104 protein-coding genes, 3 tRNA genes and 1 other RNA gene (2 of these 108 running past the window's edge) are annotated in these 115,343 nt (G+C 42.2%); 35 read left to right on the top strand and 73 right to left on the bottom strand.

Annotated features, from left to right (window positions below; translation table 11 throughout):
• Both mcrC and CYCME_RS04820 read left to right on the top strand, forming a co-directional pair.
• Window positions 1-418, top strand: partial view of a 5-methylcytosine-specific restriction endonuclease system specificity protein McrC gene (gene mcrC / locus CYCME_RS04825; protein WP_020932288.1) — the 3' portion only. 710 nt of this gene lie to the left of the window's left edge; 418 of the gene's 1,128 nt are visible here — the last part of the coding sequence; its start codon lies off the left edge, out of view; the stop codon is at window positions 416-418.
• Window positions 418-1,272 carry a restriction endonuclease gene (locus tag CYCME_RS04820; RefSeq protein ID WP_020932287.1) on the top strand — a complete coding sequence of 285 codons (855 nt, stop codon included), beginning with the start codon at window positions 418-420 and terminating at the stop codon, window positions 1,270-1,272. Before mcrC ends, CYCME_RS04820 begins: the two co-directional genes overlap by 1 nt.
• Here CYCME_RS04820 and CYCME_RS13300 read toward each other — a convergent pair.
• From CYCME_RS13300 to speA, 5 genes are all read right to left on the bottom strand, one after another.
• On the bottom strand, window positions 1,261-1,365 hold the full coding sequence (locus tag CYCME_RS13300; protein ID WP_420480300.1) for a glycoside hydrolase family protein: 105 nt from the start codon (window positions 1,363-1,365) through the stop codon (window positions 1,261-1,263). The genes CYCME_RS04820 and CYCME_RS13300 overlap by 12 nt on opposite strands.
• 411 nt (window positions 1,366-1,776) lie before the next feature.
• A complete protein-coding gene (speB, locus tag CYCME_RS04815) occupies window positions 1,777-2,670 on the bottom strand; it encodes an agmatinase (RefSeq protein WP_041932902.1) in 894 nt (297 codons plus the stop codon).
• Between the two features lie 28 nt (window positions 2,671-2,698).
• Window positions 2,699-3,889, bottom strand: a complete 1,191-nt coding sequence (nspC, locus tag CYCME_RS04810) for a carboxynorspermidine decarboxylase (RefSeq protein ID WP_020932284.1) — start codon at window positions 3,887-3,889, stop codon at window positions 2,699-2,701.
• Window positions 3,889-5,127, bottom strand: a complete 1,239-nt coding sequence (locus CYCME_RS04805; protein WP_020932283.1) for a saccharopine dehydrogenase family protein — start codon at window positions 5,125-5,127, stop codon at window positions 3,889-3,891. Before CYCME_RS04805 ends, nspC begins: the two co-directional genes overlap by 1 nt.
• The gene (speA, locus tag CYCME_RS04800; protein ID WP_020932282.1) at window positions 5,127-7,085 is read right to left on the bottom strand and encodes a biosynthetic arginine decarboxylase; all 1,959 of its coding nucleotides are present in this window, start codon (window positions 7,083-7,085) and stop codon (window positions 5,127-5,129) included. The genes CYCME_RS04805 and speA overlap by 1 nt, the downstream gene beginning before the upstream one ends.
• 1,069 nt (window positions 7,086-8,154) lie before the next feature.
• On the opposite strand from speA, the gene CYCME_RS04795 reads away from it, so the two are divergent.
• The 5 genes from CYCME_RS04795 to CYCME_RS04775 are packed head-to-tail and all read left to right on the top strand — an operon-like array spanning window position 8,155 to window position 16,064.
• The gene (locus CYCME_RS04795) at window positions 8,155-9,534 is read left to right on the top strand and encodes a TolC family protein (RefSeq protein ID WP_041932901.1); all 1,380 of its coding nucleotides are present in this window, start codon (window positions 8,155-8,157) and stop codon (window positions 9,532-9,534) included.
• Window positions 9,524-10,843 carry an efflux RND transporter periplasmic adaptor subunit gene (locus CYCME_RS04790; RefSeq protein ID WP_020932280.1) on the top strand — a complete coding sequence of 440 codons (1,320 nt, stop codon included), beginning with the start codon at window positions 9,524-9,526 and terminating at the stop codon, window positions 10,841-10,843. Before CYCME_RS04795 ends, CYCME_RS04790 begins: the two co-directional genes overlap by 11 nt.
• Window positions 10,836-13,997 (top strand): efflux RND transporter permease subunit, encoded by a 3,162-nt coding sequence (locus tag CYCME_RS04785; protein WP_020932279.1) that lies wholly within the window; start codon window positions 10,836-10,838, stop codon window positions 13,995-13,997. The genes CYCME_RS04790 and CYCME_RS04785 overlap by 8 nt, the downstream gene beginning before the upstream one ends.
• Before the next feature lie 26 nt (window positions 13,998-14,023).
• Entirely contained in the window at window positions 14,024-14,761 is a 738-nt protein-coding gene (locus CYCME_RS04780; RefSeq protein ID WP_041932900.1) for a response regulator transcription factor, read from the top strand.
• A 1-nt stretch (window position 14,762) separates the two neighbouring features.
• A complete protein-coding gene (locus CYCME_RS04775) occupies window positions 14,763-16,064 on the top strand; it encodes a sensor histidine kinase (RefSeq protein WP_020932277.1) in 1,302 nt (433 codons plus the stop codon).
• Between the two features lie 69 nt (window positions 16,065-16,133).
• On the opposite strand, the gene CYCME_RS04770 is transcribed toward CYCME_RS04775, so the two are convergent.
• Window positions 16,134-17,513: a phosphomannomutase/phosphoglucomutase gene (locus tag CYCME_RS04770; protein WP_020932276.1), complete on the bottom strand. Its 1,380-nt coding sequence runs from the start codon at window positions 17,511-17,513 to the stop codon at window positions 16,134-16,136.
• Window positions 17,514-17,834: 321 nt separating this feature from the next.
• On the opposite strand from CYCME_RS04770, the gene CYCME_RS04765 reads away from it, so the two are divergent.
• Both CYCME_RS04765 and dmpG read left to right on the top strand, forming a co-directional pair.
• Window positions 17,835-18,752, top strand: coding sequence for an acetaldehyde dehydrogenase (acetylating) (locus CYCME_RS04765; protein WP_269465065.1), 918 nt, complete (start codon window positions 17,835-17,837; stop codon window positions 18,750-18,752).
• Window positions 18,752-19,822, top strand: a complete 1,071-nt coding sequence (dmpG, locus tag CYCME_RS04760; protein WP_020932274.1) for a 4-hydroxy-2-oxovalerate aldolase — start codon at window positions 18,752-18,754, stop codon at window positions 19,820-19,822. The genes CYCME_RS04765 and dmpG overlap by 1 nt, the downstream gene beginning before the upstream one ends.
• Window positions 19,823-19,912: 90 nt before the next feature.
• Here the strand turns inward: dmpG and CYCME_RS04755 are convergent, their stop codons facing one another.
• Entirely contained in the window at window positions 19,913-20,500 is a 588-nt protein-coding gene (locus CYCME_RS04755) for a hypothetical protein (RefSeq protein WP_020932273.1), read from the bottom strand.
• 240 nt (window positions 20,501-20,740) lie between these two features.
• Between CYCME_RS04755 and CYCME_RS04750 the strand changes: the two genes are divergently transcribed.
• From CYCME_RS04750 to galE, 7 genes are all read left to right on the top strand, one after another.
• Window positions 20,741-22,525, top strand: a complete 1,785-nt coding sequence (locus tag CYCME_RS04750; RefSeq protein ID WP_015006300.1) for a DEAD/DEAH box helicase — start codon at window positions 20,741-20,743, stop codon at window positions 22,523-22,525.
• A gap of 8 nt (window positions 22,526-22,533) precedes the next feature.
• Window positions 22,534-22,740: a SlyX family protein gene (locus tag CYCME_RS04745; protein ID WP_015006301.1), complete on the top strand. Its 207-nt coding sequence runs from the start codon at window positions 22,534-22,536 to the stop codon at window positions 22,738-22,740.
• Window positions 22,741-22,776: 36 nt separating this feature from the next.
• Window positions 22,777-23,697, top strand: a complete 921-nt coding sequence (gene ylqF, locus CYCME_RS04740; RefSeq protein ID WP_020932272.1) for a ribosome biogenesis GTPase YlqF — start codon at window positions 22,777-22,779, stop codon at window positions 23,695-23,697.
• Window positions 23,698-23,980: 283 nt separating this feature from the next.
• Window positions 23,981-25,423: a sodium:proton antiporter NhaD gene (nhaD, locus tag CYCME_RS04735; protein WP_016390039.1), complete on the top strand. Its 1,443-nt coding sequence runs from the start codon at window positions 23,981-23,983 to the stop codon at window positions 25,421-25,423.
• Window positions 25,424-25,427: 4 nt separating this feature from the next.
• On the top strand, window positions 25,428-25,970 hold the full coding sequence (mobB, locus tag CYCME_RS04730) for a molybdopterin-guanine dinucleotide biosynthesis protein B (protein ID WP_015006304.1): 543 nt from the start codon (window positions 25,428-25,430) through the stop codon (window positions 25,968-25,970).
• The gene (glp, locus tag CYCME_RS04725; RefSeq protein ID WP_020932271.1) at window positions 25,967-27,193 is read left to right on the top strand and encodes a gephyrin-like molybdotransferase Glp; all 1,227 of its coding nucleotides are present in this window, start codon (window positions 25,967-25,969) and stop codon (window positions 27,191-27,193) included. The genes mobB and glp overlap by 4 nt, the downstream gene beginning before the upstream one ends.
• Entirely contained in the window at window positions 27,190-28,182 is a 993-nt protein-coding gene (gene galE / locus CYCME_RS04720) for a UDP-glucose 4-epimerase GalE (RefSeq protein ID WP_016390036.1), read from the top strand. The genes glp and galE overlap by 4 nt, the downstream gene beginning before the upstream one ends.
• A 39-nt stretch (window positions 28,183-28,221) precedes the next feature.
• Here the strand turns inward: galE and CYCME_RS04715 are convergent, their stop codons facing one another.
• Window positions 28,222-29,397: an aminotransferase class I/II-fold pyridoxal phosphate-dependent enzyme gene (locus tag CYCME_RS04715; protein WP_020162431.1), complete on the bottom strand. Its 1,176-nt coding sequence runs from the start codon at window positions 29,395-29,397 to the stop codon at window positions 28,222-28,224.
• Between the two features lie 157 nt (window positions 29,398-29,554).
• On the opposite strand from CYCME_RS04715, the gene dksA reads away from it, so the two are divergent.
• From dksA to phaC, 4 genes are all read left to right on the top strand, one after another.
• On the top strand, window positions 29,555-29,995 hold the full coding sequence (dksA, locus tag CYCME_RS04710; protein WP_015006308.1) for an RNA polymerase-binding protein DksA: 441 nt from the start codon (window positions 29,555-29,557) through the stop codon (window positions 29,993-29,995).
• Window positions 29,996-30,018: 23 nt separating this feature from the next.
• Window positions 30,019-30,921 (top strand): tRNA glutamyl-Q(34) synthetase GluQRS, encoded by a 903-nt coding sequence (gene gluQRS / locus CYCME_RS04705; protein ID WP_015006309.1) that lies wholly within the window; start codon window positions 30,019-30,021, stop codon window positions 30,919-30,921.
• 71 nt (window positions 30,922-30,992) lie between these two features.
• Window positions 30,993-31,730 (top strand): poly(R)-hydroxyalkanoic acid synthase subunit PhaE, encoded by a 738-nt coding sequence (locus CYCME_RS04700; RefSeq protein WP_020932270.1) that lies wholly within the window; start codon window positions 30,993-30,995, stop codon window positions 31,728-31,730.
• Window positions 31,731-31,749: 19 nt separating this feature from the next.
• The gene (phaC, locus tag CYCME_RS04695; protein WP_020932269.1) at window positions 31,750-32,796 is read left to right on the top strand and encodes a class III poly(R)-hydroxyalkanoic acid synthase subunit PhaC; all 1,047 of its coding nucleotides are present in this window, start codon (window positions 31,750-31,752) and stop codon (window positions 32,794-32,796) included.
• On the opposite strand, the gene CYCME_RS04690 is transcribed toward phaC, so the two are convergent.
• The 3 genes from CYCME_RS04690 to phbB all read right to left on the bottom strand — a co-directional run bounded on the left by CYCME_RS04690 (window position 32,793) and on the right by phbB (window position 34,655).
• A complete protein-coding gene (locus CYCME_RS04690; RefSeq protein WP_015006312.1) occupies window positions 32,793-33,065 on the bottom strand; it encodes a DUF6489 family protein in 273 nt (90 codons plus the stop codon). The two genes, phaC and CYCME_RS04690, sit on opposite strands and share 4 nt — an antisense overlap.
• A 63-nt stretch (window positions 33,066-33,128) precedes the next feature.
• On the bottom strand, window positions 33,129-33,779 hold the full coding sequence (locus CYCME_RS04685) for a phasin family protein (RefSeq protein ID WP_020932268.1): 651 nt from the start codon (window positions 33,777-33,779) through the stop codon (window positions 33,129-33,131).
• Window positions 33,780-33,908: 129 nt separating this feature from the next.
• Window positions 33,909-34,655 (bottom strand): acetoacetyl-CoA reductase, encoded by a 747-nt coding sequence (phbB, locus tag CYCME_RS04680; RefSeq protein ID WP_015006314.1) that lies wholly within the window; start codon window positions 34,653-34,655, stop codon window positions 33,909-33,911.
• A 242-nt stretch (window positions 34,656-34,897) separates the two neighbouring features.
• On the opposite strand from phbB, the gene yaaA reads away from it, so the two are divergent.
• The gene (gene yaaA / locus CYCME_RS04675) at window positions 34,898-35,674 is read left to right on the top strand and encodes a peroxide stress protein YaaA (RefSeq protein ID WP_020932267.1); all 777 of its coding nucleotides are present in this window, start codon (window positions 34,898-34,900) and stop codon (window positions 35,672-35,674) included.
• 243 nt (window positions 35,675-35,917) lie between these two features.
• On the opposite strand, the gene rapA is transcribed toward yaaA, so the two are convergent.
• Both rapA and ppsR read right to left on the bottom strand, forming a co-directional pair.
• Entirely contained in the window at window positions 35,918-38,764 is a 2,847-nt protein-coding gene (rapA, locus tag CYCME_RS04670; RefSeq protein ID WP_020932266.1) for an RNA polymerase-associated protein RapA, read from the bottom strand.
• A gap of 127 nt (window positions 38,765-38,891) precedes the next feature.
• Window positions 38,892-39,713 (bottom strand): pyruvate, water dikinase regulatory protein, encoded by an 822-nt coding sequence (ppsR, locus tag CYCME_RS04665; protein WP_016390033.1) that lies wholly within the window; start codon window positions 39,711-39,713, stop codon window positions 38,892-38,894.
• A 119-nt stretch (window positions 39,714-39,832) separates the two neighbouring features.
• Here ppsR and ppsA point away from each other — a divergent pair, with 119 nt between their 5' ends.
• The 4 genes from ppsA to CYCME_RS04645 are packed head-to-tail and all read left to right on the top strand — an operon-like array spanning window position 39,833 to window position 44,882.
• Window positions 39,833-42,202 carry a phosphoenolpyruvate synthase gene (gene ppsA / locus CYCME_RS04660; RefSeq protein ID WP_020932264.1) on the top strand — a complete coding sequence of 790 codons (2,370 nt, stop codon included), beginning with the start codon at window positions 39,833-39,835 and terminating at the stop codon, window positions 42,200-42,202.
• Window positions 42,203-42,210: 8 nt separating this feature from the next.
• Window positions 42,211-43,392 (top strand): pyridoxal-phosphate-dependent aminotransferase family protein, encoded by a 1,182-nt coding sequence (locus tag CYCME_RS04655; protein ID WP_020932263.1) that lies wholly within the window; start codon window positions 42,211-42,213, stop codon window positions 43,390-43,392.
• Between the two features lie 11 nt (window positions 43,393-43,403).
• The gene (gene asd / locus CYCME_RS04650) at window positions 43,404-44,252 is read left to right on the top strand and encodes an archaetidylserine decarboxylase (protein WP_020932262.1); all 849 of its coding nucleotides are present in this window, start codon (window positions 43,404-43,406) and stop codon (window positions 44,250-44,252) included.
• 9 nt (window positions 44,253-44,261) lie between these two features.
• Entirely contained in the window at window positions 44,262-44,882 is a 621-nt protein-coding gene (locus CYCME_RS04645; protein ID WP_020162436.1) for a DUF2238 domain-containing protein, read from the top strand.
• On the opposite strand, the gene epmA is transcribed toward CYCME_RS04645, so the two are convergent.
• Together epmA and efp are read right to left on the bottom strand one after the other, a co-directional pair.
• The gene (gene epmA / locus CYCME_RS04640; RefSeq protein WP_016390028.1) at window positions 44,856-45,830 is read right to left on the bottom strand and encodes an EF-P lysine aminoacylase EpmA; all 975 of its coding nucleotides are present in this window, start codon (window positions 45,828-45,830) and stop codon (window positions 44,856-44,858) included. The two genes, CYCME_RS04645 and epmA, sit on opposite strands and share 27 nt — an antisense overlap.
• 7 nt (window positions 45,831-45,837) lie before the next feature.
• Entirely contained in the window at window positions 45,838-46,407 is a 570-nt protein-coding gene (gene efp / locus CYCME_RS04635) for an elongation factor P (protein WP_015006323.1), read from the bottom strand.
• A 60-nt stretch (window positions 46,408-46,467) separates the two neighbouring features.
• Between efp and epmB the strand changes: the two genes are divergently transcribed.
• The 3 genes from epmB (at window position 46,468) to CYCME_RS04620 (ending at window position 51,463) form a co-directional block, all read left to right on the top strand.
• Window positions 46,468-47,499: an EF-P beta-lysylation protein EpmB gene (epmB, locus tag CYCME_RS04630; protein WP_041932899.1), complete on the top strand. Its 1,032-nt coding sequence runs from the start codon at window positions 46,468-46,470 to the stop codon at window positions 47,497-47,499.
• An 81-nt stretch (window positions 47,500-47,580) separates the two neighbouring features.
• On the top strand, window positions 47,581-49,356 hold the full coding sequence (locus tag CYCME_RS04625) for a hypothetical protein (protein ID WP_020932260.1): 1,776 nt from the start codon (window positions 47,581-47,583) through the stop codon (window positions 49,354-49,356).
• Between the two features lie 31 nt (window positions 49,357-49,387).
• Complete coding sequence (locus CYCME_RS04620) at window positions 49,388-51,463, top strand: EAL domain-containing protein (protein ID WP_020932259.1); 2,076 nt, start codon at window positions 49,388-49,390, stop codon at window positions 51,461-51,463.
• Here CYCME_RS04620 and CYCME_RS04615 read toward each other — a convergent pair.
• The 4 genes from CYCME_RS04615 to prmB form a co-directional block, all read right to left on the bottom strand.
• A complete protein-coding gene (locus CYCME_RS04615) occupies window positions 51,460-52,359 on the bottom strand; it encodes a 5'-nucleotidase (RefSeq protein ID WP_015006327.1) in 900 nt (299 codons plus the stop codon). The two genes, CYCME_RS04620 and CYCME_RS04615, sit on opposite strands and share 4 nt — an antisense overlap.
• Window positions 52,360-52,562: 203 nt before the next feature.
• On the bottom strand, window positions 52,563-53,753 hold the full coding sequence (locus CYCME_RS04610) for an MFS transporter (protein ID WP_020162440.1): 1,191 nt from the start codon (window positions 53,751-53,753) through the stop codon (window positions 52,563-52,565).
• A 34-nt stretch (window positions 53,754-53,787) separates the two neighbouring features.
• Window positions 53,788-54,894, bottom strand: a complete 1,107-nt coding sequence (aroC, locus tag CYCME_RS04605; protein ID WP_020932258.1) for a chorismate synthase — start codon at window positions 54,892-54,894, stop codon at window positions 53,788-53,790.
• 24 nt (window positions 54,895-54,918) lie between these two features.
• Window positions 54,919-55,839: a 50S ribosomal protein L3 N(5)-glutamine methyltransferase gene (gene prmB, locus CYCME_RS04600; protein WP_020932257.1), complete on the bottom strand. Its 921-nt coding sequence runs from the start codon at window positions 55,837-55,839 to the stop codon at window positions 54,919-54,921.
• A gap of 101 nt (window positions 55,840-55,940) precedes the next feature.
• Between prmB and CYCME_RS04595 the strand changes: the two genes are divergently transcribed.
• Genes CYCME_RS04595 through CYCME_RS04585 form a run of 3 tightly spaced genes read left to right on the top strand, consistent with a single transcriptional unit; the run spans window position 55,941 to window position 58,807 of the window.
• A complete protein-coding gene (locus tag CYCME_RS04595; protein WP_020932256.1) occupies window positions 55,941-57,179 on the top strand; it encodes an HDOD domain-containing protein in 1,239 nt (412 codons plus the stop codon).
• 18 nt (window positions 57,180-57,197) lie between these two features.
• Window positions 57,198-58,514: a flagellar hook-length control protein FliK gene (locus CYCME_RS04590; RefSeq protein WP_020932255.1), complete on the top strand. Its 1,317-nt coding sequence runs from the start codon at window positions 57,198-57,200 to the stop codon at window positions 58,512-58,514.
• Window positions 58,514-58,807: an EscU/YscU/HrcU family type III secretion system export apparatus switch protein gene (locus CYCME_RS04585; RefSeq protein WP_020162445.1), complete on the top strand. Its 294-nt coding sequence runs from the start codon at window positions 58,514-58,516 to the stop codon at window positions 58,805-58,807. The genes CYCME_RS04590 and CYCME_RS04585 overlap by 1 nt, the downstream gene beginning before the upstream one ends.
• Here the strand turns inward: CYCME_RS04585 and CYCME_RS04580 are convergent.
• From CYCME_RS04580 to CYCME_RS04435, 31 genes are all read right to left on the bottom strand, one after another.
• Complete coding sequence (locus CYCME_RS04580; RefSeq protein WP_015006334.1) at window positions 58,804-59,196, bottom strand: DUF2802 domain-containing protein; 393 nt, start codon at window positions 59,194-59,196, stop codon at window positions 58,804-58,806. The genes CYCME_RS04585 and CYCME_RS04580 overlap by 4 nt on opposite strands.
• A complete protein-coding gene (locus CYCME_RS13070; protein WP_020932254.1) occupies window positions 59,196-59,357 on the bottom strand; it encodes a hypothetical protein in 162 nt (53 codons plus the stop codon). The genes CYCME_RS04580 and CYCME_RS13070 overlap by 1 nt, the downstream gene beginning before the upstream one ends.
• A 17-nt stretch (window positions 59,358-59,374) precedes the next feature.
• A complete protein-coding gene (gene motD / locus CYCME_RS04575; protein WP_020162447.1) occupies window positions 59,375-60,388 on the bottom strand; it encodes a flagellar motor protein MotD in 1,014 nt (337 codons plus the stop codon).
• Between the two features lie 3 nt (window positions 60,389-60,391).
• On the bottom strand, window positions 60,392-61,129 hold the full coding sequence (locus CYCME_RS04570) for a flagellar motor protein (RefSeq protein ID WP_016390021.1): 738 nt from the start codon (window positions 61,127-61,129) through the stop codon (window positions 60,392-60,394).
• A gap of 92 nt (window positions 61,130-61,221) precedes the next feature.
• A complete protein-coding gene (locus CYCME_RS04565) occupies window positions 61,222-61,917 on the bottom strand; it encodes an RNA polymerase sigma factor FliA (RefSeq protein WP_198003986.1) in 696 nt (231 codons plus the stop codon).
• 32 nt (window positions 61,918-61,949) lie between these two features.
• Window positions 61,950-62,807: a MinD/ParA family protein gene (locus CYCME_RS04560; protein ID WP_015006339.1), complete on the bottom strand. Its 858-nt coding sequence runs from the start codon at window positions 62,805-62,807 to the stop codon at window positions 61,950-61,952.
• Window positions 62,800-64,104, bottom strand: a complete 1,305-nt coding sequence (gene flhF / locus CYCME_RS04555) for a flagellar biosynthesis protein FlhF (RefSeq protein ID WP_020932253.1) — start codon at window positions 64,102-64,104, stop codon at window positions 62,800-62,802. The genes CYCME_RS04560 and flhF overlap by 8 nt, the downstream gene beginning before the upstream one ends.
• 23 nt (window positions 64,105-64,127) lie before the next feature.
• Window positions 64,128-66,218, bottom strand: coding sequence for a flagellar biosynthesis protein FlhA (gene flhA / locus CYCME_RS04550; protein WP_020162449.1), 2,091 nt, complete (start codon window positions 66,216-66,218; stop codon window positions 64,128-64,130).
• 24 nt (window positions 66,219-66,242) lie between these two features.
• Window positions 66,243-67,388, bottom strand: a complete 1,146-nt coding sequence (gene flhB, locus CYCME_RS04545; RefSeq protein WP_015006342.1) for a flagellar biosynthesis protein FlhB — start codon at window positions 67,386-67,388, stop codon at window positions 66,243-66,245.
• Between the two features lies 1 nt (window position 67,389).
• Window positions 67,390-68,145 (bottom strand): flagellar biosynthetic protein FliR, encoded by a 756-nt coding sequence (gene fliR / locus CYCME_RS04540; protein ID WP_223253231.1) that lies wholly within the window; start codon window positions 68,143-68,145, stop codon window positions 67,390-67,392.
• A gap of 39 nt (window positions 68,146-68,184) precedes the next feature.
• Window positions 68,185-68,454, bottom strand: coding sequence for a flagellar biosynthesis protein FliQ (gene fliQ, locus CYCME_RS04535; protein ID WP_020932251.1), 270 nt, complete (start codon window positions 68,452-68,454; stop codon window positions 68,185-68,187).
• Window positions 68,455-68,466: 12 nt separating this feature from the next.
• Window positions 68,467-69,198, bottom strand: a complete 732-nt coding sequence (fliP, locus tag CYCME_RS04530; protein WP_020932250.1) for a flagellar type III secretion system pore protein FliP — start codon at window positions 69,196-69,198, stop codon at window positions 68,467-68,469.
• Entirely contained in the window at window positions 69,195-69,629 is a 435-nt protein-coding gene (gene fliO, locus CYCME_RS04525) for a flagellar biosynthetic protein FliO (protein ID WP_020162452.1), read from the bottom strand. Before fliO ends, fliP begins: the two co-directional genes overlap by 4 nt.
• Window positions 69,629-70,060 carry a flagellar motor switch protein FliN gene (gene fliN / locus CYCME_RS04520; RefSeq protein ID WP_020162453.1) on the bottom strand — a complete coding sequence of 144 codons (432 nt, stop codon included), beginning with the start codon at window positions 70,058-70,060 and terminating at the stop codon, window positions 69,629-69,631. Before fliN ends, fliO begins: the two co-directional genes overlap by 1 nt.
• A 5-nt stretch (window positions 70,061-70,065) precedes the next feature.
• Window positions 70,066-71,073 carry a flagellar motor switch protein FliM gene (fliM, locus tag CYCME_RS04515; protein WP_015006348.1) on the bottom strand — a complete coding sequence of 336 codons (1,008 nt, stop codon included), beginning with the start codon at window positions 71,071-71,073 and terminating at the stop codon, window positions 70,066-70,068.
• Window positions 71,074-71,613: a flagellar basal body-associated FliL family protein gene (locus tag CYCME_RS04510; protein ID WP_016390014.1), complete on the bottom strand. Its 540-nt coding sequence runs from the start codon at window positions 71,611-71,613 to the stop codon at window positions 71,074-71,076.
• Window positions 71,614-71,854: 241 nt separating this feature from the next.
• Window positions 71,855-73,117: a flagellar hook-length control protein FliK gene (locus CYCME_RS04505; RefSeq protein ID WP_041932898.1), complete on the bottom strand. Its 1,263-nt coding sequence runs from the start codon at window positions 73,115-73,117 to the stop codon at window positions 71,855-71,857.
• Between the two features lie 123 nt (window positions 73,118-73,240).
• On the bottom strand, window positions 73,241-76,513 hold the full coding sequence (gene icmF / locus CYCME_RS04500) for a fused isobutyryl-CoA mutase/GTPase IcmF (RefSeq protein WP_020932247.1): 3,273 nt from the start codon (window positions 76,511-76,513) through the stop codon (window positions 73,241-73,243).
• Window positions 76,514-76,523: 10 nt separating this feature from the next.
• A complete protein-coding gene (locus CYCME_RS04495; RefSeq protein WP_020932246.1) occupies window positions 76,524-78,143 on the bottom strand; it encodes an acyl-CoA synthetase in 1,620 nt (539 codons plus the stop codon).
• Window positions 78,144-78,329: 186 nt separating this feature from the next.
• Window positions 78,330-79,622 carry an adenylosuccinate synthase gene (locus CYCME_RS04490; RefSeq protein ID WP_015006352.1) on the bottom strand — a complete coding sequence of 431 codons (1,293 nt, stop codon included), beginning with the start codon at window positions 79,620-79,622 and terminating at the stop codon, window positions 78,330-78,332.
• Between the two features lie 45 nt (window positions 79,623-79,667).
• Complete coding sequence (locus tag CYCME_RS04485; RefSeq protein ID WP_041932897.1) at window positions 79,668-80,840, bottom strand: ATP phosphoribosyltransferase regulatory subunit; 1,173 nt, start codon at window positions 80,838-80,840, stop codon at window positions 79,668-79,670.
• 13 nt (window positions 80,841-80,853) lie between these two features.
• On the bottom strand, window positions 80,854-81,042 hold the full coding sequence (locus CYCME_RS04480; protein WP_015006354.1) for a DUF2065 domain-containing protein: 189 nt from the start codon (window positions 81,040-81,042) through the stop codon (window positions 80,854-80,856).
• Window positions 81,043-81,078: 36 nt separating this feature from the next.
• Window positions 81,079-81,936: a protease modulator HflC gene (gene hflC / locus CYCME_RS04475; protein ID WP_015006355.1), complete on the bottom strand. Its 858-nt coding sequence runs from the start codon at window positions 81,934-81,936 to the stop codon at window positions 81,079-81,081.
• On the bottom strand, window positions 81,936-83,141 hold the full coding sequence (gene hflK / locus CYCME_RS04470) for an FtsH protease activity modulator HflK (protein WP_015006356.1): 1,206 nt from the start codon (window positions 83,139-83,141) through the stop codon (window positions 81,936-81,938). The genes hflC and hflK overlap by 1 nt, the downstream gene beginning before the upstream one ends.
• A 103-nt stretch (window positions 83,142-83,244) precedes the next feature.
• Window positions 83,245-84,504, bottom strand: a complete 1,260-nt coding sequence (gene hflX / locus CYCME_RS04465) for a ribosome rescue GTPase HflX (RefSeq protein ID WP_020932244.1) — start codon at window positions 84,502-84,504, stop codon at window positions 83,245-83,247.
• Window positions 84,505-84,548: 44 nt separating this feature from the next.
• Window positions 84,549-84,782, bottom strand: coding sequence for an RNA chaperone Hfq (gene hfq / locus CYCME_RS04460; RefSeq protein ID WP_015006358.1), 234 nt, complete (start codon window positions 84,780-84,782; stop codon window positions 84,549-84,551).
• A gap of 161 nt (window positions 84,783-84,943) precedes the next feature.
• Window positions 84,944-85,882, bottom strand: coding sequence for a tRNA (adenosine(37)-N6)-dimethylallyltransferase MiaA (miaA, locus tag CYCME_RS04455; RefSeq protein ID WP_020932243.1), 939 nt, complete (start codon window positions 85,880-85,882; stop codon window positions 84,944-84,946).
• Between the two features lie 4 nt (window positions 85,883-85,886).
• Window positions 85,887-87,671, bottom strand: a complete 1,785-nt coding sequence (mutL, locus tag CYCME_RS04450) for a DNA mismatch repair endonuclease MutL (protein ID WP_020932242.1) — start codon at window positions 87,669-87,671, stop codon at window positions 85,887-85,889.
• Between the two features lie 65 nt (window positions 87,672-87,736).
• The gene (locus tag CYCME_RS04445; protein ID WP_223253224.1) at window positions 87,737-89,080 is read right to left on the bottom strand and encodes an N-acetylmuramoyl-L-alanine amidase; all 1,344 of its coding nucleotides are present in this window, start codon (window positions 89,078-89,080) and stop codon (window positions 87,737-87,739) included.
• Window positions 89,081-89,092: 12 nt separating this feature from the next.
• Complete coding sequence (tsaE, locus tag CYCME_RS04440) at window positions 89,093-89,509, bottom strand: tRNA (adenosine(37)-N6)-threonylcarbamoyltransferase complex ATPase subunit type 1 TsaE (RefSeq protein ID WP_020932240.1); 417 nt, start codon at window positions 89,507-89,509, stop codon at window positions 89,093-89,095.
• Window positions 89,499-90,341: an NAD(P)H-hydrate dehydratase gene (locus CYCME_RS04435; protein WP_020932239.1), complete on the bottom strand. Its 843-nt coding sequence runs from the start codon at window positions 90,339-90,341 to the stop codon at window positions 89,499-89,501. Before CYCME_RS04435 ends, tsaE begins: the two co-directional genes overlap by 11 nt.
• A 60-nt stretch (window positions 90,342-90,401) precedes the next feature.
• On the opposite strand from CYCME_RS04435, the gene queG reads away from it, so the two are divergent.
• Window positions 90,402-91,484 carry a tRNA epoxyqueuosine(34) reductase QueG gene (gene queG, locus CYCME_RS04430; RefSeq protein WP_020932238.1) on the top strand — a complete coding sequence of 361 codons (1,083 nt, stop codon included), beginning with the start codon at window positions 90,402-90,404 and terminating at the stop codon, window positions 91,482-91,484.
• Between the two features lie 10 nt (window positions 91,485-91,494).
• Here queG and orn read toward each other — a convergent pair whose 3' ends face one another.
• Complete coding sequence (orn, locus tag CYCME_RS04425; protein ID WP_016390003.1) at window positions 91,495-92,043, bottom strand: oligoribonuclease; 549 nt, start codon at window positions 92,041-92,043, stop codon at window positions 91,495-91,497.
• 56 nt (window positions 92,044-92,099) lie between these two features.
• On the opposite strand from orn, the gene CYCME_RS04420 reads away from it, so the two are divergent.
• Both CYCME_RS04420 and rsgA read left to right on the top strand, forming a co-directional pair.
• Window positions 92,100-93,353: a M48 family metallopeptidase gene (locus tag CYCME_RS04420; protein ID WP_020932237.1), complete on the top strand. Its 1,254-nt coding sequence runs from the start codon at window positions 92,100-92,102 to the stop codon at window positions 93,351-93,353.
• 130 nt (window positions 93,354-93,483) lie between these two features.
• Window positions 93,484-94,413 carry a ribosome small subunit-dependent GTPase A gene (gene rsgA, locus CYCME_RS04415; protein WP_015006367.1) on the top strand — a complete coding sequence of 310 codons (930 nt, stop codon included), beginning with the start codon at window positions 93,484-93,486 and terminating at the stop codon, window positions 94,411-94,413.
• Here the strand turns inward: rsgA and CYCME_RS04410 are convergent.
• The 7 genes from CYCME_RS04410 to CYCME_RS04385 all read right to left on the bottom strand — a co-directional run bounded on the left by CYCME_RS04410 (window position 94,410) and on the right by CYCME_RS04385 (window position 99,729).
• Window positions 94,410-94,754: a histidine triad nucleotide-binding protein gene (locus tag CYCME_RS04410; RefSeq protein ID WP_015006368.1), complete on the bottom strand. Its 345-nt coding sequence runs from the start codon at window positions 94,752-94,754 to the stop codon at window positions 94,410-94,412. The genes rsgA and CYCME_RS04410 overlap by 4 nt on opposite strands.
• An 11-nt stretch (window positions 94,755-94,765) precedes the next feature.
• A complete protein-coding gene (recR, locus tag CYCME_RS04405; protein WP_015006369.1) occupies window positions 94,766-95,362 on the bottom strand; it encodes a recombination mediator RecR in 597 nt (198 codons plus the stop codon).
• Complete coding sequence (locus tag CYCME_RS04400; protein WP_015006370.1) at window positions 95,363-95,689, bottom strand: YbaB/EbfC family nucleoid-associated protein; 327 nt, start codon at window positions 95,687-95,689, stop codon at window positions 95,363-95,365.
• 24 nt (window positions 95,690-95,713) lie between these two features.
• Window positions 95,714-97,453, bottom strand: a complete 1,740-nt coding sequence (dnaX, locus tag CYCME_RS04395; RefSeq protein ID WP_020932236.1) for a DNA polymerase III subunit gamma/tau — start codon at window positions 97,451-97,453, stop codon at window positions 95,714-95,716.
• 93 nt (window positions 97,454-97,546) lie between these two features.
• Window positions 97,547-97,643, bottom strand: an RNA gene (gene ffs / locus CYCME_RS12900) — signal recognition particle sRNA small type.
• 256 nt (window positions 97,644-97,899) lie between these two features.
• Window positions 97,900-98,439 (bottom strand): response regulator transcription factor, encoded by a 540-nt coding sequence (locus CYCME_RS04390; RefSeq protein WP_020932235.1) that lies wholly within the window; start codon window positions 98,437-98,439, stop codon window positions 97,900-97,902.
• A 9-nt stretch (window positions 98,440-98,448) separates the two neighbouring features.
• Window positions 98,449-99,729, bottom strand: coding sequence for a GerAB/ArcD/ProY family transporter (locus tag CYCME_RS04385; protein WP_020932234.1), 1,281 nt, complete (start codon window positions 99,727-99,729; stop codon window positions 98,449-98,451).
• Window positions 99,730-99,896: 167 nt separating this feature from the next.
• Between CYCME_RS04385 and CYCME_RS04380 the strand changes: the two genes are divergently transcribed.
• Window positions 99,897-100,361: a GGDEF domain-containing protein gene (locus tag CYCME_RS04380; RefSeq protein WP_015006374.1), complete on the top strand. Its 465-nt coding sequence runs from the start codon at window positions 99,897-99,899 to the stop codon at window positions 100,359-100,361.
• 89 nt (window positions 100,362-100,450) lie between these two features.
• Here CYCME_RS04380 and CYCME_RS04375 read toward each other — a convergent pair whose 3' ends face one another.
• From CYCME_RS04375 to CYCME_RS04305, 15 genes are all read right to left on the bottom strand, one after another.
• The gene (locus CYCME_RS04375) at window positions 100,451-102,682 is read right to left on the bottom strand and encodes an NADP-dependent isocitrate dehydrogenase (protein ID WP_041932896.1); all 2,232 of its coding nucleotides are present in this window, start codon (window positions 102,680-102,682) and stop codon (window positions 100,451-100,453) included.
• Between the two features lie 225 nt (window positions 102,683-102,907).
• Window positions 102,908-102,981, bottom strand: a tRNA-Cys gene (locus CYCME_RS04370).
• A 48-nt stretch (window positions 102,982-103,029) separates the two neighbouring features.
• Window positions 103,030-103,104, bottom strand: a tRNA-Gly gene (locus CYCME_RS04365).
• Window positions 103,105-103,158: 54 nt separating this feature from the next.
• The gene (gene pgsA, locus CYCME_RS04360; RefSeq protein ID WP_015006376.1) at window positions 103,159-103,713 is read right to left on the bottom strand and encodes a CDP-diacylglycerol--glycerol-3-phosphate 3-phosphatidyltransferase; all 555 of its coding nucleotides are present in this window, start codon (window positions 103,711-103,713) and stop codon (window positions 103,159-103,161) included.
• Between the two features lie 40 nt (window positions 103,714-103,753).
• Window positions 103,754-105,595 (bottom strand): excinuclease ABC subunit UvrC, encoded by a 1,842-nt coding sequence (gene uvrC / locus CYCME_RS04355; protein WP_020932232.1) that lies wholly within the window; start codon window positions 105,593-105,595, stop codon window positions 103,754-103,756.
• Between the two features lie 138 nt (window positions 105,596-105,733).
• Window positions 105,734-106,195 carry a polyhydroxyalkanoate synthesis repressor PhaR gene (gene phaR, locus CYCME_RS04350; RefSeq protein WP_015006378.1) on the bottom strand — a complete coding sequence of 154 codons (462 nt, stop codon included), beginning with the start codon at window positions 106,193-106,195 and terminating at the stop codon, window positions 105,734-105,736.
• Between the two features lie 27 nt (window positions 106,196-106,222).
• Window positions 106,223-108,289, bottom strand: coding sequence for a polyribonucleotide nucleotidyltransferase (gene pnp / locus CYCME_RS04345; protein ID WP_020932231.1), 2,067 nt, complete (start codon window positions 108,287-108,289; stop codon window positions 106,223-106,225).
• A gap of 27 nt (window positions 108,290-108,316) precedes the next feature.
• Window positions 108,317-108,586 carry a 30S ribosomal protein S15 gene (gene rpsO, locus CYCME_RS04340; protein WP_015006380.1) on the bottom strand — a complete coding sequence of 90 codons (270 nt, stop codon included), beginning with the start codon at window positions 108,584-108,586 and terminating at the stop codon, window positions 108,317-108,319.
• Window positions 108,587-108,689: 103 nt separating this feature from the next.
• Window positions 108,690-109,598 (bottom strand): tRNA pseudouridine(55) synthase TruB, encoded by a 909-nt coding sequence (gene truB / locus CYCME_RS04335; RefSeq protein WP_015006381.1) that lies wholly within the window; start codon window positions 109,596-109,598, stop codon window positions 108,690-108,692.
• 3 nt (window positions 109,599-109,601) lie between these two features.
• Window positions 109,602-109,967, bottom strand: coding sequence for a 30S ribosome-binding factor RbfA (gene rbfA, locus CYCME_RS04330; RefSeq protein WP_015006382.1), 366 nt, complete (start codon window positions 109,965-109,967; stop codon window positions 109,602-109,604).
• A 10-nt stretch (window positions 109,968-109,977) separates the two neighbouring features.
• Entirely contained in the window at window positions 109,978-112,617 is a 2,640-nt protein-coding gene (gene infB / locus CYCME_RS04325) for a translation initiation factor IF-2 (RefSeq protein WP_020932230.1), read from the bottom strand.
• A gap of 26 nt (window positions 112,618-112,643) precedes the next feature.
• On the bottom strand, window positions 112,644-114,146 hold the full coding sequence (gene nusA / locus CYCME_RS04320; RefSeq protein ID WP_015006384.1) for a transcription termination factor NusA: 1,503 nt from the start codon (window positions 114,144-114,146) through the stop codon (window positions 112,644-112,646).
• 20 nt (window positions 114,147-114,166) lie between these two features.
• Window positions 114,167-114,625, bottom strand: coding sequence for a ribosome maturation factor RimP (rimP, locus tag CYCME_RS04315; RefSeq protein ID WP_015006385.1), 459 nt, complete (start codon window positions 114,623-114,625; stop codon window positions 114,167-114,169).
• A gap of 132 nt (window positions 114,626-114,757) precedes the next feature.
• Window positions 114,758-114,834 (bottom strand) — tRNA-Met (locus CYCME_RS04310).
• Between the two features lie 85 nt (window positions 114,835-114,919).
• Window positions 114,920-115,343, bottom strand: the 3' portion of a protein-coding gene (locus CYCME_RS04305; RefSeq protein ID WP_015006386.1) for a phosphatidylglycerophosphatase A. It continues 62 nt past the right edge of the window; only the last 424 of its 486 coding nucleotides appear in the window; its start codon lies beyond the right edge, outside the window — the gene reads right to left on this strand; its stop codon occupies window positions 114,920-114,922.

Below are 115,343 nucleotides of genomic sequence, written 5' to 3'. Positions count from 1 at the left end.
GGCTGGAAAACAGTTTGATTGGCAGATATCAGATAAAAGTTCAGGGATCGATGAAATTCTTCCCAGCATGAAAACAGACATCATTATTGATAATCGTTCATCAGACAAGCGTTTGGTAATCGACACAAAATTCAATTCAGTGACCACCAAAGGTTGGCATAGAGAAGAGACTCTTCGCAGTGGTTATATCTACCAAATGTATACTTACCTTAGAAGTCAGGAAGACACTTCGGCCCCCAAATCACTTGAAAGCATTGGCATGTTACTTCACCCGACAGTAGATAAAGAAGTCGCTGAGATGGTAACAATTCAAGGTCACCCAATATGGTTTTGTACTGTTAATTTAGGTGAGTCAGCTATTTCAATCAGAGAACGCCTACTTGTTCTTTTACAAAAGAGTTTCCAGGAGAAAAAATAATGGTCACATTCGATCAACTTATGCTGCCGCTATTAAAGGCATTAGTAAACCTTGGGGGCTCAGGCAGCATCGACGAGATATACGAAGAAGTTGTCGAGCTTGAAAAGTTTGATGAAGAAACACTAGCAGTTCTGCACAACCCCGAAAAAAGCAGCCAAACAGAGATCGGCTACCGATTAGCTTGGGCCAGAACCTACCTTAAAAAAGCAGGCTATCTGGAAAACTCTTCTCGTGGCGTGTGGGCGTTAACTGATAAGGCCAAGCACGCCCCGGAAATTGATAGCCGAGAGATCGTTAACTTTGTCCGTTCAATGGATAAGAAGACTAATGACAAAATTGTAGACCCCAGCGACCCTTCTTCGTCAGTTGACGACTCTCCTGAAGAAGCACTTGCCTGGCGAGAGAAGTTGCATCATGTTTTGATTGAGGAAATGAGTCCCGATGCTTTCGAGCGATTAACGCAGAGACTATTACGTGAATCTGGCTTTGTTCATGTGGAAGTGACTGGCAGGACGGGTGATGGTGGCATTGATGGAAAAGGCATCGCCCGCATAAATGGGCTAATGAGTTTCCATATTGCCTTCCAATGCAAGAAATACAAAGGCTCTGTAGGCGCCCCAGAAATACGAGATTTTAGAGGCGCTACAGTTGGTCGAGCAGACCGGGGCATGTTCATTACGACAGGCAGCTTTACTAAAGCTGCCATTGAAGAAGCAAACAGAGATGGCGCGGCTCCTATTGATTTGGTCGATGGAGACCAGCTAGCTGACAAACTGAAAGAGCTTTCACTTGGAGTCAAAACAGAGCTTGTTGAAAAAGTGACCGTCGAGCCTGACTGGTTTTTAAGCTTGTAACCGATAACTTATTGATTCAGCACTCCTCCGTTTGCGGAGGCCGTTTAGCTTTCGCCCACCAGCCCACACCCAGCGCATCAGCTGCTCTGGCACTCAGGCCCTAGCTATAATTCTTTTATCGTTAGCTATGGTGCCTAATGGACTTCATCGGTTGAGATAACGGGAACTGAACCCGCGTCCCGTCCCACCACCAAATTTTTAAGCCCTAATGAGCCCTCACCAGCCATTAGGGCTTTTTATTTACAGGACGTAATGTATGTCGCGGTGAAATGGATGCCAAAGAACGACGATTACCCCCCAACTTTACGACCAGAAATTAGGGCTGATGCGGACAATTGCCTATTAACTCGCCCTCAAACAGCTTCAAACCTACTCCCTCCAAGCAGCTGGCCTCATACTCCAGCACAGGATCAAACCACGTCAAATACATACGTCATAGTAAAGCGTTTTCAAAGAGCAACACTTTCTATTACTTGACTTCTCAAAAGGTAACTTTCTCTCTCTTCACGACATCATATTTGACGTTCGCTGTACTATACCCATCATTTTATAACTGAGTAACGCTGCGGCAAAGTCATAGGCGTGAAGATTCTGGAGCGGCGAAAACTCCATAATATCGAAACCGATAATTTGTCGATGCCTGGCGACAGATTCAAACAGATTCAAGGTTTGGTACCAGCCGAGTCCACCGGGTACTGGTGTGCCAGTGGAGGGAAAAACGGAGGGATCAAGGCCGTCAATATCGACCGTAAAAAAAACTTTTTCAGGAAACGCATCGGGTAGCTGAATACTCTGGATTGCCTGGGGCACTAGCTCATCGGCATCCTGGTAATAGATGTGCGGATTGCTTTCCCGAATAGCCTTCTCTTCTCCACAGTAGGCTCTGATGCCCAGTTGATATAGGGGGATGCCTTCGTCAACGATGCGCTTCATCACCGATGCGTGGCTTAATGGATCTCCTTCATAGGCGTCACGCAAATCCGCGTGGGCATCTATCTGCACCACACCAAAGTCTGTTACCCCAGCGTCAAGGTAAGCTTTGATCACACCATAGGTAACCGTGTGCTCACCACCTAACACTACCGGCATGCTGCCAGCGTCAAGGATCTGCTTAACTGCCATAGCAATGGACTCAATCACATCCTCGGCCTGACCTGAACAATCGACCGCCATGCAAGTGTGAATACCCAGGGAGGATGGATTGGAGTGCCCATCCCAGGTTTCCAGCTGTTCGGATGCAACCAGTATGGCTTCGGGCCCTCTTGCGGTACCCGAACCGTAGGAGACGGTCTTTTCATAAGGCACTGGCAACACGGCGAAAGCCGCTTCTGCCAACGGGCACTGCTCAATTTCAGATGCCAGAAAAATAGTAGGTTGTCCTTGTTTGTCGATCATCATGTTGCCCTTTCTTTGCTTTAAAGCACGCTTATGACAGCCTGTTTTTAAAGTCGTCGTAACCAAACTCACGCACAACTCGCAAGTCATCGGTGACGGAGTTCCATATCGCAATAGCCGGTAATTGGGTGCCGTTAAAGGTTGTGGTTTTAACCATGGTGTAATGGGCCATATCTTCAAAGACGATGCGGTCGCCCACCGCTAACGGTTTTGCAAAGCTGTAATTACCCATTACGTCACCCGCCAGACAAGTCAACCCGCCCAGGCGGTAAGTATGAGATTCATCTGTCGCTTCAACCTCACCGAGAATATCGGCCCGGTATGGCATTTCCAGTGTGTCGGGCATATGGCAGGTGGCAGAGGTATCCAAAATCACCTGTGGTAATTGATTAAAACCGATATCTAACACTTCGGTAACCAATACCCCGCTGCCGATGGCTATCGCCTCCCCCGGTTCTAAATAAACCTCAAGCTGATAGCGCTGTTTGAACTGCTGAACACAATCGACAAGGGCATCGATCTGATAATCTGGGCGTGTAATATGGTGACCACCGCCAAAATTCACCCAGGCCATATTAGCCAGAATATCTGAGAATTTTTCTTCGACCACGGTTAAGGTTCGTTTCAACGGTAAGAAATCCTGCTCGCACAGCGTATGGAAATGCAATCCGGATATCAGTGCGAAGGCTTGTTGAAAATCGTCTTGCGCCAAATAGCGATCCAACTGCTTACGAGTAACTCCCAGCCGAGAACCCTCGGCACAGGGATCATACAGCGGAACATCCCCTTCTGAGTGTTCGGGGTTAACCCGTAGGCCAAACTGTAATTCAGGGCGCGAGTGTTTCGCCTGCTCACATAGGCTTGCAAAGTGCAGTAGCTGGGAACAGCTGTTAAAAACAATATGGTCAGCAAAACCTAACAGTTCAGATAAATCTTTCTCGGAAAACGCGGCAGAAAAAACATGTACTTCGCCGCCATAGTGCTCCTTACCCAGTTTGGCTTCATGTAAACCACTGGCGCAGGTACCCGACAAATACTGTCGCGTCAGCGGTGCCAATGACCACAATGAGAACGCCTTGAGAGCCTGCAAGACTTTGGCGCCGCTGCGTTGTTCTACGTTCTGCAATATCTTCAGATTGCGCTCAACCGCCACTTCATCAATCACAAAACAGGGTGATGGCAGGCGCTGTAGATCCAACCGGGTAAAATCGGTGAACTGCATTATGAATCCGTCTGCCCTTCAAGATCGAAGCCATCGAGCTCAATCACTTTCCAGGGTAAACCACAGGCGTTCATCGCCTCCATAAAGGGGTCGGGATCAAACTGTTCGATGTTAAACACACCCGGTTCCAGCCACTGCTGTTCGAACATCAACTTTGCGCCAATCATCGCTGGCACACCCGTGGTATAGGAGATGGCCTGCGATTGCACTTCGCGGTAACAACTTTCATGGTCACAGATTTGGTAGCAGTACATGATTTTCGGCTTGCCCGCTTTTACACCTTGCACAACCGTACCAATACAGGTCTTTCCCTTGGTTCTTGGCCCCAGAGTCGATGGGTCAGGCAGCAGTTTGGCAAGGAATTGAATCGGTACAATTTTCTGACCCTCATACTCCACTTCTTCAATGCCAGTCATGCCGACATTTTCCAATACTTCCAGATGCTTCAGATAATTGTCCGAAAAGCTCATCCAGAATTGCGCTCTTTTGAGGCTCGGGTAATGCAGCGACAGCGACTCCAACTCCTCGTGATACATGCGATAGATGTTGTAGGTCCCTACGCCGTCGGGGCAGGTAAAGGAGGCTTTTTTGCTCATCGGCGGCGTGGTGACAAACTCGCCATTTTCCCAGTGCCGACATTCAGCACTCACTTCGCGGATATTGATTTCGGGATTAAAATTGGTGGCAAAGGGATAGCCGTGATCACCACCGTTTACATCAATAATGTCAAGTGTATGAATTTCATCAAAATAATGCTTAGCCAGGTACGCGGTGAATACGTTGGTGGCACCCGGGTCAAAACCGCTGCCCAACAAGGCGGTTAGACCGGCATTTTTGAATTTGTCCTGGTAAGCCCATTGCCATTTGTACTCAAATTTGGCGGTATCCAAAGGCTCGTAATTGGCGGTGTCCATGTAGTGAACGCCCGCTGCCAGGCAGGCGTCCATAATGGTCAGATCCTGGTAGGGCAAGGCGACGTTAATCACCAAAAATGGCTTTTCGTTATTTAATAAAGTCGTCAGTTCAGGTACGTTGTCTGCATCGACCTGCGCAGTACGAATAGTAACGCCCGTATTCTTTTTGACGCTCTCAGCGATGGCCTTGCATTTTTCTTCCGTACGGCTCGCCAGAATAATCTCAGCAAACGTCTCTGCCTGCTGTGCGCATTTGTGGGTAACCACATTGCCGACACCGCCGGCACCAATAATCATCACTTTGTTATTTGCAATGTTGCTCATCAGTGTTCCTCTTTCTCAAAATAGGTATAGCCATCAAGACTAGCTTTAAAGGCCTTCATCATTTGCTTGCGTTTTGCCGCGGTAATTTTTCCCTGCTTAACGGCTTTTTCTGCCAACTGGCGAAATTCTTCGGTCATGATTTTGGTATCGTATTCCACATAGGAAAGGACATCGGCGATACTGTCACCCTGAAATTCACGCACGAAATCATAGCTGCCATCGGCATGGATATGCACGCTGACAACGTTGGTATCACCAAATAAGTTGTGCAAGTCCCCCAGGGTTTCCTGGTAGGCTCCCACTAAAAAGACACCGAGATAGTATTCCTCACCCTCGTGCACAGTATGCAGGCGCGTGGTGCGCTGAATGCCCTTGGCATTGGAGAAGTGGTCAATCTTTCCATCGCAGTCGCAGGTGATATCGGCAATCAGGGCATCCCGATCAGGCTCTTCCTGCAGCCGGTGAATCGGCATCACCGGGAATACCTGGTCTATCGCCCAGATATCCGGCAGGGACTGAAACAGGCTAAAATTGCCGTAATACGTATCCGCCAGCATTTCGGGCAAGTTATTCAACTCGGGATAATGTTTATCTGTTTGCTTGAGTTCGACAGCGACTTTTTCCAGCACTGCCAGGGTGATGTTATCGGCTATTGCCCGATCACTTAAGCTGGCTTGCCCACGCCGAAATAATTCACGCACCTCGTCGCGATAAAACAGGGCATCGTTGTAACACTCCTGAAAATTGTCGGCAGCCACCACCTGATTCACCTGCCATAGGTTGTGCACCAGCTCATGACTGCTGCCCGGCAGGCTATCGGGTAACGGTGCCGGGCAATGATCGCGCACATCCAATACGTTAAATAGCAGCATTGAAGAATAAGCAACGGTAGAACGACCCGACTCTGAGATAATCACCGGGTGAGGAATAGCCAAAGGGTCTAAGCATTCGCAGATGGTTTCAACGATATTGGCACAGTATTCATCAAGTTGATAATTCATACTGTGATGGCTATTCGTACGCGCACCTTCATAATCAACAGCGAGCCCGCCTCCCAGATCAAGAAAGCCCATGGGGGCACCCTCTTCCATCAGCCCACTATAGAAACGGCAGGCCTCCAGCACACCACTGCGGATATTACGGATATTGGGAATTTGCGAACCCAAGTGGCAGTGCAAAAGCTGCAGGCAATGCAGCATATTGCTCTCCTTGAGTTGCTCTACCACCTTGATTAGCGAAGCCGTGGATAAACCAAAAATGGAACGGTCACCGCTGTCTTCGTTCCAGTGGCCATCAACAATCACTAAGGGACGAATACGGACGCCTAACAAGGGTTCTATGCCGAGCCGTTGACTACACTCAAGAATAATTGGCAGCTCTGAGGGTGTTTCCAAAACAAAGAAACACTTCAGGCCCATTTCCTTGGCGTAAAGGCCCAATTCAATAAATTCTGAATCCTTATAGCCATTACAGATAATCAGGCTCTGATCATCTTTCAGCTTGCTCAGCGCGATAATCAGCTCGGCCTTACTGCCTGCCTCAAACCCGTGATGGTATCCGGCCCCAAAATCAGCAATCTCTTCTATGACATGGCATTGCTGGTTTACCTTGATGGGGAAGACACCACGGTAGTGATTTTGGTATGAATACTCGTTGATCGCGTGCTTAAAAGCTTCATTTAAGGCTTTAATGCGGTCATCCAACAGGTTTTCGATACGCAGAATACTCGGCATTTCGATGCCGCGTTCTTTCATACCCTGAATAATATCGAGCAGAGCAACCTGGCTGGCTTGTTTACCCAATGGCAACTGTGCGACCAGCTCTCCGGCTGCCGAGATATCAAAATAGCCTTCTCCCCAGTCGCGTACGCCATAAAGCTCAAGGCTTTTGGCAATTGACCAGGAAGCGTCATATGGAGTGGCCACCAATGGTGACCCAGATGGAGATTTATCTACCATCAGGCATTCCTCACTGTATAGAGTCTATTTGCGGCGGCCAACCCTTATGGGAAAGGGGGCAGCGCCATCATCAAGACGTCGCTGTAAGCTTGCGCGTCTTCTCATCAGTGGGAAAACGCGTGGGCTAGGAGTACATAAATCCTCTAGGGGCTTTCGAAAAAGGGGGCAATTTTAAGCCTAATTTGGCAGAAATCAAGAAAAATTATCGGCTTTTCGATATTTTTATAGGTACCTTACAGCACTTAGGAAAAGTGGCGAGAACACCTCTGAATAATGCAACTTTGCTCAGGCTTCGTAATCTACGAGCCTCTTTAAAGTCGTCTCCCCCCAGCGATACACAAGCCGACTCTCATGTGTATTGCCGTCATAAAAAAAGCCTGCGTTGAACTATTTGGCAACCACCATGAACGCTCAAAACTACGGATCAAATCAAGCTAATTAGGGTTGGTTAGGGGCATAAATATCGATAGCTAATCGCAGGTATTTAATGGACTTGTTCGGTTGCCGAGTTAGGGAACTGAACCCGCGTCCCGTCCCACCACCATTTACCAGTCTAACACAGACCAAGAAAGTCCAAGAAAGTCCAAGAAACCCTGCTATGTAGCAGGGTTTCTTGCATCTAGCACCCCAACCCACCCACCTCGATCTATTCGCATCACATCTCAAATTGGGCAACATTAGGGGCAACAAGTCTTATCAAAATTGAGTTGCCCCCATATGCCATTAACCAACATAAAAATTAAAAATGCTAAGCCGCGTATAAAATCTGACGGAAGCACAACAACAAAAATTTGCCGTTTTTCAGGTAAAAAAGGCTTACACCTTGAGGTTGGTCTGAATAGCTGTCGAAAACTTTACTAAACTGCCGCTTGTGCAAAATCCGGCTGCATTCCAACACCTCAATGCTCTAGTATAAACGCCTCTCCACATCTCTTTTTCGCCCTTCCCTCACCCCTACAACCTGCTAAATAAGCCTGAGTTTTCTATTTAAGTTCACTCTTAACCCTGCCTTAACCCTACTTTTGTCATACTAAACTCAACAAAACTTTAAAACATGGGAGTGTTTTATATGAATAAAGTGATTCAATCGCTCAGCCTATTCGCAGTGTCTTTGGTATTAAATGCATGTGCGAACTTAGGTAATAAACAGCTTAGCGAATCGGCTCTGAATACAACGGGGCAAATGGTGACATGGCAAGCACAGGATGCTACTGCCGAAGATGTCAGCCAATTAACAGACCTAGTCGATATTCAGGCAATACCAAACCTTACGAATTTTATTCAAGAGGCATTAAACAATAATGCCAATTTACAACAAACATTAATGACGTTACGAACGGCTCAGGTTGCTATCGATGTCGCAGAAGCAGACCAAAATGTTAATTTAAGTGCTGGAAGCAGTGCTAGCAAAGCAAAGAATGAGAATTCTGGCTATAGCAACAACCTTAATATCAGCTGGGAGCTGGACTTATGGCAAAAGATCAGTAATGGTGTCAGCGCTGCTAACTTTCAGGCAGCAAGTGCTGAAGCTGCTTACCAATCAGCTCGCGACAGCTTGGTGGCCAATGTTTTACGTGAATATATTAATATTTTAAGCCAGCAACAGTTCTTGAATATAGAACGCGCTCGGCTAACAGTATTTGAAAATAATGAAACGGTTATTTTAAACCGTTACCGCACCGGCTTGGGCTCATTAGATGATTTGGATACGGCCAGAACAAGCAGTGCCACCATACAGGCAACACTTGCTCAATATGAATATAACTTAGCAACGGCTAGGCGTACACTTGCGGTGTTGTTAGGTCGACAAGATCAAAGCCTAACCGAGCTAGATCAATCCTTTAGTTTTCCTGATGTACTGCTCCCTTTAGCGAACCTACCTAAGCAAAATCTATCGCGTAGACCAGATTTACAAGCGGCTTATTACACACTCAAAGCGTCTGAATTTGAGGTTGATGTTGCTTATAAAGCTTTATTGCCCAGTATTAACCTTTCAGCTGCATTAAGCGATAGTGCTAGTTCTGCTACTGACGCCTTATTTACTAATCCATTATGGAGTTTACTTGGGCAGATGACGGCGCCGTTGTTTCAAGGTGGAGCACTACGCGCGCAGGTGGAAATAGAAAAACTAGCCTCTGTGAACGCTTGGTGGCTATATCAAGAGTCGCTATTAAACGCGGTACAAGAAACACAAAACGCACTAGACAATGAACGGGCATTAACTGACAGAAAAAAATATACCAGCATGGCCATTGATAATGCCGAACGAAGCGTTAAAACCATTGAAGGCCAATATCGTCAAGGACTGGCCAATATTCTTGATTTAGTGTCGGTGTACAACAGCCGATTCGACTTACAAAGCCAGCTCATTCAGCTGCAAGCATCACAACTTCAAAATCGTATTAACTTAGGCCTAGCACTAGGCCTTGGAGTGCCCTATGAAAAATAAAAAACTTTTTGTCAGTTTAATTGCACTAGCAACTATTGTTATCGCCATCACTTATACCCTGATGAATATGGACGCTGGAAAAGCAAACAAGCCTCGGGGCAATCAGCCGGCAAATAAGGACAATAGCCGTGTTGAAGTTGATAGAAGCACAACTTCTGCCAAGCCGCCGCGAAACCTGCCAGCGCAAACCGAAAAGGCTCGCAATAACAACGCTAGCGAAACCGAAGCTGATGCAACTAAAAGAAACAGTGATAATTCTCAAGCGCAAGTTGGTGTTTATAAAGTGTCTGCCGCTAGCTATCATGCCGTTGTAAAAGGCTATGGCGAAGTTCAACCCGTTGACAGCTTAAGCTTAATCGCTCAAGTAAATGGACAAATCGATAAAATAGCCGCTAACTTTAAAACCGGTGCTTTAATAAAAGCAGGTGAAACACTGGCGTTTATTAACAAGACGCCCTACTTAAAAGCCTTAGCAAGCGCTCAGTCAGACTATCAAGCAGCCATTGTATCGTTGGAAGAAGAGCGTTTACTAGGCATACAAGCACGTGATGAATGGAATCGTTCAGGTCTAGATGGTGACCCTGCGTCAGACCTGGTTTTAAGAGCACCACAATTAAAAGCTGCTCAGGCGGCATTAGAAAAAGCTCGGCAAACCGTGGCATCGGCAACACGTGATGTAGCGTTAACTGAGGTCACAGCACCCTTTGATGCACTGGTTATTAGCCGAGAGGTATCACCCGGTAGTTATATTCAAACTGGAGGGGCTGTCGCAAAACTATATTCTGTCGATAGTGCCGAAATAGCCATTGGTTTATCACCTAGTCAATGGACATTGCTACCCAGTTATACCTCGCAAGCTGAACTAGACTGGCCAGTTACCTTGTTGGATGCTTCAACAAATATTCAGTGGCAGGCCAATGTATCTCGTGTAGAACTTCATCAAGATATGACCACCCGACAACGAAATGCGATTGTTAGTTTAAACAAACCACTTACCCAACAACCCCCACTCCTTTTGGGTAGTTTTGTTAGTGCTCAAATACAAGGCATTAAATTAGATAATATTTGGAAAATACCCGCTTCAGCTGTCTCTCAAAAACAAGAAGTCTGGTTTATTTCACCGAACAACAACACCTTGCAAAAATTTACCCCAAACGTGTTATTTGAAAATAAAGGTTTTGCATTTATCAGCCCATACCAACAACTTAAAAATGCGCTCATCGTTTCTCGGCCCTTAAACAGCTATTTGGCCAACACTCGGGTGCAGGCTGTTATTGAAGCAACGACTGGAGAATCAAATAATGACTGAGCACAAGGGCATTATTGCTTGGTTTACTCAAAACCCTGTTGCAGCCAATTTACTGATGGTTAGTTTAATCATTCTTGGTTTAGTCTCCATGAATGACATTCGAAAAGAAGCCTTTCCGAGTATGGAGCCTCGCTTTATTACCATCTCTATGGTCTACGATAGTGGTGATGCAGAACAAGCAGAAGAAGGCATTGCAATAAAAATTGAAAATGCCCTAGAAGCCCTCCTAGGTATCAAACGGATTACTTCAACGTCTCTTGCCAACGGATCAACGGTACAAGTTGAAAAAGAAACCGAATATGACCTCGATGTGCTTTTTACTGACATTAAGGCCGAAGTAGACAGTATTTATAATTTTCCATCCGATGCAGAAAAACCTGTTATAGAGAAAGCCCGCCGGCAACAACACGCCATCTGGGTGCAACTTTATGGTGATGTAGACCACAGCACTTTGCAATATTTAGGTGAACAACTTGAACGTGACTTACTTGCAAAGTCTGACATCAGAGACGTAAATGCCAGTATCTTTATTGACCCCATGATCTCTGTTGAAATCGACGAAGCCAAATTACAGGCTTACGGTTTATCCCTTTCTTCGGTGTCGGAGGTTATTAACCAAGAGTCTAATACCGCCCTAACCACCAGCTTGCGCAACAAAGAAAAAGTCATTCGCTTAAAAGCATCAGAACAAGCCTACTACGCGAAAGACTTTGCTGATATTCCACTGATTACCCATTCAAATGGCGTGGTACTGACGGTTGGCGATATAGCCAAAGTGACTGATATATTCGCCGATGACAGCTACAAACTATCGCGTTACAACGGCAAAAATGGTTATGGCATTCAAGTGATGATGGATGAATACGGTGACATCACCAGCATGGTAAAACAAGCCCATGAAGTGGTTGAAGCCTGGCATCAAAAAGGCTTACTACCTGAAGACGTTGAACTGGAAACTTGGTACGACAAAAGCATCATGATCACCGAGCGTTTAAGCCTGCTAACCAATAATGCTTTAATGGGAGTAGCGCTGGTTTTTATAACCCTCGCGTTATTCCTAAATTTACGTGTCGCTTTTTGGGTTGCAGCCGGTTTGCCGTTCATCTTCTTCGGCACCCTGTATTTCATGACCGGCAACTACACCGACATGACATTAAATGAAATGACCACCTTTGGCTTTATTATGGCATTAGGTATTGTGGTGGATGATGCAGTTGTTATAGGCGAAAGTGTTTACTCTACGAGAAAACAGCATGGCGATACCTTGGATAACACCATATTAGGCACCCATAAAGTTGCTATACCAACGTTATTTGGTGTGTTAACAACGGTCGCCACGTTTCTTGCCTTATCTAATGTGTCGGGTGGTTTAGGTACCTTGTATTCACAATTCGGCACGGTTGTTACCCTGTGTTTATTGTTATCGGTGGTTGAGTCAAAACTAATTTTACCGGCGCATTTAGCCCATTTACCCACCAAACAGCAAACAAGAACCGGCTTAGCAGGCATCTGGAATAAAATACAAACAGCCGCTGACAATGGCTTGCAGTGGTTTAACTATCGAGTATACAAACGACTGCTTAAGCTTACTATTGCGTATCGTTATGCGGCCATTATGTTTTTTATTGCTGTTTTTATCATTGTTATCAGCTTGCCGCTTACCGGTGCGGTACGTGTTAGCTTCTTCCCCAGCATGCAAGGTGATACCGTCACAGCCAATATGGCTTTGCACAGTGACGCGAGTTTTGGTCAAAATGAAAAAAACCTATTAACGCTTGAGCAAGCAGTATTGGAAGCTGACAAACAATTATTACAAGAAAAGAATAAATCAGGAACCGGCATTGGTAGTTTGCAAATATTGGCAAATGGCGACCAAAGTGGCAGCCTCACTATTTCGCTAGATGAAGCCAAGCCCTATTCTTTAGATGAGCTATCCGCACGCTGGAATCAACTAGCAGGAAATTTAGAAGGCGTAAAAAGTTTAAAAATTCGCTCTCGTCGTGAAATGGTCGAAGGCTTTAAAGTTGAGCTTAAAAGCATTAATGAAGATACCTTGACGGCGGTGAACAACGCCTTCATAGAAAAGCTATCTGAAATCGATGGCGTGTATGCCATCGAAAGCTCTTTGACACCAGGCGAAGCGATGATGCGTTTTGAGCTAACGCCACAAGGACGCGCCATGGGGATGGATACCAGAAGCCTATCTCAACAGTTGCTTAAAGCATTTGGCGGTGAAGTTGTTCAACGTTACCTGCGTGATAAAAATGAAGTTAAAGTGAGAGTGCGTTACCCAGCAAAAGACCGAATGAATCCCTCCGATGTATTAACAACGCAAGTACGGTTGACCGATGGCACGGTTGTTCCTTTAAGTGTTGTTGCCAGCATTATTCCCGATGTACAACAAAAACAGGTGGTGCGTATTAACGGGCTACGAGCACTCACTGTAAGCGCATCGGTTGACGGCGATCTGATTACTTCTACTGAACTGGTCAACCACCTAAACGAAAGTTTTGCTCCTCAGCTGGAACGACAATACCAGGATTTATCCCTGTATTTTGCCGGAGAAGCCGAAGAGCAAGCCGAAACACAAAGCTCAATGCAAAGCGTATTTATTCTCGCGTTATTGTCTATTTTTGCGCTGTTAGCTATTCCATTAAAATCATATGTGCAGCCATTAATTATAATGACAGCCATCCCTTTCGGAATAGTCGGCGCCATTATTGGGCATTGGTCTAACGGGCTTATGTTGAGCTTATTATCACTCAATGGCGTCTTGGCGCTAAGCGGTGTCGTGGTGAATGATAGTTTATTACTGGTTTCGCGTTTTAATACCTTACGTCAAGAAGGTTTAGCGATAGAAGCCGCTGTTATCGAAGCGTGCACAAGTCGTTTGCGCGCTGTACTGCTCACCTCTATCACCACATTTGCAGGCTTATACCCAATATTAGGCGAAACATCGATGCAGGCACAATTTTTAATCCCGGCGGCAGCATCACTGGGTTATGGTATTTTATTTGCTACGGTAATCACGCTTTTATTAACCCCCGCTTTATTGTTAATTTACGATGACATCTCTGGCGTCTTTAACCGTGCGTTATCGAGCCAGCCGTTTAGCAAAATGAAGCAGCCAACTACAGAAAACAAGCATAGCTAAAACGATCAATGCACACTGGAGAGCAGATGATACGAGTATTATTGGTAGAAGATAATTTAGGCCTTGCAGGCAATATTATTGACTATTTAGAGCTGGAGGACATGGCCTGCGATCATGTCGCTAACGGTATTGCCGCTTTGAACTTAATGGATGCACAAAGATTCGACGTTATCATCCTTGATATCAACCTGCCAAAAATGGATGGGTTTCGTGTCTGCGAACATGTAAGAAATCAAGGTGATGATACCCCTATCATTATGCTAACTGCCAGAGACAAGCTAGAAAGTAAACTAGAAGGCTTTCAAATGGGTGCTGATGATTACTTAGTAAAACCTTTTGAGATGGCTGAGTTAGTCGCCCGCGTGATCACACTGTCGACACGACGTTCTGGACAAATAAGAAAACTCCAATTTGGTAATGTTTCTTTAGATCTAAAAGCACAAATAGCCTCTGTTAACGAGGGTCCTTTAAAGCTCAGCCCAACCACCTTTAAAATCCTTCAAGTACTACTTCGTGAACAAGGTAATGCCGTCAGTCGCCAGCGCCTTATCGACGCCGTTTGGAAAGATGAAGCGCCTGAAAGTAATACCTTAAAAGTGCATATTCATAACCTACGAAAATTGCTGGCTCAAGGCGACTCTAATATAGAAGTAAAAGCACTTCCAAACGCTGGTTTTTGTGTTGCTTTAACAAGCACCCCGCCCTCAAAGGTTGCAGACGATAATGACATTGAGCAAACCGATAACAAGCAGGAGCGCAGATAGTATGGTGAATGATTTACGACTTAGTTTACGCCGTTATATTTTGTGGTCATTATTTAGCCTTGCAGCCATTTTGATCATTCTTTTTTCAATTCAAAACAGTGATAGTTTTTTTGATGGCATGGACGGCATGCTAAAAAGAACCATGATTCGTGTTGCTGAAAGAGCTGAATTAGATACCAGCGGTAGTGCAAAAATTCTTGATTTTTACATTTCAGATCAATACAACGAGTTACCTGAAAAAATTCGCTCAAGCTTTAAACCCACCGACTTTCAGCCATACGTATTGTTAAAAAACATTAACAAACCAAATTGGTTTAAAAGACCGGAATCTGCACAGTTTGCTTTGCTGGCACGCTTACCAAATGGCGATATTCGCTATGTATCACAAGCTTTTGAGGCCCCACCCACTCGTCAAACCAGACCTTTTCATATCAATCGCATTATCTATAACATACTGCTTGGTCTGATTGCTCTGGCTTCTTTTGCGCTTGCTTTGCAGTTTCTTATGCGCAGCGTCACAAAGCCAGTAGAAAAGCTTCAACAGTGGGCCGCTAAGCTAGATGAGAAACAACTCGATTCACCCATTCCTTCATTTAAATACAAAGAACTAGATGCCCTTGCACATATTATTCATAACAGTTTGCAAGATGTTCGCACGGCGTTATATCGCGAAAGAGAGTTTGTTAACCATGCCAGCCATGAATTACGCACCCCTATTGCCGTTATTCGCAGCAGCAGTGAACTTTTGCAAAGAGTCGTCGCTGCCGATAATATTAAAGGCAATAATGCCATTGCTCGCATTGATCACGCCTCAAAAACGATGGCTGACGTAACCGAAACACTGTTATGGCTTGGAAGGGATACTCATGAAACCCTGCCGCTAAACGCCATCAATATTAAGACAATGATTGAACAGATCAGTGAAAATTTAATGTACTTGCTGTCAGGTAAAGAAGTCATCGTTAACTGTCATTTAGAAAACTGTGAGCTAATTTTACCTAAAACAGCGACTGAAATAATGATAGGGAATGTTATCCGTAATGCATACCAACATACTTATTGTGGCTCGGTAAAGATAAACCTTAATAGTCAAATACTTACTGTTATAAATAAAGAAAAAAGTAGCCCACGTGCACCCAACTATATTGAAAAAGAAAACCTAGATGATGGCTATGGTATAGGCATTAAGCTAATCGATAAATTAGCTACAAAATTGGGCTGGTCTTATCATCATCAGGTGTTGAATAACGGTTATCAAGTGGTTCTTTCATTTTGCACAAGACAACAAGCTTCTGATCTTTAGGCCATGTAAGTACGAGATAGATTAGTTAACTAAAATAGCTTCTATTTTCATATACCCAGCCTTACACATTTAATCTGTGTCTGTTAGTATCTGTAATATTTTTTTTGTTTTTTCTTCCATTAAGGCTATATCTCCACGCGACTCAACATTTAAACGCACAACCGGTTCTGTGTTCGATTGCCTTAAGTTAAAACGCCAGTTATCAAACTCCAGGCCAATGCCATCTGTTTCATCTATTTTATTTGCTTGTGCCTTAAATGCTTCAAGAACACGCTTTATTGAAGCATCTGGGTCAATTAATTGACTATTGATTTCACCCGATGATGGAAATGCGGCTATTCTTTCTGCCACCAACTCTGAGAGTTTTTTATTTTTAGTGCTTAATAAGCCAATAATCAATAACCAAGGAATCATGCCGCTATCGCAATAAGCAAAGTCTTTAAAATAATGATGTGCACTCATTTCACCACCGTACACGGCATCTTCTTTTCGCATACGTTCTTTTATGAATGCATGCCCCGTTTTGCTCATAATAGCTTCACCACCTGAGGACTTAACTATATCAATGGTGTTCCAAGTCAGGCGTGGGTCATAAATTATTTTTTCACCTGGATTATTGACTAAAAAAGCCTCCGCCAACAAACCAACAATATAATAACCTTCAACAAACTCACCATTTTCATCAAACAAAAAACACCGATCAAAATCGCCATCCCATGCTATTCCTAAGTCTGCTCCGTGCGCCTTGACTTGATTAGCCGTTGCAGGACGGTTTTCAACCAATAAAGGGTTAGGAATTCCATTTGGAAACAGGCCATCAGGCTCGTGGTGAACCTTAATGAATTCAATTGGAATAGACGCCGCGTTAAAACGTTGCTCAAGAGCATCAATCACATGTCCAGCTGCTCCATTCCCCGCATTGACAACCAACTTTAGTGGCCTTAATTTTTCCGGCTGCACATAACTAAGCAAGTGATCAACATATGCATCCAGCGTAGAAATTTGCTCCGAACCACCTCTTAAAGCGTAATCAATAGCAGGAAAATCATTTTCTTCTGCCATTCGTTGAATTTCTTTTAAACCTGTATCACCACTGATCGGCTTTGAGTCCTCTCGCACCAATTTCATGCCATTATAATTAATAGGGTTATGGCTCGCTGTTACTTCAACACCACCATCAACTCCTAGATACTTTGTAGCAAAATAAACCTCTTCTGTACCCACCATACCGATGTCAACAACATTGACTCCCGCATCTTTCAACCCATTTGCAATGGCTTGTTTCAGCGCTGGGCTTGTCTCACGGATATCACCACCGATAACAATCTTCTTTGCTTTCAAGAACGCACCAAATGCTCTGCCAATTCTATAAGCAATTTCTTCGTTAAGCTCTACGCCAAGTTGACCTCGAATATCGTAGGCTTTAAAACACGTTAATTTACTCGTCATTACATTTTCTTTTTATTAAAATTAAAATTACAACGTCGCTTTCTCTTATAGCATAAGTATATGCCATACACCTTTTATACCTAGTAGGCGTTAAGACATCTAAAATGGAAATAGACCAAAGAGTATTTAGTTAGATTAATACTTTATGGGAATTTTCTTGTGACTACAGTGCCCCATAAGCCTTTTTAAAAGGGTAGTTTTTTCGTAATTCAAATAGTATCATTAGTTGATGGTTATTCGGTAGTTGTTACTAACCTCAATTTAATACGACCAATCTACCCTCCTTACTAACTCTCCACTATTTAATTTAACTAAAGGACAATCATGGAAAAAATCAAGTGCGCATTGATTGGATCTGGCAATATTGGCACAGATCTTATCTATAAAATTCAAAGAAGCCCTTACCTTGAACCTGTTTGGATGGTAGGTATTGATCCAGAGTCTGAAGGTTTGCTCCGCGCTAAAAATATGGGCCTCAAGGTAACCTCTGATGGTGTCGATGGTTTATTACCTCATGTGCTTGAAGACAATATTCAAATAGCCTTTGATGCAACCAGTGCCTATGTTCACGCTGAAAACAGCCGTAAACTTAATGAGCTTGGCGTGTTAATGATTGATTTAACACCAGCCGCTATTGGCCCCTTATGTGTCCCACCCGTTAACTTAAGCCAGCATACTGAAAAACTTGAAATGAACGTAAATATGATTTCATGTGCAGGGCAAGCCACTATTCCTATTATCAGCGCGGTATCAGGCATTCAATCTGTTGAGTATGCAGAGATTGTGGCCAGCCTTGCTTCAAAGTCTGTTGGCATTGGTACTCGTGAAAACCTTGACGAGTTCACTTATACAACCTCCAGTGCTATTGAAACGGTTGGCGGTGCTCGTAAAGGCAAGGCCTTAGCGATCATTAACCCTGCTGAACCCCCACTTATTATGCGTAATACTATTTACTGTATTACCGATGATAAACCACAGGAAGACAAGATCGTTGAGTCCATCCTAAATATGATTGAAGAAGTTAAAAAGTACGTCCCAGGCTACAAGCTTATTAATGGGCCTATTTTTGATGGCAATAAAATTTCTGTGTTTATGGAAGTTGAAGGGCTTGGTGACTATTTACCCAAATACGCTGGCAACCTTGATGTAATGACTGCTGCTGCCACTAGAACGGCAGAGATGTTCGCGGAAGAAATTCAAAATGGAACAATAACTCTTAAACCTGTGGAGGCTGCGTAATGTCAGAGTCAACAACCGAAAAACTAAGCTCATTAGATGGCCGCAAAGTTATTTTACATGACATGTGCCTGCGTGATGGCATGCATGCCAAGGGTGAACAAATTTCTGTTGAAGAAATGGTTCGCGTTGCAACCGCATTAGATGATGCAAACGTTCCATACATTCAAGTCACACATGGTGCAGGGCTGGGTGGTAATTCATTGCAGCATGGCTTTTCAATGGCCACTAATGAAGAATACATTTCTGCCGTCGCCCCTTTAATGAAGCAAGCTATTGTGTCGGTTTTGCTGATTCCTGGAATGGGCACGATGAAGGAACTTCAATCCGCTTATGATGCAGGTGCACGTAGTGTTCATGTCGCCACGCATTGCACGGAAGCAAACACATCACCTCAACACATCGCTTTTGCTCGCAAATTGGGCATGGATACTACCGGCTTTTTAATGATGGCCCATTTAAATACTGCTAAAGGCCTTGCCGAACAAGCCGCACTGATGGAGTCTTACGGCGCACAAACTGTTTACCTAACCGACTCGGCTGGTTATATGTTGCCTGAAGATGTTACCCGCTGTATTTCAGCCTTACGCGATACGTTAAAGCCTGAGACAGAAATCGGCTTTCATGGTCATCACAACCTTGGAATGGGCATTGCAAACTCTATTGCAGCTATTGAAGCAGGCGCTAGCCGAATTGATGGTTCAGCAGCTGGTTTGGGTGCTGGCGCAGGCAATACACCATTAGAAGTTTTTGCCGCTGTGTGTGAGCGCATGGGCATCGAAACAGGTATTGATCTATTTAAGCTCATGGATCTGTCAGAGAATATTATTCTGCCATTAATGGATCATGTTATTCGTGTTGATAGAGAGTCATTAACCTTAGGCTACGCCGGTGTTTATTCAACTTTCTTATTACATGCTAAACGTGCTTCTGAACGATTTGGTATTCCGGCTCGCGATATTCTCGTTGAACTGGGCAGAAAGAAAATGATTGCAGGCCAAGAAGATATGATTGTTGATACGGCGATGACAATGGCTAAACAACGAGGCATAGAAATTACTACCAGCGTGTAAGAAACAACGCTAGGAACAGTATAAAAAAAGCCTTGCCATTAAAATGGCAAGGCTTTTTTATTAGTTAATATAAAACTAAATTTAAAATACTTAAACGCCTAAAGCATCTCTGGCCAACGAACTGCCCGACCCTTGCAATGGCCCTAATGGGTTTTTGCGTGACTTTTCAGAATCTAGAAACGGCACGCCACTCCAAATTTTATAAACAGCTACGCCATTATCTAACACAATCAGCGCATCAAAACGCCAACCCGTTTCTATTGTTTTACGCTTAAAGCCCAACAAATCATTAAACACGCTACCCACGCGTTTTCTTTTAATAATACCCGGATGCGCCTCATAGGCAATACAGGCCTCTTGCTTCATCAAACAATTTCTAACACTTACTGGTAGGTGCTCCAATTTAACAGAATTAGTTGGCATAAATTTTTGCAGAATATCTAAGTACGACAGTATTTTTACGTTTGGTGTTGAGTAAGGATTAAAGCCCAATTGCTGTAACTCTTCGATTGTTGTTTGGTTAAGAATAATTTTATCGTATGCAGACATGGCCTGTTTGAAGCTATTCCAAGGCGATTTAGTCACATCTTCTGTTCTAGGAAGCGGGCTGCCGCAGGCTGTTAGGAAGAAAAAAACCAATAAACAAAGCAATAAACGATGCTCTCTCCCATTTTTCATTTTGCTAACCCTTTTTTTATTTGAATTTTATTAACTGCTTACCTTAAAGAATAGCTGATTCTTATTAATTTGCGCATCCTTTAAGCGCTTAATTCATCAACAAAATGGGTGATTACCGCTCTTGTTCGGTTAATCTCCAATTTTTAAACATAAAAGTTTATAATAACCACTTTATCTCTGATAGAAGGTTTAGATGAATGCAATCTAACACCCCGACTATCCCAATTGAAGGCTCTAAAAATGACATCCCAACCTACCTTAGGCTTCGCTGACTTAGCGTTGTCTACTCCTGTAATGGACGCTCTAAAACGCATCGGTTACGAACAACCCTCTCCTATTCAAGCTGAAGCAATACCACATTTGCTAGATGGCCATGATTTAATTGGTACAGCACAAACGGGTACTGGTAAAACAGCCGCATTTGCTTTACCCCTTTTATCAAAAATTGACTTAACAGTCAGCGGCCCGCAAGTATTAGTGCTAGCACCCACACGTGAACTAGCCATTCAAGTTGCTGAGGCATTTAAAACCTATGCTAGCTCAATGAAGGGCTTCAATGTGTTGCCAATTTATGGCGGCCAAGCGATGGATACCCAATTAAGGCAACTGCGCCGTGGCGTACACGTTGTTGTTGGTACACCAGGCCGTGTAATGGATCATTTACGCCGTAAGACGTTAAAACTAGATAACCTAAAAACCATCGTCTTAGATGAGGGCGATGAAATGCTAAGAATGGGTTTTATTGAAGATGTAGAGTGGATTTTAGAACAAACACCAGAGCAGCGACAGGTTGCCCTATTCTCTGCAACCATGCCTGCCCCCATTCGACGTGTTGCCGACAAATATCTAAGCTCACCAAAAGTCGTTAAGATTATTTCTAAAACATCAACCGTTGAACGCATTGAGCAACGTTTTTGGATGGTTAGCGGCTTACATAAACTAGATGCTTTAACGCGAATCCTTGAGGTTGAAGACTTTGACGGCATTATTATGTTTGTCCGCACAAAAGCATTGACCGTAGAGTTAGCTGAAAAACTCGAAGCCCGTGGCTATTCCGCCTCGGCTATTAATGGTGATATGACCCAAGCGCTTCGTGAACGAACCATTGGTCAATTGAAAAAAGGTCAAATTGACATTCTGGTTGCCACCGATGTCGCGGCCCGCGGCATCGATGTTGCCCGTATCAGCCATGTTGTGAACTATGACATCCCTTATGATACAGAAGCCTATGTTCACCGTATTGGGCGTACTGGTCGCGCAGGTAGAACAGGCAAGGCGATTTTATTTGTTGCACCACGCGAACGTCGCCTACTACGTGCTATTGAAAACGCTACCCGTCAGCCAATCAAACCCATGGAGTTACCAACTCGCCAACAAGTTAATGAAAAACGAGCTAACGACTTTAAAGCAACACTGACACAAGTGATGTCGAATAAGAAATTAGATTTTTTCCACCAGCTTATTCAGTCCTATATAGAAGAACACGATGCTGACCCGATTCAACTAGCAGGGGCATTGGCCTATTTGGCTCAAAAAGACAAACCATTGATGCTTGAGGAGTCCTCTAAAAAATCATCAGCCAAAGAAGGGAAAAGCCCTCGTCAAGACGCCTCAATTAAAGGCGAAAGAAGAAGCAAATCATTGCGCCCAGATAAAGATGATTTACCCAAAAGTAAACGTGGCAACCCCAAAGTGCCGATGGACAACTACCGCATTGAAGTTGGAAAAAACCACAATGTTATGCCGGGTGATATTGTGGGCGCCATTGCCAACGAAGCAGATGTTGAACCAAGGCACATCGGCCATATAGAGCTCAATGAAGACCACAGTTATATTGAATTGCCCGTTGGCATGCCAAAAATTGTTTTTCAAAGCCTGAAAAAAATTCGCGTTCGAAATCAGCCGCTTAATATCGAGCGAACCGATCATGTAGCAAAGCCTGCCGCAACCTCGGCGAAACCCGCTAAAGGTAAGAAAAAAACGTACACTAAAAAACCTAAAAAGAAAAAAACCAAGTCGTTTTAAACTTAAGTATGGACGAAAGAATTACAGAGCTTGAAATAAAAGTGGCATATCAAGAAGACACGATCCAACAATTGGATCGTGTTCTTTGTCAGCAGCAAGATCAAATAGACTCGCTCAAAAAACAAATCAAAGAGCTAACAAACCGCTCTCAAGACACATCCACGGACACGAAAAGCCTATTTTCCGCCTTGGATGAAGTTCCGCCACATTATTAGAAACAACCGATACTCAACTAACAGATAAACCTAATCATGAGCATAAACTGGTATCCAGGGCATATGCATAAAGCCCAAAAGGAGATTAAACAGCGCCTCCCCGAGGTGGATATGTTTATTGAAGTATTAGACGCAAGGATTCCATACAGCAGCGAAAACCCCATGCTGGCTAGTATTCGTGCTGATAAGCCTTGTATTAAAATTCTAAACAAAACGGATTTAGCTCAAGCTGATAAAACAAAAGCTTGGCAGGAATACTTAGAACGCAACAAAAACACAAAGACACTGGCATTAAACTTAAATCAACCGAATAAAAGTGAACAAATATTCTCACTTTGCCAAAAACTAGTGCCAAACAAAGGTACAAAGATATCCCCTATTACCTGCCTTATTACAGGTATTCCTAATGTTGGAAAATCTACATTAATCAACACATTAGCAGGAAGAACCTTTGCCAAAACGGGCAATGAACCCGCCGTCACTCAAACACAACAACGGATTGACCTAGGCAATAATATAATCTTATTTGACACACCCGGCCTACTTTGGCCAAAAGTAGAAAACGAAGACAGCGGCTATCGTTTAGCCATCACAGGGGCCATCAAAGATACGGCTATTGAATATGATGATATCGCTTATTATGCCGCTGAGTATTTTCTAAAAGAACACTCCGATGCCTTAATGGAACGCTACTCGCTAGATGAGCCACCAAAAAATGAAACTGCCCTACTTGAATCCATCGGTAAAAAAAGGGGGGCTTTAGTCTCTGGAGGTCGTGTCAACCTCAATAAGGCTTCTGCTATTTTTATTCATGATTATCGAAGTGGAACCTTAGGCAACATCACACTTGAAACACCAAAAATGATTGAGCTTGAGATCGCTAAAACTGAAAAAATACTAGCCGAAAAAGCTGCACTAAAAGCCGCTCGAAAAAAGAATTGGAAAAATAAAAAATAATAGCTGATCTTAGTTTCATCTAATAACGCTTGTTAGATCAGTGCGCATGTTTTTCATTTCTTGCAGTTACCCCATATCCACCTATTTATAATGCCCTTTCAATGGCCGTTTGCGCCTATTACACAGGCTCAAAAACAAACCTGCCTACGTCGCCTGATCAGGTCGGGCACAATTAAATTCAGAGTCACATTTGCTAATTAAGGTTTGCGATCCAATAGCCTGTCAATGATATAATATGCTTTTCATCTCTATCCCACCCACCTGTATTACACCTAAGGAATCAATGAACTTATCTACACGCTTTGCTTACCTACTATTTATATTTTTTGTACCCACCATAGCGTTTGCTAGTAATACCAGCGAAACAAGTCATCTTGATCTAACCGACAATATAATTGGCTATTTAGCCCTTGGCGTATTTGCTATTGCCTACCTATTAGTTATTTTTGAAGAACAGCTTCATTTACCCAAATCAAAGCCTGTTCTTTTAGCAGCAGGCATCATCTGGATCATGATTGCCATTGCTTACCAACAACATGGTTTTGATGACTCCGCTGAAATTGCAATACGACATAACTTTCTTGAGTACGCAGAGCTATTTTTCTTTCTCCTAGTCGCCATGACCTACATAAACGCCATGATAGAACGAGGTGTGTTCGATGCGTTAAGAGGTTGGTTAGTTGAGAAAAACTTTAGTTATAAATCGTTGTTTTGGCTTTTAGGGATACTCGCTTTCTTTATATCCCCAATAGCTGACAACTTAACCACCGCGCTTATTATGTGCACAGTTGCCTTGACGGTTGGTACCAAAGAACCAAAATTTGTGGCCATTTCATGTATTGCTATCGTTGTTGCAGCAAACGCTGGAGGTGCCTTTAGCCCGTTTGGCGATATTACAACACTGATGGTTTGGCAAAAAGGACTTGTTCGTTTTACCGAGTTTTTCACCTTATTTTTGCCGTCTTTTGTTAACTACCTCGTGCCTGCGGCCATCATGCATTTTTTCATTCCAAGCGGCTCCCCCGACAAAGTTGACGGCGAACAACTTGTAATGCATCGCGGAGGAATAGTTATTGTCGTCCTATTCTTATTAACCATTCTAACGGCTGTGAGCTTCCACAACTTTCTTCATTTACCCCCTGCTATTGGCATGATGACCGGTTTGGCGTATTTAAAGTTTTTTGGCTACTATCTCAAAAGAACCTATCGTTTTAGCGGCAACCCCACAGAAGACCGATTTAACGAGGGCATGGAAGCGAGAAATACTGACTATACTCGTGATAAAGACTTTGATGTCTTTAAAAAAGTGGCTGGCGCAGAATGGGACACCTTATTCTTCTTCTACGGCGTTATTATGGCTGTCGGTGGATTAGGCTTTATTGGTTATCTAGGCATGATTTCTGAAACGATGTATGGTGAACTAGGACCAACGGTTGCCAATGTCATCGTAGGCGTACTCTCGGCTATTGTCGATAATATCCCTGTTATGTTTGCGGTACTCACGATGAACCCAGATATGTCACATGGCCAATGGCTGTTAGTCACTCTTACAGCTGGTGTTGGTGGTAGCTTGCTTTCCATTGGCTCGGCTGCAGGTGTAGCTTTAATGGGGCAGGCTCGTGGCATTTACACGTTTGCTTCTCACCTTAAATGGACACCGATTATCGCGTTAGGCTATATAGCCAGTATCTATGTTCACCTATGGGTTAATGCATCACACTTTTAACCACATGAAGAACTCGCACACAGCGGATAACTCGTCACCACCCGCGCCTATTTTAGGTTTTGTAGCCAATAGCGGTACTGGGAAAACAACGCTTATCAGCCAACTCATTCCTATATTGAATGAACGAGGGCTGAAAACTGGCTTAATTAAGCACAGCCACCATGATTTTGAAATCGATCAACCAGGCAAGGACAGCTATCGCCTAAGAAAAGCTGGGGCCTCCCCTGTTGTGTTGGTTTCTAGTCATCGTCGCGCGGTGATTACCGAGTTAGACGGAAACGAGCCCACTCTGGCAGAACAACTAGGTTGCTTTCCTCCAGGCTCTGTTGACTTGGTGATTGTTGAGGGCTTTAAACACACGTTTTATCCAAAAATTGAACTGCATCGAGCTGAATTAAACGCCCCTTTTCTATACACTAATGACCCTTCAATTATCGCTATAGCCAGCAACACAAACTTATCGACAGAGCTTCCACACTTTGACATAAACAAGCCTGAACAAATCGCTAACTTTATCATCGACCAATTTTTAAAGGCCACAGAATGACTGACTGTTGTAGCACCCCTGGGGTATTAACACTGGAGCAAGCATTAACTCAAATTTTACAAACGCTTCAGCAAACTGATCGTTATGAGCGTGTATCGCTAAAGGACTCGCTTAATAGAATCACCTATGAAGATATAAAGTCTTCTGTAGATGTTCCTAGTTTTAGGAACTCATCCATGGATGGTTATGCCATTCGAACCGGTGACCAACAAGGTCACTCACTAAAAGTGATTGGTGTTTCTTGGGCCGGCAAACCTTTCACCAAAAAAGTGGCTAAAGGGGAATGTATCCGAATTTTTACCGGCGCCTATGTTCCAGATGATTGTGATTGCGTTGTCATGCAGGAAAATGTTCATCGAACCGGCGAACAGATTCAAATAACACAGCAACCAAAACACGGTGAAAACATCAGAAACATTGGAGATGACACAAAAAAGAATCAAGCAATACTCAATAAAGGCAAGCTCTTAAAGCCTGCCGACATAGGGCTACTTGCAGCTTGTGGCATTGCAGACATTAGCGTTTTCAAACAACTCACCGTGGGGTTCTTCTCAACCGGTGATGAACTCATTTCTATTGGACAACAAGCTCAACTTGGGCAAATTTTTGATAGCAATCGCTACACCTTGCAAGCCTTACTTGAACAAGCGGGTGTTACACCCATAGACTTAGGTGTCATTCCAGACAACCGCCTTGCTGTTGAAGAAGCGTTGGTATCCGCTTCTAAAAACTGTGACCTGATCATTACCACTGGTGGCGTTTCGGTTGGTGAGGCCGACTTTATTGCTGAAGTTCTGGCTAAAATTGGTACCGTTAATTTATGGAAAATTGCCATTAAACCAGGCAAACCGCTAGTTTTTGGTACTATCGGCGAGGCTGCTTTTTTTGGCTTGCCGGGCAACCCTGTCTCAGTCATGGTGACCTTTCAGCAAATTGTGCTGCCTGCATTACATAAAATCATGGGGCGAGCGCCACAAACAAGTGTTAATTTACAGGCCAAAACAACTGAAATCATCAAAAAACAGCCTGGGCGTACCGAATTTCAACGTGGGTTTGTTGAAAACAAAGACGGCGAGCTATTGGTTCATTCAACCGGCGGACAAGGCTCACACATGCTAAGCTCTATGTCTAAAGCTAACTGCTTAATTGTCTTAGAGCAATCAGCTAGCGACATTGAGAAAGGCCAATATGTAACCATTCAATTATTGGAAAACACCTTATGACAGCAAAATCCATTTTAGTGACCGGCGGCGCAGGCTATATAGGTAGCCATGTTGTTAAGTTGCTTGGCGAACGAGGCGAAAACATCATCATATTAGATGATTTATCAACTGGTTTTGAACACTCAATTTTGTACGGTAAATTCATTCAAGGTAACACCGGCGACAAAAAACTTGTAGACCGCATCCTACAACAACACAATATTGATTCTGTCCTACATTTTGCAGCTCACACCATCGTCCCTGAGTCTGTTGAAAACCCACTGAAGTATTATGAAAATAATACCTGTTGCACGCGTAACCTGTTGGAGTGCTGCTCTAAAGCAGGCATAGAAAATATAATCTTCAGCTCTACTGCTGCTGTATACGGCGAGCTTGAAACCGGTTTTGCTTCAGAAGAAACCCCTACCGCACCGATTAACCCGTATGGCAGTTCTAAACTGATGAGTGAGCAGATGATTCGCGACTTATCTAAAGCCACAGAACTCAATCACGTTATCTTGCGCTATTTTAACGTTGCCGGTTCGGACCCCGATGGAAAAATTGGTCAATCAACAAAAAATGCGACTTTACTCATTAAAGTCGCCGCTGAAGTTGCTGTTGGCAAACGTGAAAAATTATTTGTTTTTGGCACTGATTACCCAACACCCGATGGCACCGGTATTCGTGATTACATCCATGTGTCTGACTTAGCTGAAGCACATATTAACGCTCTGGATTATTTAAGAAATAATGGCGAATCAACAACCCTTAATTGTGGTTACGGCCATGGTTTTAGCGTTAAAGAAGTCATTAACGCTATTAATGAAGAACATGGCGTACCCATCTGTGTCGAAGAAATGCCCCGTCGTGCCGGTGACCCACCAGAACTCATCTCTGTGGCTGAAAAAATCCGTCAAACCATTGGCTGGCAACCTCAGTACGATGATTTAAACCTGATCGTTAAAACATCCTTAGCCTGGGAAAAGAAACTAATTACACACGGTAGCTAATAGGTTCAAGCGAGCCAACCCTGCACTATGCAGTTAATCTTAGCTACCACGTTCTGCTAAGAAGGTTTTAATTCGCTTTAAGCCCTCTTCAATACGTTCAATTGATGTCGTGTATGCAAACCGAAGATACCTTGCAGGTTCGCTAGAACCAAAGTCTTTCCCTGGCGTTGTTGCTACACCTGCTTTTTCCAATAACTCCAAAGCAAACGCATAACTATCATCCGTAAATAATCGGCAGTCCGCATAAATATAAAACGCACCTTGTGGCTTAGCCATCATTACAAACCCCAATGACTCCAAACCCTCGTAAAGCCTATCTCTACGCTGCTCGAACTCATCTCTACGTTGATTCAAAATCACTCGTGTATCCTCATCAAAGGCAGCTAAAGCGGCATATTGCGAAGGCGTTGGTGCAGAGATATATAAGTTTTGCATAAGCCGATTTGCAGCTGATATAGCGTATTCAGGCACCACCAACCAACCCAAGCGCCAGCCTGTCATTCCAAAAAACTTTGAAAAGCTATTTAAAACAAACACATCATCTGATATTTCTAATGCTGAAATGGCTCGTTGCCCATACACAAGCCCATGATATATCTCATCTGAAATTAAAAACCCTTCTCGCTCTCTTATTGTTTGAACAATATTTTGTAACTGATCAAAATTAACCGTTGCTCCAGTTGGGTTTGAGGGTGAGGCCATCATTACACCACGTGTTGCCTTCGACCATGCTTGTGCAATTAACTGCCCTGTTAGTTGAAAACCATGTTCCTCACCAACATTGATAGAGGTTGGCTGCCCCCCAAATAAAGTAACTATATTATTATTACAGGGATACCCCGGGTCGCAGGTCAGCACCTCATCACCTGCATCTATCAATGATGCTAAGGCAACCGTTAAGGCCCCTGATGCACCTGGCGTTATAAAAATACGTTCAGGCGATAGGTCAACGTTATACTCATCACGATAATACCTTGCTATTTTTTTTCGTAAGGCAGGTAAGCCTTGCGCTTTAGTATAGTGAACATCTCCTTTTTCCAAAAAACCTTGAGCAGCCTTTAAGATCGGTTCAGGGGTTGGAAAGTCTGGTTCCCCTACTTCCATATGAACAACATTTTCCCCTTGCTCTTCAAGCGCTTTAGCTTTCTCCATAATATCCATCACATAAAACGGAAAAACCTGTTCAACGCGCTTAGAAACTTTCCCAACATTCATCAAAAAACCTTTGTAGAAACCTGAAATAAAGTCTATATTTTAGAGCAATACAACTGAACGTACGAGCATTCAAATCGACGAAAAACATTGCTTATTTCCGCAATATCTGATATTTATGCGCGCTTGATTTTTTTAACCATTGGTAACAAATAAAATAATGGCTACAAACAAAGATAAAAATTTAGATGCAAGTCACCTAGAGTTTAAACCTTACAAAGCAAAGAAAGGTGAGGAACACATGAGTCCTGCTCAGGTTGAACACTTCAGATCTATTCTAATGCAGTGGAAAGAAGGCCTAATGGATGATGTAGACCGTACCGTTCATCACATGCAAGATGAAGCTTCAAACTTTCCAGATCCAACAGATAGAGCCAGCCAAGAAGCTGACTTTAGCCTTGAGTTAAGAACACGCGATCGTGAACGTAAACTGGTCAAAAAAATTGATGAGTCCATTAGCATGTTAAACGCTGGTGACTATGGGTTTTGTGAAACATGTGGCATAGAAATAGCTATTAAGCGTTTAGAAGCACGCCCAACTGCCACACAATGTATTGACTGTAAATCTCTTGATGAGATAAGAGAAAAACAAAAGATTTGATGCCTTTGCCTTAAGCCTATCTTTTGGTTGCTTTGGACCCAGCTTATAGGGGGCGATTTGCCCCCTCTCCAACCGGCCCTTTACATTACGGCTCTTTATACACGGCTATTGCTAGCTTTTTACAAGCACGATCTAAAGGCGGCAAATGGCTTGTAAGAATAGATGACTTAGACTCCGCTCGCTGTCAGCAACAGTATTCCAGCAAAATACTTAAAACACTCGAGCAATTCGGCCTTACATGGGATGAGCCTGTTTTCTACCAGCACACTCGCCATCATGACTATCAACAGGCGTTAGAACAACTCCTTGAACGTCAATTACTTTATCCCTGTCAATGCTCTCGCAAAGATTTAGCCAACAGAGGACTTCACGCAGGTCTTTATGACGGCCATTGTCTAAGCCATCCGCTAAAACCCAATCAACCTTCTGCATTACGTATCCGATTAGCAAATAAAAAAATATCATTTATCGATGCCGTGCAAGGTCCCTCCCACCATAAACTACAAACACAGCATGATGATTTTGTAATGTTTCGTAAAGACCGTGTTTATGCTTATCACCTTGCTGTTGTTATAGATGATAATACACAAGGCATTACTGAAGTATTACGAGGGCATGACCTTCTAGACAGCACCTACCAACAAATTCATTTACAACAATTATTGAACATACAAACACCTCATTATGCCCATATCCCTGTTATTACAGACACTAGCGGCATTAAATTGAGCAAACAAACTTATGCGAGCGACATCTCATTATCACCTGTTAAACCCACACTTTTAAGAACATTTGTTCATTTAAGCTTAAACCCACCCCAAGAACTGTTAGAATCAAGCACAGCAGACATTCTAAATTGGGGTATTAAGCATTGGTCACTTAAACAGATTATTGCGCAACAATCACTCCCCTTACAAAGCAACTAAACATAAAAGCCAGCATTACGTTTTAGTTTTATTTCAATATAATCATAGCTAGTTCATTAGAAACAACACAAATGACTACAGATACTAGAAGCCCTTATACTCAATTTTTTACATTAATGAACAGTAAGCTGCCAGATGAGTACAAGGCCGTTTTACAAAAGTTTCAAGAACACGGCGACTTTTATCAGCAGCTAATTAACAACGTAAATAATAACGAGACTGATTTATCAAAATTTTGGGACTTACCCAGCACTCTCGGATTTAACACAGCCTCAAACCCACAAACTAAATGGCTCCAAAGCTTTTTTAGTCTCAATAACTTTCAATCAAGCACTGATACCCAGCTGATACAGCAATTTACCCAAGCAATCTGCGAACTTCCATTACAGGCCCAAGAAAATCTCTCTAGTATTCAAGCAGCGCTGTCTAAATTAAATCAGCTTTATGCCAAGTTAAGCCAATCAGCAATGAAGCACTTTCAAGCCTTGAAAGATGAGTCTCCAGACGCATCGAATGAACAGCTATGTATTTTTTGGTTAACTGCTGGAGAAAAGGCGTTTAGTGAGATCAGTCAAACAGATGACTATATAAATGCGCAAAAAAAATTGTTTGAATCATTAAATAACTTAAAAAATACACAACATGCTTTTTCTGAACAAGCAGCTGAGCTATTCGGCCTTCCAACACAACAATCATTAGAAGATTTACAAAATGGCCTGCATAAACTTAGAATGGAGTTTGCAGAATATAAAGCACAAACCGACGAAGTCATTAACGAACTTAGACAAACCATTTATCAATTAAAATAACGCCTGTTGAGCCGAGCAGATGCCGAATAAAACCAAAGATCACGAAAATATCTGGCAAGATGAGTTTGTGCTTCTTATGGAGAAGCTAGCTGACAAGGATAAACAACCCCCGCCTGAAGTCGGCAGTAGCCTCAAAGAACTTATTTATAGTGAAAATAAGCTGCAACTTTTTCACTATAACCCTCTTGATGTTGCGCAGAAAAAACTCCCTATCCTAATAACCTACGCTCTGGTTAATCGCCCTTATATTATGGATCTTGAGCCTAAAAGATCCCTTATATTACGTTTATTAGAGAAAGGTTACCCGGTTTACCTCATCGACTGGGGATACCCCGATAGTAGTGATCGTTTTACAGACCTAAATGACTATATTAATGGTTATTTACACCGTTGCGTTCAGCAAGTAAAACACCACTCTAAAGAAGAAAAAATAGACCTCTTAGGTGTTTGCCAAGGCGGCGTCTTCTCCTTATGTTATACCGCGCTTCACCCAACTGAAATTCGCAAGCTCGTAACCCTAGTGACGCCCATAGATTTTCATACTAAAAACAACCCCTTAACAAGTTGGACCAGTCACTTAAACACACAAGCATTAGCGTCTCATACAGGCAATGTGCCTGCTGAGCTTATAAGCCAACTTTTTAAAGCCATAAAACCTTTTCAATTAAACCGAGAAAAGTACCGTCGACTCAAGCATATTATTAACAACACTGAAAGCTTAAACACGTTCCTACGCATGGAAAGGTGGTTACATGACGGACCAGATTTAAACAGAGCGGCTGCCGATGAGTTTTTAATTAATTTTTATCAACAGAACAAATTACATGAAAACACATTAACCATTGCTGGGCATGCTGTTTTACTGAACAAAATCACGTCTCCGGTGCTAAACCTTTACGCAACACAAGATCACCTTGTCCCACCCGAAGCAACACGCGCACTGAAGCAACATATAAAGCCGGAGCTTTATCAAGAACAAGCGCTAGTTGGCGGGCACATTGGTGCATTCACTAGCCCAAGAACTCAACAGACACTGATCCAATCACTGGAACAAGGACTAGCTTAGGATTTGCCTTTGTCTGTCGATGTTGATAGCTCAACCGTTTTCATCATCGCATCCCACATAGTCTTTTGAACACCTTCCATTGCCAACATTTGTTCAGGCATTGGCATATATAGTTTCATGAGTTCAACCATATCACTCGACTCAATACCAACTAGCATTTTATTACGAATTTTCTCTATCGCTTCGCGCTGAATAGCTTGAACATCAGGCAGACCCAAGAACTCTCTCATTTCTTGAGGTGTTGCCTCAATTTCAATCGTTGCTTTCATATACTTCCCCACCTCATACCGCTAAGGTCTACCTAACATTGTAGACCTTAGCGCGAGACATAATTATTTTTTAGCATCACCTTCTGTTACAGGGCGACCTGACGGATTTGGTAGTTGCGTGCTTCTAGCCGTTGCTTTAGGTGCCGTTTGCTTGACAGCGGGTTTTGGTGCGGCTTCCTTAGCTGTAGGCTTCGGTGCGGCTTTCTTAGCCGCCGCCGGTTTGGGGGGAGTTTTTTTAGCGGCAGGTTTCGGTGCTGCTTTCTTAGCCGCGGGTTTGGGGGGAACTTTTTTAGCAGCAGGTTTCGGTGCTGCAGGCTTGGGGGTCGCTTTCCTAGCGGCAGGTTTTGGTGTTGTTTTCTTAGCCACAGGCGTCATAACCATTGAAGGCGCCTCTGCTAAGCCTTCTTGGATAAGCTCGCCCATCGCCTTCCTTGTCTCCATTGCAACTTTGACTGACGATTGCGCATTTTTCAATACTTTTTCTGATAACTCCTTGTACAAACTAGATTGTAAATTCATCAACTCTGTCATTGAGCCAACTTTATTCACTGAGGTAACTTTTTTTATACTTCCTTCGAGACAACTCGACACCAAATCCATTTGCAATTGGGTTAGTTGTTTTACCGATTGGGTATTTAACGTATTAATTTTCTTTAATGATTCATTGGCTTTTTTACTTAATTGAGCCCACTGTTTGATAAGGTCATTTTGCATTTTCACCGCTCCCTGAATTATTTAAAAAATAAAAACCTAGTCCAGTAATATCGATTACTTAACTAGCTGTCAATAAAAAAGGCAACCAAATGGTTGCCTTTTTCTCTCTAAAGAAGTATTTCAGACTCCTTAGAAACTAGTAAACAAGCCACCATTAACAGGAATATTTGCCCCTGTTATATAGCTTGCTTCGCTTGAGGCTAGAAAGTTGACCGCATTAGCAATCTCAACCGGTTCAGCCAAACGTTGCATTGGAATTTGCGAAATTAATTCATTACGAATGCCTTCATCAATCGCCATAACCATGCTAGTCGCTACATAACCTGGGCTTACTGAATTAACAGTAATCCCTTTACGAGCTACTTCTTGTGCTAACGCCATTGTAAAACCATGCATACCGGCTTTTGCCGCAGAGTAGTTGGTTTGACCAAATTGGCCACGTTGGCCATTTACTGAAGAAATATTAATAATCCGTCCATGTCCTCTTTTCAACATAAAGTCTAGAACATTTTTAGTCATATTAAACACGCCATCTAAATTAGTAGATAACACAGCATCCCAATTAGACTCATCCATGTTTTTCAAAAAGCCATCGCGAGTAATGCCTGCACAGTTAACCAACACTTCAATTGGGCCAACTGTCTCTTCAACGTGTTTAATCATCTCAGCACAAGCGTCAAAACTTGTAACGTCTGCTTCTTCAACTAAAAAATCAAACCCTTCTTTCTTTTGAGCAGCTACCCATTCGTCTGCTTTTTCAATTTCTTTGTTAAACGTTGTTGCAATAACAATATAGCCGTTCTGTGATAACTTTTTAGATATCTCAGACCCAATACCGCCAATACCACCTGTTACTAAGGCTACTGAATTACTCATACTCTGGCACTCCAAATAATTAATTAAGAATAAACTTGTTTATTGCATTGCACTATAGTTAAAGTAACTAGCTAAGTCAATTTTTGGCCCGCCAACATACCCTCGCTGCGTGTTTATTATTATTTTTCTCATCACGTTTTATAATAGAGAGCCCTTATAAATAAAGCCTCTTTTCTCACTTAACTGAACCAGTATATTTACCGTACAATACGAACACACATCACTTAAAATGAGTTAAGGCTATGTTATTGATTATTTCTCCTGCGAAAACCTTAGATTTCGACACCCCGCCCGCTACAACAAGCCATTCACAACCGGCGTTTTTAGATGATTCAGCGGAGTTAATTGATCAACTTAAAACCCTGTCACCATCAGACGTGTCTAGTTTGATGAGTATTAGTGATAAATTAGGCGTGCTCAATAGCAACCGGTTTATTGAGTGGCAACGACCTTTCACCGATAAAAATAGCAAACAGGCATTATTATCATTTAAAGGTGATGTTTACGAAGGCATGGATACAAGCTCATTTTCAGAAGACGATTTAGAGTGGGCTCATAAGCACCTACGTATTCTTTCTGGTTTGTATGGTTTACTTAAACCTTTAGATTTAATCCAGCCCTATCGTTTAGAAATGGGCACAAAATTTAGCAACCAACGAGGTAAAAACCTCTATGAATTTTGGGGTCATAAAATTACCGACAAACTGAATCAAGAACTTACCGAACAGAAAAGCCCTGTTCTTATTAATCTAGCTTCTAACGAATATTTCAAGGCTGTCAAACCAGCTCAGCTGAATGCTCAAGTGATCACTCCGGTTTTCAAAGACTGGAAAAATGATAAATATAAAATTATCAGTTTTTATGCTAAAAAAGCACGCGGTATGATGAGCGCCTACATTATTAAAAATAGACTGGAAAGCCCCAGCGATATCAAACAGTTTGACACCGCCGGCTACGCATTCTCAGCAGAACAATCTTCAGACAAAGAATGGGTGTTTTTAAGAAAAGAGGCTGTTTAATTTTTTATCGCTTTTGCTACTGTCATGCCAAAATCGGTTATTCAAGCCGCTGTTTTAGTGTCTCTGGTTATCTTTAACTATAATCACAAGGCAGCAGACTTGCTCTAAGGTAAAACCCCACTTCGGCTCCAGCTCATTATAGACTGCTCCAAATCAGGCGACGGGTTAACTGGTCAATAAATTATTAACGCTAAAACCTATTAGAGGGTGCCTTATTAGTACGATACCTTTCGCCCTAGTCAGCTAGTCTGTGGTCAAGATAACGCGAATTGCATCTAACTTAAAGGAGGCTCTTTTAATGTAGCTACCTAAGTCGTTAATATTGGCTTTTAATTGAGTAATCTCGCTATCGCGAATATTGGGGTTTACCCGCGCCAATGCAACAAGCCTTTCTAGATTCAACGATTCTTGTTGTTGCATCTCTTCAACACTTTGTTTTACTAACGCTTCTTGGTGAACAACAACCAGTTTCTCAGCTTTTTCAATCAGTGTTTTAATCGCCTCTTGACCATGCTCAATAATATTCAGTGCAATTGACTTTTTAACAAACGTCACCCTAGACTCAATATGCTCTGGCTTTAAAATATCAGTCATATCCAAGCCATTTGAACCGACCACAATTCGCTTTACCGTTTTCGGCAAATAGCGGTGCAATTGTAAGCGTTTAGGTGCGGGACAATGCGTTGTAAATATAGCTTCGAGAATCACCGTTCCAGCAGGAATAGGCGGTAATGCCATGGTACAAAACGTTGAATTACCAAACTCACTATTGATAATTTGCTCCATCGCGCCAGTCACCATGGGGTGTTCCCAGGTTAAGAATTGAAAATCTTCACGTGACAAGGCAATCTTTCGGTTAAACGTCGCCGTTAAACCGTCTTCAGGCAAACTAGGGAAAGCATCACTTTGCAAATGACCACTTGGCTTAATAACAATGCTGTCTTCGCTATGGTATTGCTGCTCAACACCAAAACTTTCAAAGACTTCTTCCATGTAATGAGACAATTCTAAGTGGCTTGATGACAAACTAATTTCATCAATAATTTCTTGTGCCTGCTCTTTTCTGCAAGAGTTTAATTCCAACATCAAGTCACGGCCTGCATGCATATCCGCTATGCTCTGTTGCATTAACGTACTGGTTTTTTCAATGATTGCTGCAAATTCATCATCAGACGCATCACCCAGCAAGGCTTCTTTTAAATCCGCTTTAACAATCGCATAAACATGGTGCCCTGTTGAGCAGACATGGCTAAAGGCGTTGAGTCCTTTATCATACCAATTCATCAATCGATGTTGGCCGGTTCCCTCTATACATGGCACATGAAGGTGCACCGTATCGGTTTGACCAATTCGATCTAGGCGACCTATCCTTTGTTCTAACAAGTCTGGATTAAGTGGCAGGTCAAATAATACCAAGTGGTGCGCAAACTGAAAATTTCGACCTTCACTTCCAATTTCAGAACAGATAAGAATCTGAGCTCCTTCCTCTGCATCAGAAAAGTACGCCGCAGCCCTATCTCTTTCTATTAAGCTCATACCTTCATGAAAAACGGCAGACGCAAAAATTGTGCGCATTTTTAAATATTCATGTAACTCCTGCGCCGTTTGTTGCTGCGCGCAAATCAACAATACCTTTTCATTTTTATGCGTATCCAACCATTCCACCAACCAGGTGATACGTGGATCTAGCATCAACCAGTCTTCGCCCAATAACATTTCAGGCAATAGCGTTTTGGCCAATGCAAGATCGGTGTCTAGCTCAAACTCATTTTCTACGCTAAGCGCAGGTAATTGATACGCGTGTAATTTCCTAGATGAAAACGCATCTATATTTTCTCGCGTGTTCCTAAACAACACGCGGCCAGTACCGTGCCGATCGAGCAATGCATCAATGAGCGAGTCCACAGATATATCGTCAGATAAAACCGCTTGCTCACCCAGTAGCTGCAACAGCGATTGCTTTAAATTAACATCAGCAAGTACCCCATCAATGGAGTTTGCCGCCATCAACTGTTTAATAAGCTGATTAATCTCCTGGTAACCGGCTTGTTCTTCACGAAAAGCGGCTAAATCGTAATAACGATCGGGATCTAATAAGCGCAACCTTGCGAAATGGCTCGTAACCCCTAATTGCTCAGGTGTGGCAGTCAATAGCAATAAGCCCGGTACATGATTTGCTAATTCTTCAATACAGCGGTATTCGTTACTAACGTTATTCTCGTTCCAGAATAAATGATGCGCTTCATCAACAATCATCAAGTCCCAATTTGCTGCTACCGCTGAGGCATGATAATTCGCATTTTCAGATAAAAAAGATAATTGGCAAAGTACTAATTGAGCCGTTTCAAACGGGTTTATGTCCCCCTCTTCTCTAATCGCATCACAACGTTCACGATCTAGAATTGTAAAAGACAAATTAAAACGACGTAAGAGTTCTACCAACCATTGATGAATAAGTGCATCGGGGACAACAATCAATACTCGCTCAATTGAACCGGTTAATAGTTGCTGATGTAAAATTAAACCCGCTTCAATTGTTTTCCCTAATCCGACCTCGTCGGCCAGTAAAACACGCGCTGCATTTCGCTCCGTTACTTTACTCGCTATATAAAATTGATGGGGTAATAACTGAACACGTGGGCCCGATAAACCAAACCCTTTAAACTGATCTAGTTTACGTTGAAAGTCTAATGTTTTAAGGCGCAAATCAAACAGCTTGTTTTTATCTAGCTGCCCAGTAAATAAACGACTTTGAGGTTTATTAAACGCCCCGGTACTATCCAAATCAATTTCGTGTAGCACCACTTGCTCACCCTGCCCATCAATACACAAATAAATCATGCAATGGTTATGCTCTTGGGTTTGCTCAATAGTTACTTCTTGACCACCTTGGTGGCTTACTGTGTCACCCACATTGAAAGTCACCCTACTTAGCGGTGCATTATCCAATGCATACACCCGAGGCTCTTCAACAGCTGGGTAAAACAATGTCACGTGGCGCCCTTCTATGCTCTCAACAACCCCTAGGCCCAATTCAGTTTCAGAATGACTAACCCAACGTTGCCCAGGATAAAAAATATGTTGACTCATCGACTGTTGACCTCACCACGGAATATAAAAGGCGTGGATGATAAAAGTAATCCCCCGTACTCGCAACCTAAGTTACACCTAAAATCATAAGATTACTTAAAGCCAAACAGGATTCCCATACTCGTTGTTAAAAATGTTTCACATCCAAGTCTTTAGTTAAACGAACCTGCGCCGCTATCTCCTCAATCGAAATAGAGGTTACATTCAAAAACGGCACATTTTCCATATGCAATAATTCTTCTACTTGTGAAACTTCTCTTTGACAGGTTTTTAATGAAGCATAAGGACTACCTGGTCGACGCTCTTCACGAATCCTGCTCAGCTGCTCCGCGCTGATGGTCAAGCCAAATAATTTTTTCTTATACGGTTTTAATGCTCTAGGAAGCTCACAGTTATCTAAATCACTGTCTGTAATCGGGAAGTTAGCCGTAAAAATGCCATATTGAAGGGCAAGAAATAAAGACGTTGGTGTTTTCCCCGTTCTTGAAACACCAATTAAAATGACATCAGCCTGATCATAACGGTCTAAACGCGCACCATCATCATACTCCAGCGCATAATTAACCGCCCGTATGCGTGATTCGTAAGAGCTTGTATCACTCAAACCATGACTTTTCCCGACCTCATGAGATGACTCTTGTCGTAAATCATTTTCCATTCTAGTAATATAATCATTAAACAAATCATAGAAAATACAATTACTTTTAGACACTATCTCACGCAAATCATCATTAGTGAATGTGCTAAAAACAATTGGGCGGCCTTCATTAACCGTATAAGCTGCATTAATTTTATTACACACAGTCTCTGCCCTTGATACCGTATCTATAAAGGGAATAACGTGTCGTTCACGCTCAACACCTGTAAATTGTGTCATTAGACTATTACCCAGTGTTTCTGCTGTAATAGCCGTTCTATCTGATATAAAAAAGATTGTTCTGCTTTTCATTGAATATAGCGGTGCATTTTTTGTTAAAATATTGGATTAATTCGAATTTTAAACCAAAAGGTAGCTTCTCAGCAGATAGATTTGCAGTGTGGAAGGTATCAACATTAGGGGATCAGAAGTTGGAAGATTATATTGTTTGGCTAGACTCAACAGGTATGGACGACGTCGAGCACGTTGGTGGAAAGAATGCATCACTCGGCGAGATGATTAGCAATTTAGCCTCTGTAGGCGTTGATGTACCCGGTGGCTTTGCCACAACAGCAACGGCTTTTAGAGACTTTCTTTCGCAAAGTGGTATCGATGATAAAATTCACGAAAAGCTCAGCACATTAAATGTAGATGACGTTAATGCCTTGGCCGCAGCCGGCAAAGAAATTCGCCAGTGGATTATTGACACGCCCTTCCAACCAAGCTTAAAAACGGCTATTGAAAAGGCCTATGCAAAAATGCAAGCTGATGCAAATAGTGAGTTTTCTGTTGCCGTTCGTTCCTCTGCAACGGCTGAAGATTTACCCGATGCATCATTCGCGGGGCAACAAGAAACATTCCTAAACGTTGATGGTATTGACAATGTAATGCGTTCAATTAAAGAGGTATTTGCCTCATTATTTAATGATCGAGCCATTTCTTACCGTGTACACCAAGGATTTGAACACAGTGGCGTTGCCCTTTCCGCTGGCATTCAACGCATGGTTCGCAGCGACATAAGCGCTTCAGGTGTTATGTTTACACTCGATACCGAATCAGGCTTTCGTGACGCAGTTTTTATCACCTCAAGCTATGGTTTAGGTGAAATGGTCGTTCAAGGTGCCGTTAACCCAGATGAGTTTTATGTTCATAAGCCAACCTTAGAAGCTGGTCGGCCTGCTGTATTACGCCGCAACTTAGGTAGCAAGTTGATCAAGATGATCTATAACGATGAAGCAGGCGACCCTGTTAAAATTGTGGATACTGACCCATCAACACGCGGCGTTTATTCCTTGACCGATGCCGAGGTGGAAAAACTTTCCAGCATCGCTATTACTATTGAAAAACACTACCAACGGCCTATGGATATCGAATGGGCTAAAGATGGTTTAGACGGTCAGCTGTATATCGTTCAAGCTCGTCCTGAAACGGTTCAAAGCCGCGCCGGTAAAGAAATTCAACGTTACTCTTTAAACGAAACAGCTAAGGTACTTGTTGAGGGCCGTAGTATTGGCCAAAAAATTGGTTCTGGCCCTGCTCGCGTTATCGATAATATTTCTCAAATGGACCAAGTCCAAGAGGGCGACGTATTAGTCACCGACATGACCGACCCAGACTGGGAACCGATTATGAAACGTGCCTCAGCGATTGTAACCAACCGTGGTGGCAGAACCTGTCATGCCGCCATTATTGCCCGTGAATTGGGTATTCCTGCTGTGGTTGGCTGTGGTGATGCAACAGACCATATTACCCAAGACACTGATATTACCGTTTCTTGTGCCGAAGGAGATACTGGCTTTATTTACGAAGGTCTACTGGACTATCAAGTAGACACCGTTAACTTAGACGCCATGCCTGACATTCCAGTTAAAGTCATGATGAACGTCGGCAACCCTGATCGAGCCTTTGATTTCGCCTCATTACCCCATGAAGGAGTTGGCCTAGCACGCTTAGAGTTCATTATTAACCGAATGATTGGTATTCACCCTAAAGCACTCTTAGAGTATGAACAATTACCAAGCGACCTAAAAGAAACCATCAGCAAACGAATTTCTTGTTATGAAAGCCCTAAAGACTATTACGTTAAACGTTTAGTCGAAGGCATCTCAACCATCGCTGCAGCTTTCTCGCCTAAATCCGTCATTGTTCGCATGTCCGATTTCAAATCGAATGAATACGCCAACTTAATTGGCGGCGACCGTTATGAACCGGAAGAAGAAAACCCAATGCTTGGCTTTAGAGGCGCATCACGCTACATCTCTGACTCATTCCGCGAATGTTTCAATATGGAATGCGAGGCCCTAAAGTTTGTACGCGACCAGATGGGACTAACAAATGTCTGGGTGATGATTCCTTTCGTACGTACCCTAGACGAAGCCAAGCAAGTCACCGAGCTACTGAAAGAAAACGGTATTGAAAGCGGTAAAAATGGCCTTAAGCTCATTATGATGTGCGAATTACCTTCTAACGCTTTAATGGCTGAAGAGTTTTTAGAGTATTTCGATGGTTTCTCAATTGGCTCAAACGATTTAACACAACTAACGCTAGGGCTTGATCGTGATTCCGGCTTAATCGCTTCTTTATTTGACGAGCGCGACCCGGCCATTAGAAAACTTCTTTCTATGGCTATTCAAGCATGCCGCAAACAAAACAAATACATTGGTATTTGTGGACAAGGACCATCTGACCATCCTGATCTTGCCAAATGGTTAATGGAACAAGGCATTGAAAGCGTCTCGCTAAACCCAGACAGCGTTATTGAAACCTGGATGTTTATGGCGGGCCAAAAAATCGAAGGCTAAAAAAAACCATGACGATCACAACGTTTAACCCACCCGTTCGCACCTTGATGGGCCCCGGCCCATCTGATGTTCACCCACGTGTCCTATCGGCGCTTGCACGCCCAACGATTGGCCACTTGGACCCGAGCTTCAGCACCATGATGGATGAGGTTAAAACCTTGCTTCAATATGCATTCCAAACAGACAACCAATTAACTTTCCCGGTATCTGCGCCCGGCTCTGCTGGTATGGAAACTTGTTTTGCAAACTTATTAGAAGCAGGTGACAGCGTTATTGTTTGCCAAAATGGTGTTTTCGGCGGACGGATGAAAGAAAACGTTGAACGTTGTGGTGCTATTGCCATCATGGTTGAAGATGAATGGGGAAAAGCGGTTGACCCGCAAAAAGTTGAAGATGCTCTTAAAGCCCATCCTGAAGCTAGCGTGCTGGCTTTTGTTCACGCAGAAACTTCTACGGGCGCTTTATCGGACGCCAAAACTTTATGTGCATTAGCGCACCAATACAATTGCCTCACTATTGTAGATGCCGTCACTTCTTTGGGCGGTTCAGAATTACGGGTGGATGATTGGGGTATTGATGCCATTTACTCTGGCACACAAAAATGTCTTTCCTGCGTGCCTGGCTTATCCCCTGTTAGCTTTAGTGAACGCGCACAAGAGCGTATCAAACAACGTAAGGAACGAGTACAAAGTTGGTTCTTAGATTTAAGCCTTGTTATGGGCTACTGGGGCAATGACGGCGGACGCTCATACCATCACACCGCCCCAGTTAACAGCCTATACGCCTTACATGAATCACTATTAATGCTAAAAGAAGAAGGCTTGGAAAATGCATGGGCTCGGCATTCAATGCTGCACCAGGCCTTAAAAGCCGGTCTAGAAGCAATGGGGCTTAGCTTTATCGTTCCTGAAGGCTCTCGGCTCGCCCAACTCAATGCTGTCACTATTCCTAGCAATGTTGATGATGCTGTCGTTAGAAAACGCTTGTTACACGAATATGACCTAGAAATTGGCGCAGGGCTTGGTTCCTTAGCCGGTAAAGTATGGCGTATTGGCTTAATGGGCCAATCTGCTAGCGCTAGTAATGTGATGTTCTGCCTTGCCTCGCTGGAGTCCGTCTTGAATGACATGGGGGCAACTATCAACACTGGTGTTGCACTACCTGCAGCACAAAAAGCAACTTTCGGATAACGGTATTTAACATGGATAAACTCTTTATACTCCTTCAGCACATTTTGCCAAAGCATAGTTTATCGGCCTTAATGCATAAACTCGCCCGTTGTAAAACGCCTTGGGTAAAGCAATTTATCATCAATACTGTTATTAAACGGTTTGGCGTCAACATGTCTGAGGCAGCACAACCAGATCCAGAAGCCTACGAAAGTTTTAATGCCTTTTTTACCCGTCAATTACGTGAAGATGCACGTCCCCTAGAACACGACGATACAACGATTGCCTGCCCTGTCGACGGCACCATCAGCCAAATGGACAGCATTGAAAACGGCGAATTATTTCAAGCAAAAGGCAAATCATTTAACCTGTCTGCTTTGTTGGGTAATGACAGCCTAAGCAGCGAATTTGAAGACGGCCAATTCACCACGGTTTATTTATCCCCTAAAGATTATCACCGCATCCACTTCCCTGTCGATGGAACACTCAAAAAAATGGTACACGTACCCGGTGAACTGTTCAGCGTTAACCAAACCACTGTTGAAGCAATAGATGAATTATTTGCCCGTAACGAACGGGTTATTGCTTTTTTTGATACCCCTGCTGGCCCTATGGCGATGGTCATGGTTGGTGCTATTTTTGTGTCGAGTATTGAAACCGTTTGGTATGGAGAGGTTACCCCGCCTCGCCACAATCAAATTCGTCAATGGCAATATAGCGATAACAAGCAACAATATAAAAAGAATGATGAAATGGCTCGTTTTAATATGGGCTCAACCATCGTTATGTTATATGGAAAAGACAAGGTCACATGGGCTGAAAATTTAGCAGCAGGGGACGCCGTTCAATACGGGCAAGTGATCGCTAAAATTAATAAGTAAACAAGCAAATTGAAAACCAACACGGTTTACACATCGGCTTGGCTTTTTATTTTTTTCAGCACATTACTATGGTCTGCCATAGCACCCAATGATGCTCTAACATGGTTACTTGAGGCCCTTCCGGCAATTATTGCGTTAATAATTTTAACCTTTACCCGCAAGACCTTCCCACTCACCACGCTGGCCTACCTATTAATCTTAATACACGCTGTCATTTTGATGGTTGGTGCTCATTATACTTATGCTGAAGTCCCTCTTTTTGATGCCTTGGCTGAGCTAATGGGCTCAGAAAGAAACAATTACGATAAACTTGGGCACTTTGTTCAAGGCATCACCCCAGCGATTATTACTCGGGAAATTGTCATACGACAAGATGTTATAACGTCATCACGCTGGATGAATTTTTTTGTCATCTGCGTGTGCTTAGCCGTGAGTGCATTTTATGAGTTAATTGAGTGGTGGATTGCATTAGCGTCAGGCAAAAGCGCAGACGCTTTCTTAGGCACGCAAGGCTACATTTGGGATACACAGTCAGACATGATGTTTGCACTAATTGGCGCCATCACTGCCCTGCTCACCTTATCTTATTTACACGATAGACAATTAAGCTCGATCAATCGGAAACGTTAAAACATCATCAATGGCGTTCGCGCCTGTCATTAACATCAACAGCCTATCTAAGCCCAAGGCAACGCCTGAACATTCGGGCATTCCATGTGCAAGCGCGGCTAATAAATTTTTGTCCATCGGCAAACCATCTAAGCCACCTTGCTCTCTTTGTGTTAACTCATCTCGAAAGCGCCTAGCTTGTTCAGCAGCATCGGTTAGTTCCTCATAACCATTCGCTAACTCCACATTATTAAAGTACACCTCAAAACGCTTTGCGGTCACGGGCGGGCCTTCATCTAATTGGGCTAACATCGCCATGCATTCAGGGTAATCGGTTACAAAATAAACAAGGTCTTTTTTAAGCTTCGGCTGAACATATTGACTGAATACGTAATCTAGGCCGTTGGATAACTTCCCGCCACAAATATCACTCGCCTCTGGGTTGCCTTGCGTAGTCGCATAGGCCATTAAATCACTGTAGGTAAGCTGATGAGGGTTTAACCCGGTTAATTGCTGAAATAGTTGTTGGTACGTGACCGTTCTATACGCCAAATTTTGCCCGAAACAGAGCATCAACAACTCAACCATTTCATTGATTAAATCAGCCAGCTTAAAACCCACTCGATACCATTCTAGTAACGTAAACTCAGGGTTATGAAAACGCCCCCGTTCAGACTGTCTAAATGATTTTGCTATTTGATAAATAGAACCCGAGCCCGCAGCCAGCAAACGCTTCATGGCAAATTCAGGTGACGTTTGCAAGTACAGTTTTTGAGACGCCGACAGGGCCGTACAAAAACTATCTAAATTAATATCACAACTTGCTGCTGCTGAAAGCACCGGCGTTTCGACTTCCAGAACAGCTTTTTCTATAAAGAAAGCCCTGATCGTTCGATAAAGCTCGGCACGCTGATGCAATAAAGCCGCTGAACAAGTCGGCGGCCATTGCTTATTGTTAAGGTCAGTCAATTAAAAACTAGTTTTTCACACGTGAAGTGTATTCGCCTGTGCGAGTATCAACCTTAATCACTTCGCCAATTTGCACAAATAAAGGAATTCGAACAACTGCACCTGTTTCTAATGTTGCGGGCTTACCACCACCGCCAGAAGTATCGCCTTTTAAGCCAGGGTCGGTGTCGGTCACTTCAAGCTCTACAAAATTTGGTGCCGATACCAATAAAGGCGCCCCATTCCATAAAGTCACAATACATTTATCTTGTTCTTTTATCCACTTTGCAGCATCGCCAACTGCGGTTGCATCACCGGATACTTGTTCGAACGTTTCATCATCCATGAAGTACCAAAAATCCCCATCGTTATATAAATAAGACATTTCAGTTTCCATTACGTCAGCCGCTTCAACGGTTTCGCCCGACTTAAACGTGCGGTCAATGACCCTACCTGTTTTTAAATTACGAATCTTTACTCGACTAAACGCAGGCCCCTTACCGGGTCTCACGAATTCATTTTCAACAATCGTGCATGGCGAATTATCCAACATAATTTTTAATCCGCCTTTAAATTCATTTGTACTGTAAGTGGCCATGTAAATTCTCGTTAATTAATATAGTTAAATTATAAAGTTCTTCAATTAATGGTCATTATAATGGCTAATATGATGAACACAGAAAAAACTTCTTTAATTCCGAGCTGGCAGCAAGAACTCCAATCGGCCTTTACAAACATCAATGACTTATTGTGTTTTTTAAACCTTAATATTGACGACCTTAGCCTTCATACTGAAGCAGCTAAAGATTTTCCACTTCTGGTCACAAAAAGTTACGCACAGCGCATTAAAAAGTCTGATTGGGGTGATCCGCTGCTTCGGCAAATTCTCCCCGACCCTAGTGAGCTTTTAACAAACCCAGATTATTTAAATGACCCAGTTGGTGACAGCCAAGCCAGTGTCTTGCCCGGCTTGTTACATAAATATTATGGTCGTATTTTACTGGTTAGCACGGGGGCCTGCGCAATACATTGTCGTTACTGTTTTCGTCGTGAGTTTCCATATACTGACAATAGTGCAAACCGCTCACAGCTTGACTCTATTAAACAGTACCTCATTGAACACCCAGAGGTAACCGAGGTCATTCTCAGTGGTGGCGACCCGTTAACGCTAAGTGATACCAGACTTCAGCACTTATTTGACTTGTTTGAACAGCTGCCACAAATTGAGCGTATTCGAATTCATTCAAGAATACCCATTGTGTTGCCTAGCCGAATAAGCAAAAAATTATTGGAAATACTTTCCTCAACAAATAAAAAAGTCATTATGGTTATTCACGCCAACCACCCAAACGAGTTAGATGATAGTGTTTCTAACACTTTGTTTGCTATAAAAAAAGCGGGGCTTACTTTACTCAATCAAACGGTATTATTACGGGGCATAAATGATAATGCAAAAACCTTAACTAAGTTAAGCCACCGTCTATTCCATTGCGACACACTCCCCTATTACTTACACGTTCTTGACAAGGTAAACGGTGCTATGCATTTCGACACAGAGATGGAGCATGTATTTGATGTTTACCAACACCTTCAAAAAAAACTCCCTGGTTATTTGGTACCTAAGCTGGTACGCGAAGAAGCCGGCAAGCCTTATAAAACATTATTATCTACAAATATTAACTTTCCTTAAAATAAGGCGCATAATCAAACCTAACTTATAAAAAATGATTTTAAACACACCTTAAATAAATACTGACTTAAGAAACACCACATGGATATGCACAAAAAATTCACGGATAGAATTGGGCCTTTCGCAACTAAATCTCACGTAGATTTGCCTTTTGAGCCTAATACAAGATCCTGCCAAGAGTGGGTAGACGACTTGCCGATCTTAGACGCTGCATCGACAGCAGGAATAATGTTGACAGCAACGCAAGGGCTATTATCAACGACCGTTGCCCCCTACACTAAATTCAAAATTTCTGAGGTAGTTAGCCCTTATGTTATAAAACTAACTATCCTTAGTCTCAAAACGATAGAAAACTCCAACCTTCCGTTAAGCCAAAAACAAGCTAAGTTATCAACACAAATTTTAAATATCTTAACCAACACCCAAAATGTATATCAAAATATTGTTCGTTCAACATGTTTTATTGAAAACAATTTTGATAAAAACAATAACAATAAATCTGTTTTTTCTGAACATGAAAAAGGCCTTATTATCTTTAGAGCCATAGAACTTCAGGGCATTATTCAGCTTTTTGATGCTCTAGTCTACAGACCCACTGACCATAACTTCTGGAATAACTTAAATGCCCTATATATGCTTGCTGAAGGGTTAAACATTCATCAGTTAGAATATTTGACAATAGATAAAAGAAAACACACAACCATAGAAAATGAATTTAAAAAAAATCACTTTTTCCATTTAGCCAGTCCGAATAGGTTTAACCGACACGACATAAAAACTATTCAGCGTATTTTGTCTATACAGGCTAATAACATTTTAATATCATCAAAACCACAAGCATCAGCGACCTTTTATATTGACATTTCATTACCTAAGCCCGCTTCTCACTTGATCAACTTAAATATAAATGATCATTGTAGATTTATAGATAATGAGAAGCTTTTAAAATTCATTTGTAGTGATCACATCATGTCCCCCAAAAGGTATGACTCAATTTCACTTATGTCTGACAAACCTACCTTATCAAAAATAACAATCCAAAGATTACTTCCTAGCTGGAGTACTTTTCAAAACCGACGGTCAGTAAGGCATGAAAAAATTGAAGAGGTTCTTGTCTACCCTGGCTTTGACAGTATCATTAGAGCTTTAGTTATTGAGCAAAACCCCGAACACTTCAATAATAAATCAGCACAGCAACAAAAGAACTCGATCAACTTTAATGTCGAGAATCTAGAAATAATACCAATGGAGTTACACCAAAGAAATTACCATAAATCTAGTAATGCCCTCGTGAATAAAGCTCTTAAAGCGACTGCCGAGAGCACGCTCAAAGAGACTAACAAATACTCTCTTTCTGCAGAAAAAATCTGGAAAGCCCAATATGCTCTAAACCCAGGTGAAAAAGGCGAAAAAGTAACCGCGCACATTGGAGATAGTAGCTTACAAGGCTTAAGGTTTAATATCACTTCTAATAACAAACCTCTTTTGAAAGCTTGCGATATTATCTGTCTTAAATCAAAAAATGGGTTACTCCAATTAGCGATTATTAGACGTATCAACAAACTTGATGACGGCGATATTTCTGTGGGCGTAGAAATGATGTCACCTAGCCTTAAAATTGCTAATATCAATTTCCATGATAAGGAGCTCCACCCAAAACCCGTCATTTTCCTCCAAAGCATTCCCAATATTCATCAGCCTGACTCAATTATCACCCCATTTTTACTAGACAACACTACTAAAAATATCGCGTTAATAACAAAGGGCAACACCGATTATTATCGTATTGGTACAGCAATTGAAACAAATCAAGTTTTTAACCATTACACAGTGTTAAAAGAAACGAATCTAGATTAAGGTATGCAATAACATAATACTTGGCTAATAGATGACTAAGAGGACTGTACTAACTGTTGATTTTTCAACAAAAGAAATTAAGGCTTTAGAACTTGCATTGAACACAACAAAAACCGATGTCACTTTAACGCCAACAACTATTAACCGTCTAAAACCGGAGTCATACTCTGATGCGAACCTAGTCGTTGTAAAATTAAACGATGATGACTCTAAAAACGAAGATTTAATACGAAAAGTAAAACAGTACTTTCTTCACTTCCCCATAATTTTACTGACAGAAAGACACCTAAGCAGCAAGGAAGTCAAGCTTTACGATGCTAATAACATTATCGATATTCGCAGCTTTAACCCTGTTCTTTTGGTCGCTAAATCTATCGCCCGTGAGGTAACCTTACAGCATAATAAATATTTATTACACCAAGTTAATTCACAGTTTAAAAATGAATCTTACCGGTTCGAGTCTTTTCTAAAACATACCGAAGACGGTGTCGCGCTTATCCACGATGGGCAATATTGGGCAACCAACTCAGCCTATAAACGTATTTTTAACATTCCTGATGATGAAAACATTATTTGCAAACCCGTTATGGAGTTCAGCACCCCAACATCTTGCCCTGTCCATGGTAATCCATCTAAAAGAAACTTCAATACGTCGCTAGAATCGTTACCTGATGAAACCGTCTTATCAGTTCTTATACAAACTCGAGATGGCGACTCATTTATCACCACTCTCTATAAAACGGATTGCTTTGTTAAAGAGCAGCTTTGCACACAAATCTTAATTCATAACCCCGATGCATGGAGTAGCGTAGAAAAAGGCTTCACCGACCTACGAACCTTTGACCATGAAACTGGCTTGTACAACAAAAGATTTGTGACTGAATATATTGATAAAGAGATAGCCAGTGAAGAAGCACATGGCTCGCTGGCCATTATTCTGATTGATGACTTCCGCACTATTCGAGAACAGCATGGTATTAATTATACCGACGACGTTATTCGCTCCCTAAGCCGCACGATTAACGAAACCTGCTCGCAAAATGATATTCTTGCGCGCTATGGTGATGCTGTCTTCACCTTGTTTTCAGATGAGCTTGGGCGCTCTGAGTTTTTGTTAAGCTGTCAAAAAATACTAACCCAAGTTAACAACACCCTCTTTGGCGATGATAGCCAATACATTAAATTAACCTTAAGTATTGGTGTTAGTTTTATTGACCCGCGAGTCACCACCTCTAAACAACTCACCTCACAGGCTGATAAAGCCTGTGACAAAGCCAGTTCTCATGGTGGCAACCAAATTCATGTCTTTGATTCTGTCACGACACCCTTAACCGTTATCATCGATGAGGCAAAAAACACGCATTTGATACAATCTGCTTTAGAACAAGACAGACTTCACCCGTTATACCAACCCATTGTGGAACTATCCCAGAAAAAAACTGAAAATTATGCGGTGCTACTTAGAATTCTTGATAGCAAGAATGCACATATCCCACCCGATCATTTTATTTTAACAGCCGAAAAAACCGGCTTAATCAGCCAGCTTGATGAGTGGGTATTGAAAAGCACCCTAGAACAAATCAAAGAAGCCTCTCGCCAAGGGATTAAAAGAAAATTCTTTATTTCTATCTCTAATATTACCTACCGAAATACACCGTTCATAGAAACGCTTGTGAGTGAATTAAAGTTCTATAATATAGATGCCAGTTTATTGGTTTTCCAAATCAGCTTTTCCGATGTAAAAATTGAACCCACTGTTTTAAAGAATTTCATCACCGTCATTAAAAAAGAGTGTGGTTGTCAAATCGCTTTTGACCAGATTGGTTTTAGTCAAATCACTGACAGCATATTAAAAGAGTACCATGTTGATTACTTAAAAATAGACGGTACGTTTAGTCAAAACTTACTTAACAATGAAGAGTCACAACAAACCATTAAAGATCTTATTCAAGTCACTCGCAGAAATAACGTAAAAACAATTGCAAAGTCGGTTGAGAATGCAAATACACTCGCGCTGCTTTGGAACCTTGGTATTGACGCAGTACAGGGCTATTTCTTACAAGAACCCTCCGACATCATGCGTTTTGACTTTGACCTTAACAACTAATCTTCATTTGCCACGCCATGAGGCACATGTCCAGTAGCAACGTGTAGTTGAGCAGACTCGCAGTGCGCTGCTTGATCATCAAAGAAAATATCAGCACCAAATGATTTTAAAAACTCACCTTTTGCTAGCCCACCTAAAAAAAGCGCCTCATCAATTCTAATATCCCAAGAACGAAGTGTTCGAACAACACGCTCGTGGGCTGGCGCTGAACGAGCCGTTACCAACGCTGTGCGCACAGGGGATATTTCTTCAGCAAACTGACTTTGTAAATTATGTAAGGCAGATAAAAAGGATTTAAAGGGACCGCCAGACATCGGTTCTTTAGCTGATACCTGCTCATTTTCAGTAAACGCATCCAGCCCTTTTTCCTTATATATTCTCTCCGATTCATCAGAAAAAATAACCGCATCACCATCAAAGGCTATCCGTAACTGATCATTAGCAGCATCCGTGCCTTTACCAGACAAAATAGTCGCTGCAGCATGCCCTACCTCCAACGCCTTACGTACATCTTCTGGAGAGGTTGAGAGAAACAAGTCCACTTCAAAGGCTGAGATATAACCAAACGGGCTATTACCACTGGTAAAAGCAGCACGCTTTATATCTAAATCATGTTCGCGTATTGAGTTAAATACCCTAAGTCCAGTATCGGCGCTATTTCTTGATAATAAAATCACCTCAACTGATGCCTCAGGTAATCGTTTGTTCAAGCCCAAAAGCTTTTTCACTAAAGGGTAAGCCACCCCGGGGTTTAAACTCTCATCCTCCCTAGCAATTTGATAAGCGCAGTACGCTGCTTTGCCTTCTGTTTCAAACACTTTATTCGATTCGACTAAATCAAATAATGCCATTGAAGAGATCCCAATCGTTAATTTTTTAGAACCTGATGATTGCATGATGAATACCCCTATTTCGCTCGTCCATATTAAATCATGTAGATAAGCCCCATAAAAGAAGCCCTTTGCCATGTACAACTAGTTGAAGATTCAAGCAGTACTGACGATATTAGTTGTTTATAAAGCCTCTATCAATAACTCATATAAGCATAAACTAACTGCTAGTTTATTTGTTCATCTGTTGAAATCAGATCAGCGCTTAATTAGACAGAACTAATGCCTTCGCCTGTGGCTGCTAAGTCCTCAGAATTACCTCGTTCCACCCAGTTCCATGCAACAAAAAATGCTATTGCACTCAAGAAAGAGGCCATAGTAAATACCCATTGCGAACCAAACGCATCCCAAAGAAAGCCCGCTAGCAGCCCACCAAACATGCCACCTGCCCCATAACCAATACTCGTATATAAAGCCTGGCCTTTATCTTGCGCCGCACCTTTAAAGTAGTGATGTGTTAACTGTATGCAAACAACATGAAATGAGCCAAAAGATGCGGCATGTAATAGTTGCGCCACTAACAGCGCGACCAAACTTTCTGCTAGCCAAGCAATAATTAACCATCTAATAATGGTTAAAAATATACTTAACAATAAAACAAACCGTAATTGAAGATGATGAAAAAGCTTCTGAATTATGATAAATATCGCAATTTCAGCAAAGACGCCTAACGACCATAACAGGCCTATTTCAGTTTCGTTGTAATCTAACTTATCGAGTAATATCGAAAAAAATGCGTAATAGGCTCCATGTGAGGCTTGCATTAAAAAAACCACCATAAAAAATGCGACTATTGCCTTTTTGCTCAAAATGGAATAAATCGTAGGTCCCTTTGTTGGATGTTTTTTTCGCCCTTTTTCACTCAGCAGCAAGCTAGATAAAAAAATCATCACCAAGCACAGACTGACCAAGAGCGGCCATTCATCTAAACCGATGACTGTCAGCACATAGCCAACACCCAACACCGTCACAACAAACCCCACCGAACCCCATAACCTTATTCCGCTATATAGGTTTGTTCGCTGCGCCAATTTAGTTAATGTCACTGCCTCAAACTGCGGCAACATGGCATTCCAAAAAAAACTAAAAACAAAAAATATCAACAAGATAGCAACAAATTCTTGCTCAAATAGCACACAGGTATAAGCCGCCGCGGATACAAAAGAGGCCAACTGGATCAGTCTCATTCGGTCATTAAACCCTGAAGATATCCAAGCTAAAATACTCGGCGAAACCAGCTTAGTTCCTTGCATCACAGCAAAAACCAAACCTACTTGCACAGCCATATAGCCAATAGAATTTAAATACAGGCCTAAATACGGCGTGAGTGCACCTAAGGATGCAAAATAAAAAAAATAGAACCCAGATAACCGCCAATAAGGCAATTTTTGATTAGCCAACGAAATAAACCTTATGCCAGACTATTAGTGAACACTATAACGAGCTGTCTCCCGCTGGAATAATAGGTGCCGCTGATTTCACATCACTGTTTTGTCCTGTGTGTCTTAGCATATGATCCATTAACGTAATGGCCATCATCGCTTCTGCAATGGGGGTTGCTCTAATGCCTACACAAGGATCATGTCGTCCTTTAGTAACAACCTCTATGGGCTGCCCATGTATATCGACAGACTGACCAGGAATTCGTAAACTGGATGTGGGTTTCAAGGCGATACTGGCCGAAATCGCCTGACCAGTAGAAATACCTCCTAAAATACCGCCGGCATGATTACTGAGGAATCCTTCTGGCGTTATTTCATCTCGAAACGCCGTACCTAGCGCCTCCACACAGCCAAAGCCCCCTCCAATTTCAACACCTTTGACGGCATTAATACTCATTAAAGCATGCGCCAGTTCGGCATCAAGGCGATCAAAAATCGGCTCACCCAACCCTACAGGGACACCTGTTGCAGTAACATTGACCCGTGCACCAACAGAATCGCCTGATTTTCTCAATGCATCCATATAGTTTTCTAATTCACCTACTTTACTGGGATCTGGACAAAAAAATGGATTTTCATGGACATAGGCCATATCAACCACATCAATTTTAATTGGTCCTAATTGAGCCAAATACCCTTTAATTTCAACACCAAATTTCTCTCGCAAATATTTTTTTGCAATACCGCCAGCGGCTACTCTCATTGCCGTTTCACGGGCAGAAGAACGCCCACCACCACGATAGTCACGAAAACCATACTTATGCTGGTAGCTATAATCTGCATGCCCAGGTCTAAAGGTTTCTTTGATATTCGAATAATCCTTAGAACGCTGGTCTGTATTTTGTATCAACAGCCCAATAGAAGTCCCTGTTGTTTTCCCCTCGAACACACCCGATAAAATTTTTACTTCATCAGCTTCACGTCGTTGTGTTGTGTGTCTTGATGTACCAGGTTTTCTTAAATCAAGATCACCTTGTAAGTCTGCCTCGCATAGCTCTAATCCCGGAGGACAGCCATCTACAATACAGCCAATAGCCGGACCATGACTTTCTCCAAAACTAGTCACCGTAAAAATTTTTCCTATTGAATTTCCTGACATATTCGTATTATTACTGTTAATTAATTACGCTAGTTTAGCTTGAAATAGCGTGTGATATTTTAATAATTGTTCTTTCGTTAACATGAAAACACCATGTCCACCATACTCAAACTCTTGCCATAGAAAGGGGACTACTGGGTAACATTGTTGCAAAGCCTCATCTGTGTTTCCAACTTCAACATAAAGCACCCCACCTTCTTTTAAATATTCTGGAGCCTTCACAAGAATGTTATGCACCAATTCTAAACCCGATACTCCACCATCCAAACCAAGTTGAGGTTCTTTATAAAACTCGTCAGGTAAATTAGAAAGCTCCTCATGCCCAACATATGGCGGGTTACTAATAATCAGATCATATTGCCGATTCGCCAAGCCTTCAAATAAATCTGACTCTATAGCCTCTATCCTGTCTGCAAGCTTATGCCGCTGTATATTTTTATTAGCAACATTTAACGCCAACGCTGAAATATCTGCCAAATCAACCTTTGCCTCAGGAAAGCTAAACGCACTAGCAATCCCTATGCAACCGCTGCCGGTACATAAATCTAGAATACTATTTATTTTTGAGCTATCCACCCAAGGAGCAAACCGGTCTTCAATAAGTTCTGCGAATGGCGAACGAGGGACAAGAACATTATTATCAACAAAAAAAGGTAGGCCAGCAAACCACGCTTCACCCACTAAATAGGCAGCAGGAATTCTTTCTACTATTCTACGCTCAAAAGCATCTAAAACTTTTTGCTGTTCATCAACACTCACCTCTGACGATAATATCTGCTCATTATCTAACGGTAAATTCTTTGTGATGCCCAGCACAATATAACTGGCTTCATCTAGTGTATTATCTGTCCCATGGCCAAAATAAAGCCCTGCATCAGCAAATAAATTAGCGCCCTCAGTAATGAGTTCATTAATTGTCTTTATTTTTTGTATTTTAATTGTCATAAGGGCATAGAAAGGGCTATATTTAACTGAATAAATTAATGGGTGATAATTTTAACTCAATTAATACCTTATCAAAGCAGTTTAAAAAAGCAGTTTAAATAATGTCCAGCAGAAGCTTAACAAACGAAGAAGTTAACTCTCTATTTCCTATCAGAAATTTCTCTGATAATAGTAAACAACAACTTCAAGGAATGGTAAAAACAGAACAATATGATGCTAATAGTATTTTATTCTCTGTGGGAAAAAGTGACGATAAGCAAATTTATTTGTTAGAAGGCAAAGTACAACTGACGTTTGCTAACAACAAAGAAAGAATCATTGAAGGTGGTAAAATAGAAGCACGTTTCCCCATTAACAACTCGTTACCACACCAAGCTACGGCTACTGCCGTTGAAGAAGTCACCGTTTTATCTATTGAGCGCAGCACATTAGATAATTTATTAAACGAAGCACTACCCAACAGTAATATGGCAATTCTCGAGGAAAGTGAAGACCCCTTGCTATACAACCAACTTTACTTTGAAATCACTCAAGAGATGCAAGCTAATAAACTTACCTTACCATCTATCCCTGAAACAGCTATAAAAGTTCGTAAAGCAATCTCGAATCCTCACGCAACCTCGGACACTATTGCGCAACTTACTCAGCAAGATCCTGCCATAACCGCTCAGCTAATCAAAGTCGCTAATAGTCCATTGTTTAGGGGCCGCGAAAAAATTGAATCACTTCCTCTTGCAATAACTCGACTAGGTATAAAAGCGACTAGCAATCTCGTTACAACATTTACCATGAGAATGGTTTTTAATGCTAAAACAAAAGACATAAAGGATTTGATCTCAGCGTTATGGCTTCACAGCCGAGATGTCTCTGGAATTTGTGCTGTGATGGCTAAAAAGCTCAAAGGTTTTAATACCGATAAGGCCATGCTGGCCGGCTTAATACACGATATCGGCTCCATTCCTATTTTAACTCATGCAGATAAACACCCAAACTTAATACATAACAAAACAGATGTTCAATATACACTTAAAAAGCTCTCCCCTGTTCTTGGAAAGATGGTCTTAAAAAAATGGAATTTCACTGACGATTTTATTGAATTAACTAGTAATGCTGAAAATTGGGAACGAAAAAATGACCAGCCTGCTAATTATACAGACCTTATTATTGTTGCCCAATTACTTAGTTTTAGAAACACTCTCCACCAAGATAGCTACCCAGAAGCCTCATCCACACCTGCTTATAACCGGCTATCTAAACTATTAAGAGACCCTAATGACTCTCTTGATGTGCTGGAAAACTCGCAAGAAGAACTAGCTCTAGTTAAACAACTTTTCAATTAAATAGCGACTTTTTTTTCATTGGAAATACCTAGCCTCCCAACCCGCGTAACAACAGCAACTAGGGAGACTGCTTTAATTATAGACAAGCTCCAAACCGGCCAACCCTTACAAGTAAAAATAGTCGATCAATTAGCCAATAAGCATGACGTTATTATCCGTTTAGGTAATCAACTGATAGCGGTAAAAACAAATATTCCCGTCACTGTTGGTCAAACGATTAACGTGATAGTCGACAGAACGCCTACTGAACTGATCCTAAACGTTAAACAGCCACCACAAGCCAATCAACAAATACCGTTAAGCTTACGTCACTTACTTCCAAAACAAACTCCCGTCAGTGATTTCCATCAGCCACTCGGCGAAGTGCTTGCTGGGATTAATAAGCAAACAGTTCAATCAGCGCTGACTCAGTCAAAAGAACTGGCGCTGCAATTACTTCAGCTTCGGCGTTTAGCCAATAATATTATTCACACCTTGCCCAAGCAAAAAAATATAACAACAGCTGCGGGACTAAAAGACGCAGTCCAGCACTCAGGTGTGTTTTTAGAACCAACCTTACAAAAAATGCTGTTGGACAATAAAGCCGCTTTAAAAAACCATTCTGATAACGCAACAACGAAACATCAGCTTCCACTCGAACATTTAGCCACTAAAGCATTAAACCAACAATCTACTGAGCTCTCTCGCGTTGATATAAAGGCAAACCTTATTAAACTCATACAATTATTGAATGCCTGGCCAAACTCCACAGCAAGCCAACAAAAAGCGCAGCCACAAAGGCTAACGAAAGAAGCGGCACCATCGTCCTCAGTAAAACCTACCGTTATGACACAACAGGCAAGCGCAGCGCAATTATTCGACCAACAAATAAAGGCCTTACTCAATAAAACAGAAGGTGCGCTTTCTAAAATAACGCTAAACCAACTGGCAAGCAGCAATATCGATAACAGTACCGGCCGCCAAACATGGCAAATTGAAATTCCGTTTCTAAACCAACAAGCTACGGAGTCTGTTTTTCTAAAAATTGAACAAGAAGACCCCTCTCGTAAAAAAACGAATGAGACGAGCCCTCAATGGGTCGTTTCGCTTGAAATGAACCCTCCAAAATTAGGCCTCATTAAAAACAAACTCACACTTCAAAACCATCAAATCAGCAGTCATTTTTGGGCAGAACAACTCGAAACACGGCAGCTAATTGATCGTCACTTAAATACCTTCAAAGAACAACTTAGCCGCGCCAACTTAAAGACCGATAGTATTCAGTTACAAGAAGGGCCAGGCCCGATAATGCAAAACAACAAACCTAGCGAATCTATTTTAAGTGAGAAGGCCTAATGACTGACATAGTAAACCCTGCTGATATTGCCATTGCTTTAAAATACGACGGTCAACATGCACCTACTATAACCGCAAAAGGTAGGGGTGATCTTGCACAGGACATTATTGACCTTGCTATTGCTAATGACATCCCCTTTGATCACAACCCAGAATTAGTCAAAATACTCAGTAGTATTCCTCTCGGAGATGAAATTCCCGAAGCACTTTATATAGCCGTTGCAGAAGTCATTGCCTTTGCTTATTTACTATCCGGTAAAGTACCAGACAACTATACAGAGCAACCAGACTAAGCCTTATGTAAGCGAATCAGTAAACTGGCTTCATCAACTGTTAGGTGGCACTTTTCAACAATTTCATCAGCGCTAGCCCCTTTTTGCGCCAACTCTATCGCACCTTGGAACTCTTGTAAGTGCTCAAACGTATCGCTTTCTTCTAATTCTTCTATACGGCCCATTAAACTACGAACACGCCGCTCTGCCCCACCCACGCGCTCATCAACACCTAAACCACTCGCACAAAGGGCTGAAATATCATGTTGAACCGTGTTAAGTTTCTTACCAAGGTGGCTAACTGTAGACTCTAGTGCTTTAGTTCTACACCATTGTTTATAGGTTAGAAAAAACAGCATCACCACCGCCAACAGCAGCGCGGTAACAACTATAGGTATATAAAATTCCATCAAACCCTTTCGTCTATATGTTTAGGCACTGAGTCATCCTCAGTATCTTTTGGTCGTTGCTTTTCAATTTTTTTATTTGTTTGAGCATCTGGTTTATTTTTATTGTTCGGCTTAACAGGACGAACAGCTCTACTTGGTGTTATTTTATTTATACCGGTCATCTTTACTAACCCATATATTAATTCAAAAATTTATTAAACCGACTATTTTTGGCTTTCTCAAGCTTCTCTATTTTTTCAGCTGTCGATTCATTTGATTCACTCACATTACCCATTGGCAACTCAATCGCTTCTTGCAATTCGACCGCTTTCTTTTCAACAACCATAGGCTCTTCAATAACCGCCTGCGCTGATTTTCTTTTTTCTGCAAAACGTGAAATAGCATTCGATTGAACCACAATAACCACTCGTCTATTCCTTTCACGCCCTTCTGGGGTTCGGTTATCCTCAACTGGGTGGTGTTCGCCATAACCAACCGCCGCCAAACGTTGCGGATCGATCCCATATTTAGTCAATAAATGAACAACACTGGCTGAGCGTGCGGCAGATAATTCCCAATTAGAAGGGTATTCAAATGAATTTATCGGAATATTATCCGTGTATCCTTCTACTTGCACCGTATTATTTAATTTTCTAATTGGCTTGGCGACTTGCCATAAGACTCTTAACGCTTCATCAGACAAGCTCGCATTACCACTTCCAAATAACATTTTGCTGTTCAATTCAATTTCGACCCAAAGGTCATTTTTTTTAACCGACACAAGGTCACTATCTATTAATGGGGACAAACCAGACTCCAAATTGTCGGCTAACTGGCCTAAGACTTTCGCTTCACTTATTGTTTGATCACTGTCAATGTCACTATCAACAATTTTAGCTGTTTGTTGTGGTTTGGCCTCAGAAAATAGCTCAGGAATCATTTTATCGCCCCCTCCTTCCAGCTCCATCAGCCTTTCAATCAGCGCTTTATTTTGCAGAACATCGCCAATTTCTATTGGATTCATGGTTCTAGGCTGACCTTTAAAAGCGCCATCTAAAGTGCTTGATAACACTCTATATTTCCCTTCATTCACCGACGAGACCGAATACATCACCACAAAAAAGGCAAATAAAAGGGTAATGAAGTCCGCATAAGAAACCATCCATCTCTCATGGTTTTCAACCTCTTCAAGCTTTTTTTTGCGTCTTGCCATTGACTATAAATACCCTTGAAGCTTTATCTCAACATTCCGTGGATTTTCACCTTCGGCTATCGCCGCAATCCCCTCTATCATCATTTCTCGAGATTGCGAGTATGCTTGAATTTGAACTTTTAATTTGGAGGCCATAGGAATAAATAATAAGTTAGCTAAGCCTACACCATAGATGGTTGCAACAAATGCGGTTGCAATACCAGCTCCTAATTTACTTGGGTCGGACAAGTTTTGCATAACATGAATAAGACCCATAACAGCACCAATAATGCCGATTGTTGGTGCATAACTACCCATCGACTCAAACACTTTTGCACTCAGCAACTGCCTTTCTTCTAGCGCTTCTAATTCAAGCATTAATATATCGCGTATTACTTCTGGTTCAGCTCCATCGACCAATAATTGCATTCCTTTTTTAGCGAACTCATCTTCTTCATCATCAACAACCGCTTCTAGACCGAGTAACCCTTCACGTCTAGCAATTTCGCTCCATTCAATAATTTTAGTGATTGACTGTTTTAGCTTAAGCTTAGGAGGAAAGAGCACCCAGCTTAATAACTTAAGTGAACCAAAAAATATTTTTGCGGGTGATTGCAGCAAAACTGCGCCAATGGTTCCACCCAGCACAATCAAGGCTGCCGGGCCATTAATCAACGCAGACAGGTGGCCACCATCCATAAAATTGCCACCTAAAATAGCACCAAAGCCAATAATTACGCCCAAAATGGTCAAAATATCCAAATTACACTCTCCTGGTTTAGGGCGAATAACATCGAATGAAAAATCATCAATACAGCTCCATTGTCTTAATTATTAGGCTTAATACCTGATGCTTATGAGGGCGCATAATTTACCAAACGTGATTTCAAGCGAAGCATTGCTTGATTATTAATTTGACACGCTCGTGATTCACTTACCCCTAATACACTGCCTATTTCTTTTAAATTTAGTTCATTATCATAATACAATGATACGACCATTTGCTCTCTTTCCGGCAAGCTAGAAATGGCCCCTGCTAGTGCCACTCTAAAGTCTTCTTCATTGATGTTTTCTAAAATATTTTCTGTAGAGACTTGGTCGCTTTCTCCCTCCATCTCATCGGTACTGAATAACCGACAACATGTACTATCTTGCAATATTTTATGGTATTCCTCTATTGTGATATCTAGCAGCGCGGCTATTTCTGTGTCACGCGCATCTCGCCCAGTTTGCTGTTCAATACGTCGCATCGCTTCAGTAATTTGACGCGCTTTTCTATGCACCGACCTAGGCGTCCAATCGGTGCGCCTAACATCATCCAACATGGCGCCTCGTATGCGAATTCCAGCATACGTTGCAAAACTAGCCCCATAGTTATCTTTATAGTTATTAGAGGCTTCTAATAAACCTATCATACCTGCTTGAATAAGGTCTTCTACTAAAACAGTATCCGGTAGTTTCGCTAATAAGTGATAAGCAATGCGTTTAACTAAAGGCGCATGTGTAGCAACCAGTTCCCCAGCAGTTTTTGCTTGAAGGTTGGTATACATCGCAATGCCGTTCACTCCGTCAACTCTCCTATTTAACTCGCCTGAATAAGCCGTTCTACAAAAAACTCTAGATAACCTGCCGCACCCCGTTGCACAGGCCATCGATCAATTTTATTTGCTAGGTTTTTAATCGCTACGGCGGCGTGACTATTTGGCGCAGACTCAAGTACTGCTTGTTGTTTTTGAACTGACTTACGGAGACTTGGATCAAATGGAACAGCACCTGTAAAATACAGCGCTACATCAAGATATTGATCCGTGACTTTACAGAGCTTTTGGTACAGCATTTTCCCATGTTGAAGCGACTCCACCATATTGGTAATAATATGGAAGCGAGACAGGCCATGATCACGGTTTAACAACTTAATCAACGCATACGCATCGGTTAATGACGTTGGTTCATCACAAACAACAATCAACACCTCTTGACAAGCCCTTGCAAAATTAATCACACCGCCATGAATGCCCGCTGCGGTATCAACCAATAATAAATCAATTTCTTCTTGAAATTCGCTGAACGCATTAATAATCCCAGCTTGTTCCAGCGTGCCCATTTCTGCCATATGCTGAACACCTGATGAGGCTGGAATGACTTTTAAGCCCTGAGGGCCTTCAACAACAATTTCGTCTAACGTTTTTTCCCCACTTAACACATGGGTTAAATTAAATTCCGGGTGCAGCCCCAGCAAAATATCAACATTGGCTAACCCCATATCTGCATCAAGCAGCGCAACTTTTCGGCCTAATTTACAAAAAGCGATTCCCAGGTTTACAGATAAATTTGTTTTACCCACCCCACCTTTACCACTGGCTACTGCAATCACTCTCACAGGTTTTTTATTTGTCATCTGTTTCATTCCTGATGCTTGATTCAAGCCTTCTTTAAACATTCGCATGTCGCGAAGACCCATCTAATAACACAGATAAACCAATATCTTCTTCATCTGCTAATAATTCACTGGGTTCAATAAACGTTGCCATAAGCTCGCTGGCAGATGGGTAATGGAGATCTTCAGGTACTCGTTGCCCATCTGTTACAAAACCCAAGGGTATTTGTTGTTCAATAATGGCAGATAGTGCACTGCCAGGGCAATCTGTTTCATCCAATTTACTAAGAATGCAGCCTTTTGGCTCTGCATCTGCAAACGTTTTAATCACTTCGCGCATAGCCCTAGATTCGGTAGTCGCCGAAATGACCAAATAATTATCTATCTCAAACTTATCGTCTTGCAATAATTTGAACTGTTCTGTCATCCGAATATCTCGTTGACTCATCCCAGCTGTATCGATCAATACCAACCGTTTATCGACGAAATCCGTTAATGCATCTTGGAAATCCTCTTCGGTAGAAGCAACACGCATAGGCACACCTAAAATTCTAGCAAAATTACTCAATTGCTCATGAGCCCCAATACGGAAATTATCTGTTGTGATTAATGCTAATGAATCAGGCCCGTGACGCATTCTAAAACGTGCAGCAATTTTTGCGATAGTGGTGGTTTTACCCACACCTGTAGGGCCCACTAAAGCGACCAAACCACCGTCATCAAGTATTTTGTTCTCCATGATAGGTAGTGAATCGGCGGCTAGTGTTAAGCAATTAAGCCACGCCTCTTCAAGCTCTGTTTCTGTAACAACCGTTTCGGCCAACTTAACACTTAGTTTTTTTGAAAACCCGGTATCCAACAATCGTCTAATAACATCAATTCGTACTGGGTTTTGTTGCGTCCGGTCTGACCAAGACAATTCGTTTAATACGGTTCTAAACTCATGCCGCATCATGTCTAATTCATGTTTAACTGCCTTAATAGCTGGGTCTTCAACCCATGTTGGCTCAACCCCTGCCGGTTTGTTTTTTGCTGGTTTTGGTTTAACTAACCGTTGTTTCAGCGCCGGTTTTTTGTGGCCCGGCGTATAGTCCTCTCTAAACGCCTGCTTAGGCGGCTCATTCCAGTCTATTGACACCCTGTCATCTTTTAGCTCCTCATCCAACCTAGCATCTAGCAACGTTTCTTTCTTATCGGCCGCTGCTTGAATGGCTTGCTCATCATAATCCTTAGCCGCCACAATTTCGACGCCACCGTCTACTCTATTATTTGATAGGATAACCGCATCCGCACCCAGCTGCTCTTTGACCAGCTTAAGTGCTTCACGCATATCGGGAGCAAAAAAACGTTTAATTTTCATCGAATATAACCTCGTAAAGTCTATTATCCATTTTGCCCAACACTCCCAACAACACGAACTTGTCTATCCTCAGGGATTTCGTTATACGACAAAACATTTAATGTTGATATTGAGTGGCGAACAAAATGAGCTAACCAAGGGCGCAAAAAGCCAGAGACTAGAAGAACGGCACTTTTCCCTTCCATTTCTAGTTTTTGAGTACTTTCTTGCAATGCATTTATCATTCTTTCTGCTAACCCTGGTTCCAATCCTGCGCTACCATCTTCTGACGCTTGTAAGCTTTGTTGCAATAAGCGTTCCAAATCTGGATCTAAAGTAATCACTGACAGTTCACTGTCTAAGCCACTGATTTTCTGGACTATTGAGCGGCCAAGGGCAATTCTAACGGCCGCTGTTAATGCGCCAGCATCTTGACTGCTACGCCCATGTTCAATCAGTGTCTCGGCAATTGTTCGCATATCTCGAACCGGAATATTTTCCTGTAATAAATTTTGCAGCACTTTAACAACTGTACCTAATGAAATGGTTTCTGGTACTAAGTCTTCAACCAGTTTTGGCGCTGACTTTTTCAGCGTATCGAGCATTTGCTGGACTTCCTCATGGCCTAATAACTCATGCGCATGTGTTTGAATAATCTGACTTAAATGTGTTGCCACAACAGTCCCAGGGTCAACAACGGTATAGCCCATTGTTTGTGCTTGGTCCTTTTGCGATGAGTCAACCCAAACCGCGTCTAGACCAAACGCGGGGTCTTTTGTAGCAATGCCTTGAATATCACCAAATACTTGGCCTGGATTAATCGCCAATTCCCTATCAGGGTGAATTTCAACCTCGCCAATATTAACGCCCATCAATGTTAGGCGATACACATTCGGTGCCAAGTCTAGGTTGTCACGAATATGCACAGATGGAATTAAAAAGCCTAATTCTTGCGAGAGCTTTTTCCGTACCCCTTTAATTCTTGACATCAGCTCACCACCTTGCGTTTTGTCAACTAAGGGAATCAACCGATAGCCCACCTCTAGGCCAATCATATCGACTGGGGCCACATCATCCCAAGACAGTTCTTTTGGTTCATCTGGCAATGCTTGTACAGGCGAATCAAGCTCAACAGGTGTTAATTCTGCCTGTTGCTGTTTTTTATGCATTAAATAAGCAACATAACCTAAGGCACCGGCCAATGACATAAACACTAAGTTGGGCATTCCTGGAATCAACCCTAATACGCCAATAATCGCACCAGCAATAGCCAATGCTTTCGGGTTACTAAGTACTTGCAGTGACACCTGCTCACCCATATCTTGATTACTATTCACTCGCGTCACGATAATGGCTGTTGCGGTAGAGAGTAATAAGCCGGGGATCTGCGCCACAAGACCATCACCAATTGTTAGCAATGTGTAATATTCCATTGCTTGAGAAAAAGCCAAGTCGTGTTGCAACACACCCACACCAAGGCCGCCAACAATATTAATTAGTAGAATCAAAATGCCTGCAATAGCATCACCACGAACAAATTTACTAGCCCCGTCCATCGAACCATAAAAATCAGCTTCCTGACTAATCTCTGCTCGTCTGTCACGTGCTTCATCTTGTGTTAACAGCCCCGCATTTAAGTCTGCATCAATAGCCATTTGTTTACCCGGCATTGCATCCAAAGTAAACCGAGCGCTCACTTCTGAAACACGGCCTGCACCCTTTGTAACTACCACAAAGTTAATGATAATCAAGATGCTAAAAACTACTAAACCAACCGCGTAGTTACCACCAATAACAAACGCACCAAATGCTTCGATCACTTTACCGGCAGCATCACCACCATTATGCCCCTCAAGTAAAACCACCCGCGTTGATGCAACATTTAAACTAAGCCGTAATAGCGTAGCTACCAATAAGAAGCTTGGAAAAACAGCAAAATCCAGTGGCCGTAATGCATAAACCACTACCAATAAAACAATCAACGACAACGCAATATTAAAGGTAAATAACATATCCAGCAAAAAGGGTGGCAATGGCAGCACCAACATCGCCAAGATGACCATAATCAAAATGGGTGCACCTAAACCATTTCGCGCGAAATCTAATAAAATTTTTGAAATGTCGTTAAAATTCATCGTCTATTGCTACCTTGTTAAACGCTAATCGGTGTTGTTTGTATATTTTTTGTATTCATCTGGAATAGAAATATCACTTGGCGCGACTGGTTTCTTCCAGCGCTTTTGTGTTGCAATTCGTAATTGATAAACATATGCCAAGACTTGAGCTACCGCTAGGTAAAGCCCTTTAGGGACTTCTTGATCAATTTCCGTCGTAAAGAATAAGGCCCTAGCTAAAGGTGGCGCTGAAACCAGCGTAACCCCATTACCAACCGCAATATTCCTTATTTTCGCGGCTATTAAATCCGCACCTTTAGCAACAACGATGGGGGCATCGCTTCCACCTTCCTCGTATTTAAGTGCTACTGCAAAATGCGTGGGGTTGGTCACAATAACATCAGCCTGTGGTACCGCTTCTAGCATTCTTCCTTGTGACATTTCTTGTTGCAATTGACGTATTTTACCTTTTACTTCGGGCCGCCCTTCGGTCTGCTTCATTTCATCTTTCACTTCTTGAAGCGTCATTTTTAGCTTTTTCTTGTATTCCCATAAACTAAACGGCACATCAATCGCCACGACCAATAATAAAGACGAGCATAAAATGACAAAAGATAAGGTCATCACATCGCTGGCTCGAAGCAAGGCATTTTCTAACGGTAATTGACTAAGATAGATAAACTCGCGCAAATAGATATCCACTAACAAAGCCATAATGCCTAATATTAAGCCAAACTTAAGTAAAGATTTAACCAGCTCTATTAGACTGCGCATCGCGAACATTCGCTTAAAGCCTTCAAGCGGATTCATTTTGCTTGCCTTAGGAGCAAAGGCTTCAGCACTAAATGACCAGCCCCCCATCGCAATAGGGGCCGCTAACGCAGCAACCACCATCGCCGCTAAAAAAGGGGCCACGAACATTAGTGCCTCCTGCATAGCGAACTGAAGGCTGTTAATTGATGCTAAAGGGTCAAACAAAGTGCTTCTTTCTATCGTAAAAGCCTCTTCCATCACGCGCCACATGCCTTTCATGATGCGCTCACCGGTCATCCAAATCATCACCGAGCCCACCATTAAAACAACGACCGTATTCAGTTCTTTAGAGCGTGCAATATCACCCTTTTTTCGGGCGTCTTCCTCACGTTTGGCGGTGGGTTCTTCGGTTTTTTCTTGGTCGTTATCAGTCGCCATATCAACGCCTTATCCGTAAAAAGTCGCCAATCACACCATAACTTTCTGCCAGCAAATTGGTAAAATTTCCAAGTACTGACGTAAGGGTAACCCACATTAATAATGTTCCTAAAATGAGTGTAATGGGAAAACCAACCGCAAAAATATTAAGTTGTGGCGCTGCTCTTGTAACAACACCGAAGGCAATATTGACCATTAATAACGACACAATGGCTGGTAATGCCATTAATAGCCCAGCTGAAAAAATTCTGCTTGACCAGGCAATAATGGACCAAATGTCCGAACGCTCCATGCCGATATCACCAATCGGTAGGGTATTAAAACTATCGATCAACATTTCAATTAACACCAAGTGCCCCCCAAGTGTTAAAAACAAAAGAGTAGCCAGTACCAAATAAAATTGACTAACCACCGGTACGCTGACGCCGGTAGTTGGGTCCATCATCGAGGCAAAACCTAGGCCCATACTGTAAGCAATTCCCTGTCCTGCAAAAATAATAGCACTGAATACCAACTGCAAAACAAACCCCACTGACAGGCCAATCAATAATTGTTGCAACCCCGTCATAATGCCTTCATGACTCAACACATCAATCGCTCGGTGTTCAGGTAAAAGAGGAAGCGTAAAAAAAGTCACCATCAATGCTGCGCCAACAAGAATTTTATTATCAACAAAACGCCCACTAAACACAGGGATTGCAATAAACATGGCACTTATGCGAAGCAAGGGCCAAAAAAAACTCGATGCCCAAGCCATGATTTGTTGTTCACTATAGACCACGCTTAGAGTATCCGCTTAACCGATTAAATCAGGAATACTTAGATATGTTTGGCGCGTAAAATTAATAATTAAGCGCAACATCCATGGCCCGGCAATAGATAAAACAACAACGATGATCAATAACTTAGGAACAAAACTTAATGTCTGCTCATTAATTTGTGTTGCTGCCTGAAACATCGCAACAATAAAACCAATGGCTAACGCCGATAATAAAATAGGTGCCGATAAAAGGACCGTTACTTGCAAGGCTTGCTCGCCTAAATTCATGACGCTATCAGGTGTCATTAGTTCTACCTCCTAAGTAAAGAAGCTCGCGGCTAAAGTCTCCATAATCAGCGACCAGCCATCTACTAAAACAAATAACATCAGCTTAAATGGCAAGGAAATAATCAATGGAGATAACATCATCATACCCATCGACATCAAGACACTGGCCACGACCATATCGATGATAAGAAAAGGAACAAAGATCATAAACCCAATTTGAAACGCTGTTTTTAGCTCACTGGTCACAAACGCCGGTAATAACAGCGATAACGGCACATCTGACTCATCTGTGATAGGCTCCGCTCCAGAAATTCTGGCAAACATTTCCAAATCATCACTTCTGGTCTGGCGCAACATAAAGCCACGAAACGGCTCTATTGCTTTTGTAATAGCTATATCTGCCGCTATCTGATCGTTTAAATAAGGTTGCAGAGCCTCTTCATTCGCCTTTTCTAACACTGGCGACATAATGAAAAAAGTTAAAAATAAAGCCAGCCCCAACAAAATTTGATTGCTAGGTGTTTGTGGTGTGCCCATCGCTTGGCGAAGAATGGAAAAAACAATAATGATTCGTGTAAACGAGGTCATCATTACTAACAAGCTTGGTAAAACTGTCAGCAATGTCATAACTGCTAATATTTGCAGCGTGACCGAATAACTTTTACCGTCTCCAGCGATAGTAATGGCCTCAATGCCATTCGCCGCAAAACTAGTCATGGGAACAAGAGAGAAAAAAATAATAAACAATAGTGGCCTTTTCATTCTGCGCCCTTTTTATTCATTACTTTTTTTAAACTGTCTTGAAAAGCTGTCGGTACTGCTTCTTCCTGACTAAGGCTTTGAGATATTTCACCGGCCTCAAAGGTATGCAAGGTCACCACCCTACCCGGTGCAACACCAAGTAGCAGGTGTTGATTACCCGCCTGTATCAAGACTGCTTTTTCTCGATGCCCCAACGACACACCAGACAGTACTTTCAAATGACCTTTATGACTAGAGGCTAGCCCTGTAAAACGCTTTGCGGCCCAAGCAACGATAAGAATCAGCAATAAAACAAAGAACAAACCTATCGTCCACTGCGTTAGATTCGCTGTAGAGAACGGATCTACGCTATTCGAACCAATAGCAGTTGGCACCGATGAGAAGGCAGCTGTTGAAGTGAACATCAATGATAAAGCCCGTAAGTAGTTCATTACTTCAGCTTCTTTACTCGCTCGGCGGGGCTGATAATATCCGTTAAACGCAGGCCAAACTTATCATTCACAACCACTACCTCACCACGCGCGATAAGCGTTTTATTCACCAGCACATCCATCGGTTCACCAGCTAGGCGGTCTAACTCAATCACCGAGCCTTGGTTTAGCTGAAGTAAGTTACGAATACTGATCTTTGTATTACCCACTTCCATTGAAACAGTCACTGGCACATCTAAAATAACATCCAGGTTTATTTCGCTGTCCATGCTGCTAGGCGCGCTGGTATCAGAGACAGGTGCGAACGCTGCTGCTTGTGCATCATCATGTTCATTAGTACTCTCATCGCCCCAATCAGCATTGTTATCTGATGGCTCATTTGCTGTCCCACCTAGGTCAGAAGTGTCATTAGTATTATCGTCATCACTCATTTTCTTTATTCCTCATCATTGACCAAAATCTTCACTTCTTCACGTTCCATCTTCTCTTGAAGTTTCACCGCAAAGTGTCCATTACTTTCACCAAGCTTGCCTCTAAACAATGGCATTTCTCCAGACTCAACAATGACCTGCTCTGGTAAGGTAATCGGTAAAATATCGCCTTCCTTAAAGGATAAAACCTCTTTAAGTGAAACTTCTTTCTTTAGTAATACACAGTTAATATCCACATCTGCTGTTTTAATGTCGTTCCTTAATGCAGACTTCCAACGTACATCAATATCACCACGGTCACTTTGAATACCGGCATCTAACAGTTCACGAATCGGTTCTAACATGCTGTATGGCAAACTAAATTGAATATCTCCGCCACCCCCTTCAAGCTCAAGATGAATAGTCGATACCACCATCACCTCTGTCGGGCTAACGATATTGGCAAATTGAGGGTTTACCTCAGAATTAACATACTCAAACTCAAGTTTTAAAACCGGCTCCCATGCTTTCATCAAGTCTTCAAAAACAATGTCCAAAACAATTCGAACTACGCGTATTTCTGTTGCTGTAAATTCGCGTGCTTCGCTCGTATTATGAAATTTTCCAGAACCGCCAAAATAACTATCCACAATCATAAAGACCAAGCTTGGGTCAAAAACAAACAAGGCTGACCCACGTAAGGCCTTTATTTTTATAATATTTAAGTTAGTTGGTACAAACAGGCTTTGAACGTATTCTGAAAACTTCAACATTTGAATGCCTGATACAGACACCTCTGTTGAGCGCCTTAAGAAGTTAAACAGGCTAATGCGGAAATAACGTGCAAAGCGCTCATTAACCATTTCAAGTGTTGGCATTCGCCCACGCACGATTCTATCTTGGCTATTAAAGTCATAATTGCTCGCCTCACCGTTTGGCGCATCAACGCCTGTTTCTGTTTCAACATCGCCACCATCGACACCTTGCAATAAGGCATCAATTTCATCTTGCGATAATAAATCCGAATCAGACATTTACTGCATGACCAAGTCTGTAAAAAAAACTTCTTTTACGTTAGAAGAGACACTTCTCTTAACTAAAATTTTATTAATTTCTTCTTTAACATCTGATTGCAGCTGTTCTTTTCCTTTTGATGTTTTAAGTACTTCAGGATCTTGAGCAGACAGCATCATTAGAATATTGTTTCGAATCACAGGGTCATGTTTTTTTACCGCATCAATAACGCCTTCATCATCGACCATAATACTGATAGCCAGTTTTAAGACCTTTATATTGCCGTCTGAAAAATTAACCATAAACGGCGGCGTCAATGCTTGATAAACGGCTACCGCTTCAGCCTCATCAGCATTCTGTTCATCTGCTTTTTCTTCAATAGCTTCTGTTGACTCACCCACAACCGGATCTTTTTCTGCTTCAAAAAAACCTGTGAAATACAAGCCAGCGCCTAGCAGTATAATGGCCAACACAACACCGCCCGCGATCATGATTAACTTCTTTTTAGAACCCACCGCATTTTCAACTGCTGTTTCTTGCTCTTGCTCTTCGTCTGCCATAATATTTACGTCCAAAAGTTATTACATAAAAACAGTATTAGCAATTGCTGTGCCATATATTAAATCGATATTTTTCAATGACTTGTAATAAATTAATACTCGGACGTCAAAATCAAGTCATTAAGCAACGTAGTATTTTTGGTGTTTGTCAAAATTTAACCACCCTAAACGTAAAAAAGCCTAAGTGTTCTTAGAACAACTTAGGCTTTTAAAACATCCTAACTAACTGTCTATTTAAACGTCAGGCAAAGTCACTAAATAAACCAGTGTATCGTCGTACTTGTTCAGCATCTTGTGAATCAAACATTGATTCACCGGTGTCCCGATTAAACTCATCTGATTGAGCCATTCCACCTTCTTGGCTATTGGAAGCTTGTTCACGTTGATCACTAAATGAATGTTGCGATACATCAATATCCACCACGTTGACGTTTTGCTCATTCAACATATCGCGTAAGCGGGGAAGAGCCGCCTCAATGGCTTCTCTTGTTGCACCATGTTGTGCAGTAAATGACACCATTGCTTGATCATTTTGCATTTGGACTCTGACCTCAATAGGCCCCATATGCTGAGGGTTCAACCTAATCTGTGCGCCCGACATGGATTGGCCCACTACCCACTGTACTCGCTGGGTGAAGTGCTCCCCCCACTTCTGACTGTTCATTGGCGTATCAAGCTGCAAATTTGCCTTATCAATTACGGCATGTTGTGTTTGCCCAGCAACCGGTGCCCCTACATTTAATAACAAGCCTTCTGTTGCTGGTAAAGCTTTACTGCCTGCCGTTTGCTGAGTAAACATGGAGTTTACCGTATCAGACACTGTGTTTTTTAAATCACCTACAAGTGCATCAGGCAGACTTGTAGATTGAGGCTTATTTAAGGATGGCAGCGTAGCCGACGAATTCAAAAAATTCACTTCGCCACCTTTCCCATTCAATCTACCCCTCTGGTCCGGCAACCGTCCGGCCGTTAGTGGGTCAAACACTATATCTTTGTCGCGCACATTAGCATTAGCCAATATATCGCTGTTTAATGGGCCGCCCAAAGCTGCCGCTGGTGGCAATTCATTGCCGCTAATCGCAGCCATAGCTTCCCCTGCTTCAAGCTTAGGCTCAACTAATATTACGCCTACCTCTGTGGGTATCTCAGCTGTATTTTCTACGATAATGACGTCTTCATGCAGTTGCCCTGAAGCGTTAGATAGCACCTCGGTAACCGTTGCCGTTTGTTCTGATTGAGTTTCATCAGCCGTTACAATCTTGGAGGATGAAGCAGCTTCCGGCGCATTAGTCTTATTAACAACAACCGCCGTGTTACCAGTGTTTTCAGCATGTTTATCCGATGATGCTGGTTCATGACTCTGCCTATTAAGACGGTCTATATTTTTTTCAAAATGTTTTGAAAACCCGTCATCGTTTGAGCGACTGGAATCACTTATAACCGAATCAGCAGCACCCTTCGAGGCGCTACCCATCTGTGGACTTAATATAGCTGGTACGTCCATTGCCATCTCCATATTGCTTTAAATATGTTTACAACAGAGCAATTGGCATGCCAGATCAATAAAAGCCTTAACAACTAGGTCTTAGCTTTAGTTTTATCAAGCTTATTTTTAGATTACTACCGCCTACATATTCCGGCGGTACTGTCCGCCGACCTCAAAAAACGCCTCTGTAATTTGGCCCAATGAGCAATAGCGACCTGCCTCCATTAACACCTCAAAAACGTTCTCATTATTTTGCACCGCCTGTTGTAAATCATGCAGTGCTTCTACGGCCTTATCTTCGTTTGCTTCGTGGGTAGCCTTTAATCGATGCAATTGACTTTGTTTTTCTTCTTCCGTGGAGCGCGCCAATTCGATAGACGTTACGGACTCATCAGCCGTTGGATTTTTAAACGTGTTTACCCCAATAATTGGCAGCTCACCTGTATGTTTCAACATTTCATAATTCATTGATTCATCTTGAATTTTCCCACGTTGATACCCCGTCTCCATTGCACCGAGCACACCACCACGTTCAGAAATGCGTTCAAATTCGCGTAGCACTGCTTCTTCGACTAAATCAGTCAGCTCTTCGATAATAAAAGCCCCCTGCAAGGCATTTTCATTTTTTGCAAGGCCGTACTCTTTATTGATAATAAGTTGAATTGCCATCGCACGGCGGACAGACTCTTCGGTTGGTGTTGTCACCGCTTCATCATATGCGTTGGTATGAAGGCTATTGCAGTTGTCATTAATGGCAATCAATGCCTGCAAAGTAGTCCGAATATCATTAAAATCCATCTCTTGAGCATGTAATGAACGGCCCGATGTTTGGATATGGTATTTTAATTTTTGTGAGCGATCATTTGCCCCGTATTTAAAACGCATTGCAACGGCCCAAATTCGCCGCGCTACTCGGCCCATAACGGTATATTCCGGGTCCATACCATTAGAAAAAAAGAATGACAAATTAGCGGCAAAATCATCAATATGCATACCTCGTGACAAATAGGTTTCTACATAAGTAAAGCCATTTGACAAGGTAAAGGCCAACTGGGAAATAGGGTTCGCGCCCGCTTCAGCAATGTGGTAACCCGAGATCGAGACTGAGTAGAAATTACGGACTTGTTTATCGATAAAATATTGTTGGATGTCACCCATCATTTTCAGGCTAAATTCTGTCGAAAAAATACACGTGTTTTGACCTTGATCCTCTTTAAGAATATCTGCTTGAACGGTACCTCGTACATTCGATAAAGCCCAATCTTTAATCTCATTGCGTTCGTCCTCTGAGGGGCAGCGTCCTTTTTCCTCTTCAAATTTATCGCACTGTTGATCAATAGCGGTATTTAAAAAGAACGACAATAAGGTTGGCGCTGGGCCGTTAATCGTTAGCGAAACGGATGTTGTTGGTGCGCATAAGTCAAAACCATCAAACAAAACTTTCATATCGTCTAAAGTAGCAATAGAAACGCCCGAATTGCCAACTTTCCCATATATATCGGGCCTCACACCTGGGTCATTGCCATACAGTGTTACCGAATCAAAGGCTGTTGATAGCCGTGTTGCCTCTGAACTTTCAGACAATAATTTAAAACGTCGATTGGTTCTGAAGGGGTCGCCCTCACCCGCAAACATACGGGCTGGGTCTTCACCTTCGCGCTTAAAATTAAACACACCGGCGGTATACGGAAAGCTTCCCGGTAAATTTTCTTTTAATAAAAAACGTAATCGTTCGCCATCGTCTTCATAAGCGGGTATTGAGACTTTTGGAATACGGGTGCCTGACAAAGAGTATGTTGCTATATTCGTTGTCACTTTTTTATCCCGAATAGTGTTCACATAGGTGTCTTCTTTATAGGCTTTTTTTGTATCTTCCCAAACATCAAGCAATCTTTTACAGCGTGGATCGAGCGCATTTTCACGCTTCAAAATTTGTCTATTGAAGGCTTCGTCGCTTGCAGGCTCACCCAACATACGTTGCACTTGTTTCAATTGCTGACGTTCTCGTGCAACGGTGACTTGCTGTTCGATTTTTTTATGGTAATCACGCACTGTTTCGGCAATTTCAGCTAAATAACGTTGCCGTTCAACAGCAATAATCGCGCTACTTGTTGTTGAGCGTTTGATGGCTACTTGAGCAAAAAAGTCACCTTCCCAGGTGTTAAGCTCTTTGCTCTCGAAGATTTTTAATAAGCCCTGATACAACGCCGTCACCCCATCATCATTAAATTTTGATGCGATGGTGCCATAAATTGGCAGTTCTTCGATCGGGGTTGTAAAGAGTTCGTAATTACGTTGATACTGCTTTCTAACTTCGCGAAAAGCATCATCACTGCCTTTGCGATCAAATTTATTAATCACCACCACATCAGCAAAATCCAACATATCAATTTTTTCTAACTGACTGGCTGCCCCAAACTCAGGCGTCATCACATACATCGATACATTAACAAACGGAACAATACCCGCATCACCCTGCCCAATGCCTGGGGTTTCTACAATAATTAAATCAAAATTTGCAACTTTGCAGGCATCTATAATGTTTGGTAATGCTTCAGGGACTTCGCCTTTCGTGTTGCGCGTTGCGATCGATCGAAAATAAATATTCGGGTGATTAATCGCATTCATACGAATACGGTCGCCTAATAGGGCACCACCCGTTTTACGTTTGGTAGGGTCAATGGCAATAACCGCAATTTTTAAATGCTCAAGCTCAATATTAAAACGTCTAATAAGCTCATCTGTTAAGGACGACTTACCAGCACCACCGGTTCCCGTAATACCCAACACAGGGGTTTTTGAAAACGCCTTAGCACGCACATTGATTGCATCAGTAGATTGTTTTGAAACCGTATTTTCATCGAAGCCTGTAATAAGACGTGATAATTTTCGATACCCGTGTTCATTCAAATCATCAAAATCATCAGGTATACCTACCTGTGCAAGGTCATAGTCCGATGTTTCGATCATCTCATTGATAATCCCTTGTAGCTGTAATGATTGCCCATCGGCTGGACTAAATATATGAGACACACCATAGGCATGCAACTGTTCAATTTCTTCTGGCACGATAACCCCACCGCCGCCGCCAAAGACCTTGATATGCGATGCCCCCTTTTCTTTTAACAGGTCAATCATGTATTTAAAATATTCAACATGTCCGCCTTGATAAGAGCTTATTGCAATACCATGCACATCCTCCTGAATAGCTGCATTAACCACTTCTTGTACCGAACGATTATGCCCTAAGTGAATAACTTCAGCCCCCGTTGATTGAAGAATACGGCGCATAATATTAATCGCCGCATCATGACCGTCAAACAAACTGGCTGCGGTAATAAAACGCACGTGGTTATTAGCTTTATATTTTACAAGTTTACTGGGGTCAACGACCGTCTCTTGTGCTACTGACATGCTATAACTCCTAACTATTTTGCCTTAGTTCAATACGCCTTATTTTTCCTGAAATTGTTTTTGGTAATGACTCAACAAATTCAATTTCTCGTGGGTATTTATAAGGTGCTGTCTGTTTTTTCATGAAAGCTTGAATGTCTCGTCTCAGCTCATCACTAGGTTGATAGTTACTGGCTAAAATAATAAACGCTTTAACTACTTCGCCACGTGCTTCATCTAGCTTTCCAATGACCGCTGACTCAAGAACGGCAGGGTGTTCTAATAAAGAACTTTCTACTTCAAATGGGCTAATTCTGTATCCCGATGAATTAATCATGTCATCTGAGCGCCCAACAAACCAAAAATACCCGTCTTTATCGACGCTACAATTATCTCCCGTATAGTACCAACCGTTTTTGAAACACATTGCCGTTGCTTCATCATCTTGCCAATAGCCCTCAAACATACCCGGCTGAAGCGGCTCTGTTAGTTCAATGGCTATACTGCCAATGCAATCTACCGCACAAATATCACCTTTTTCATCAACAACTTGCACATTAACACCCGGTACCGGCTTACCCATAGAGCCTGGTTTAACAGGCATGCATGGGTAGTTGGCAACAATATTAATGGTTTCGGTTTGACCATAGCCATCGTAAATTTTTCCACCCGTGGCGTTATACCAAGCTTTAATCACTTCCGGGTTTAACGGCTCACCTGCTCCTAACGCATGACGAACTGAACTTAAGTTATAGCTTGATAAGTCCATTTGAGCAAATACTCGGTAAACGGTTGGCGGCGCGCAGAATGTTGTTACTCCTAACTTTTCAATTAATTTCAAGTGTAATTCGGCATCAAAACCCACACCATCAAACAACACCATTGCAGACCCCATTTGCCATGGTGAATACAACATTCCCCAGGCTGCTTTAGCCCAACCCGTGTCAGACAACGTCCAATGGATATCATTTTCTTGCTGATCCATCCAATATTTACCCGTAATCGTATGGGCGTGTGCATAGGCGTTATCTCGTGGCACCATTTTTGGCATTCCTGTCGTACCAGAGGTAAAGTAAATCATCATTAAATCTGATGCTTTGCTCGGTGCTAATTGTGACCTATCTAAATGAGTGCTTGCAGGTTGAGTAAGTGATTCAAATGTACACCAACCTTCTTTTGGTTCTCCAATAACAATCAGCGTCTTAAGACTAGGGCAGTTCTTTTTAATCGCCTCAACCTTATCTGCGTTATTGGCACTCACAATTGCCATACTGGCCTTTGAGCGATTGATACGATATTCAATATCTTGTGAGGTTAACAAATTAGTAGCTGGCATCGTTACCACACCTAATTTGCAACAGCCCAGCATTACTGAGTACCATTCACCAACTAGGGGAATCATAACAAAAGCCAAGTCGCCTTTTTTAGCGCCTAAGCTTAGCAAGCCATTTGCAAATTGATTAGATCGTTTAGAAAGATCGCTAAATTGATAATATCGAATATTCTCGCCCGTACTATCGACTTCGATATACGCCAATTTATCGGCTTCTTGCGCTCTTTTATCAATGACATCAAAAGCAAAGTTATAAAGTGCCGGCGTTTCTAATCTGAATGATGCTTTGACATCATCATAATTTGTCATATTAAACATACGCTTCCCCTATTTTTATTATTATTCTTTTAATCAGTTTAACACTGGCCAATTATGAGTCAAAAATAGTAAAACTAATGCTTGGGCTATGTATATAGTCCATAGATCACTAATTTCGTGCAAAAAAAAGCCCTTATAAATATACGTTATAAGGGCTTTATGTATTAAGGCATCAATTGTTTAGCATTAACTGAATGGGTTATTCAGAACAATCGTCTCTGTCCTTTCTGGTCCTGTGGAAACAATATCAATAGGCACCTCTACGAGTTCCTCTAATCGTTTAATATACGCTAGCGCTTCTTTTGGAAAGCCGTCTAACGATTTACACCCTTCCGTTTGACCTTGCCAGCCAGGCATTGTTTCAAAAATTGGCTCACACTGTGCATAATTTTCAGCACCAATGGGTGGTACGTCAATAATCTCACCGTTTAACTTATATGCGGTGCATATTTTTACTTCCTTGAGTCCATCCATTACATCCAGTTTGGTTAAGCAAATACCAGTTAAACTGTTCAAGCGGGCAGAGCGTCGAAGTGACACAGCATCGAACCAGCCACAACGCCTTTCACGACCGGTTGTTGCACCAAACTCATGCCCTTTTTTACCTAAGTACTCCCCCACTTCATCATTTAACTCGGTCGGAAACGGTCCGCTACCAACACGCGTTGTATAAGCTTTAGTGATGCCTAAAATATAATCCATATCACAAGGCCCCATTCCGCTGCCACTGGCCGAACTACCAGCAGTAGTGTTAGACGAAGTAACATAGGGGTAGGTGCCATGGTCAATATCTAATAATGCGCCTTGTGCGCCTTCAAATAAAATATTTTGACTGTCGCGACTGTATTTATGCAGTTGATCGGCCACATCAATAAGCATTGGCTTAATGATCTGTGCCTGCTCCATTACTTGGTCATACATTGTTTGAAAATCATACGTTTCGGCATTGAAATAATGCTCCAACACAAAATTATGGTACTTCAATAGTTCTTGCAGCTTTTCCGCAAAAATCTTTGGTGTTAATAAATCGCCGGCACGCAAACCTCGTCTTGCAACCTTATCTTCATAAGCAGGCCCAATTCCACGTCCTGTGGTGCCAATTGCTTTATTACCTCGTGCTCTTTCGCGCGCTAGATCTAAACCTATATGCACAGGTAATATTAATGGACAGGCTTCACTAATCTTCAAGCGTCCATCCAACTTAACACCGGCTTTTTCTAAAATATCCATTTCAGTCAATAAAGCTTCGGGCGATAACACAACACCGTTACCAATTAAACACTGAACATTTTCTCTTAAGATACCTGATGGAATCAGATGCAATACTGTTTTTTCATTTCCAATCACTAAGGTATGGCCAGCATTATGCCCCCCTTGAAAGCGCACAACTGCAGCAACATCATCAGTTAATAAATCAACCAATTTACCTTTGCCCTCGTCACCCCACTGGGTGCCAATTACGACAACATTTTTTCCCATTTTATGTCTCTATCTAAACTATGATTATGAATTGATACAAGTGCGTTATTCACTCACTTGCCATTGACCGTTTATCTGTTTGATGGTCAACGTATGATCGGGTTGTTGCGTATCACCGGGTAGCGCTTGTATAACAATTCGGCCCGATGCTCGCAATTGACGAATAACATCATGCAAATCAGCATCCATTACATCGGGCGCTAAAATAACATTGTCAGTTTGTTCTTCGCTTAACTGACTTAAGCGTGATAACACTTTGACATCCGCACTAAACCCAGTGGCTGGTAGCAAATCGTCCATTTGTTCTGTTAAGTTATCGTATCGGCCACCACGCGCCACTTCTGAGCCAAAGCCCGGCACAAACGCAGCAAACACAATACCTGTTTGGTATTGATAACAACGAAGCTCACCTAAATCAAAGTATAAAGGTAACGCGGGGTAAATATTCTGCAGTAATTCAGCGGTCCGTTGAAGCTCGTCTATCGCTTGTAAAACATCAGCGCCGCCAATTGCTAAATTAGTTTTTGCATCATTAAGAACAGATATATCACCATTTAGGTTTAACAACTGATAAAAAGCCTCATACCAAGCTTTATCTAACTGGAAGGTTGATAGCAATTCTTCTAGCTCTTCCGTCGCTTTTCGTTGCAATACTTCAAATAACTCAGCTTCTTGCTCAACCGTTAAGCCGGCGTTTTTGGCAAGCTCTCTAAAAATGGCCACGTGACCTAAATCTAAGTGAACTTCTTGTAAGCCAGCTATTGCTAAGGTTTCGAGCATCAACCGTATAATTTCCACATCACTTTCAATGTGCTGGCTGCCGTAAAGCTCTACCCCTACTTGAATTGGGCTACGTGATTTTTCAATCTTAGCACCTCGCGCCTGTAGTATTGAGCCGAGGTAACAAAGCCTAGTAGGTGCCTCTTTATAAAGGTGATGTGAGGCCATACGAGCCACTTGCGGCGTCATATCGGCTCTAACCCCTAAAGCTTTACCACTGATCTGGTCAGTTAAATTAAACGTCTGAAGCGCTAATTCACTGCCCGTTCCTGTTAGCAAGGTATCGCGAAATTCAACCATTGGTGGAATAACATACTGATACCCCCAAGATCGAAACAAATCTAACAATTTGCGCCGCATGGTTTCCAAACGAGCCGCCTCATTCGGGAGTAAGGCATCAATACCTTCTGGTAACATCCAATTATTTTTCTTAGCCATTAACTTGTTAACCTTATCGCACCAGCGTTAATAAAATAACACCCGCAATCATGCTTAAAAGCCCTGACATGCGAATCGTTTTATCATCCATTTCTATTAACCGCTGATAGGTTTTGCGTAGTGCATCGGGGCTTATAAATGGAACAATCCCTTCTAAAACCAACACCAATGCCATTGCCGCAAATAGTTCTTGCCACGCCATTACAAAACCCCATTAGCAATTACTGCTTATATAAACTTACTGTTTCTTAAAATATTTAAAGAAATCAGATGTCGGTTCAAGCACAATAAGGTCATCTCCTGCCCCCATACTTTTACGATAGGCATCTAAACTACGGTAAAAAGCGAAGAACTCTTTGTTCTTATTATATGCACCGGCATAAGTTTCAGCCGCTTCGGCATCACCCCTACCACGTAATTCTTGCGACTCCCTATAGGCTGTCGCTAAGATAATTTCACCTTGTTTATCAGCATCCGCTTTAATTCTCTCAGCTGCCTCTTTACCTCTTGATCTAAAGTCACGTGCCACACGCTCACGCTCTGACTCCATTCTTTTGTATACAGACGCGCTAACTTCCTCTGGCAAATCAATTCGTTTAATTTGAACATCAATAATATCGATGCCTAGACCATTTGCTAACTCATTAATTTCTTTAACAAGCCCTAAACGGATTGTATCTCTACCTACCGAAATTAACTCTTTAATTGTTTGCTTACTAAACGCTGCTCGCATGCCTTCTTTTACAAATTGATTTAATCGTGTATCAACTTGCCTAGGGTCGCCACCAACAGCTCGATAGAAATTATCCACATTGGCGATTCTCCATTTCACGAAAGTATCAACAATCACATTTTTCTTTTCAGAGGTTAAAAAACGCTCTGCCTTAGAATCAAGCGTTTGAAGACGACCATCATATTTTCGAACGTTATTAATAAATGGAAATTTGAAGTGTAACCCTGGCTCTAGGTCTGTTCGAACAATTTCACCCAAGCGAAAAACGATTACCCGCTCTCGTTGATCGACCGTAAAAATACTTCCAGAGCCAATAAAAAGAACCGCTGCTAAAACAACCAACATCATTGGATTCATTTTCATTATCTTCCCCTCCCTCTATCTCTGTAACTTGTATCTCGCCCTGTGTTATCAGGCGTGGTTTTTTCTGGCGGTGTAATAAAGCGATTCGGGGCAGCCGATGCTTTAGCAGCGGTTGATTCCATCAATTTATCAATAGGCAAATACATTAAGTTATTGCCACCTTTAACATCCATGATGACTTTTTTAGAATTACCCAACACATCTTCCATTGTTTCTAAATAAAGTCGTTTACGAGTCACTTCTGGAGCTGCTTCGTACTGAACAAGCAGTTGATCAAAACGTGAAGCATCACCTTTCGCCTCTGATTTTACACGTTGCTCATAGGCTTGTGCTTCTTGCACAATTCTTGATGCCGCACCACGTGCTTTAGGTATGACTTCATTAGAGTAGGCTTGCGCTTCGTTGATAAACCGCTGCTCATCTTCTCGAGCCCGAATAGCATCGGAAAACGCACCTTGGACTTCTTCAGGTGGTTGTGCTTCGACAAGATTCACAGACAAAATGATCAGACCGGTTTCATATTCATCTAGCATGGTTTGCAGCTTTGTCTCAACTTTTGCGACAACCTCACTTCTACCTTCAGTTAAAACAAAGTCCATTTTATTTTTGCCGATAACAGATCGTAAGGCACTTTCAGCAGACTGTTTTAGCGTAACCTCAGGCGCTCTAACGTTAAAAATATAATCTTGTGGATTTTTAACTCTATATTGCACTGCTAAGCGAACATCAATGATATTTTCATCTTCTGTCAGCATTAATGCTTCTTTTCGGACACCGCTGGCTGCTTGCTGGTTAGCACCAGAACGGTAACCAATTTCAATAAATCTTTGCTGATCGACATTAACAATAATCGCGCTATCGACTGGGCGAGGGAATCGCCAGTGGGGCCCGGGCAATGTTGTTTCATGATATTTACCGAAACGTAATATAACGCCTCTGTTACCTTCATCAACGATATATATCCCTGTGGCAAGCCAAATTAAAGCGGCAATTCCAACCAACACACCAAGGTTAGCGCCTGATGGGCCATTTGAAGGTTTCTTATTAGACGTTCCTTTTGAACCGCCCCCACCAAACAAGCCACCAAATTTTTCTTGTAAGGAGCGTACTAACTCGTCTAGATCTGGAGGAGTTTGTTGTTCTTTTTTACGCCCACTCCATGGGTCTTCCTTCTTTTTATCGTTACCTGAGTCATCCCAAGACATAGTTAAAACCTCAACTTTAAAAATTTATTTATTTCAGCACACAATTTTAGGGTGCTACGCCATGCTAAGCAAGAATTTAAACCACTAATTCAATGATGCCCTGCTAGATGGTCGTCAGCAAATGTTTATATTTATTGGATATATTGAGCTCTATAACCCAGCAACCATCATCCCGGTTTTCTTCTTTAAGAATTTGTGCAACTTGGAATAACTTCGCTCGTAGTTTAGCCTGCTCGGGCTTTAAAACGACACTCATTCGTGTGTTTTCATCATGACAAAGCGTCGATAGTGTCTCTAACAATAAGTTTATTCCATCACCGTCCATTGCTGATAACCAGACCGCGTTGACACTGTCTGTTTCGTCTTTATCTACATGCGCATCGACGGCTGGTAAGCAATCAATTTTATTGTAAACCATCACCTGTGGGATGTTGTCTGCTTCAATTTCTTTCAGGACAGAATTTACTTCGTGGATTTGTTCTTGCCTATTAGGACTACTTGCATCAACTACATGTAATAGCAGGTCAGCCTCAATCGTTTCTTGCAGGGTAGAACGAAAAGCTGCAACTAATTCATGCGGTAAGTTTTGAATAAAACCAACCGTATCAGCCAATACAAGCTCACCGTAATCAGGCAATTTCACTTGACGTAATGTTGGATCTAATGTGGCGAAAAGCTGATCCGCTGCATAAATAGCAGAGTTTGTCAGTGCATTAAAAAGCGTTGATTTTCCGGCATTTGTATACCCCACTAAAGACACCGTGGGCACATCAGCGCGTTGCCGACTTCGCCGCCCTTGATCGCGCTGCTTATTAACTTTTGTTAACCGTGTTTTAATTTGACGGATACGTTGGCCTATTAGTCGGCGGTCTGTTTCTAACTGTGTTTCGCCCGGCCCACGCAAGCCTATCCCACCCTTTTGTCTTTCTAGGTGAGTCCAGCCTCTAATTAAACGCGTCGATAAGTGCTGTAATTGCGCCAGCTCGACTTGCAGCTTACCTTCAAAAGATTGTGCTCGTTGGGCAAAAATATCTAGAATTAAGTTCGTCCGATCTAATACCCGAACTTCTAATTCTTTTTCTAAATTGCGTTGCTGACTTGGACTTAGGGTATGGTTAAACAACACAATATCAGCGCAAGTTTCATGCAACTGATGCTTCACCTCGTCTAACTTACCCTTCCCCACAAAAAATCTAGCGTCTGGCGAACGTCGTGAGCCAGTCAACGTTGCCAGCGGCTCAACATTGGCCGATATAACCAATTGCTCAAACTCGCTTAGATCATCTTCTGAAAAACTTTCATTAATCGATAAATGAACAATAAGCGCCCTTTCACCCGTACCGGGGCGATCAAACAACTCCATTAATTAGGCCCAGCGCTAATCATTAAATCAACCGAATAAATAAACTAAGCCTCCTCACCAGCACGAGGCATCGTAACCGCTCTAGCAGGCACAACTGTGGAAATAGCATGCTTATAAACCATTTGATTAATCGCATTTTTTAAAATGACGACGTATTGATCAAATGACTCAATTTGCCCTTGCAATTTAATCCCATTAACTAAAAAAATCGCCACAGGAATATGTTCCTTTCTTAATGTATTTAGAAAAGTATCCTGTAAGTTATGCCCCTTAGACATCTTGTTTCTCCTTATTATTTTGAATATTAACTTAATGACTCCAAAACGATCGAATCCATTCTATTTTGCAGTGCAACAAATTGTACCTCAAAACATCTCAATTTTGTTTATTAATATTGTCTATTGCTTATAGATGATGATGTCATCACAATATTTCAAGCCTACCGCATTGTTTTTTTGTTAACCTCGCTCAACACCTGCTCTAACACCCTTGGAGCGGCTATGTCCAAAAGGGTTGTTTTAGTCTGTTGTCGCAACCAGGTAAACTGCCTTTTTGCCAATTGTCGTGTGGCTATAATCGCTTTTTCACGAAAAGTCACTTCGTCATATTCGCCCAATAAGTGTGACCATGCCTGTCGATACCCAACTGCTCTAATAGCCGGCAATGATGCCGTTAAATCACCTCGTTCAAACAAGCAACGAACCTCATCAAGAAACCCGTTTTCAATCATCTTATCCATTCTTAAGGCGATCTTGTCATGTAGCTCTATACGATTGCTTGGCATGATAGCAAATTTAAATACTTCAAACGGTAGAGGTTGTTTTGCCTGTTCTAACAACCAATCGCTTTGACTTTTACCCGACACCAAAAACACTTCAAGCGCACGTTGTATTCTTTGCGTGTCATTCGGGTGAATTCGCTTAGCCGCCTCCGGGTCAACTTTTTTTAAATGATCATGAACCGCCTCCCAACCTTCACTCGCTGCTTGCTGATCAATCTCTTGACGAATCGCTGCATTAGCATCGGGCAATTTAGCCATACCATTTAATAAAACATGAAAGTACAGCATCGTACCACCAACTAAAATCGGCATTTTCCCTCTACTCGCTACCTCATTAATCAGCCCGAGTGCCTGCTCTCGAAATTGCCCTGCCGAAAAACTTTCAGAAGGGTCTAAAATATCAATTAAATGATGCTTAACACCTTGCCTTTCAGTTAAATCTGGCTTTGCTGTGCCAATATCCATCCCTCGGTAAACTAACGCCGAATCAACACTGATCACTTCACCATCTAAGGCCTTTGCTATTTCAACCCCCAAGGCTGTTTTACCAGAGGCAGTTGGCCCCATCAACATGACCACACGAGGTAAAATTGACATACGTTTATTGACCTCTTAAAAACAATGAGTCTAATTGTTGAACATTAAGTAGCACCCATGTTGGTCGCCCATGATTGCATTGACCGCTATTCTCGGTCTGCTCAATGTCTCTCAACAAGGCATTCATTTCCATTTCTGTTAGGCGTCGATTGGCTCTAATGGAACCATGGCAGGCCATATTACCCAAAACGGTATAACACCCCTCTTGAATACTTTTTGTTTCCCCTGTTTGTGCCAAATCTTGAATTAGTTTCCTAACCAACACCTCAGCATCATCTTGTGCCAGCAAAACAGGTATAGCTCGAACCAAAAGCGTATTTGGGCCTGACAAACTTAAGTCTAACGCTAAGCCTTCAAGCATGTCTTGGTATTGCTCAAAAGCCACCACCTCTTCATCCGATAAATGTATCTTCTGTGGAATCAACAACGGTTGCGATGGTATCTCACCCGCGTCATATTGTTTTTTCATCTTTTCGTACACAATCCGCTCATGGGCCGCATGCGTATCTACCAATACCAAGCCTTGTTCCGACTCTGCAAGAATATAAGTATTGTGCAAGTGTGCAATGGCATACCCTAGCGGAGGCGCACCCTCTGCTTGCTGAACACGATTATCAACTGCTGGAGCCGCCATTGACATTTTTGGAGCGGTGTATGATGTTCCTTTAGCGTAATGAACAGGCGATTCAGAAACTGACATTGGCATTTGACGCTGCTGCATATCGCTGTAACTGGGCACAGTATTTGGCGTAGTCGGCGTTAGTGTTTTAACCGCATGATGGTCTGAGGGCCGAACATCCGTCAATAATTGTTTTATTCGCCGATAAACAAAGTCATGAACCGCTTTACTTTCGCGAAAACGCACTTCTAATTTAGCTGGGTGCGCATTGACATCAACTAACCTAGGATCAATACTCAAATACAAGACATAAACCGGGTGACGCCCATGAAATAAAACATCCTGATAGGCTAAGCGAACCGCGTGATTAATCAATTTGTCTCTGATCAAACGGCCATTGACATAAAAAAACTGCATATCTGCCTGCGACCTTGAATAAGTTGGTAAACCAACCCAACCTTGCAGACCTAAGTCTCCATTGACGACATCCACTTCTAGCGATTCATGGACAAAACCATCACCACACAATAAGCCCACTCGTTCGCTCTTTTCAGTATTAGATAAGGCCGGTTTTAAATCCATAATTTGACGCTGATTATGCCTAAGGCTAAACCCTGTATCAAAGCGACTTAACGCCATTCGCTTAAGCACTGTTTCAATATGGCCAAATTCTGTCTTTTCTGTTTTAAGGAATTTTCGGCGTGCAGGCGTATTGTAAAAAAGATCACGCAGTTCTACGCATGTGCCAATAGGGTGTGCGGTGGGCACAGGGTCTAGCTCCTTTTCTGTACCGTCTGCCTTAACAGACCAGCCTGCATTATCACTTTCTTGTCGTGAGGTTAACGTTAATCGTGACACCGAACTCATACTCGGTAAGGCTTCGCCGCGAAAACCAAAGCTAAGCACTGACTCTAAATCATGCAAGGAACCAATTTTACTGGTTGCGTGACGCGATAAAGCGAGCTCTAGATCCACTTTAGCAATACCTAAGCCATTATCGGTAACACGTATTAACCGCGACCCACCTTCTTCAATTTCTATCAAGATTTGAGTAGCACCGGCATCCAGTGAGTTTTCTACTAATTCTTTCACTGCAGAGGCGGGGCGTTCGATAACCTCACCTGCCGCAATTTGGTTAATCAGCTGTGGAGGTAGTTGCTTAATGAGCATAAGGCATTCGATACGTTTGTTGTTTTGCGTCTATATGAAGGTAGACACATTGTATCGAAAAAAAACTAACTGGGTATTTGAATAACTTGGCCAACTTTAATTTTACTGCTGCGCATGTCATTGGCTTTTTTCAAGGAACTAAGAGAAACCCGATGGCGTTGCGCAATGCCCGACAAAGTATCACCTCTTTGAATTTTATAAGTTGCCGCAGCCATACGAATCGTTGGTTCTGACGGTAAGCGTTGATGAGCAAAATATGTCTTAACGCCTTTCATAATGGCATTCGCCATTTTCATTTGATGCCTTGGGCTTCGTAGCTTAGCTTCTTCATCTTTATTTGAGATGAAGGCCGTTTCAACTAAAATCGACGGTATATCTGGCGACTTCAATACCATAAAGCCCGCTCGCTGGACTTGTTTTTTATGTACATGGCCAACGCCTTTTAAGTTTTTCAGCACCTCACTTGCCACTTTTGCACTGGCATCTTCAGTATGGTTTTGCGATAAATCCAGCAGTACAGAGGCCAACATGCCGTCTTTATCATCCAAGCTAACACCACCCACTAAATCGGCTGCGTTTTCACTTTTAGCTAACCACCTCGCCGCTTCACTACTAGCACCACGGGTAGACAACACATACACGGACGAACCTCTCGCACGTTGGTCTTTAAACGCATCGGCATGAATAGATACAAACAAATCGGCTTTAGCCTTACGAGCCTTTTCCATTCGCTCACGCAAACCGATGTAATAATCCCCTGAACGAACTAAATAAGCTTGCATATTGGGCTGTTGGTTCACCAGCGTCGCTAATTTTTTAGCAATCGCTAACACCACTTCTTTTTCACGCGTTCCTCTATGGCCTTGTGCGCCCGGGTCTTCTCCACCATGACCCGCGTCAATAGCAACAACCCACTTGTTATGCTGAGCAGAACTCACTGACTTTTTGAAGACTGCATGCTGCTTAGCCTCTGCATTTTGTTTAGGGTATAAATCAACCACTAAACGATGGCCATAATTATCATTCGGTTTTAAAACAAAACTTTTTGCCTTAACCGCTGTTTTCAAATCAATGACAACACGCAAATCATTTTTATTACGAGACGCTTGGCGTATTTGGTTTACGACTTTGTGATTGGTCGTAAATGCTGGCACTACCGCGTCAAACTTTGCGTTATTTAAATCAACCACCAACCGAGGGGGGTTATCGAGTGAAAACACTTTATGCACAACTGGTGACGACAAACCAAACACTAAACGCGTATGATCCGGTGCAGTCCAATAACGCAGTGAGTCCACTTTTTTACTTGCAGCGGCGATTGCCGTAGTACTTATTGATAAGGCAAAGACAACCAACATCCGCATTGACACATGCTCTATCAGTTTAAAATTATTCGAGAATAGTTTCATAACCAACTGTTTTTATGAGTCTTTATAGTTAGATATTAACAGTTCTCTCTCAGTTCCGTAAATATTTATTTTAATCAGTAAATCTGGTTCTGTTAATAAGTCTCCGCCATTAACTGGCCATTCAACAAAACAAATTGATTCGTTATTAAAATAATCACGTATCCCCATGTACTCGAGCTCTTCAGCATCCTTTACTCGATACCAATCAAAATGAAAGACTGGTTGATCGTTGATGATGTAGGGTTCAACTAAATTATACGTCGGGCTTTTAACGGCTCCTTGGTGCCCCAGGCCTTGTAAAATACCTCGAACTAAGGTTGTTTTTCCTGCACCTAAATCACCCTCTAAAAAAACAATCATTCCCGCTTTCAACTTCAATGCCAGCTGCTTTCCCGCTGCTAACATGCCCTGCTCATCTTTAATAATCATTCACTAACTCACGAATTGGTTGCATCAAATCACTTGCCAACAGGCCTCTTTGACCCTTCTGAGCCGCACGATCGGCTGCCATCGCATGAACCATCACAGCCATTTTTGCGGCGTCTAAAATCGTTAAGCCTTGAGCCATTAAACCTGAAATAACCCCTGTTAAGACATCACCCATACCGCCTGACGCCATGCCTGGGTTACCAGCTTTACACATATAAATATCATCACCGCCGCCATAAACTAAACTACCAGAACCTTTTAAAACAACCACCCCTCCATATTCATTCTGGAGCTCTTTAACAGCTGCTTGCCGATCTAGTTGAATATCCGCAGCTGAACAGCGCAGTAGGCGCGCAGCCTCACCGACATGCGGCGTTAATACCCAATTTTTATTCTTCCGAGGTGACCTAGACAATAAATTCAGCCCATCCGCATCAACCACTGCTGCTAGCCCCGTTTCTAGGGCCGCTTCATAGAGACTGCTTGACCACCGTGTTTGACCAAGCCCTGGACCGATACCAATAACATCACAGGCCGTCGCTATTCGCCTTAATTCTCTTTGATCAGCGACCCCATGGCACATTAATTCAGGTCGTGACAAAGTAAGGCTTGCCGCATGTTCTTTTTTTGTCGCAATACTAACTAAACCACTGCCAACTCTTAGCGCTGCTTCTCCAGCCAACCGTATCGCACCACAAAACCCACGATGACCACCCACTAGCAAAACATGGCCAAAATCACCTTTATGTGATTCCTGTTCACGAGGCGGCAATAAGGTCATCAGCTCAGCATGTGCCAATACCGATATTTTATTTTGTACTTTTTCGGGCATATGAGGACATTCGAAATTGAGATATAAATTCAATGATCATTTTAAGGTATCCTACCGCAGATGAACGAAAACAACATCGACTTACAACAATTAGCCAAGGAAATAAAATCACTTGGCCAGTCCCTTGGCTTTCAACAGGTCGGCATTACTGACACCGAATTATCTGACGCTGAAAAACAGCTAAATCATTGGCTTGAGGCGGGCTTCCATGGCGACATGGATTATATGCACAAACACGGTACAAAACGTACACGTCCCAGTAAGTTACATGAAGGCACGATACGTGTTATTTCATGCCGCATGGATTATTTACCAGAGCACATGGAGCGCACTAAAGACTTAATGAAAGACCCCGTTCGCGCCTATATTTCACGTTATTCGTTAGGACGAGACTATCACAAACTCATCAGAAAAAGACTTCAAAAACTGGCAACCCTCATTGAACAAAAAATAGGCCCTTTTGGCTACCGTGTGTTTGTTGATAGCGCACCAGTTATGGAAAAAGCAATTGCTGAAAAAGCCGGCTTAGGTTGGATTGGAAAACACAGCAATGTATTAAATAAAGAGGCCGGCTCTTGGTTTTTTTTAGGCGAACTCTACATCGACCTGCCACTGCCCATTGATACAGCCGCCGAAAAACATTGTGGCCGTTGTACCGACTGCATTGATATTTGCCCAACACAGGCTATCGTCGCCCCTTACACCGTTGACGCTAGACGCTGCATATCATACCTGACTATCGAACTGAAAGGCTCGATCCCAGAAGAATTTCGCGCTCCAATGGGTAATCGAATATATGGTTGTGATGACTGCCAACAAGTTTGCCCATGGAATCGATTCGCCAGTTTGACGAACGAAGAAGACTTCCTAGCGCGCCAACATTTAGATACCACGTCTCTCATTGACATCTTTCGCTGGGATGAACACACTTTTTTTAAAAACACCGAGGGCTCTGCTATTCGTAGAATTGGTTATGTCAGCTGGATTAGGAATATTGCCGTTGCCCTAGGTAACGCGCCCCACGATAAGGAAATCATTAAAACCTTGAGCGAAAAACAACATGACGACAACCCAATTATTCAAGAACATGTGCAGTGGGCCATCACACAACAAAAACAGAAAAAGCCTTTAAGTAATTGCTAAGCAAAGTCACTTAGCCAATTTTTATAAAATGCTCTCTGTAGTACTTTAATTCTTCTATTGACTCGATAACATCGTCTAAAGCCTGGTGCGTCGCTTTTTTCTTAAAGCCCTTCATTATTTCTGGTGCCCAACGGCCTGCCAATTCTTTTAACGTGCTCACGTCCAAATTTCTGTAATGAAAAAATGCCTCTAGCGTTGGCATATAGTTCGCCATAAAACGCCGGTCTTGGCAAATACTGTTTCCACACATAGGTGAAGCACCTTGTGGGACCCATTTCTCCAAAAAATCAATGGTTTGCTGTTCAGCATCGCGTTCTGATAATGAACTTTTTAAAACGCGCTCAATCAAGCCAGACTGGCCATGGTGCTGCTGATTCCAATCATCCATTGCATCCATCGTTTGTTTTGTTTGACGTACTGCTAACACCGGCCCTTGTGCAAGCACATTCAGTTCCTTATCGGTGACAATCGTTGCTATTTCAATGATAGAATCGCTGGCAGGTTCTAAACCCGTCATTTCAAGGTCTATCCATATTAAATTCTGTTTATCTTGAGACATTTTATTACCTTATATAAATTACAAATATTAATAACACCCAGCATGCTAGTAAAATTATGAATGAGTTTAGCTATATTTTTTTATTTTTCTTAGTCGCCTCAACACTACTAACACTGTGGTTGAATAAACGCCAAATAATGCACATCATGCACCACCGGAATGGCGTACCCAATGATTTCAGTGACAAAATTGATTTAACCGCCCACCAAAAAGCGGCTGATTACACCATTGCTAAAACAAAAATAGACAACTTACAAACCCTGCTAAGTGCTGGCATTTTAATCATTCTAACCTTAGGCGGCTTGATTAATGTCATTCTTGAAACAAGCCAGACTTACCTCTATAGCGATATTTGGGCTGGGGTGAGCTTAGTTCTTTTTGTTTTTGTTCTCTCCCATCTTATTGGTCTACCTTTGAGCGTCTATCAAACCTTCAAGGTCGAACAGTACTTTGGTTTCAATCGTACAACGGTAACGCAGTTTATCAAAGATCAGTTTTTACAACTGAGCTTAATGTTTGTGATCGGCATTCCGCTGCTGTACGCGCTGTTATGGGTTATGGATAAAATGGGTACATATTGGTGGCTGTATGCTTGGATACTAACCATCAGTTTTACATTTTTTATGACTTGGTTAGTTCCTACAGTTATCGCCCCCTTGTTTAATAAGTTCACCCCGCTTGAAGAAGGCGAATTAAAATCAAAAATCACACAACTTTTTGAACGGTGCGGTTTTAATAGCAAAGGCATTTACATCATGGACGGGTCAAAACGTTCAGGGCACGGTAACGCTTACTTTACAGGCATTGGAAACAATAAGCGTATCGTTTTTTTTGATACCTTAATTGACGCCCTAAGCCCCGATGAAATAGAGGCCGTACTTGCTCATGAGCTCGGTCATTTTAAATGCAAACATATTCTCAAGCAGATGCTCACATCAACGCTCATTACCCTGATAGGGTTTGCTATCTTGGGCGTGTTAAAACAACAAAATTGGTTCTTTGAAGGTTTGGGTGTCTTGCAAAATAACAACGCTGTCGCGCTACTACTTTTCATCTTAGTGATGCCGGTTTTCACTACTTTTTTACAACCACTTAGCAGTCATCTTCAGCGTAAGTTTGAGTTTGAAGCAGATGCCTTTGCAAGCACAATGGCTAACCCAGAGCACCTAATTCAGGCCCTTGTGAAGCTCTATCGAGAAAATGCCAGCACACTAACGCCAGATCCACTTTATTCAAGCTTCCACCATAGCCACCCGCCTGCTGGCGTGAGAATTAATCACTTAAAAGAGTTAGCCCATAAAGCTTATTAACGCTGCCTATGAACGTAAACGCCCGCTGCACGCTGTTTTTGCCTGTTAAGCCTTACTTTGTAAAAATGCTAACAAGCATTCAACGAATTGTTTCGCAAACAGCTTATCATTCACCTAAAACCCGTATTCTGTGAAGACTAACAAACGCGCGCAACACACTAAAAAGGAGCAACAAAAGCTTCTTAAAGGTCGCATTATTGCTCACTTAGGAAAGGCGTTAATTGTAGAGGACGAGCAAGGTCGAACGGCTCGCTGTAAAAAACGCACACAGCTACAACAACCTGCTGTTGGCGACTATGTAGAATGGATAAAAACTGAGGATGATGCGGGGCGCGTTGAAAATGTATTAGAACGTCGTTCGCTACTGTCTAGACCTGCAAAAAATGGCCAAACACGGCCTGTCGCTGCTAATCTTGACCAAATTGTTATTATTATTGCCGTTAAACCTACAATAGATCCGCTGCTACTCGATCAATACTTGATTGTTTGTGAGTTCCAAGAAATAAAACCACTTATTGTATTGAATAAAGTTGACCTGCTTGATGAGGGCTCAAGGAAAAGCACTGATGAGCTGATCCTACTTTATCGAAACCTTAGCTATGAAGTTATCGAGGTTAGCGCTGTAGAAAAAAGCGGGCTAGACAAACTAAGAAAACGGCTGAAAAATGAAACCAGTATCTTAGTTGGACAGTCTGGCGTGGGCAAATCAACCATCACCAATTCATTACTACCTGACCTAGACCTTCAAACAAAAGCTCTTTCCACGGCATCAGGCTTGGGCAAACACACAACCACCTCATCCACTTTGTACAAACTACCTGAGGGTGGTGACATTATTGATAGCCCGGGTGTTAATATTTTTGGTTTAGCGCACATTACCGAACAAAATTTGGCTTATGGCTATCGAGAAATCAAGCACTTAGCAGAGCATTGTAAGTACTCAAACTGTCTGCACCTAAAAGAGCCCAAATGTGCCGTTAAAGATGCCGTTGAAACAGGTGATGTTTCAAAAAAACGCTATTTACGATATTTGAAATTACGCGATAAACTTGCTTACTAGCCTGGAGGCCACTGCATTGCTCTTCCACCTAGCACATGCAGGTGAATATGGTAGACCTCTTGGCCAGCATCTTGTTTACAGTTAAACACGGTTCGATAACCTGACTCCGACAACCCCTCCATCTCAGCCACTTTTTTAGCCGCCTGCATAATTTCACCCATTAACAAGGTGTCTTCCTCGCCCATATCTGCCAATGTCGGGATATGCTTTTTAGGAATAACCAATATATGCGTTGGTGCTCGCGGATTGATATCTCTAAACGCTAAAACAGACTCGGTTTCATACACAACGTCTGGTGTTATTTCACCGTTCACCATCTTGCAGAATAAACAATCCGTCATTTATTGCTCCTTTAAACTTCACTACGTCCACTAAACGCGTGAGACAACGTACCACTATCAATATATTCCAACTCGCCGCCAAAAGGCACACCGTGCGCTATACGCGTAGCCCTAACGGAGTATTTTTTTGCCATCTCACTAATATAATGCGCTGTTGCTTCACCTTCAACCGTTGGATTAGTCGCCAAAATAATTTCTTTAATGACGCCCATTTTCAGTCTATCAACCAATTTATCCAAACCGATGTCCGCTGGCCCTAAGCCATCGAGCGGAGACAAGCGGCCGTTCAACACAAAATATACCCCTTTAAAAGAGGTTGCACCGTCTATCGCCATCACATCAGCAGGTGTTTCCACAATACATAATAACTGTTGATCACGGCGATCATCTGAACATAATCCGCAAATATCAGCAGACGACAACGTTTGACAAACCGAACAGTGTCCAATTTTATCCACCGCTTCTGCAAGGCTTTGCGCCAATTTAAAGGCGCCCTGACGGTCACGTTCTAGTAGATGAAACGCCATTCGTTGGGCCGACTTTTGACCGACACCCGGTAAACAGCGCAAGGCCTGAATAAGGTCTTGAAGAATGGGTTCAGATTGCATTTAAAAAGGTAATTTGAAGCCAGGAGGTAGTGGAATGCCTGCGGTCATCCCCGCCATGCTCTCTTTATTTTCACTTTCAACTTTACGCACCGCATCATTAATTGCTGAGACAATTAGATCTTCGAGCATTTCTTGGTCATTATCTGCGATCAAACTTGGGTCTATCGATAACCTTTTGGCTTCGTGTTTTCCTGTCAGTACGACCTTAACAAGACCTGCTCCGGACTCGCCCGTCACTTCAAGTTCTGCCAGCTTTTGTTGCGCCTCTTGCATCTTTTCTTGCATTTTTTGCGCTTGTTGCATTAAGTCGCCTAATTGGTTCTTCATTTCTTTCTCCGTACTATACCGTGGTTAATCTATTGGCTTAATTGAGCCCTCTATAATAGTAGCGTCAAACAACTCAATTATTTTCTTTACTGCGGGGTTGTTTCTTACTTCTTGCTCTGCCTGACGTTGCCTTTCAGCCACTTTATCATTAGCAATACTATTCGGTGTCACAATGTCTTTAGCCCCTTCGGTGAGCTGAAGCTGTAACTTGCGCCCATAATAATCAGACAGTGCCTGTTCTAAGTTTAGCTCTGATTTTTTATTTAGAGAAACATGCCCGTCCATTAACATCAACTCACAGACGTGCTCGTCCAGTTTCACCAATGTTGCATTATTCGCTAACTGAAGTGTCATGGGATCCAAGCCTAATGTTGGCACCAACTCATGCCAAGGCAGATCTACATTGGCAGCTGGTTTTACTGTTTCAACAGGTTGTATAAGAGCCGTGGGGGCTGCTTTTTTAGCGACAGAAACCGGTTCTACCGGACGCTTTGTTACTGGCGCTATATTTTCAGGTGTTTTTTTTTCAGGAATAATCAGTTTAGGGGCTTTTTTAGCTTTGCCCGTCTCTTTGCTGTCCTCTACTGTGACCTTTTTTGGCACCGCTGCTACTTCAGTTAATTTTTGAGCCGCCACTGGTGGCTTTGGCTTAAGGCTAGCTTGTGCGATGGGTTTATCACCCCCATTAGCAATATCAACCGGTGCAAATGCTAGCATCCTCAATAACACCATTTCAAACCCAACTTTTGGCGTAGGTGCCAACGGCAAGTCTTTTTGGCCCATCAGTGCTATTTGATAATACAGCTGCACATCTTCTTTGCTTAACTGCTGAGCCAACATGGCCAACGCCTTATCTTCTGCGTCAGTTCCAACTATTTGACAGACTGCTATTTGATGCAGGTGAATCAATAACGACTGCAACACTTCTGCATAGTCTGGGGCAAATTCATCCAGTGTTTGAATGCTAGCTAGCACTTCTGATCCTTGCTGAGTTAATAATGCCTTTAGTAAATCTAGTACCGGTTCGCGTGCAACGCTACCCAGCATATCAATTACATCAGCTTCATTCAGCTCACCGTTGCCGTGAACAATCGCCTGATCTAATAAACTAAGACCATCACGCATACTTCCGTCAGCTGCACGTGCCAATAACTCAGTTGCTTGTTGTTGATATGCAATGCCTTCGCTTTCAAGAATTAGCTTAAATTGACCTTCAATTTGATCTGGCGATAAGCGCTTCAGGTTAAACTGCAAGCAACGAGATAAAACGGTCACTGGCATTTTTTGTGGATCTGTCGTTGCTAAAAGAAACTTAACATGAGCAGGCGGCTCTTCTAATGTTTTAAGCAGCGCGTTAAAACTACTTTTGGAAAACATATGCACTTCATCGATCAGGTAAACTTTATATTTACCGCGACTCGGCATATATTGAACGTTTTCTAACAGGTCTCGCGTGTCATCGACACCGGTTCTAGACGCCGCATCAACTTCAATTAAATCGGGGTAACAACCTTGATCGACTTCTAGGCAAGTTTCACACTCGCCACAAGGCTCTGCATTAGTAAGATTAGGGCAATTTAATGCTTTAGCTAATACGCGGGCAATTGTTGTTTTCCCTACTCCGCGTGTTCCTGTGAAGAGATAGGCATGATGCAAGCGGTCATTTTCTAAGCCATTGACCAAGGCACGCACGATATGCTCTTGCCCAACCACTTGAGCAAAATTTAACGGGCGCCATTTTCTTGCAAAGACTTTATAACTCATAAGTTTTTATAGGGTAACAAAGGCAATGGGATTGTGCGAATTTTTAGCCCTTTAAGCTAAAACTAAAGAAGCCTCTAAAAAATGGGTGGTAACCCATGCCAGCCGCACCCCGGCACATGACTCCATCGCTACCGTTGCTCCCTTCCGGGCCTGGCGGAGTTCACGACTTCACATTGCGAGGGGACCAACATGAGTCACCATTGTTCGTTGCTTTCAATCAGGGTGGGGATTGTCCATCATTGTGTGCGATCAATCAAGAAGGGAGAATAAAGTTTATTCATTATTTTTAAACCAGGAAGCCTCGTTATGCTAAATATGCTTAGTAAGAACTTCCTTTAAATGCTAATTTACCGGAGAGTAGAAGTATACCTTGGCCCAATTCTGCATTATTGCGCATGAAGAACTCACCAAACTCCCTCTTATTACAAAATTTAAGCTACAGCACGCTAATGCCTAACTGGCCGCTTTGCTAATTTACGCTGCAAGGTTCGCCGATGCATATTAAGTCGCCTTGCTGCTTCCGAAATATTCCCATCACAGTCCAATAAAATTTTCTGCATATGCTCCCACTCAACGCGTTTAACAGAAAGCGGTTTATCAGATGGTGCGCCATCAGAGTCTGCCTTTTCTTGCGCAAAGGCCGCTAGAATCTCATCCGCATTTGCCGGTTTAGTAATATACTGAATAGCACCCAATTTAACCGCTTCTACTGCTGTCGCAATACTTGCATAGCCCGTTAACATCACTATGCTTATGGCCGCGTCTTTATCTTTCAAGCGTCGAATCAGTTGCAAACCAGAACCGTGCTCTAACCGCAAATCCACTACTGCCATATGTGGTTTAAACACCTCTGCCTTATGAATAGCTTGCTCTTTTGTCTGTGCCGATGCCACCTCAAAACCACGACGCGTAAAGGCATCACATAATACTGAACAGTAAACTTCGTCATCATCAATAATCAGCATTCGTTTATGAGTGTCTTCCATGCTCTTTGCCTATGCTATTACGGGAATACAAATACTCACACAAACACCCTTTGGCTGGTGATTTTCCCATTTAATACTCCCTCCTAATCGTTCTAGAGTTGCCTGCGTAATATAAACACCAAGACCTAACCCTTTGTCTTTAGGACTCATCATATGTTTGCCTAATTTAAGTAATTGCGCTTCATCTATTCCGCAGCCTCTATCTTCAATACGAATATGTATATTGCTATCAGTCCAGCTCAATACAAGTTTCACATACTCTGGGGAGACTCTTGCTGCATTGTCTAACACATTGATTAATGCACGCGTTAATGCAAGATCGGTTATCAACTTTGGGGCGTGCCCAACTCCTTTAACCTTTTCAATTAAAGGTACATTTATATTAGATATTCGCCATTGGGCAACAACATTAGCCAAGTATTCATCAATCGCTAATAATTGCCCTGAGTCATATTTTTCAGACGTTGCTCTTTCAGTAATCGTCGACAGAACCTTTTTACAACGTTTGATTTGTCCTTGAAGAATCGATAACTTAGAGCTCGCAGCCTTATCTCCCGCTGCCTGAAAATCAAGCTCAAGCTCATGTGCCAACACGTCCATTGTCCCTAATGGCGTTCCAAGCTCATGAGCAGCGCCTGTCGCCAAAGTCCCCAGCGCAATTAAACGCTCATCTCGAAACATGCGTTCCTTCATAGTCGATAACAGCTCGTTTCTCTTACGTAATGATTGTGCCATCCCTGCTACAAAATAAGCCAGTAAGAATATAGACAATAAAAAGCCTATCCACATACCAATCACATGGTCTTTAAAATGCCCACCTGCTTCCACTTCCACGGGGTTATTAATGTGAACAAGTGGCTGATAATAAAACACAATTAAGCTATACGATAGTGATGTCAATAATGCCATTAGCCAAACATAACGTTGTGATAACAATGTTGCCGCAATACTGTGGGGGACTAATAAAAACCAAGCAAAGGGGTTTGTCGCACCGCCTGTGAAATACAAAATACCGGTTAGCGCAACCACATCACTAATCAATTGGTAGAAAAATGCCTCATCTGTAATTCTTGATGAATCCTTTAATAAAAAAAGAGTCGATACACTCCAAACAACTTGACCTACTAATATCGCCGCTAACGGTTTAACTGGCAATGCCATTTCTAAATAGTAAATCGTTGTTAAAATAGCAATCAATTGCCCGCTTATATTCAGTGCTCGTAACGATAATAAACGCTTTAGGTTCTCACCAGGTGCTGAGGTTGTTGTATTAGCCGACAAAGTAATCATTAAAATATTTAAAAAAATAAGCGCTTCTTACTTTAACAGCTAAATCTATTAACGAAGAGTCCTTGCGTCAATTTGACTCAGTTAATCACTCATTATTTTTTCTTTCCCATCTAGTAAATTCTCAATATCCTGCCATCATTAATGTATTTATATTTGGAACTTAACTTATGACCCTTGATCAACCAGAAAGTCGTTGCTCTATTACTGGCTTGCCCGATGCTGCAACTTTTTCAGAGCAAACAGAACAACTACTAGAATTTTGTACCCGTACTCATGCTAACGCCCTTATGCTTTTTATTACTTTTGATACGAGTGTTAGCGAGATCAATGGCCAACAAAATGACCTCGCCCTTAAAGCCATTGCAAAGCGATTACTCTCTAAAGCCCGTGATTCAGATATTTACGCCCATTTAGGTGAAATGAACTTCGCTAACCTAACTATTGAAACCAGTGAAAAACATACGCCGATCTTAATTGAAAAGCTCAAAATAGAACTCGCACAACCGATCACGTTAATGGACGGCTCTTCTATCAAACTAAACACTAAAGTGGGCCTTGCCGAGTATCCTAAGCAAGGAAAATCTTATGCAGAGCTGATTGAGGTTGCTAGAAAAAACACTCAAACGTTATAGCTTAGAAAGCAACATACCCCAGATATAAAAAAACCTGGCACCTATTGAATTAGGCGCCAGGTTCAACTCAATATTAACTACTTAAGTTGTTATTTCAATGAAGCAAGCGCCTCATTAAATATCTCTGAAGGTCTCATAACCTCACGCACTTTATCAACATCTGGCTTGTAATAACCACCAATGTCTACTGCATGCCACTGCTCTGTAGTTAATGTACCAACAATTTTCTCTTCATTCTCAGTTAGTGATGCTGCTAATGGCTGAAAATGAGTTTGTAAGGCTTCATCTTCTGTCTGTTCAGCAAGTGCCTGTGCCCAATACAACGCAAGGTAAAAGTGACTACCACGGTTATCAAGCTCCCCTGTTTTACGTGACGGCGATTTGCCAGTATCGAGTAATTTAGCCGTTGCTTCATCTAATGTTTTTGCCAACACAGCTGCCTTCGCATTGCCATCTGATATCGCTGTATGCTCAAGTGAAGCGCACAGAGCTAAAAACTCACCTAGCGAATCCCAACGTAAATGATTTTCTTCTATCAATTGTTTAACATGCTTAGGCGCTGAACCACCTGCACCCGTTTCAAATAAACCACCGCCTGCCATAAGCGGCACGATAGACAACATCTTTGCACTGGTCCCTAACTCAAGAATCGGAAATAGATCGGTTAAGTAATCACGCAAAATATTACCCGTCACAGAAATTGTATCTTTACCACGTAAAATACGCTCAAGTGTGTAACGCATCGCTCTTGTTTGCGACTTAATTTTAATATCTACGCCAGTTAGATCATGATCTTTAAGGTACTTTTCAACTTTTTTAATCAATTCATTTTCGTGCGGACGGTACTTATCTAACCAAAAAACAGCCGGCGTATTTGATAAACGTGCGCGCTTCACAGCCAATTTCACCCAGTCTTGAATAGGTGCATCTTTAACTTGGCACATTCTCCATATATCACCTTCTTCAACATCCATTTCAAGTAAGACATTGCCTTCTTCATCAACAATACGGGTGCTGCCATCCGCCTTCATCTCAAAGGTTTTATCATGGGAACCATATTCTTCAGCTTTTTGAGCCATTAGGCCAACATTGGGGACTGTTCCCATTGTGGTTGGGTCAAACTCACCATGCGTTTTACAAAAATTGATTATTTCTTGATAAATTCGAGCGAAAGTACTCTCCGGCATCACTGCTTTCGTGTCTTTCATTTTACCGTCAGGGCCCCACATTTTGCCGCCTGCGCGAATCATTGCAGGCATTGATGCATCAACAATCACCTCATTAGGCGTATGTAGGTTAGAAATCCCTTTAGCGGAATCCACCATAGCAAGCTCTGGGCGCTTTTCGTAACAGGCATGCATATCACTAAGAATTTCTTCTTTAATCGATGCAGGTAGCTTCTCAATATGTTCATAAACACTGCTCAAACCATCATTAGGGTTAACACCTAATTCATCAAACAGCTTGCCATGTTTTTCAAACAAGTCTTTGTAATACACTTTTACCGCGTGTCCAAAAACAATAGGATGAGACACTTTCATCATGGTCGCTTTTACATGAAATGAAAACATCACACCGGTTTCTTTCGCGTCGTTCATTTCATCTTCTAGATACGCACACAATTGCTTCTTGCTCATAAACATACTGTCTATGATTTCACCTTCTTGTAGCGCTAAACCCTTCTTTAATACGGTGACCTCACCATTCTTAGCAACAAATTCAATGTTCACCTTGCATGCTTTGTCCAGCGTTAAGCTTTTCTCACTAGAATAAAAGTCACCTGAGCGCATATGAGAAACGTGTGTTCTAGACGCCTGACTCCACTTACCCATAGAGTGTGGGTTTTTCTTGGCATATTCTTTAACTGCCTTAGGTGCGCGACGATCAGAGTTACCCTCGCGTAGTACCGGGTTAACCGCACTTCCTAACACTTTACCGTACTTTTGTTGAAGAGCTTTTTCCTCATCAGTTTGAGGATCTTCTGGATAATTTGGAATATCAAAACCCTTTCCCTGCAACTCATTAATAATTGCTTTTAACTGAGGAACCGATGCACTGATATTCGGTAATTTGATAATGTTCGTCTCGGGATTTTGCGTTAAACGTCCTAATTCAGACAATGCATCGGGGACCTTTTGATCATCAGGTAGCTGATCAGCAAACGTAGCAAGCACTCTAGACGCTAACGAGATATCACTCACCTCAACGTCAATGCCAGCTGCTCCTGCGAACGCTTCAACAATAGGAAGAAATGAAGCAGTCGCTAATAAAGGCGCTTCATCCGTTAACGTATAAATAATTTTGGACTTTTTGACAGTCATTCTCTCTCCGTGCATTGATAGGGTAATTTAAAGATGCCTGATTATACGACATTTTAAAGCCCTTCTAACTGTTTAGAGCACGAAAATTCAGCAATGACTAGCTGAGTGTATTCCAGCTAGTTTGAACTTAATGCAAAACATCATCATCAAAAACCGCTTAGCTTTCGTATTGTAATTGAAATACGAGTAACCTTTTAGAGACACCGTTGTGTTTTAATTCCGACATGGAGGCTGAGAGCGGAATCGAACCGCTGTACACGGCTTTGCAGGCCGCTGCATAACCACTCTGCCACTCAGCCAGAGAGGACTTTATTGATAAAACCGTGGTGGTATCACGGCTTAAAATTTGGAGCGGGAAACGAGATTCGAACTCGCGACCCCAACCTTGGCAAGGTTGTGCTCTACCACTGAGCTATTCCCGCTTTGAGGCCGTGTATTCTATCTTTCGTAGCAACTCTGTCAAGTCAGAATCCCTACTATTTTCTAAATTGGGGTAAAGCAAGCTGAATATATTGCCACATTGACCAAAGCGTCAGCACTACAGAGATATAAATCAACACCACTCCTAACATCCGAACCGGAATCCCATAAAGGTCTGCGTTAAATAACAAACACACAATCGAAACCATTTGGAACCCTGTTTTATACTTTCCAATCCATGAGACCTTTACAACAGAGCGTTGCCCAACCTCTGCCATCCACTCACGTAATGATGCCACTGAAATTTCGCGACCTATAATGATGGCGACTGGTATTGCGATATAAATAGCTGGATCGGCTTGCACAATAAGCACCAATACAACCACCACCATTAACTTATCAGCCACAGGGTCGAGAAACTCACCAAACGCGGTCTGCAAATTCAACTTTCTGGCTAAAAACCCATCAAACCAATCTGTGATGGATGCCACTATAAATATTAGCGCACACCACAATCTAGGCTCTTCAATTGGCAAGTAAAAAATCACCATTATTACCGGTATAGAGGCAATACGGAATAAGGTCAAAATGGTTGGAATATTAAGAATCATTCAACTAAAAAGTATTGATGTAGCCACATATAGTACCACTTTATCCAGCTGGTCCGTCATGATAGAAGTTATACACTCTTTGCGCTAATGATTTACTGATCCCCTCAACCGTACAAAGGTCATCCACCCCAGCAGATTGAATTTCACGCAAGCCTCCAAACTGTTTAAGTAATTGGCGCCTACGTTTCGGACCTAAGCCATCAATTTGCTCTAGGGTCGACTTTTTCTTCTCTTTACCACGCTGTTGACGATGGCCACTAATAGCGAAACGGTGCGCCTCGTCTCTAATTTGCTGAACAACCAATAAGGCCGGTTCATCTGCTGGAAAAATAAGCACCTTACCGTCCTTTGCACGATAAATTTTTTCCATCCCAACTTTTCTGTCACTACCTTTTGAGATGCCGATAACAAACACTTCAGGGCTATCAATATCGTTTAGTGCTTTTAAAACAGCATTAACTTGGCCTTTCCCACCATCAATTATCAGCAAATCGGGCACTACATGTTCATTTTTTTTGGCACGAAGGAAGCGACGTGATACTGCCTGAGACAGTGCAGCATAGTCATCACCCGGCGTAACTCCGGTGATATTGAAGCGACGATAATCTGATTTCAAAGGGCCCTCCTCATTTAAAACAACACATGAAGCAACGGTTTGATCCCCCTGCAGATGACTAATATCAAAACATTCCATACGCGCAATACCTTTCTCAACGCCTAATAGCATTGATAATTTACTGAGTCTATCCCTTGTATTTTCTCTACTTTCTAGGCGCTGAGTTAAGGCCGTTATAGCGTTACTTTTCGCCATCTTCAGCCAACGCGCCCTTTCCCCTCTGGGGTTAGTAACTAGACTTACTTTCCTCTCTGCTTTCTCATTGAATACTTGTTGGATTAATTCTGCTTCAAGCAAGGCATGACTCAAAATAACCGCCTTAGGTAATTTTTTATCTAAATAAAACTGCAGCAAGAAAGCATTTAACACCTCTTGCTCTGTTTTTCCCTGCGGAATTTTAGGATAAAACGTACGATTGCCTAAATGTTGACCTTTTCGTATGAAAAACACTTGAACACAAGCAACATGCTGCTGTATTTCACACGCAACCACGTCAAGGTCCCCATCATTACCACTAACATATTGGCGCTCCATCACCTTTCTTAACTGAGCAATTTGATCACGGAATTGAGCTGCTTTTTCGAAATTCAACTCATTTGCTGCACTTTCCATTTTCTTAACTAGATCACTGATTAGTTTGCTATTTTTGCCCTCAAGAAATAACACCGTGTGAGCCACATCATCATGATAATCTTGCTGGCTAATAAGGCCAACGCAAGGGGCTGTGCAACGTTTAATTTGATGCTGTAGGCACGGTCTAGACCTATTTTTAAAAAAACTGTCATCACATTGCCTAACGGGGAAAAGCTTCTGCAAGACGTGTAAGCTGTCGCGAACCGCGCCTGCACTGGGGTAGGGACCAAAATACTGCCCTTGCTTTTTTTTAGCACCCCGATGGAATGTAAGTTTGGGAAACTCTTGATGTCTTGATAAATAAATATAAGGGTAACTTTTATCATCCCTTAAACAAATATTATATCTAGGCTTCAATTTTTTGATGAGTTGATTTTCTAACAGCAGCGCCTCACCTTCAGTATGCGTAACAACTATCTCGATCTGTTGCACATAAGACAACATCAGTTTTTTCTTAGCGTCTTTATCTGTTTTATTAAAGTAACTCGACACCCTTTTTTTTAGGTTTTTCGCTTTACCTACATAAATACACACACCACGATGATCGAGCATTTGATAAACACCCGGTTTTTGGGTCAATGTTTTTAGAAAATGCTCGCTATCAAAAGTCGTTAATTTGTCCTTACCTTCCATAACAATCAGTTTACTTATTTATTCAACTTAAGGGCAGCCATATTCATTTTAAATTAACCCTACAGGGTATTTTTATACTAAATGAACAGCCAAAAAAAAACCTCGTAAACGAGGTTTTTTCTTTTAGCTATTAACTGCTTATTTCTTTTTGCTGGCTTTAGCAGGCATCACACTTTTGAACAGCCCTTCTTGCATTTCTTTAAAAACTTCCATATTTCTATTTGCTAATGAGGTCATCATTGCAAAAGGATCAGCTGCTTGCTCCAGTTTGCTCCTTACCTTGGCTCTTTGCTCGGCGATTAACTTCACCGAGTTTTCAAGGTAACTTGCAAAATTATGTTGAAATGGATCACCATAAAAACGAATCAATTGCTCTAACATTTCAGCACTCATTATCGGCTCACCATCCTCTTCTTGCTCAAGAATGATTTGCAATAATACGCTTCGAGTTAAATCTTCTTTTGATTTCGCATCAACAACTTTAACAGGTTCCCGTTCAATAATAAGCTGACGCACATCATTAAGCGTTACATACTTACTAATCTCCGTGTCATACAAACGACGATTAGGGTACTTTTTTATGATTCGAGAATTAGCCATAGTTATTAACCGTGAACTGATGAGTCGTTAATCTATTTCCTTCATGCTTAATCTAACACGTCCTTGGCGATCAACCTCAAGAACTTTCACATTAACAACATCACCTTCAGAAAGCTTGTCACTAACCTTCTCAACACGCTCTTCAGAAATTTGTGAAATATGCACAAGGCCATCTTTGCCTGGCAAGATCGATACAAATGCACCAAAGTCCATTAAACGAACAACTTTACCTTCGTAAATTTTGCCCACTTCAACTTCTGCAGTAATATCTTCTATGCGTTTTAACGCTTTTTCGCCAGCTTCACGATCAACCGAAGCAACTTTTACGATGCCTTCATCAGTAATATCAATAGATGCGCCTGTTTCTTCGGTAATTGCCCGAATAGTGACACCACCTTTACCAATAACATCGCGAATTTTTGCTGGGTCAATCTTAAGTGTAAGGATGCGCGGAGCAAAATCAGACATCTCTTCGCGTGCTTGTGAAAGATCAGAATTCATTTTTTCTAAGATATGCAAGCGGCCTGCCTTTGCTTGCTCCAACGCATTAGACATGATTTCATGCGTAATCCCTTGGATTTTGATATCCATTTGAAGTGCAGTCACACCAGAGTCTGTACCAGAGACTTTAAAGTCCATATCACCTAAGTGATCTTCATCGCCCAAAATGTCAGACAAGACCGCAAATTCATCACCTTCTTTGATAAGGCCCATCGCGATACCAGCTACAGGTGATTTAATCGGCACACCTGCATCCATTAGCGCCAAACTGGTACCACATGTGCTCGCCATTGAGCTTGAACCATTTGATTCTGTCACTTCGGCTACAACACGTAGTACATAAGAGAAATCTTCTTGGCTTGGTAGAACCGCTTGAATACCACGTTTTGCTAGACGACCATGACCAATTTCACGCCTTTTTGGTGAGCCAACAAAGCCTGTTTCACCAACACAATATGGAGGGAAGTTATAGTGCAACATGAAGTGATCACGGTACTCACCTTCTACTGCATCAATCATTTGTGCATCGCGGTCTGTGCCTAACGTTGCAACAACTAATGCCTGCGTTTCACCGCGAGTAAATAGTGCCGAACCGTGTGCACGAGGTAAAACCCCTGTACGCACATGGATAGGACGAACAGTTGACAAATCACGTCCATCAATACGTTTTTTAGTCGATAGTACTAACCCACGGACATGTTTCTTTTCTAGAGAAGAGAAGATTTCTTTTACTTCTTCAGGGTCTTCGTCTTCAAGTTGGGCTAATACACTTGTACGTAGCTCTTGTAATTTAACTTGACGATCAAGTTTAACAAGAATCGTATACGCATCTGCAATGCCAGCTGTTGCAAGATCAGCCACTTTTTCAAGTAACGTTTGATCTTTTTCGGGTGCAACCCATTCCATACGTGGCTTACCCACCTGTTCAGCTAGCTCATTAATGGCCTGAATAGCCGCCTGCATTTGTTCGTGGCCAAAGGTCACGGCGCCCAACATAATATCTTCAGGCAAACAATCAGCTTCTGATTCAACCATTAAAACAGCATCTTCAGTACCTGCAACAACTAAATCTAATTTAGACTCAGCCAAAGCATTTTTTGATGGGTTTAATGCATATTCACCATTTATATAACCTACTCGTGCAGCACCAATTGGACCTTCAAACGGTAGACCTGAAATAGCCAATGCAGCTGATGCACCTAATAAGGCAGGAATATCTGGATCAACTTCTGGGTTTAGTGAAATAACAGTCGCAATAACCTGAGTTTCGTTTTTGTATCCTTTTGGAAACAGTGGACGAATAGGACGGTCGATAAGACGAGAAGTTAGAGTTTCTTTCTCACTTGGTCGCCCTTCTCTCTTAAAAAAACCACCCGGTATTTTACCTGCAGCATATGTTTTTTCTTGATAGTTTACGGTAAGCGGAAAGAATGAATTATTTTCTCCCCCTTCACGTTTACCTACTGCTGTTACTAAAACAATCGTACCGTCTATTTCTACTAGTACTGCTCCGTCTGCTTGACGTGCAATCTCACCTGTTTCAAAAGATACAGTCTGATGACCGAATTGAAACTCTTTTTTTACTGAATTCACTATTTATGCCTACCTATTATTTATCTTTTACTTTCTCAATCCTAAACGCGCAATCAATGCACGGTAACGTTCTACGTCTTTGCCTTTTAAATAGTCTAATAACTTACGGCGACGGTTAATAATTCTTAATAAACCTTGACGTGAATGGTGATCTTTTTTGTTCTCAGAAAAATGCGGTGTCAAATGATTGATTCTCCCCGTTAACAAAGCAACTTGAACCTCTGGAGATCCTGTATCACCTTCTGATAACGCATATTCTTTAACAATTTCTTGCTTTTGTTCTGTACCGAACGACATATTTCTTACTCCACTTTCTATTATATTAATCTTAAGTAACAGTTCATTGTACTCTTCGTAATGTATGCTAACAAGCTTTAAGACAAATGCTTAAGCAAGCTTATTATGCAAAAATCCTGATAGGCGCCAAATAGTTACCCTCACTCCACTTACCAAGGCCAAAAATATTTCCCTTTGGGTCATTTAAACGAATAATAGGGGTATTTTCTAGACCGTCGACGTATATTTGCCGACCCAAACATAAATCACTCACCGCTTTATCATTACAGTTGATGATAGGGTATTGTTGAAGCGCCAAATCTAGACTATTCAACTGGCAATCTAAACTAGCCAAATCACCTTTATCAGCCTCTAATTGCTCTATGGTAACCGCATCATTAAGGTCAAACGGACCAGTTTTAAGGCGCCTTAAAAAGGTCACGTGAGCCCCACACCCTAACTGCTTACCAATATCTTCTGCCAAAGTGCGAACATACGTACCTTTAGTACACGACACTTCAAACGTTAGGGTTTCTTCGGATTGTGACAGCAAGCTCAATGAATTAATCGTCACCTCACGAGCTGGCCGCGGCACTACCTGCCCTGCGCGTGCTATGTCATACAACCGCCGACCGTTATGTTTAAGCGCCGAATACATTGGAGGGATTTGTTTAATCTTTCCGCTAAATGTTTCCAAGATTAAATTGAGATCATTTTTATTTATAGATGGCACAGGGCGCTCGGCTAGGACCTCACCCTCAACATCACCTGTAGTGGTGGTTTGCCCCAATCTCATTGTAAATTGATAGGTTTTATCTGATGCCAATAAATATTGCGACACTTTTGTTGCATGGCCTAAGCATATCGGAAGTACACCAGATGCAAGCGGGTCTAAACTGCCGGTATGCCCTACTTTTTTTGCACCATATAGACGTTTAATAATTTGAACGGCGCGACTGGATGAAATATGAAGTGGCTTATCTAAAATTAGAATACCGCTGATATCACGGCCTTTCTTTTTTCGTTCTGACACTCGTTATTTCTCGTTATCTGGGTTTGTTGCTTTCAGCAGCGCATCCATTTTAATACCTTGTTCGATAGACTCATCTAGAAAAAAACGTAATTCTGGCACCATCCGCATGCGCATCCGCTTTGAAACGATACCGTGGATGTAGTTTGACGCACGATTTAAAGCCGCAACACTAGACTGCTTATCTTCTGCTTCTTGCGTTGTTAACACGCTGACAAAAACTTTGGCGACCGCTAAATCTTTCGTGACTTCAACATCACTAACGGTGACAAAGCCAACGTCAGGGTCTCTCAAGTCACGCTGAATAATTTCAGCCAACTCTCGTTGAAGTTGACGTGAAACTCGTTGGAAACGTAAAAACTCTCTAGGCATTAATCACTGCTTATAATTTGCGTTTAACTTCTATGCGCTCAAAAACTTCAATTTGATCGCCATCTTGTACGTCATTGTAGTTTTTCACACCAATACCACATTCCATACCCGACTTAACTTCCTGAACATCATCTTTAAAGCGCCTTAATGACTCAAGCTGTCCTTCATAGATAACAACATTGTCACGTAACACACGAATAGGTAAATCCCTCTTAACGTAACCTTCTGTCACCATACAGCCTGCAATTGCGCCTAATTTAGGTGATTTAAATATGTCTCGTACGTTTGCAATCCCCACAATTTGCTCTTTAATGTCTGGAGCTAATAGGCCTGACAATGCATCACGTACATCATCAATCACATCATAAATAATACTGTAATAACGAACCGATACACCTCGGTTTTCAATCATACGCCTTGCACTTGCATCGGCACGTGTATTGAAGCCGATAATTAACGCATCTGACGCAGCAGCAAGGTTAACATCACTTTCATTAATACCGCCAACACCTGCGGCCACAATTGAAACCTTCACTTCATCTGTTGAAAGATTTGTTAGTGATGATTTAAGTGCCTCTAAACTGCCATGTACATCTGTTTTAAGTAGTACATTAAGTGTAGCGCTATCCCCATCTTCCATTTGTGAGAATGCTTGCTCTAGTTTCGCCGCTTGCTGTTTTGCTTGCCTTGCTTGTTTCGATTTATTTTGGCGGAATTCCGCAATTTCACGTGCTTTTCGCTCGCTTGGTGCAGCATATACTTCAACGCCAGCTTCAGTTGCACTTGAAAGACCCAGCACTTCAACAGGTACCGCTGGCGTTGCTGATTTCACTGCTTTAGCATGTTCATCAAACATCGCCTTAACTCGACCATGCGCCTCACCGGCAACTAGATAGTCCCCCATATTCAAGGTGCCTTTTTGCACAAGAATAGTTGCCACTGGGCCTCGGCCCTTATCTAGTCGTGACTCAATTACAACGCCAGTAGCCGCCACATCAACTGGTGCAGACAACTCTAATAATTCAGCTTGTAGCGCAATTGCTTCAAGTAACTCATCAACACCGTCGCCTTTTAATGCTGAAATATTAACAAATTGCGTATCACCACCCCAATCTTCAGGTGTCACCTCAAGTTGAGACAACTCATTCCTTACTCGATCAGGCTGCGCCCCTTCTTTGTCCATCTTATTAACAGCAACAATCATCGGGACACCCGCTGCTCGCGCATGCTCAACGGCTTCTTTTGTTTGCGGCATCACTCCATCATCGGCAGCAACCACTAAAATAACTAAATCGGTTATTTGCGCACCCCGTGCACGCATTGCAGTAAACGCGGCATGCCCAGGTGTATCAATGAAAGTCACCATGCTATCGCCTTGTTTAACTCGATAAGCACCAATATGCTGAGTAATACCACCTGATTCACCCGCTGCTACACGACTTTCGCGAATATAATCTAATAGCGATGTTTTACCATGATCTACGTGCCCCATAATCGTCACGACTGGGCCACGCGGCTCTTCTTTACCGTCTTTTTCTATGACATCTGCTAATAACTCAGCTTGGATGTCTTCATCGCTGCGTAAAACAACCTTATGGCCCATTTCTTCAACGACAATTACCGCTGTTTCCTGGTCTAATGGTTGATTGATGGTAGCCATAGTGCCTAATCCCATCAATGTTTTAATAACTTCTCCTGCTTTCACATTCATACGCTGAGCAAGGTCAGAGACAATAATGCTTTCAGGAATTTCTACACTATAAACAATACTTTTTGTTGGTACTTCAAAACCGTGCTTACCATCGGATTCTAGTCGTATATCACGTGTCTTACCGCCACCTTTCTTTTTATTTCGACGTGGTTTCTTGTCTACGTGCAAGATGCCTCCACCGAACTTAGAGCCCGCCTTCTTCTTGTCTGTCTTGCGGCCCAGTTCTTTTGCTTTTTTAGCGTCAGCTTCTGCCTTCACTCTGGCCATAATCTCAGGTGAAGCTATTTTAATCTTAGGCTCCTCAACTGGCTCACTTTTTGGTTCTGGTTCTGGCTGCGGCTCTGGTTTTTGCTTTGCTTCTAACTCAGCACGTTTAGCCGCCTCTTCTGCTTCAGCCGCTGCTTTTTTTGCAGCTTCTTTAGCTTGTTCAGCTTCTAAAATTGCTTTTTCTTCAGCTAACTTAGCCTGTTTTTCAGCTTCAATTTTATCTAAGGCTTCTTGTTTTTTGCTCGCTCTTTCTTGTTCTTTTTCACGAGCGGCACCTTGTTCCTGCACTAAGTCTTGATGTGCTTGGGCCGCTCTTTTTGCTTCTTCAAGTTCATCAGAACTCAAACCCGTCGCAATTTCTTCAGCTGAGCGTCCAAGTGTTTTCTTTTTTCTAACCTCGATACTAACCGAACTTGCGCCACGTCCTTTTGCTTGCTTCAGCTCTGTGACGGTAGTTTTACGTTTAAGAGTCATCTTTTTTGGTGCGGAGATGTCTTTTTTAGCTTTCCCGTGACTCTCACGAAGATATGTGAGTAATTTTACTTTATCGTCTTCACTAAGCGTTGAGGTTATTGTCTTACCTTTTACACCAGCATCTTTTAGTTGCTCCACTAGCTTTTCAGCGGAGGTACCAACTACTTTTGCTAAATGTTGAACTGTAATATCTGCCATACTTCTTTCTCCAGAGAGTTTATTGCTTACTCAGCGAACCAAGGTTCACGTGCTTTCATAATTAATGTTGTCGCACGCTCTTCATCAATACTTGCTATTTCGAGTAGTTCATCGGTTGCTAAATTAGCTAAATCTTCCATTGTGACAATTTCTTTGCTCGCTAATTTAAAGGCTAACTCACGATCCATCCCTTCCATATTAAGAAGGTCTTTGGCTGGCTCATGTTCTTCTAAGACTTCTTCAGAAGCAATTGCTTTAATTAAGTAAGCATCCTTAGCACGTTGTTGTAGCTCTTCAGCAATATCTTCATCAAATTCTTCAATATCAGTTAGATCATCTAAATCTGCGAAATTTATTTCTTCAATTGAGGTGTAACCCTCTTGCACTAAAATGAGTGCAACATCTTCATCAACATCAAGATCAAGCATTAATTGTTGAGCATAACCATCTGCTTCTGATGAGTTTTGCTCATCTGCTTGCGTCTCGCTCATCACATTAAGCTTCCAGCCAGTTAACTCACTTGCCAAACGAACATTTTGTCCACCTCGACCAATTGCCTGCGAGAGACTATCGTCTTTAACTGACACATCCATGCTGTGTTTATCTTCGTCCACGACAATCGCAACCACTTCAGCTGGCGACATCGCATTAATCACGAACTGCGCTTCGTTTTCATCCCAAAGAATAATATCTACACGTTCACCTGCCAGTTCATTTGATACTGCTTGAACTCGTGAACCACGCATCCCAACACAGGCACCCACAGGGTCTAGACGTTGGTCTCGTGTACGAACGGCTATTTTTGCTCTTGAACCTGGGTCACGCGCAGCCCCCAAAATTTCAATTAAACCGTCTCCTACTTCAGGCACTTCTAGTTTAAAAAGCGCTGTTAGTAATTCTGGTGCGCTTCTTGAAACCGTCAGCTGCGGACCACGTGTTACTTCTTCTACTGACTTTAAGTAACCACGAATCCTATCGCCTGTTCTAACGGGCTCCCTTGGAATCATTTCTTCACGTGGAATAATGGCATCCGCTGTCCCTTCTAGGTCTACAAACACATTACCACGCTCAATACGCTTAATAACGCCTGTGACCAGCTCGCCCACTTTATCTTTATAAAGTTCGTATACTTTTCTTCGTTCAGCTTCTCTAACTTTTTGAACAATCACTTGCTTTGCAGCCTGCGCACCAATTCGGCCAAAGTCAGCCGACTCAATTGGCTCTTCTATAAAGCTACCCACTTCTAAAGTTGGGTCTTTTTTCTGTGCATCTTCCAGTAGAATTTGAGCATCTGGGTTTTCTAAACCATTTTCAAACTCAGGGTCAGCTTCAACAACCTCCCATTGACGGAAAGATTCATAATCCCCACTCACGCGATCAATAGCTACACGTACTGCAATGTCGTCACGGTATAGTTTTTTCGTTGCCATCTCTAAAGCAGCTTCAATTGCTTCAAAAAGAACACTACGATCAATTTCTTTTTCGTTAGAAACAACGTCTACAACCATTAAAATTTCTTTATTAGCCATCTTTAACCCTGAAATATTTTTTAATAATTAACTACTAGCCTAGCTTTCTTTATGAGAGAAAATGGAATTTCTATTTCCTCGTCATCAACATGTAAGTGCACTGTCTCACCTTTCACTTCTAGAATTTCGCCTGTAAACCGACGTTGCCCTTCAAGTGTTGATTGACGCAACTCCAATTTGACTGTTGATCCTTTAAAGCGTTCAAAATGAGCCAACTCAAACAATGGACGTTCCAAACCAGGCGATGAAACTTCAAGCCTGTATTGTCCTGTTATTGGGTCTTCAACATCCATAATACCGCTAATTTGATGACTCACTTTAGAACAGTCATCCACCATAATTCCTTTTTCCGAATCGATATAAACCAATAAAGTCGCCGCCTTACCTTGCCCGGTAAACTCCGCACCAACAAACTCATAACCAAGTCCAGTAACTGCGGGCCTAATCAACTCTAATATTTTAGCGGGTGCTTGATTCATCTCTATCCATCACGTACAAAAAAAGGGCCAAAGCCCCATTCAACACTTTAATTTTTGCCTTAAATCTTTAGTCTTATTTAGATTCATAAGGGGCCAAACAAAAATACCCCAAATGGGGTACCGTATATTCATTGGTAGCGGGGGCAGGATTTGAACCTACGACCTTCGGGTTATGAGCCCGACGAGCTACCAAACTGCTCCACCCCGCGTCCATTTAAGAGAAGAATAATACTGGATTTAGCTTTCTTTTACAATGACTATTAACGTTTTATTTACTGTTTTTAATTCTTCGTTTTAAAGCAAGCCTGTTAATACGTATAAACAGCCGGCAGACATCAGCCCTGCCAATAGATCATCGACCATAATGCCGAGGCCACCTTTTACTTTTGTATCTAACCAATTAATGGGCCAGGGTTTCGCAATATCAAATAGACGGAATAAAACAAACCCCAGTATTACGTTTTGCCAACTAAACGCCACCCAATACATTGTTAGTAAATAACCAGCAATTTCATCCCAGACAATACCGCCATGATCATGCACACCAATATCATCCGCCGCCTTGCCACATATCCACACACCTGAAACAACGACCAATATCAACGCCGCTGCATAACCATTTTCAAAAAACTTGATTAGTACATAATAAAAAGGAATCGCCACTAATGTTCCCATCGTGCCAGGTGCTTTTTTAGATAACCCAGAACCAAACCCAAAA

It is taken from the genome of Cycloclasticus zancles 78-ME (assembly GCF_000442595.1).
GTDB lineage: Bacteria > Pseudomonadota > Gammaproteobacteria > Methylococcales > Cycloclasticaceae > Cycloclasticus > Cycloclasticus pugetii.
Note: the sequence above shows the minus strand (reverse complement) of the source record. Positions and strands in the feature narration are given on the sequence as shown.

What these genes read in the sequence shown, in the direction of transcription:
- CYCME_RS04820 (WP_020932287.1), top strand. Translation starts at nt 418, where the DNA reads ATGGTCACATTCGATCAACTTATGCTGCCGCTATTAAAGGCATTAGTA.
- speB (WP_041932902.1), bottom strand. Translation starts at nt 2,670, where the DNA reads ATGATGATCGACAAACAAGGACAACCTACTATTTTTCTGGCATCTGAA.
- nspC (WP_020932284.1), bottom strand. Translation starts at nt 3,889, where the DNA reads ATGCAGTTCACCGATTTTACCCGGTTGGATCTACAGCGCCTGCCATCA.
- CYCME_RS04805 (WP_020932283.1), bottom strand. Translation starts at nt 5,127, where the DNA reads ATGAGCAACATTGCAAATAACAAAGTGATGATTATTGGTGCCGGCGGT.
- speA (WP_020932282.1), bottom strand. Translation starts at nt 7,085, where the DNA reads ATGGTAGATAAATCTCCATCTGGGTCACCATTGGTGGCCACTCCATAT.
- CYCME_RS04795 (WP_041932901.1), top strand. Translation starts at nt 8,155, where the DNA reads ATGAATAAAGTGATTCAATCGCTCAGCCTATTCGCAGTGTCTTTGGTA.
- CYCME_RS04790 (WP_020932280.1), top strand. Translation starts at nt 9,524, where the DNA reads ATGAAAAATAAAAAACTTTTTGTCAGTTTAATTGCACTAGCAACTATT.
- CYCME_RS04785 (WP_020932279.1), top strand. Translation starts at nt 10,836, where the DNA reads ATGACTGAGCACAAGGGCATTATTGCTTGGTTTACTCAAAACCCTGTT.
- CYCME_RS04780 (WP_041932900.1), top strand. Translation starts at nt 14,024, where the DNA reads ATGATACGAGTATTATTGGTAGAAGATAATTTAGGCCTTGCAGGCAAT.
- CYCME_RS04775 (WP_020932277.1), top strand. Translation starts at nt 14,763, where the DNA reads ATGGTGAATGATTTACGACTTAGTTTACGCCGTTATATTTTGTGGTCA.
- CYCME_RS04770 (WP_020932276.1), bottom strand. Translation starts at nt 17,513, where the DNA reads ATGACGAGTAAATTAACGTGTTTTAAAGCCTACGATATTCGAGGTCAA.
- dmpG (WP_020932274.1), top strand. Translation starts at nt 18,752, where the DNA reads ATGTCAGAGTCAACAACCGAAAAACTAAGCTCATTAGATGGCCGCAAA.
- CYCME_RS04755 (WP_020932273.1), bottom strand. Translation starts at nt 20,500, where the DNA reads ATGAAAAATGGGAGAGAGCATCGTTTATTGCTTTGTTTATTGGTTTTT.
- CYCME_RS04750 (WP_015006300.1), top strand. Translation starts at nt 20,741, where the DNA reads ATGACATCCCAACCTACCTTAGGCTTCGCTGACTTAGCGTTGTCTACT.
- CYCME_RS04745 (WP_015006301.1), top strand. Translation starts at nt 22,534, where the DNA reads ATGGACGAAAGAATTACAGAGCTTGAAATAAAAGTGGCATATCAAGAA.
- ylqF (WP_020932272.1), top strand. Translation starts at nt 22,777, where the DNA reads ATGAGCATAAACTGGTATCCAGGGCATATGCATAAAGCCCAAAAGGAG.
- nhaD (WP_016390039.1), top strand. Translation starts at nt 23,981, where the DNA reads ATGAACTTATCTACACGCTTTGCTTACCTACTATTTATATTTTTTGTA.
- mobB (WP_015006304.1), top strand. Translation starts at nt 25,428, where the DNA reads ATGAAGAACTCGCACACAGCGGATAACTCGTCACCACCCGCGCCTATT.
- glp (WP_020932271.1), top strand. Translation starts at nt 25,967, where the DNA reads ATGACTGACTGTTGTAGCACCCCTGGGGTATTAACACTGGAGCAAGCA.
- galE (WP_016390036.1), top strand. Translation starts at nt 27,190, where the DNA reads ATGACAGCAAAATCCATTTTAGTGACCGGCGGCGCAGGCTATATAGGT.
- CYCME_RS04715 (WP_020162431.1), bottom strand. Translation starts at nt 29,397, where the DNA reads ATGAATGTTGGGAAAGTTTCTAAGCGCGTTGAACAGGTTTTTCCGTTT.
- dksA (WP_015006308.1), top strand. Translation starts at nt 29,555, where the DNA reads ATGGCTACAAACAAAGATAAAAATTTAGATGCAAGTCACCTAGAGTTT.
- CYCME_RS04700 (WP_020932270.1), top strand. Translation starts at nt 30,993, where the DNA reads ATGACTACAGATACTAGAAGCCCTTATACTCAATTTTTTACATTAATG.
- phaC (WP_020932269.1), top strand. Translation starts at nt 31,750, where the DNA reads ATGCCGAATAAAACCAAAGATCACGAAAATATCTGGCAAGATGAGTTT.
- CYCME_RS04690 (WP_015006312.1), bottom strand. Translation starts at nt 33,065, where the DNA reads ATGAAAGCAACGATTGAAATTGAGGCAACACCTCAAGAAATGAGAGAG.
- CYCME_RS04685 (WP_020932268.1), bottom strand. Translation starts at nt 33,779, where the DNA reads ATGCAAAATGACCTTATCAAACAGTGGGCTCAATTAAGTAAAAAAGCC.
- phbB (WP_015006314.1), bottom strand. Translation starts at nt 34,655, where the DNA reads ATGAGTAATTCAGTAGCCTTAGTAACAGGTGGTATTGGCGGTATTGGG.
- yaaA (WP_020932267.1), top strand. Translation starts at nt 34,898, where the DNA reads ATGTTATTGATTATTTCTCCTGCGAAAACCTTAGATTTCGACACCCCG.
- rapA (WP_020932266.1), bottom strand. Translation starts at nt 38,764, where the DNA reads ATGAGTCAACATATTTTTTATCCTGGGCAACGTTGGGTTAGTCATTCT.
- ppsR (WP_016390033.1), bottom strand. Translation starts at nt 39,713, where the DNA reads ATGAAAAGCAGAACAATCTTTTTTATATCAGATAGAACGGCTATTACA.
- CYCME_RS04655 (WP_020932263.1), top strand. Translation starts at nt 42,211, where the DNA reads ATGACGATCACAACGTTTAACCCACCCGTTCGCACCTTGATGGGCCCC.
- asd (WP_020932262.1), top strand. Translation starts at nt 43,404, where the DNA reads ATGGATAAACTCTTTATACTCCTTCAGCACATTTTGCCAAAGCATAGT.
- efp (WP_015006323.1), bottom strand. Translation starts at nt 46,407, where the DNA reads ATGGCCACTTACAGTACAAATGAATTTAAAGGCGGATTAAAAATTATG.
- epmB (WP_041932899.1), top strand. Translation starts at nt 46,468, where the DNA reads ATGGCTAATATGATGAACACAGAAAAAACTTCTTTAATTCCGAGCTGG.
- CYCME_RS04625 (WP_020932260.1), top strand. Translation starts at nt 47,581, where the DNA reads ATGGATATGCACAAAAAATTCACGGATAGAATTGGGCCTTTCGCAACT.
- CYCME_RS04620 (WP_020932259.1), top strand. Translation starts at nt 49,388, where the DNA reads ATGACTAAGAGGACTGTACTAACTGTTGATTTTTCAACAAAAGAAATT.
- CYCME_RS04615 (WP_015006327.1), bottom strand. Translation starts at nt 52,359, where the DNA reads ATGCAATCATCAGGTTCTAAAAAATTAACGATTGGGATCTCTTCAATG.
- aroC (WP_020932258.1), bottom strand. Translation starts at nt 54,894, where the DNA reads ATGTCAGGAAATTCAATAGGAAAAATTTTTACGGTGACTAGTTTTGGA.
- prmB (WP_020932257.1), bottom strand. Translation starts at nt 55,839, where the DNA reads ATGACAATTAAAATACAAAAAATAAAGACAATTAATGAACTCATTACT.
- CYCME_RS04595 (WP_020932256.1), top strand. Translation starts at nt 55,941, where the DNA reads ATGTCCAGCAGAAGCTTAACAAACGAAGAAGTTAACTCTCTATTTCCT.
- CYCME_RS04585 (WP_020162445.1), top strand. Translation starts at nt 58,514, where the DNA reads ATGACTGACATAGTAAACCCTGCTGATATTGCCATTGCTTTAAAATAC.
- CYCME_RS04580 (WP_015006334.1), bottom strand. Translation starts at nt 59,196, where the DNA reads ATGGAATTTTATATACCTATAGTTGTTACCGCGCTGCTGTTGGCGGTG.
- CYCME_RS13070 (WP_020932254.1), bottom strand. Translation starts at nt 59,357, where the DNA reads ATGACCGGTATAAATAAAATAACACCAAGTAGAGCTGTTCGTCCTGTT.
- motD (WP_020162447.1), bottom strand. Translation starts at nt 60,388, where the DNA reads ATGGCAAGACGCAAAAAAAAGCTTGAAGAGGTTGAAAACCATGAGAGA.
- CYCME_RS04565 (WP_198003986.1), bottom strand. Translation starts at nt 61,917, where the DNA reads ATGTATACCAACCTTCAAGCAAAAACTGCTGGGGAACTGGTTGCTACA.
- CYCME_RS04560 (WP_015006339.1), bottom strand. Translation starts at nt 62,807, where the DNA reads ATGTTTAAAGAAGGCTTGAATCAAGCATCAGGAATGAAACAGATGACA.
- flhF (WP_020932253.1), bottom strand. Translation starts at nt 64,104, where the DNA reads ATGAAAATTAAACGTTTTTTTGCTCCCGATATGCGTGAAGCACTTAAG.
- flhA (WP_020162449.1), bottom strand. Translation starts at nt 66,218, where the DNA reads ATGAATTTTAACGACATTTCAAAAATTTTATTAGATTTCGCGCGAAAT.
- flhB (WP_015006342.1), bottom strand. Translation starts at nt 67,388, where the DNA reads ATGGCGACTGATAACGACCAAGAAAAAACCGAAGAACCCACCGCCAAA.
- fliR (WP_223253231.1), bottom strand. Translation starts at nt 68,145, where the DNA reads ATGGCTTGGGCATCGAGTTTTTTTTGGCCCTTGCTTCGCATAAGTGCC.
- fliQ (WP_020932251.1), bottom strand. Translation starts at nt 68,454, where the DNA reads ATGACACCTGATAGCGTCATGAATTTAGGCGAGCAAGCCTTGCAAGTA.
- fliP (WP_020932250.1), bottom strand. Translation starts at nt 69,198, where the DNA reads ATGAAAAGGCCACTATTGTTTATTATTTTTTTCTCTCTTGTTCCCATG.
- fliO (WP_020162452.1), bottom strand. Translation starts at nt 69,629, where the DNA reads ATGAACTACTTACGGGCTTTATCATTGATGTTCACTTCAACAGCTGCC.
- fliN (WP_020162453.1), bottom strand. Translation starts at nt 70,060, where the DNA reads ATGAGTGATGACGATAATACTAATGACACTTCTGACCTAGGTGGGACA.
- fliM (WP_015006348.1), bottom strand. Translation starts at nt 71,073, where the DNA reads ATGTCTGATTCGGATTTATTATCGCAAGATGAAATTGATGCCTTATTG.
- CYCME_RS04510 (WP_016390014.1), bottom strand. Translation starts at nt 71,613, where the DNA reads ATGGCAGACGAAGAGCAAGAGCAAGAAACAGCAGTTGAAAATGCGGTG.
- CYCME_RS04505 (WP_041932898.1), bottom strand. Translation starts at nt 73,117, where the DNA reads ATGGACGTACCAGCTATATTAAGTCCACAGATGGGTAGCGCCTCGAAG.
- icmF (WP_020932247.1), bottom strand. Translation starts at nt 76,513, where the DNA reads ATGTCAGTAGCACAAGAGACGGTCGTTGACCCCAGTAAACTTGTAAAA.
- CYCME_RS04495 (WP_020932246.1), bottom strand. Translation starts at nt 78,143, where the DNA reads ATGTTTAATATGACAAATTATGATGATGTCAAAGCATCATTCAGATTA.
- CYCME_RS04490 (WP_015006352.1), bottom strand. Translation starts at nt 79,622, where the DNA reads ATGGGAAAAAATGTTGTCGTAATTGGCACCCAGTGGGGTGACGAGGGC.
- CYCME_RS04485 (WP_041932897.1), bottom strand. Translation starts at nt 80,840, where the DNA reads ATGGCTAAGAAAAATAATTGGATGTTACCAGAAGGTATTGATGCCTTA.
- CYCME_RS04480 (WP_015006354.1), bottom strand. Translation starts at nt 81,042, where the DNA reads ATGGCGTGGCAAGAACTATTTGCGGCAATGGCATTGGTGTTGGTTTTA.
- hflC (WP_015006355.1), bottom strand. Translation starts at nt 81,936, where the DNA reads ATGAAAATGAATCCAATGATGTTGGTTGTTTTAGCAGCGGTTCTTTTT.
- hflK (WP_015006356.1), bottom strand. Translation starts at nt 83,141, where the DNA reads ATGTCTTGGGATGACTCAGGTAACGATAAAAAGAAGGAAGACCCATGG.
- hflX (WP_020932244.1), bottom strand. Translation starts at nt 84,504, where the DNA reads ATGGAGTTGTTTGATCGCCCCGGTACGGGTGAAAGGGCGCTTATTGTT.
- hfq (WP_015006358.1), bottom strand. Translation starts at nt 84,782, where the DNA reads ATGTCTAAGGGGCATAACTTACAGGATACTTTTCTAAATACATTAAGA.
- miaA (WP_020932243.1), bottom strand. Translation starts at nt 85,882, where the DNA reads ATGTCAATTTTACCTCGTGTGGTCATGTTGATGGGGCCAACTGCCTCT.
- mutL (WP_020932242.1), bottom strand. Translation starts at nt 87,671, where the DNA reads ATGCTCATTAAGCAACTACCTCCACAGCTGATTAACCAAATTGCGGCA.
- CYCME_RS04445 (WP_223253224.1), bottom strand. Translation starts at nt 89,080, where the DNA reads ATGAAACTATTCTCGAATAATTTTAAACTGATAGAGCATGTGTCAATG.
- tsaE (WP_020932240.1), bottom strand. Translation starts at nt 89,509, where the DNA reads ATGATTATTAAAGATGAGCAGGGCATGTTAGCAGCGGGAAAGCAGCTG.
- CYCME_RS04435 (WP_020932239.1), bottom strand. Translation starts at nt 90,341, where the DNA reads ATGCCCGAAAAAGTACAAAATAAAATATCGGTATTGGCACATGCTGAG.
- queG (WP_020932238.1), top strand. Translation starts at nt 90,402, where the DNA reads ATGAACGAAAACAACATCGACTTACAACAATTAGCCAAGGAAATAAAA.
- orn (WP_016390003.1), bottom strand. Translation starts at nt 92,043, where the DNA reads ATGTCTCAAGATAAACAGAATTTAATATGGATAGACCTTGAAATGACG.
- CYCME_RS04420 (WP_020932237.1), top strand. Translation starts at nt 92,100, where the DNA reads ATGAATGAGTTTAGCTATATTTTTTTATTTTTCTTAGTCGCCTCAACA.
- CYCME_RS04410 (WP_015006368.1), bottom strand. Translation starts at nt 94,754, where the DNA reads ATGACGGATTGTTTATTCTGCAAGATGGTGAACGGTGAAATAACACCA.
- recR (WP_015006369.1), bottom strand. Translation starts at nt 95,362, where the DNA reads ATGCAATCTGAACCCATTCTTCAAGACCTTATTCAGGCCTTGCGCTGT.
- CYCME_RS04400 (WP_015006370.1), bottom strand. Translation starts at nt 95,689, where the DNA reads ATGAAGAACCAATTAGGCGACTTAATGCAACAAGCGCAAAAAATGCAA.
- dnaX (WP_020932236.1), bottom strand. Translation starts at nt 97,453, where the DNA reads ATGAGTTATAAAGTCTTTGCAAGAAAATGGCGCCCGTTAAATTTTGCT.
- CYCME_RS04390 (WP_020932235.1), bottom strand. Translation starts at nt 98,439, where the DNA reads ATGGAAGACACTCATAAACGAATGCTGATTATTGATGATGACGAAGTT.
- CYCME_RS04385 (WP_020932234.1), bottom strand. Translation starts at nt 99,729, where the DNA reads ATGATTACTTTGTCGGCTAATACAACAACCTCAGCACCTGGTGAGAAC.
- CYCME_RS04380 (WP_015006374.1), top strand. Translation starts at nt 99,897, where the DNA reads ATGACCCTTGATCAACCAGAAAGTCGTTGCTCTATTACTGGCTTGCCC.
- CYCME_RS04375 (WP_041932896.1), bottom strand. Translation starts at nt 102,682, where the DNA reads ATGACTGTCAAAAAGTCCAAAATTATTTATACGTTAACGGATGAAGCG.
- pgsA (WP_015006376.1), bottom strand. Translation starts at nt 103,713, where the DNA reads ATGATTCTTAATATTCCAACCATTTTGACCTTATTCCGTATTGCCTCT.
- uvrC (WP_020932232.1), bottom strand. Translation starts at nt 105,595, where the DNA reads ATGGAAGGTAAGGACAAATTAACGACTTTTGATAGCGAGCATTTTCTA.
- phaR (WP_015006378.1), bottom strand. Translation starts at nt 106,195, where the DNA reads ATGGCTAATTCTCGAATCATAAAAAAGTACCCTAATCGTCGTTTGTAT.
- rpsO (WP_015006380.1), bottom strand. Translation starts at nt 108,586, where the DNA reads ATGTCGTTCGGTACAGAACAAAAGCAAGAAATTGTTAAAGAATATGCG.
- rbfA (WP_015006382.1), bottom strand. Translation starts at nt 109,967, where the DNA reads ATGCCTAGAGAGTTTTTACGTTTCCAACGAGTTTCACGTCAACTTCAA.
- infB (WP_020932230.1), bottom strand. Translation starts at nt 112,617, where the DNA reads ATGGCAGATATTACAGTTCAACATTTAGCAAAAGTAGTTGGTACCTCC.
- nusA (WP_015006384.1), bottom strand. Translation starts at nt 114,146, where the DNA reads ATGGCTAATAAAGAAATTTTAATGGTTGTAGACGTTGTTTCTAACGAA.
- rimP (WP_015006385.1), bottom strand. Translation starts at nt 114,625, where the DNA reads ATGAATCAAGCACCCGCTAAAATATTAGAGTTGATTAGGCCCGCAGTT.